General features: G+C 67.7%; 102 protein-coding genes and 6 pseudogenes (2 of these 108 cut by a window edge). 64 read left to right on the top strand and 44 right to left on the bottom strand.

All coding sequences use genetic code 11. The features are described from left to right. Positions 1-240, bottom strand: partial view of an FAD/NAD(P)-binding protein gene (locus tag AMK58_RS16335; RefSeq protein WP_035676463.1) — the 5' portion only. 1,185 nt of this gene lie to the left of the window's left edge; 240 of the gene's 1,425 nt are visible here — the first part of the coding sequence; its start codon is at positions 238-240; the stop codon falls past the left edge of the window. 186 nt (positions 241-426) lie between these two features. On the opposite strand from AMK58_RS16335, the gene AMK58_RS16330 reads away from it, so the two are divergent. Next, positions 427-1,437, top strand: a complete 1,011-nt coding sequence (locus AMK58_RS16330) for a C-terminal binding protein (protein WP_035676465.1) — start codon at positions 427-429, stop codon at positions 1,435-1,437. A 10-nt stretch (positions 1,438-1,447) separates the two neighbouring features. On the opposite strand, the gene AMK58_RS16325 is transcribed toward AMK58_RS16330, so the two are convergent. Genes AMK58_RS16325 through AMK58_RS30565 form a run of 6 tightly spaced genes read right to left on the bottom strand, consistent with a single transcriptional unit; the run spans position 1,448 to position 6,898 of the window. Continuing rightward, complete coding sequence (locus tag AMK58_RS16325) at positions 1,448-2,518, bottom strand: malate/lactate/ureidoglycolate dehydrogenase (protein WP_035676467.1); 1,071 nt, start codon at positions 2,516-2,518, stop codon at positions 1,448-1,450. A gap of 2 nt (positions 2,519-2,520) precedes the next feature. Continuing rightward, a complete protein-coding gene (locus AMK58_RS16320; protein WP_035676469.1) occupies positions 2,521-3,762 on the bottom strand; it encodes a threonine synthase in 1,242 nt (413 codons plus the stop codon). Positions 3,763-3,820: 58 nt separating this feature from the next. Beyond that, a complete protein-coding gene (locus AMK58_RS16315) occupies positions 3,821-4,717 on the bottom strand; it encodes an ABC transporter permease (protein ID WP_051140416.1) in 897 nt (298 codons plus the stop codon). Beyond that, positions 4,714-5,562, bottom strand: coding sequence for an ABC transporter ATP-binding protein (locus tag AMK58_RS16310; RefSeq protein ID WP_051140417.1), 849 nt, complete (start codon positions 5,560-5,562; stop codon positions 4,714-4,716). Before AMK58_RS16310 ends, AMK58_RS16315 begins: the two co-directional genes overlap by 4 nt. Positions 5,563-5,566: 4 nt before the next feature. Then, positions 5,567-6,589 (bottom strand): ABC transporter substrate-binding protein, encoded by a 1,023-nt coding sequence (locus AMK58_RS16305; RefSeq protein ID WP_051140418.1) that lies wholly within the window; start codon positions 6,587-6,589, stop codon positions 5,567-5,569. A gap of 57 nt (positions 6,590-6,646) precedes the next feature. Next, positions 6,647-6,898 (bottom strand): hypothetical protein, encoded by a 252-nt coding sequence (locus AMK58_RS30565; protein WP_156355537.1) that lies wholly within the window; start codon positions 6,896-6,898, stop codon positions 6,647-6,649. Positions 6,899-7,146: 248 nt separating this feature from the next. On the opposite strand from AMK58_RS30565, the gene AMK58_RS16295 reads away from it, so the two are divergent. The 16 genes and pseudogenes from AMK58_RS16295 to AMK58_RS16220 all read left to right on the top strand — a co-directional run bounded on the left by AMK58_RS16295 (position 7,147) and on the right by AMK58_RS16220 (position 21,211). Continuing rightward, positions 7,147-7,803, top strand: a complete 657-nt coding sequence (locus AMK58_RS16295) for a cytochrome c3 family protein (RefSeq protein ID WP_035676471.1) — start codon at positions 7,147-7,149, stop codon at positions 7,801-7,803. 9 nt (positions 7,804-7,812) lie between these two features. Then, positions 7,813-10,746, top strand: a complete 2,934-nt coding sequence (locus tag AMK58_RS16290) for a Fe-S-cluster-containing hydrogenase (protein ID WP_082413742.1) — start codon at positions 7,813-7,815, stop codon at positions 10,744-10,746. Between the two features lie 3 nt (positions 10,747-10,749). Continuing rightward, positions 10,750-12,093: an NrfD/PsrC family molybdoenzyme membrane anchor subunit gene (gene nrfD, locus AMK58_RS16285; protein WP_035676472.1), complete on the top strand. Its 1,344-nt coding sequence runs from the start codon at positions 10,750-10,752 to the stop codon at positions 12,091-12,093. Next, positions 12,094-12,633, top strand: coding sequence for a DUF3341 domain-containing protein (locus AMK58_RS16280; protein WP_035676474.1), 540 nt, complete (start codon positions 12,094-12,096; stop codon positions 12,631-12,633). Further along, on the top strand, positions 12,630-13,160 hold the full coding sequence (locus AMK58_RS16275) for a c-type cytochrome (protein ID WP_059399189.1): 531 nt from the start codon (positions 12,630-12,632) through the stop codon (positions 13,158-13,160). Before AMK58_RS16280 ends, AMK58_RS16275 begins: the two co-directional genes overlap by 4 nt. Continuing rightward, positions 13,157-14,119 carry a hypothetical protein gene (locus AMK58_RS16270; RefSeq protein ID WP_051140422.1) on the top strand — a complete coding sequence of 321 codons (963 nt, stop codon included), beginning with the start codon at positions 13,157-13,159 and terminating at the stop codon, positions 14,117-14,119. Before AMK58_RS16275 ends, AMK58_RS16270 begins: the two co-directional genes overlap by 4 nt. Continuing rightward, entirely contained in the window at positions 14,112-14,519 is a 408-nt protein-coding gene (locus AMK58_RS16265) for a hypothetical protein (RefSeq protein WP_059399188.1), read from the top strand. Before AMK58_RS16270 ends, AMK58_RS16265 begins: the two co-directional genes overlap by 8 nt. Continuing rightward, positions 14,516-15,274, top strand: coding sequence for an SCO family protein (locus AMK58_RS16260; protein WP_059399187.1), 759 nt, complete (start codon positions 14,516-14,518; stop codon positions 15,272-15,274). The genes AMK58_RS16265 and AMK58_RS16260 overlap by 4 nt, the downstream gene beginning before the upstream one ends. Beyond that, complete coding sequence (gene coxB / locus AMK58_RS16255; protein ID WP_035676478.1) at positions 15,271-16,218, top strand: cytochrome c oxidase subunit II; 948 nt, start codon at positions 15,271-15,273, stop codon at positions 16,216-16,218. Before AMK58_RS16260 ends, coxB begins: the two co-directional genes overlap by 4 nt. Continuing rightward, entirely contained in the window at positions 16,215-17,864 is a 1,650-nt protein-coding gene (locus AMK58_RS16250; RefSeq protein ID WP_035676479.1) for a cytochrome c oxidase subunit I, read from the top strand. Before coxB ends, AMK58_RS16250 begins: the two co-directional genes overlap by 4 nt. Continuing rightward, positions 17,861-18,481: a cytochrome c oxidase subunit 3 gene (locus tag AMK58_RS16245; RefSeq protein ID WP_035676480.1), complete on the top strand. Its 621-nt coding sequence runs from the start codon at positions 17,861-17,863 to the stop codon at positions 18,479-18,481. The genes AMK58_RS16250 and AMK58_RS16245 overlap by 4 nt, the downstream gene beginning before the upstream one ends. A gap of 5 nt (positions 18,482-18,486) precedes the next feature. Beyond that, a complete protein-coding gene (locus AMK58_RS16240) occupies positions 18,487-18,753 on the top strand; it encodes a cytochrome C oxidase subunit IV family protein (RefSeq protein WP_059399186.1) in 267 nt (88 codons plus the stop codon). A gap of 86 nt (positions 18,754-18,839) precedes the next feature. Beyond that, positions 18,840-19,073, top strand: a pseudogene (locus AMK58_RS29660) (Rieske (2Fe-2S) protein); the annotation flags it as partial. A 95-nt stretch (positions 19,074-19,168) separates the two neighbouring features. Beyond that, complete coding sequence (locus AMK58_RS16230; RefSeq protein ID WP_035676483.1) at positions 19,169-19,423, top strand: hypothetical protein; 255 nt, start codon at positions 19,169-19,171, stop codon at positions 19,421-19,423. Positions 19,424-19,479: 56 nt separating this feature from the next. After that, the gene (locus tag AMK58_RS16225; RefSeq protein WP_035676486.1) at positions 19,480-20,262 is read left to right on the top strand and encodes a Crp/Fnr family transcriptional regulator; all 783 of its coding nucleotides are present in this window, start codon (positions 19,480-19,482) and stop codon (positions 20,260-20,262) included. A 136-nt stretch (positions 20,263-20,398) separates the two neighbouring features. Next, positions 20,399-21,211 carry a sigma-70 family RNA polymerase sigma factor gene (locus tag AMK58_RS16220; protein WP_059399184.1) on the top strand — a complete coding sequence of 271 codons (813 nt, stop codon included), beginning with the start codon at positions 20,399-20,401 and terminating at the stop codon, positions 21,209-21,211. Between the two features lie 136 nt (positions 21,212-21,347). Here AMK58_RS16220 and AMK58_RS16215 read toward each other — a convergent pair. After that, a pseudogene (locus AMK58_RS16215) lies at positions 21,348-21,599 on the bottom strand (integrase core domain-containing protein); the annotation flags it as partial. Positions 21,600-21,762: 163 nt separating this feature from the next. On the opposite strand from AMK58_RS16215, the gene AMK58_RS16210 reads away from it, so the two are divergent. From AMK58_RS16210 to AMK58_RS16160, 11 genes are all read left to right on the top strand, one after another. Next, complete coding sequence (locus AMK58_RS16210; RefSeq protein ID WP_051140426.1) at positions 21,763-23,211, top strand: MmgE/PrpD family protein; 1,449 nt, start codon at positions 21,763-21,765, stop codon at positions 23,209-23,211. A gap of 359 nt (positions 23,212-23,570) precedes the next feature. Continuing rightward, positions 23,571-25,130, top strand: coding sequence for an ABC transporter substrate-binding protein (locus AMK58_RS16205; RefSeq protein ID WP_079285377.1), 1,560 nt, complete (start codon positions 23,571-23,573; stop codon positions 25,128-25,130). A 7-nt stretch (positions 25,131-25,137) separates the two neighbouring features. Next, a complete protein-coding gene (locus AMK58_RS16200) occupies positions 25,138-26,094 on the top strand; it encodes an ABC transporter permease (RefSeq protein ID WP_051140427.1) in 957 nt (318 codons plus the stop codon). After that, positions 26,091-26,930 (top strand): ABC transporter permease, encoded by an 840-nt coding sequence (locus tag AMK58_RS16195; RefSeq protein ID WP_035676494.1) that lies wholly within the window; start codon positions 26,091-26,093, stop codon positions 26,928-26,930. The genes AMK58_RS16200 and AMK58_RS16195 overlap by 4 nt, the downstream gene beginning before the upstream one ends. Beyond that, on the top strand, positions 26,930-27,895 hold the full coding sequence (locus tag AMK58_RS16190; RefSeq protein WP_035676497.1) for an ABC transporter ATP-binding protein: 966 nt from the start codon (positions 26,930-26,932) through the stop codon (positions 27,893-27,895). The genes AMK58_RS16195 and AMK58_RS16190 overlap by 1 nt, the downstream gene beginning before the upstream one ends. After that, positions 27,885-28,835 (top strand): ABC transporter ATP-binding protein, encoded by a 951-nt coding sequence (locus tag AMK58_RS16185; RefSeq protein WP_035676500.1) that lies wholly within the window; start codon positions 27,885-27,887, stop codon positions 28,833-28,835. Before AMK58_RS16190 ends, AMK58_RS16185 begins: the two co-directional genes overlap by 11 nt. Positions 28,836-28,867: 32 nt before the next feature. After that, complete coding sequence (locus AMK58_RS16180) at positions 28,868-29,683, top strand: SDR family NAD(P)-dependent oxidoreductase (RefSeq protein ID WP_158283130.1); 816 nt, start codon at positions 28,868-28,870, stop codon at positions 29,681-29,683. 28 nt (positions 29,684-29,711) lie between these two features. After that, positions 29,712-30,668, top strand: coding sequence for a LysR substrate-binding domain-containing protein (locus AMK58_RS16175; RefSeq protein WP_051140429.1), 957 nt, complete (start codon positions 29,712-29,714; stop codon positions 30,666-30,668). A 99-nt stretch (positions 30,669-30,767) separates the two neighbouring features. After that, on the top strand, positions 30,768-31,676 hold the full coding sequence (locus tag AMK58_RS16170; RefSeq protein ID WP_035676503.1) for a LysR substrate-binding domain-containing protein: 909 nt from the start codon (positions 30,768-30,770) through the stop codon (positions 31,674-31,676). 107 nt (positions 31,677-31,783) lie between these two features. Beyond that, on the top strand, positions 31,784-33,355 hold the full coding sequence (locus tag AMK58_RS16165; protein WP_051140430.1) for an FAD-dependent oxidoreductase: 1,572 nt from the start codon (positions 31,784-31,786) through the stop codon (positions 33,353-33,355). A 306-nt stretch (positions 33,356-33,661) separates the two neighbouring features. Then, on the top strand, positions 33,662-35,704 hold the full coding sequence (locus AMK58_RS16160) for an oxidoreductase (protein ID WP_035676506.1): 2,043 nt from the start codon (positions 33,662-33,664) through the stop codon (positions 35,702-35,704). A gap of 311 nt (positions 35,705-36,015) precedes the next feature. Here AMK58_RS16160 and AMK58_RS16155 read toward each other — a convergent pair whose 3' ends face one another. Next, on the bottom strand, positions 36,016-37,245 hold the full coding sequence (locus AMK58_RS16155) for an ABC transporter substrate-binding protein (protein WP_035676508.1): 1,230 nt from the start codon (positions 37,243-37,245) through the stop codon (positions 36,016-36,018). A gap of 163 nt (positions 37,246-37,408) precedes the next feature. Here AMK58_RS16155 and AMK58_RS16150 point away from each other — a divergent pair, with 163 nt between their 5' ends. Next, the gene (locus AMK58_RS16150) at positions 37,409-38,047 is read left to right on the top strand and encodes a phosphoenolpyruvate hydrolase family protein (protein ID WP_159074453.1); all 639 of its coding nucleotides are present in this window, start codon (positions 37,409-37,411) and stop codon (positions 38,045-38,047) included. Here the strand turns inward: AMK58_RS16150 and AMK58_RS16145 are convergent. Then, positions 38,029-39,810, bottom strand: a complete 1,782-nt coding sequence (locus AMK58_RS16145) for a phosphoenolpyruvate hydrolase family protein (RefSeq protein ID WP_059399181.1) — start codon at positions 39,808-39,810, stop codon at positions 38,029-38,031. The genes AMK58_RS16150 and AMK58_RS16145 overlap by 19 nt on opposite strands. A 105-nt stretch (positions 39,811-39,915) precedes the next feature. On the opposite strand from AMK58_RS16145, the gene AMK58_RS16140 reads away from it, so the two are divergent. The 3 genes from AMK58_RS16140 to AMK58_RS16130 are packed head-to-tail and all read left to right on the top strand — an operon-like array spanning position 39,916 to position 42,486. After that, positions 39,916-41,151: a Tm-1-like ATP-binding domain-containing protein gene (locus AMK58_RS16140; RefSeq protein ID WP_035671929.1), complete on the top strand. Its 1,236-nt coding sequence runs from the start codon at positions 39,916-39,918 to the stop codon at positions 41,149-41,151. A gap of 13 nt (positions 41,152-41,164) precedes the next feature. Further along, positions 41,165-42,001, top strand: a complete 837-nt coding sequence (locus AMK58_RS16135) for a phosphoenolpyruvate hydrolase family protein (RefSeq protein WP_035671927.1) — start codon at positions 41,165-41,167, stop codon at positions 41,999-42,001. An 11-nt stretch (positions 42,002-42,012) separates the two neighbouring features. Continuing rightward, entirely contained in the window at positions 42,013-42,486 is a 474-nt protein-coding gene (locus tag AMK58_RS16130) for an SRPBCC family protein (RefSeq protein ID WP_035671925.1), read from the top strand. Position 42,487: 1 nt separating this feature from the next. Here AMK58_RS16130 and AMK58_RS31415 read toward each other — a convergent pair. Further along, a pseudogene (locus tag AMK58_RS31415) lies at positions 42,488-42,843 on the bottom strand (hypothetical protein); the annotation flags it as partial. Positions 42,844-43,401: 558 nt separating this feature from the next. Between AMK58_RS31415 and AMK58_RS16115 the strand changes: the two are divergent. The 4 genes and pseudogenes from AMK58_RS16115 to AMK58_RS16100 form a co-directional block, all read left to right on the top strand. After that, positions 43,402-43,818: a YsnF/AvaK domain-containing protein gene (locus AMK58_RS16115; protein ID WP_051140437.1), complete on the top strand. Its 417-nt coding sequence runs from the start codon at positions 43,402-43,404 to the stop codon at positions 43,816-43,818. 4 nt (positions 43,819-43,822) lie between these two features. After that, positions 43,823-44,758, top strand: coding sequence for a YsnF/AvaK domain-containing protein (locus AMK58_RS16110; protein ID WP_035676625.1), 936 nt, complete (start codon positions 43,823-43,825; stop codon positions 44,756-44,758). Between the two features lie 459 nt (positions 44,759-45,217). Then, positions 45,218-48,250 (top strand): DEAD/DEAH box helicase, encoded by a 3,033-nt coding sequence (locus AMK58_RS16105; RefSeq protein ID WP_051140438.1) that lies wholly within the window; start codon positions 45,218-45,220, stop codon positions 48,248-48,250. A gap of 96 nt (positions 48,251-48,346) precedes the next feature. After that, positions 48,347-48,883: pseudogene (locus tag AMK58_RS16100) on the top strand (TIGR04295 family B12-binding domain-containing radical SAM protein); the annotation flags it as partial. Here AMK58_RS16100 and AMK58_RS16095 read toward each other — a convergent pair. Further along, positions 48,832-49,611 (bottom strand): annotated as a pseudogene (locus tag AMK58_RS16095) (IS66 family transposase); the annotation flags it as partial. The pseudogenes AMK58_RS16100 and AMK58_RS16095 sit on opposite strands and share 52 nt — an antisense overlap. A 113-nt stretch (positions 49,612-49,724) precedes the next feature. Between AMK58_RS16095 and AMK58_RS16090 the strand changes: the two are divergent. Beyond that, positions 49,725-49,967, top strand: a pseudogene (locus AMK58_RS16090) (transposase); the annotation flags it as partial. Positions 49,968-50,257: 290 nt separating this feature from the next. Here AMK58_RS16090 and AMK58_RS29650 read toward each other — a convergent pair. Further along, positions 50,258-50,578, bottom strand: a complete 321-nt coding sequence (locus tag AMK58_RS29650; protein WP_079285370.1) for a hypothetical protein — start codon at positions 50,576-50,578, stop codon at positions 50,258-50,260. A gap of 773 nt (positions 50,579-51,351) precedes the next feature. Here AMK58_RS29650 and rnr point away from each other — a divergent pair. The 3 genes from rnr (at position 51,352) to rpmG (ending at position 55,723) form a co-directional block, all read left to right on the top strand. Then, the gene (gene rnr / locus AMK58_RS16085; protein ID WP_051140439.1) at positions 51,352-53,652 is read left to right on the top strand and encodes a ribonuclease R; all 2,301 of its coding nucleotides are present in this window, start codon (positions 51,352-51,354) and stop codon (positions 53,650-53,652) included. Between the two features lie 215 nt (positions 53,653-53,867). Then, the gene (locus tag AMK58_RS16080) at positions 53,868-55,394 is read left to right on the top strand and encodes a S41 family peptidase (RefSeq protein ID WP_035676640.1); all 1,527 of its coding nucleotides are present in this window, start codon (positions 53,868-53,870) and stop codon (positions 55,392-55,394) included. 161 nt (positions 55,395-55,555) lie between these two features. Next, on the top strand, positions 55,556-55,723 hold the full coding sequence (rpmG, locus tag AMK58_RS16075; RefSeq protein WP_012974790.1) for a 50S ribosomal protein L33: 168 nt from the start codon (positions 55,556-55,558) through the stop codon (positions 55,721-55,723). Positions 55,724-55,832: 109 nt separating this feature from the next. Here the strand turns inward: rpmG and AMK58_RS16070 are convergent, their stop codons facing one another. The 5 genes from AMK58_RS16070 to AMK58_RS16050 form a co-directional block, all read right to left on the bottom strand. Next, complete coding sequence (locus tag AMK58_RS16070; RefSeq protein WP_035676633.1) at positions 55,833-57,230, bottom strand: PleD family two-component system response regulator; 1,398 nt, start codon at positions 57,228-57,230, stop codon at positions 55,833-55,835. A 27-nt stretch (positions 57,231-57,257) separates the two neighbouring features. Next, positions 57,258-57,671, bottom strand: a complete 414-nt coding sequence (locus tag AMK58_RS16065; protein ID WP_079285369.1) for a response regulator — start codon at positions 57,669-57,671, stop codon at positions 57,258-57,260. Positions 57,672-57,821: 150 nt separating this feature from the next. Further along, positions 57,822-59,558: a sensor histidine kinase gene (locus AMK58_RS16060; protein WP_276509484.1), complete on the bottom strand. Its 1,737-nt coding sequence runs from the start codon at positions 59,556-59,558 to the stop codon at positions 57,822-57,824. Between the two features lie 109 nt (positions 59,559-59,667). Further along, positions 59,668-60,462 (bottom strand): GGDEF domain-containing protein, encoded by a 795-nt coding sequence (locus AMK58_RS16055; RefSeq protein WP_079285367.1) that lies wholly within the window; start codon positions 60,460-60,462, stop codon positions 59,668-59,670. Positions 60,463-60,709: 247 nt separating this feature from the next. Then, positions 60,710-61,696 (bottom strand): 2-hydroxyacid dehydrogenase, encoded by a 987-nt coding sequence (locus AMK58_RS16050; RefSeq protein ID WP_059399176.1) that lies wholly within the window; start codon positions 61,694-61,696, stop codon positions 60,710-60,712. A gap of 105 nt (positions 61,697-61,801) precedes the next feature. Here AMK58_RS16050 and AMK58_RS16045 point away from each other — a divergent pair, with 105 nt between their 5' ends. Then, positions 61,802-62,680 (top strand): cell envelope integrity EipB family protein, encoded by an 879-nt coding sequence (locus tag AMK58_RS16045; protein ID WP_211105234.1) that lies wholly within the window; start codon positions 61,802-61,804, stop codon positions 62,678-62,680. Positions 62,681-62,828: 148 nt separating this feature from the next. Then, entirely contained in the window at positions 62,829-63,056 is a 228-nt protein-coding gene (locus AMK58_RS16040; protein WP_035676652.1) for a hypothetical protein, read from the top strand. A 115-nt stretch (positions 63,057-63,171) separates the two neighbouring features. Here the strand turns inward: AMK58_RS16040 and aspS are convergent, their stop codons facing one another. Then, on the bottom strand, positions 63,172-65,001 hold the full coding sequence (gene aspS / locus AMK58_RS16035) for an aspartate--tRNA ligase (RefSeq protein WP_035676653.1): 1,830 nt from the start codon (positions 64,999-65,001) through the stop codon (positions 63,172-63,174). A 166-nt stretch (positions 65,002-65,167) separates the two neighbouring features. On the opposite strand from aspS, the gene rnd reads away from it, so the two are divergent. Next, positions 65,168-66,334: a ribonuclease D gene (rnd, locus tag AMK58_RS16030; protein ID WP_035676660.1), complete on the top strand. Its 1,167-nt coding sequence runs from the start codon at positions 65,168-65,170 to the stop codon at positions 66,332-66,334. Positions 66,335-66,598: 264 nt separating this feature from the next. Continuing rightward, positions 66,599-67,888 carry a hypothetical protein gene (locus AMK58_RS16025; RefSeq protein WP_167555918.1) on the top strand — a complete coding sequence of 430 codons (1,290 nt, stop codon included), beginning with the start codon at positions 66,599-66,601 and terminating at the stop codon, positions 67,886-67,888. 53 nt (positions 67,889-67,941) lie between these two features. On the opposite strand, the gene AMK58_RS16020 is transcribed toward AMK58_RS16025, so the two are convergent. Together AMK58_RS16020 and AMK58_RS16015 are read right to left on the bottom strand one after the other, a co-directional pair. Beyond that, positions 67,942-69,483 carry a Ppx/GppA family phosphatase gene (locus AMK58_RS16020; protein WP_051140441.1) on the bottom strand — a complete coding sequence of 514 codons (1,542 nt, stop codon included), beginning with the start codon at positions 69,481-69,483 and terminating at the stop codon, positions 67,942-67,944. A 19-nt stretch (positions 69,484-69,502) separates the two neighbouring features. Continuing rightward, positions 69,503-71,650, bottom strand: coding sequence for an RNA degradosome polyphosphate kinase (locus AMK58_RS16015; RefSeq protein ID WP_035676665.1), 2,148 nt, complete (start codon positions 71,648-71,650; stop codon positions 69,503-69,505). A 217-nt stretch (positions 71,651-71,867) separates the two neighbouring features. Between AMK58_RS16015 and AMK58_RS16010 the strand changes: the two genes are divergently transcribed. Continuing rightward, on the top strand, positions 71,868-72,386 hold the full coding sequence (locus AMK58_RS16010; RefSeq protein ID WP_035676666.1) for a SixA phosphatase family protein: 519 nt from the start codon (positions 71,868-71,870) through the stop codon (positions 72,384-72,386). A 71-nt stretch (positions 72,387-72,457) separates the two neighbouring features. Next, the gene (locus AMK58_RS16005; RefSeq protein WP_059399415.1) at positions 72,458-74,065 is read left to right on the top strand and encodes a CYTH and CHAD domain-containing protein; all 1,608 of its coding nucleotides are present in this window, start codon (positions 72,458-72,460) and stop codon (positions 74,063-74,065) included. Between the two features lie 131 nt (positions 74,066-74,196). On the opposite strand, the gene AMK58_RS16000 is transcribed toward AMK58_RS16005, so the two are convergent. From AMK58_RS16000 to AMK58_RS15980, 5 genes are all read right to left on the bottom strand, one after another. Then, complete coding sequence (locus tag AMK58_RS16000) at positions 74,197-74,976, bottom strand: SDR family oxidoreductase (protein WP_035676674.1); 780 nt, start codon at positions 74,974-74,976, stop codon at positions 74,197-74,199. Next, entirely contained in the window at positions 74,915-75,679 is a 765-nt protein-coding gene (locus AMK58_RS15995) for an HdaA/DnaA family protein (protein ID WP_051140443.1), read from the bottom strand. The genes AMK58_RS16000 and AMK58_RS15995 overlap by 62 nt, the downstream gene beginning before the upstream one ends. Before the next feature lie 27 nt (positions 75,680-75,706). Beyond that, entirely contained in the window at positions 75,707-76,768 is a 1,062-nt protein-coding gene (locus AMK58_RS15990) for an AI-2E family transporter (protein ID WP_035676675.1), read from the bottom strand. Beyond that, complete coding sequence (locus AMK58_RS15985; RefSeq protein WP_035676677.1) at positions 76,765-77,325, bottom strand: CDP-alcohol phosphatidyltransferase family protein; 561 nt, start codon at positions 77,323-77,325, stop codon at positions 76,765-76,767. Before AMK58_RS15985 ends, AMK58_RS15990 begins: the two co-directional genes overlap by 4 nt. A 102-nt stretch (positions 77,326-77,427) precedes the next feature. After that, complete coding sequence (locus tag AMK58_RS15980) at positions 77,428-78,885, bottom strand: DUF2066 domain-containing protein (protein WP_059399174.1); 1,458 nt, start codon at positions 78,883-78,885, stop codon at positions 77,428-77,430. 156 nt (positions 78,886-79,041) lie between these two features. Here AMK58_RS15980 and purM point away from each other — a divergent pair, with 156 nt between their 5' ends. The 3 genes from purM to AMK58_RS29645 all read left to right on the top strand — a co-directional run bounded on the left by purM (position 79,042) and on the right by AMK58_RS29645 (position 80,981). Next, complete coding sequence (gene purM, locus AMK58_RS15975; protein ID WP_404801031.1) at positions 79,042-80,076, top strand: phosphoribosylformylglycinamidine cyclo-ligase; 1,035 nt, start codon at positions 79,042-79,044, stop codon at positions 80,074-80,076. Continuing rightward, the gene (gene purN / locus AMK58_RS15970) at positions 80,064-80,732 is read left to right on the top strand and encodes a phosphoribosylglycinamide formyltransferase (protein WP_035676692.1); all 669 of its coding nucleotides are present in this window, start codon (positions 80,064-80,066) and stop codon (positions 80,730-80,732) included. Before purM ends, purN begins: the two co-directional genes overlap by 13 nt. Before the next feature lie 99 nt (positions 80,733-80,831). Then, positions 80,832-80,981, top strand: a complete 150-nt coding sequence (locus AMK58_RS29645; protein WP_079285365.1) for an aa3-type cytochrome c oxidase subunit IV — start codon at positions 80,832-80,834, stop codon at positions 80,979-80,981. A 41-nt stretch (positions 80,982-81,022) separates the two neighbouring features. Here the strand turns inward: AMK58_RS29645 and AMK58_RS15965 are convergent, their stop codons facing one another. Both AMK58_RS15965 and ndk read right to left on the bottom strand, forming a co-directional pair. After that, complete coding sequence (locus tag AMK58_RS15965) at positions 81,023-81,502, bottom strand: hypothetical protein (RefSeq protein ID WP_035676695.1); 480 nt, start codon at positions 81,500-81,502, stop codon at positions 81,023-81,025. A gap of 172 nt (positions 81,503-81,674) precedes the next feature. After that, positions 81,675-82,097 (bottom strand): nucleoside-diphosphate kinase, encoded by a 423-nt coding sequence (gene ndk / locus AMK58_RS15960; protein WP_014197473.1) that lies wholly within the window; start codon positions 82,095-82,097, stop codon positions 81,675-81,677. A 202-nt stretch (positions 82,098-82,299) separates the two neighbouring features. Here ndk and AMK58_RS15955 point away from each other — a divergent pair, with 202 nt between their 5' ends. The 3 genes from AMK58_RS15955 to AMK58_RS15945 all read left to right on the top strand — a co-directional run bounded on the left by AMK58_RS15955 (position 82,300) and on the right by AMK58_RS15945 (position 85,651). Then, positions 82,300-84,195, top strand: a complete 1,896-nt coding sequence (locus tag AMK58_RS15955) for an ABC-F family ATP-binding cassette domain-containing protein (RefSeq protein WP_059399173.1) — start codon at positions 82,300-82,302, stop codon at positions 84,193-84,195. Further along, positions 84,192-84,893: an exopolysaccharide biosynthesis protein gene (locus AMK58_RS15950; RefSeq protein ID WP_059399172.1), complete on the top strand. Its 702-nt coding sequence runs from the start codon at positions 84,192-84,194 to the stop codon at positions 84,891-84,893. Before AMK58_RS15955 ends, AMK58_RS15950 begins: the two co-directional genes overlap by 4 nt. A 245-nt stretch (positions 84,894-85,138) precedes the next feature. Further along, the gene (locus AMK58_RS15945) at positions 85,139-85,651 is read left to right on the top strand and encodes a class I SAM-dependent methyltransferase (protein WP_236778273.1); all 513 of its coding nucleotides are present in this window, start codon (positions 85,139-85,141) and stop codon (positions 85,649-85,651) included. Positions 85,652-85,672: 21 nt separating this feature from the next. On the opposite strand, the gene AMK58_RS15940 is transcribed toward AMK58_RS15945, so the two are convergent. After that, complete coding sequence (locus tag AMK58_RS15940; protein ID WP_035676704.1) at positions 85,673-86,434, bottom strand: SDR family NAD(P)-dependent oxidoreductase; 762 nt, start codon at positions 86,432-86,434, stop codon at positions 85,673-85,675. A gap of 135 nt (positions 86,435-86,569) precedes the next feature. Here AMK58_RS15940 and AMK58_RS15935 point away from each other — a divergent pair, with 135 nt between their 5' ends. Both AMK58_RS15935 and gmk read left to right on the top strand, forming a co-directional pair. After that, a complete protein-coding gene (locus tag AMK58_RS15935) occupies positions 86,570-87,436 on the top strand; it encodes a YicC/YloC family endoribonuclease (protein ID WP_035676707.1) in 867 nt (288 codons plus the stop codon). Then, entirely contained in the window at positions 87,436-88,083 is a 648-nt protein-coding gene (gmk, locus tag AMK58_RS15930) for a guanylate kinase (protein ID WP_035676708.1), read from the top strand. The genes AMK58_RS15935 and gmk overlap by 1 nt, the downstream gene beginning before the upstream one ends. A gap of 124 nt (positions 88,084-88,207) precedes the next feature. On the opposite strand, the gene rsmA is transcribed toward gmk, so the two are convergent. The 5 genes from rsmA to AMK58_RS15905 all read right to left on the bottom strand — a co-directional run bounded on the left by rsmA (position 88,208) and on the right by AMK58_RS15905 (position 92,119). Next, a complete protein-coding gene (gene rsmA / locus AMK58_RS15925) occupies positions 88,208-89,056 on the bottom strand; it encodes a 16S rRNA (adenine(1518)-N(6)/adenine(1519)-N(6))-dimethyltransferase RsmA (protein ID WP_035676713.1) in 849 nt (282 codons plus the stop codon). 82 nt (positions 89,057-89,138) lie between these two features. Then, positions 89,139-89,690 carry a hypothetical protein gene (locus AMK58_RS15920; protein ID WP_035676709.1) on the bottom strand — a complete coding sequence of 184 codons (552 nt, stop codon included), beginning with the start codon at positions 89,688-89,690 and terminating at the stop codon, positions 89,139-89,141. 120 nt (positions 89,691-89,810) lie between these two features. Continuing rightward, the gene (locus tag AMK58_RS15915; protein WP_035676710.1) at positions 89,811-90,656 is read right to left on the bottom strand and encodes an alpha/beta fold hydrolase; all 846 of its coding nucleotides are present in this window, start codon (positions 90,654-90,656) and stop codon (positions 89,811-89,813) included. 34 nt (positions 90,657-90,690) lie between these two features. Then, a complete protein-coding gene (locus AMK58_RS15910; protein ID WP_059399171.1) occupies positions 90,691-91,500 on the bottom strand; it encodes a lytic transglycosylase domain-containing protein in 810 nt (269 codons plus the stop codon). A gap of 76 nt (positions 91,501-91,576) precedes the next feature. Beyond that, positions 91,577-92,119, bottom strand: a complete 543-nt coding sequence (locus tag AMK58_RS15905) for a hypothetical protein (protein WP_051140444.1) — start codon at positions 92,117-92,119, stop codon at positions 91,577-91,579. Positions 92,120-92,302: 183 nt separating this feature from the next. On the opposite strand from AMK58_RS15905, the gene AMK58_RS15900 reads away from it, so the two are divergent. Together AMK58_RS15900 and AMK58_RS31715 are read left to right on the top strand one after the other, a co-directional pair. Beyond that, positions 92,303-94,621 (top strand): hybrid sensor histidine kinase/response regulator, encoded by a 2,319-nt coding sequence (locus tag AMK58_RS15900; protein ID WP_059399414.1) that lies wholly within the window; start codon positions 92,303-92,305, stop codon positions 94,619-94,621. A 133-nt stretch (positions 94,622-94,754) separates the two neighbouring features. Next, positions 94,755-94,877, top strand: coding sequence for a hypothetical protein (locus tag AMK58_RS31715; RefSeq protein ID WP_257722160.1), 123 nt, complete (start codon positions 94,755-94,757; stop codon positions 94,875-94,877). Between the two features lie 3 nt (positions 94,878-94,880). Here the strand turns inward: AMK58_RS31715 and pdxA are convergent, their stop codons facing one another. The 3 genes from pdxA to lptG all read right to left on the bottom strand — a co-directional run bounded on the left by pdxA (position 94,881) and on the right by lptG (position 98,582). Next, complete coding sequence (gene pdxA / locus AMK58_RS15895) at positions 94,881-95,909, bottom strand: 4-hydroxythreonine-4-phosphate dehydrogenase PdxA (RefSeq protein ID WP_059399170.1); 1,029 nt, start codon at positions 95,907-95,909, stop codon at positions 94,881-94,883. Next, a complete protein-coding gene (locus AMK58_RS15890) occupies positions 95,909-97,348 on the bottom strand; it encodes a peptidylprolyl isomerase (RefSeq protein ID WP_059399169.1) in 1,440 nt (479 codons plus the stop codon). Before AMK58_RS15890 ends, pdxA begins: the two co-directional genes overlap by 1 nt. 139 nt (positions 97,349-97,487) lie before the next feature. Beyond that, positions 97,488-98,582, bottom strand: coding sequence for an LPS export ABC transporter permease LptG (gene lptG / locus AMK58_RS15885; protein WP_035676748.1), 1,095 nt, complete (start codon positions 98,580-98,582; stop codon positions 97,488-97,490). Positions 98,583-98,808: 226 nt separating this feature from the next. Here lptG and AMK58_RS15880 point away from each other — a divergent pair, with 226 nt between their 5' ends. The 3 genes from AMK58_RS15880 (at position 98,809) to AMK58_RS15870 (ending at position 102,281) form a co-directional block, all read left to right on the top strand. Continuing rightward, positions 98,809-100,311: a leucyl aminopeptidase gene (locus AMK58_RS15880; RefSeq protein ID WP_035676750.1), complete on the top strand. Its 1,503-nt coding sequence runs from the start codon at positions 98,809-98,811 to the stop codon at positions 100,309-100,311. A 71-nt stretch (positions 100,312-100,382) separates the two neighbouring features. Then, the gene (locus AMK58_RS15875; RefSeq protein ID WP_035676752.1) at positions 100,383-100,832 is read left to right on the top strand and encodes a DNA polymerase III subunit chi; all 450 of its coding nucleotides are present in this window, start codon (positions 100,383-100,385) and stop codon (positions 100,830-100,832) included. 201 nt (positions 100,833-101,033) lie between these two features. Then, the gene (locus AMK58_RS15870) at positions 101,034-102,281 is read left to right on the top strand and encodes an ATP-binding response regulator (RefSeq protein WP_035676755.1); all 1,248 of its coding nucleotides are present in this window, start codon (positions 101,034-101,036) and stop codon (positions 102,279-102,281) included. A 24-nt stretch (positions 102,282-102,305) separates the two neighbouring features. On the opposite strand, the gene AMK58_RS15865 is transcribed toward AMK58_RS15870, so the two are convergent. From AMK58_RS15865 to uvrB, 4 genes are all read right to left on the bottom strand, one after another. Next, on the bottom strand, positions 102,306-103,622 hold the full coding sequence (locus AMK58_RS15865) for an MFS transporter (protein WP_035676756.1): 1,317 nt from the start codon (positions 103,620-103,622) through the stop codon (positions 102,306-102,308). Between the two features lie 209 nt (positions 103,623-103,831). Beyond that, positions 103,832-104,947, bottom strand: a complete 1,116-nt coding sequence (spbR, locus tag AMK58_RS15860; protein ID WP_035676757.1) for a SpbR family protein — start codon at positions 104,945-104,947, stop codon at positions 103,832-103,834. Positions 104,948-105,110: 163 nt separating this feature from the next. Beyond that, a complete protein-coding gene (locus tag AMK58_RS15855; RefSeq protein ID WP_051140447.1) occupies positions 105,111-105,380 on the bottom strand; it encodes a hypothetical protein in 270 nt (89 codons plus the stop codon). Positions 105,381-105,485: 105 nt separating this feature from the next. Then, the gene (gene uvrB, locus AMK58_RS15850) at positions 105,486-107,624 is read right to left on the bottom strand and encodes an excinuclease ABC subunit UvrB (RefSeq protein ID WP_035676758.1); all 2,139 of its coding nucleotides are present in this window, start codon (positions 107,622-107,624) and stop codon (positions 105,486-105,488) included. Between the two features lie 268 nt (positions 107,625-107,892). Here uvrB and AMK58_RS29640 point away from each other — a divergent pair, with 268 nt between their 5' ends. Both AMK58_RS29640 and AMK58_RS15845 read left to right on the top strand, forming a co-directional pair. Next, the gene (locus tag AMK58_RS29640) at positions 107,893-108,273 is read left to right on the top strand and encodes a type II toxin-antitoxin system RelE/ParE family toxin (RefSeq protein ID WP_035676761.1); all 381 of its coding nucleotides are present in this window, start codon (positions 107,893-107,895) and stop codon (positions 108,271-108,273) included. Continuing rightward, positions 108,243-108,587, top strand: a complete 345-nt coding sequence (locus AMK58_RS15845) for a helix-turn-helix domain-containing protein (RefSeq protein ID WP_051140448.1) — start codon at positions 108,243-108,245, stop codon at positions 108,585-108,587. The genes AMK58_RS29640 and AMK58_RS15845 overlap by 31 nt, the downstream gene beginning before the upstream one ends. Positions 108,588-108,658: 71 nt before the next feature. Here AMK58_RS15845 and AMK58_RS15840 read toward each other — a convergent pair whose 3' ends face one another. After that, a complete protein-coding gene (locus AMK58_RS15840) occupies positions 108,659-109,531 on the bottom strand; it encodes a branched-chain amino acid aminotransferase (RefSeq protein ID WP_035676764.1) in 873 nt (290 codons plus the stop codon). Between the two features lie 140 nt (positions 109,532-109,671). Between AMK58_RS15840 and AMK58_RS15835 the strand changes: the two genes are divergently transcribed. Continuing rightward, a complete protein-coding gene (locus tag AMK58_RS15835; protein WP_035676767.1) occupies positions 109,672-110,184 on the top strand; it encodes a MarR family winged helix-turn-helix transcriptional regulator in 513 nt (170 codons plus the stop codon). 36 nt (positions 110,185-110,220) lie between these two features. On the opposite strand, the gene AMK58_RS30555 is transcribed toward AMK58_RS15835, so the two are convergent. Both AMK58_RS30555 and AMK58_RS15830 read right to left on the bottom strand, forming a co-directional pair. After that, positions 110,221-110,361: a hypothetical protein gene (locus tag AMK58_RS30555; protein WP_155903557.1), complete on the bottom strand. Its 141-nt coding sequence runs from the start codon at positions 110,359-110,361 to the stop codon at positions 110,221-110,223. Positions 110,362-110,630: 269 nt separating this feature from the next. Further along, on the bottom strand, positions 110,631-110,837 hold the full coding sequence (locus tag AMK58_RS15830) for a cold-shock protein (RefSeq protein WP_014197503.1): 207 nt from the start codon (positions 110,835-110,837) through the stop codon (positions 110,631-110,633). A 324-nt stretch (positions 110,838-111,161) separates the two neighbouring features. Here AMK58_RS15830 and AMK58_RS15825 point away from each other — a divergent pair, with 324 nt between their 5' ends. Further along, on the top strand, positions 111,162-113,309 hold the full coding sequence (locus AMK58_RS15825; RefSeq protein WP_059399168.1) for an ATP-binding protein: 2,148 nt from the start codon (positions 111,162-111,164) through the stop codon (positions 113,307-113,309). A 63-nt stretch (positions 113,310-113,372) separates the two neighbouring features. After that, positions 113,373-113,451, top strand: the beginning of a protein-coding gene (locus AMK58_RS15820; RefSeq protein WP_035676932.1) for a response regulator. The gene runs 620 nt beyond the window's last position; 79 of the gene's 699 nt are visible here — the first part of the coding sequence; it begins with the start codon at positions 113,373-113,375; its stop codon lies off the right edge, out of view.

Below are 113,451 nucleotides of genomic sequence, written 5' to 3'. Positions count from 1 at the left end.
CCAGCGCAGGAAGTGGCGGGGGTCGTCGGGATAGGCGCTCATGTTGTAGGCGCGCACGTTCAGCAGATGCGCCGCGCTGTCGGTGGAATAGGCCAACCCGGTGCCCAACGTGCCGGCGCGTTCGATCAGATGGATGCGCGTCGGCTCCTCCGCCTTGCGCAGAAGGTGGGCCGCCAGGATACTGCCGGTGAAGCCGGCGCCGACGATGGCGATGCTGTGCGCGGTGTCGTGGGACGGCATGCTCGTCGTTCCTCTCCCTGTGTCCAGCACCCCGGGGGCGCCTCCGAATTGACATCATTAGAGCACCACGAATCCCTATTTAACAAGTTGGCTTTTGCCGTATCGCATGTGCTTTCATACTCCACCCTCAAGAATAAACTCAAAAATTTTGTTATTAATCCCGACCACCAGGAACCGGACCGCAGAATGACCATGGGCAAGCGTGCACCCTTCGTCGTCGGAATCACCGACCATATGATCCCCCCGCCGGACTTGGAGGCGGCGGTGCTGGACGGCTGTGCCGAGGTGGATTTCCTCGACACCCGCCGCGAAGAGGATCTGGACCCGGAGCGTCTGGCCCGGCTGGACGCGCTGCTGGTGTGGAGCACCCGCATCGGCCCGGCGACGGTAGCGAAGCTGCCGCGCTGCCGAGTCGTCGTGCGGTTCGGGGTCGGTTACGACAAGGTCGACGTGGCGGCGCTGGAGGCCGCGGGCATTCCCTTCTGCAACAACCCAGACTATGGGACGGAGGAGGTGGCCGACCACGCCGTCTCCCTGCTGCTCTCCCTGCAGCGCCGGCTGTGGGAACATGATGCCCGCGCCCGCGGCTACAGCACGACGTGGCAGGCCAACACGCTGACGCCGCTGCGGCGGTCCAGCGCGGCGACGGTCGGCGTCGTCGGCGTGGGGCGGATCGGCACGGCGGTGGTGAACCGGCTCAAGCCCTTTGGCTACCGCATCCTCGGCTACGATCCGCAGCAACCCGCCGGGCACGAGAAGGCGGTCGGCTACCACCGAGTCCGCCGGCTGGACGAGTTGCTCGGCGAATCCGACATCGTGACCTTCCATTGCCCGCTGACGCCGGAGACCCGCGGCCTGATCGACGCGGATTTCCTGGCGAAGCTGAAGCCCGGCGCCCTGCTGGTCAACACGGCGCGCGGCGAGATGTTTGCCGGGCTGGACCCGCTGGAGGCGGCGCTGCGCAGCGGCCAGGTCGCCGCGGTGGGGACGGACGTGCTGCCGACCGAACCGCCCGCCCCTCACCCGCTGCTGGACGCGTGGCGCCGCCGGGAATCCTGGCTGGAAGGTCGTCTCGTGGTCACGCCGCACAACGCCTTTCATTCCGACGAGGCGGCGATCGAGATGCGCCGCAACGCCGCCGAAACCGCCCGCCTGTTCCTGGAGGACGGGGTTCTGCGCAACCGCATCCTGCCCTGACACCACCCGGTCAGGCCCCCAGGAAGGCCGGAACGTCGAGGCCGAGCGCGCCCCCGATCCCGTGTAGGGCGCGCTCGGTGTCGGGGTCGAGCGTGATGCCGCGCTCCGCGGCCAACACCCGGCTCCGCCGCTCCGGCCCGCCGGGCACAAGCACGCCGTCACCGCCAGGGACCGGCGGGGTGTCCTGGATGTGGTCCAGCACCGCGTCGGTCAACGCCTGCCAGCCGCCATTCTCCGCACCGGACACCCGCGCCGGATCGATCAGGAAGGCCAGCGCGTTGTTCACCACCCGACCCGGACGCAGGTTCTCCGGAAGGGCCGGCAGCCCGCCGGCCAGCGCCCCGGCGAGGATCTCGCAGGCAAGCGCCAGCCCGTAACCCTTATGCCCCCCAAAGGGCAGGATGGCGCCGGTCGGGTCGCGGAACATCACGCCGGGGTCGCGCGTCGGCGCGCCCCGCTCGTCGATCAGCAGTCCGTCGGCGACCTCCTTCCCGGAGGCAGCAGCGACCCGGCACTTGTTGGCCGCCACCGCGCTGGTCGCGAAATCCAGCAGGAAGGGCGGATGGCCCGGCGTGGCCGGGACGGCGATGCAGATCGGGTTGGTGCCCAGCCGCGGCCGCCCGCCGCCATGGGGTGCGGCCAGAGGCCGGCTGACCACATTGACGAAGAAGACCCCGATCAAGCCGGCCGCGATGCACTGCTCGCCGTAGGAGCCGACCCGCCCAATGTGATGAGCGTTGCGTAGGGCGAGCACGCAGGCCCCACCGGCCTTGGCCCGCGCGATGGCGAGGTCCGTCGCCTCCCGCGCGATCACCTGCCCATAGCCGACCTCCCCGTCCACCACCAGGAACGGCGCCTCGTCGCGGACGACGCGGGCGTGCCGGTTCGGTTGCAGGTGGCCCAGTTCCAGGCTCTTCGCGTAGACGGCGATCTGGCACACGCCGTGGCTGGCATGGCCGGTAGCGTCGGAGTCCACGAGGTTGGCGGCGACGATGGCCGCCTCCTCCGGGCTGCTGCCGGACCGTTGCAGGATGGCGTCCAGAAGGGCCACCAGACGGTCCGCGGCGTAGGGTCCGCCCATCCTCAGAACACCGAATAGTCGATGGGCTGGTGGCGGTCGAGGGTCCGGTGGACCTGCGGCAGCGGGTACTTCAGCCCGGTCGCGCAGTTGAACAGCACGGCGCGCTCGTCGCGGCCCACCCGCCCGTCGGCCAGCGCCTGCTTGTAGGCGGCGTAGGTGGCGGCGCCCTCCGGGCAGAGCAGGAATCCCTCCTCCCGCGCCGCCTCGTCCAGGGCCGCCTGGATGGCCTCGTCCGGCACGGCGACGGCAAAGCCGCCGCTCTCCCGCACCGCGCGCAGGATCAGGAAGTCGCCGACCGCCTGCGGCACGCGGATGCCGGACGCGATGGTGTGGGCGTCCTGCCAGCGCGGCGCGTGCTCCTCCCCCGCCTCGTACGCGCGGACCATCGGGGCGCAGCCGGCGGCCTGCACCGCGACCATGCGCGGGCGCTTGGACCCGATGAAGCCGATGGCCTCCAGCTCCGCAAAAGCCTTCCACATGCCGATCAGCCCGGTGCCGCCGCCGGTCGGGTAGAAGATGACGTCCGGTACCTCCCAGCCGAGCTGCTCGGCCAGTTCCAGCCCCATGGTCTTCTTGCCCTCGATCCGGTAGGGCTCCTTCAGGGTGGAGACGTCGAACCAGCCGGCCTTGGCCTTGCCCTCTCCCACGATCTTGCCGCAGTCGTCGATCAGCCCGTTGACGCGGTAGACGGTGGCGCCCTGGAGTTCGATCTCCGAGACGTTGACCTCCGGCGTGTCCTCCGGGCAGAAGATGGTCGTTCTGATGCCCGCCCGTGTCGCGTAGGCGGCCAGCGCCGCGCCCGCGTTGCCGTTGGTCGGCATGGCCATGTGCGCGATGCCGAAGGCCTTCGCCATCGACACCGCCATGACCAGTCCGCGCGCCTTGAAGGAGCCGGTGGGCAGCCGCCCCTCGTCCTTCACCAGCAGCTCGGCAGCGCCCAGCTTGGCGGCGAGCTTGGGCAGCGCGACCAGCGGGGTCACCGCCTCGCCCAGGGTGACGATGTCCTGCACCCGGCGCACAGGCAGCAGCTCGCGGTAGCGCCACAGATCCTGCGGGCGTTCGGCCAGCGCGTCCTTGGTCAGCGCGCCGCGCACCCCCTCCAGGTCGTAGCGGACGAGCAGCGGCTTACCGGCCTTGGACAGGTTGTGGACGGTGTCGGCCTCGTACCGCTCCCCGGTGTAGGCGCATTCCAGATGCGTGACGAAGGTCGGGCGCTCGGTGGTCAGGTTGCTGTCGAAAGGCACGGATGGATTTCCTTGCTCAAGAATCCCCTCTCCCGCCCCAGGAGAGGGGTTTTGGTTGCTAGCGGACCATTCCCCATTTGCGGACGGTGTGGGCCTCGATCCAGCGAAAGACGACGTTCTCGACGACGAGGCCGATCAGGATGACGGTGACGAGGCCGGCGAACACCTTGTCGATGTACAGCTCGTTGCGGTTCTGGAAGATGAACCAGCCCAGCCCACCCTTGCCCGACGACACGCCGAACACCAGCTCCGCCGCGATCAGCGTGCGCCAGGCGAAGGCCCAGCCGACCTTCAGCCCGGTCAGGATGGCCGGAAAAGCCGCCGGGATCAGCATGGCGACGACGTAGCGGATGCCGCTCAGCCCGTAATTCCGCCCGGCCATGCGCAGCGTCTCCGACACCGAGGTGAAGCCGGCGTGCGTGTTCAGCGCCAGAGGCCACAGCACCGCGTGGACCAGAACGAAGGTCAGGCTGACCGCGCCCAGCCCGAACCACAGCATGGCGATGGGCAGCAGCGCGATGGCCGGCAAGGGGTTGAACATGGAGGTCAGCGTGGACAGCACGTCGTTGCCGACGCGCGTGGACACCGCGAAGCTGGTCAACAGAATGGCCAGCACCACGGCGATGGCGTAGCCCTTCAGAAGAACCGACAGCGACACCCAGGCCATCGACAGCAGATTCTCCCGCCAGACCGCCTCCCACAGCGCCGCGACGGTGGCGGTGAAGGTGGGAAACATCAGCGGGTTGTTCTGCCACGTCGCGGCGATCTGCCAGAGCAGCGCCACCGCGGCCAGCACGGCGAAGCGGCGGAGCGCGGTGATGTTGCCGATCCGCTCCCACAGGGACAGCGGGCGGGCCACGTCGCCGATGGGGCCGGTGGTGGCGACCGTCCGCTCATACTCCGGGCGGACGGGCGGCACGCGGCGGCCTTGCGGGGCCAGGGACAGGCCGGTCATGACGACAGCCCCTTCACCGTTTCCACCTCGTCGGCGAACAGCATGGTGTGGATGCGCTGGGCGGTGTCCTGGAACGCCGGGCTGCCGACCGCGAAATGATCGTAGCCTTCGCAGTTCAGCTCCGCCTTCACCTGTCCGGGGTGCGGCGACAGCACGAGGATGCGGGAGCCGACAACCAAAGCCTCCTCGATGGAATGGGTGACGAACAGAACGGTGAACCGCAGATCGTCCCAGAGCTGGAGCAGCTCCTCCTGCATCTTGCGGCGGGTCAGCGCGTCCAGCGCCGCGAAGGGCTCGTCCATCAGCAGGATGTCCGGCTCCATCGCCATGGCGCGGGCGATGGCGACGCGCTGCTTCATCCCGCCCGACAGCATGTGCGGATGCACGTCGGCGAACTTGGACAGGTTCACCCGCGCGATGCAGTCCAGCGCCTTCTCCTCGGCCTCCCGACGGGACGCCTTGCCGCTGGCAAGCAGCGGGAACATGACGTTCTGCTTCACCGTCTTCCAGGGCGGAAGCTGGTCGAACTCCTGGAACACCATCATGCGGTCCGGCCCTGGCCCGGTCACCGACCGCCCGTTCAGGCGGATGGCGCCCTCCACCGGCGCCAGGAAGCCGCCCACCGCCTTCAGCAGCGAGGACTTGCCGCAGCCGGACGGCCCCAGCAAAACGTATCGTTCCGCCTGGAAAACCTGGAAATCGACGCGGTAGGTCGCGGTCACCAGATGGCGGCGCGTCTTGTACTGGAGCGTCACGCCGGACACGTCCAGCAACGGGCGTTCGGACACACTGGCGGTCCCCACGCCGTCGGTGTCCAGGCTGGCGGGATGGGTGAAGGCGTTCATCGACTCAGCTCCCGGTTTCGCCGTGCAGGTCTTCGAAGAACAGGTCCTGCCAGGAGGCCGGCTTGTTCTTCATCGCGCCGACCTTGTGCATGAAGTCTGCGAAGGCGCCGACGCGGGCGGGGGCGACGGTGAACCGGTTGTCCGGGTCGTTGAGGATGCTGATGACGAAGGCCTTGTCGAGGTCGCCCCGGTTCTGCGTCAGATAGATGTCCGCCGCCGCGGAATGGTCGGCGTTGATGACGTCCATCGCCTCCTTCAGCGCGCCGAGGAAGGCCCGATAGGTCTTGGGATTCTTTGCGCGGAAGGCTTCCTTCGCCCAGATCAGGTTGAAGGTGTGCGGCCCACCCAGCACGTCGTAGGAGCTGAAGACCTTGTGGATCTTCGGGTCGCGAAGCTGCTGGTACTGGAACGGCGGCCCGGAGATGTGGCCGGTGATCTCCGACGATCCGGACAGCAAGGCGGCGGTGGCATCGGGGTGCGGCAGCGAGACGGTCAGCTTGTCGAACGCGTCGAACGTGCCCTCCCCGAACTCCTTCTCCACGGCCATCTGGAGCACGCGGGCCTGGACGCCGACCTTCACCGCCGGCAGGGCGATCTTGTCCTTGTCGGAGAAGTCCTTGAGCGTCTTGACGTTGGGGTTGGTGGTGGTCAGGAACAGCGGCATGCTGTTCAGGGCGGCGATGGCCTTGACATTGGCGTTGCCCTTGGTGCGGTCCCAGATGGTCAGCAGCGGACCGACGCCCGCCGACCCCAGATCAATGGAATCCGACAGCAGCGCATCGTTCATCGCCGCCCCGCCGGAGAGCTGCACCCACTCCACGGTGACGTCGAGCCCCAGCTCCTTGCCGTGTTTCTCGATCAGCTTCTGGTGGCGCAGCACATGCAACGGCAGATAGCCCAGCCCATACTGTTCGGCGATCCGTATCCGGCCTTCCGCCGCCGCCGGACCGGCCAGCGCTGCGGCGGCGAGCCCCAGCCCGGCCAGGGCGCAAAGCGCGCGGCGGATGACACGTCCAAGGTTGCCCATACGAACCTCCGATCAATTTTCCTAATCTCTAGTAGGAAAATGACATCATGATTTCACTCATGAATCAATCGGGAAAAACGCCATAAAATACAAATTTTTAACGTTAATATGCGGAAAAAACAGACTGCGGAGCCGGCATGCCGTCCTGCCGGCTCCGCCCGGCGACGGCATCAACGGCCCGGTGGGCGCGCTCGCGCGCGGGCGGGCGACCGCTTCGACTTCGTCCAGGCCCGGCACGAGGAGCTGGCCGCCATCATGGCAACCGCGCATGCCAAGTACACCGACATGGTGCGGTTCGCCATCGACCACACGTTCTTCCTGAGTTTGGCGTTCGGGGCACTGACCGGCTGCTGTGGTCGCACTTCTCGGGCGGGCACGGAGAGCGGAAGCACGACCGTGGCGGGACCCAGGCCGGGGGCGCCGCGCACGGGCGGACATGAGCGGGCTTAGCGCATCGGCATAGGTCCAATGGCAAGGGAACCACCGCCGCTCCGCGTCGTTGGCCGGACAGGATTCCAGAGCAGCGCGCCCGCGTCCTGGGAAGCGAAGGCACGACCATGGCCCAGATCTTTCGCCCATCCGCCGATACGTGGCTGCGCCTGTTCCTGTTGCTGGCGGTGCTCGGCGTCTTTGCCGTCTTCCTGGTGATCGGCGGGTTGGTCAATTCGGACTGGTTCACCACCACGGGCATCTTCATGGAGCAGCCGGTGCCGTTCAGCCACGAACACCATGTCTCCGGCCTGGGGCTCGACTGCCGCTACTGCCACACGAGCGTCGAGACCGCGGCCAGCGCCGGTCTGCCGCCGACCGACACCTGCATGACCTGCCATTCGCAGATCTGGACCGGCGCGCCGATGCTGGCGCCGGTCCGCCAAAGCCTCGCCAACGGAACCGCCATCCGCTGGAACCGGGTCAACGATCTGCCGGACTTCGTCTACTTCAACCACTCCGTCCATGTGGCGCGCGGCGTCGGCTGCTCGACCTGCCACGGGCCGGTGCACCGCATGCCGCTGACCTATCAGGCGCGCAGCCTGCAGATGAGCTGGTGCCTGGAGTGCCACCGCGACCCGGCGCCCAACCTGCGCGACCGCTCGGAGGTGTTCGACATGGACTGGCAGCCGCCCCCCGACCAGCGCAAACGCGGCGAGGAGCGCATGGCGGCGCTCGGCATCCACCCCGAACGCCTCGACGACTGCTACGTCTGCCACCGGTGAGGTGAGGTCATGAGCGCACGCCCCCTCCCGCCCGACCTTGCCGAAACTGCCGCGCGGCTGCGCGCCGGCGGCGGCCGGCGCTTCTGGCGGATACTGGAGCAGGTCGCGGAGTCCGCGCCGTTCCACCGCTACCTCGCTGAGGAGTTTCCCGGCTTGGCTCTGCCGGAGACCGGCCGGCGGGAGGTGTTGCGCGCCATGGCGGCGTCCATCCTGCTGGCCGGGCTGACCGGCTGCGGCAAGGAGGAGGCGGTGCCTTACGTCGTGCAGCCGGAACTGGCGGTGCCCGGCAGACCGCGCTTCTACGCCACCGCCGTGCCGTTCGAGGGCTTTGTTCAGCCGGTGCTGGCCGAGACGCACGAAGGCCGCCCCACCCGCCTGGACGGCAACGCCGACCACCCCCTGGCGCGCGGCAGCGTCAACCCGACGGCGCTCGACGCCTACAGCCAGGCGGCGGTGCTCGAATTCTACGACCCCGACCGCTCGCAAACACCCCGCCACCTCGACCGGCCGGCGACCTGGGACGCCTTCGCCGCTGCCGTCGCGGCGCAGCGGGCCGACTGGCAAGCCGATGGCGGGCGCGGCGTGCGGCTGCTGACCGGCGCCATCACCTCGCCGACGCTGCTGCGCCACATCGACGCCCTGCGCCACCAGTTCCCGGAGCTGCGCTGGCATGTCCACGAGGCTATCGGGTCCGAACGGCGCGAGGAGGGCACGCAACTCGCCTTCGGCCGGCCGCTGGCCGTCCATCCGCGTCTCGACCGGGCGGACGTGGTGGTGAGCCTGGGCGACGATCTGCTCGGCACCGGCCCGGCGCAGCTGCGCAACGCCTTCGGCTGGGCGGCTCGGCGGATGCAGGGGCGCCTGCCCGACAACCTGCCGCGCCTGATGGTGGCCGAGGCCACCCCGACAACGACCGGCGCCGTGGCGGCCGAGCGGGTGCCGGTGGAAGCCGCCCGTCTTCCCCTGCTGGTCCATGTGTTGGCCCGCGCGCTGTCCGTGCCCGGCGCCGCGGGCGAGATGACGCTGACCGAACGGGAGCGGGTCTGGGTGGATGAGGCGATCAAGCTGCTGCGTGGACACGGCGACCGCGCCCTGGTGACCGCGGGGACCGAACTGCCGCCGGAGGCGCAGGCCACCACGCACCGCATCAACGCGGCGTTGCGGACGGGCGCGGTCGCCTACACCGCTCCGGTCACGGCAAGCGCCGAGCCCCTTGCCGACCTCGTGCGCGCCATGGATGGCGGAGAGGTGCGCGCTCTGCTCATGCTGGATGTGAACCCCGCCTACACCGCGCCGGCCGACCTGGGCTTCGCCGAGGCGTGCGAGCGCGTGCCGTTCCGCTTGCACGCCGGGCTGCACGCGGACGAGACGGCAGCGCTCTGCCATTGGCACGCGCCGATGGCGCACGCTCTGGAAAGCTGGGGCGACGGGCGGGCGGTGGACGGAACGGCAACCATCCTCCAGCCCACCATCCGCCCGATCTTCGGCGGGCGGTCCCTGGTGGAAATCACCGCCATGCTGGCCGGCGATCCCTTCGCCGGAGCGCAGGCGCTGGTGCGGGACACGTGGCGCGACCGGCTGGCCGACGACACGGCGTGGCGGCGAATGCTGCACCAGGGCTTTGTCGAAGGCACGACGGAAGCGCCGGTGGAGGTGTCCCCCGTGTCCGGGAGCATTGCTGCGCCGCCGGAGCCGGGCAGCGGCCTCGAACTCACGCTGCGGCCCGATCCCTGCCTGTGGGACGGCCGGCGCGCCAATGTCGCGTGGCTCCAGGAGTTGCCGAAGCCGATCTCCAAGATCAGCTGGGACAGCCACGCCGCGGTCAGCCCCGCGCTCGCCCGCCAGCGGGACCTGAAGGACGGCGACATCGTGGAGCTGGGCATCGGCGGACGCACGCTGCGCGCCCCGGTGCTGGTGCAGCCTGGACAGGCGGAGCGTTCGGTCACGCTGTTCCTCGGCAACGGACGGCGCCGCGCCGGGCGGGTGGGCGATGGCGTGGGGGTGGATGCCTATGCGTTGCGCGGCTCCGGTGCGCCGTGGACGGCAACCGGGTTGGAGCTTCGGAAGACCGGCGAACGCCGCCCGCTGGTCACCACCCAGCCGCACCATGAGATCGCCGAGGCCGAGCCGATCCGCGTGGTCACCCCCGACTCTCCGACGCTCAAGCCCATCGAGGAGACGCCGCCCAGCCTCTATCCCGACTGGTCCTATCCACAGAACGCCTGGGCGATGGCCATCGACACCGACCTGTGCATCGGCTGCAACGCCTGCGTCATCGCCTGCCAGGCGGAGAACAACGTGCCCCCGGTCGGACGCGAGCAGGTCGCCATGGGGCGCGAGATGCTGTGGCTGCGCGTCGATTCCTACTACGATGGCGCGCCCGAGGATCCGCGCATCCACTTCCTGCCCGTCCCCTGCATGCATTGCGAGAAGGCGCCATGCGAGGTCGGCTGTCCGGTGAACGCCACCGTGCACAGCCCGGACGGCATCAACGAACAGGTCTACAATCGCTGCATCGGCACGCGCACCTGCTCCAGCTATTGTCCCTACAAGGTGCGGCGCTTCAACTTCTTCGAATACGGCCAGATCGCCGCCGACCAGCAGGGTCTGCAATACAACCCGGACGTCACTGTGCGCGCGCGCGGCGTCATGGAGAAGTGCACCTACTGCGTCCAGCGCATCGCCCGCGCCCGCCAGGACGCCAAGCGCGACGGCCGCGACCCGGCGGCGATCGAGGTGCGCACCGCCTGTCAGGCCGCCTGCCCGACCGGCGTCATCGCGTTCGGCGATAAGAACCGTCCGGGCAGCGCCGTAGCGAAAGCCCGCAAGGACGGCCGTGCCTACGCGCTGCTGGAGGAGATCGGCACCCGCCCGCGCACCACCTACCTCGCCCGCATCGGCCCCGCTCAGAGCCATGGGCGTCGCCGCGTGAAGGAGGCGTGACGCATGGCCGAGGGCAAGTCGCTTCCCGCCGACCTCAGCGACCGCGGCGTTACCGCGCAGATCGCCGGCGCCGTCCTGCACCCGCCGGGCTCGGGTTGGGCGTGGCTGGCCGTGCTGGGGGCAAGCGGCCTTCTGGTGGCGATGCTGCTGGTGTCGATCTTCTGGCTGTTCTTCAAGGGGGTCGGCGTCTGGGGCATCAACATCCCGGTCAACTGGGGCATCGCCATCTCCAACACCGTCTGGTGGATCGGCATCGGGCACGCCGGCACCTTCATCTCGGCGGTGCTGCTGGTGACCGGACAGCATTGGCGCAACTCGCTGAACCGCTTCGCCGAGGCGATGACCCTTCTGGCGGCGACCTGTGCCGCCATGTACCCGGTGCTGCATCTGGGGCGGCCCTTCTACTTCTACTGGGTCATCCCCTACCCCAACGTCATGCATGTCTGGCCGCAGTTCCGCAGCCCGCTGGAATGGGACATGTTCGCCTTCTTCACCTACCTGACGGTCTCGCTGATCTTCTGGTACGTGGGCATGATCCCGGACATGGCGGCGCTGCGGGACACCGCCACCGGCCGGCGGCGGCAGGTGGTGTACGGACTGATGGCGCTGGGCTGGCGCGGCTCGGCGGCGCACTGGGCGCGCTGGCGGCGCGCCTACGTCATCGTCGCGGCCATCGCCGTGCCGCTGGTGGTGTCGGTGCATTCGGGGGTGGCGCTGCTGTTCGCCGTCGGTCCCATTCCCGGCTGGCACAGCACGATCTTCCCGCCCTACTTCGTGCTGGGCGCGGTGTTCTCCGGCTTCGCCGTGGTGGTCATGCTGGCCATCGTGCTGCGCGCGGTCTTCGGCTTCCGCGACCTGATCACCGACCGGCACATGGACCTGCTCGGCCAGTGGCTGCTCGCCACCGGGCTGATGACTTCCTACGGCTACGTCATGGACGCCTTCACCGCGTGGTACAGCGCCGAACCGTTCGAGCGCGGTACGCTTCTGGACCGCGTGGCGGGGCCGTACGCGCTGTCCTACTGGTCGGCGGTGGTGCTGAACTTCGTGCCTCTGCAACTGCTATGGCTGCCTTGGCTGCGGCGCACCATGCCCGTGATGTTCGCGGTGGCGCTGGCGGTGACGCTCGGCATGTGGTTCGAGCGCTACATGCTGGTCGAGAGCGCGCTGTCCCGGGACTTCCTGCCCTCCTCCTGGGGGCCGTACGTGCCGAGCCTGTGGGAGTGGATGCTGTTCTTCGGCCTCGTCGGGTTCTTCCTTTTCGCCTTCACGCTGTTCGTGCGCTTCCTGCCTGCGGTGCCCATCGCCGAGGTCAAGGAGGTATTGCACGAGGAACGGGAGGAATAGATGCCCCGGCCGCTCCCCCTTTACGGCCTGATGGCCGAGTTCGACACGCCCGACCAGTTGCTGGCCGCGGTGAAACAGGCGCGGGCCGACGGCTACCGGCGGCTCGACGCCTACACGCCGATGCCCGTGAGCGGGATGGGCGAGGCGCTGGGCACCAACACCTCGCCCATCGCCTGGGCGGCGCTGGCCGGGGGGGTGTTCGGCGGCGGCGGCGGCCTGTTCATGGAATGGTACGCCAACGTCGTCAGCTATCCCCTCAACATTGGCGGACGGCCCGAGGCGGCGTGGCCGGCCTTCGTGCTGCCGGCCTTCGAGCTGACCGTGCTGGGTGCCACGATCTTCGCCGCACTCGCCATGCTGGCGTTGAACCGTCTGCCGCGCCTCAACCACCCGGTGTTCGAGGCTCCCCGCTTTTCCGCCGCCGAGGTGGACCGCTTCTTCCTGTGCATCGAGGCGGCCGACCCCCATTTCCGGCCCGAGCGCACCCGCGCCTTCCTGGAGGCGTGCGGCGCGGTGTCCGTGTCGGAGGTGCCGGGATGAGAGCGGTCCCCGTTCTCCTCGCCCTGATCCTGCTGACCGCCTGCGGCCAGCGCATGACGGAGCAGCCGAACCGCAGGGCGTTCGAGACGGACGAGCGCCTGCCCGACCGCCGCGTCAACCAGCCGCCGCCGGACGGTTCCGTGGCGCGCGACGAACTGGCGGCGGAGCAGGCGCTCGCCACCCGCCCGCGGATGACCGCGGCCCTGCTGGCGCGCGGGCGCGAGCGCTTCGAGATCAACTGCGCGCCCTGCCACGCCCGCACCGGCGAGGGCGACGGCATGATCGTGCAGCGCGGCTTCCCCCACCCGCCCAGCTATTTCGAGCAACGGCTGGTGGACGCGCCGGACCGGCACTTCCTCGACGTGATGACCAACGGCTACGGCGCCATGTACTCCTATGCCGCGCGTGTGGCGCCCGCTGACCGCTGGGCGATCCTGGCCTACATCCGCGCTCTCCAGCTCAGCCGGCGGGTCGCCGCCGCTGATTTGCCAAACGATCTGCGCGCGAAGCTGGAGGGCAGCCCATGACGATCCTCCGTTTCCTGCTGGAATGCTGGCTGGCCGCCACGATGGTGGTGCTGTGGCTGCCGGTCGGCGCGCTGGCGCTGCTGCTGATGGACCGGCTGTTCACCACCGGCTGGAGCCGGCCTCTGGTCGCCGAGCTGACCGCCGTTACCGGCACGCTGCCTTTCGCGGCGCTGGCTGTTCTGCCGGTGCTGCTGGGCGCTGGCTTGGTCTACCCGTGGATACACGAGGTGAAGCCGGAAAAGGCGTTCTGGTTGGCGCCCTGGTTCTTCGCCGGACGGACGGTGGTGTATCTGCTTGTGTGGTGGTTGCTGGCGCGATTGGCGATGCGGCCGAACATGGAGCGGGCGGCCGCCGCCGCCGGGCTGATCGTGCTGGGGCTGACCGTCACCTTCGCGAGCATCGACTGGATGATGTCGCTGGAGCCGGAGTTCGCCTCCTCCGCCTACGGCCTGCTGGTCCTGACGGCGGCGGCTCAGGCGGGGTTCGCGGCGGCGCTGGGCCTGCGCCTGCGCGACGGCCCGCCGCCGGAGCCGGAACAGCTCGGCCACATGGGTTCGCTGCTGCTGACGCTGGTGCTGAGCTGGGGCTACATCGCCTTCATGCAGTACCTCGTGGTGTGGTCCGGGAACAAGCCGCACCTCGTCTCCTGGTACCTGGCGCGCGGCGGGGCGCCGTGGGGATGGTTCGCCTGGGCGCTGGTGTTCCTCAAGGGCGTTCTGCCCTTCGCGGCGCTGCTGTTCCCGCCGGCCCGGCGCAGCCCGCGCGTCCTGGGCGCGTTGTGCCTGCTGATCCTCGCCGGGCACGCGGTGGACATGCTCTGGCTGGTGCTGCCGGCCTTCAAGGAGCACGCGGCCTGGCACCTGCCGCCGGCGCTCCTGTTCGGCGGCGCGCTGGCGCTGATCGGACGTGGCCTGCTGCGCCGGAAGAACCGATGGGTGGAGGCGCCGGGCCATGGCTGACGTGGACGATACCTCCCTGGACCGCAACTCGGTGGACCGCACCTCGCTGGAGCGTGGCCACGAGGTTGCCGACGTCCCGCCGCTCAAGCTGTTCGTGGCCGGGCTGCTGGCGCTGGCGAGCGTGGGCCTGATCCTTCTGCTGGTCTGGGGCATGACGTCGCTGTTCGTCGGCATGACCGACCGGCCGCCGGTCGCGTCCATCGCCCACACCCCTATCGAGCCACCGCCGCCACGGTTGCAAGGGTCGCCGGCCCGCGACCTCCAGGCGTTCCGCGCGGCGGAGGGCAAGGAGCTGCACACGCTCGGCTGGGTGGACCGTGGCGCCGGCCTCGCCCGCATCCCCATCGAGGACGCCATGGCGCTGCTGGCGAAGCGCGGCTGGCCGGAGGAGGGGAAATGATGCGGCTGCCGGCCCTGCTCGCCCTCCTGCTGGCCGTTTTGCCCGCCCTGCCCGCCCTGGCGGCACCGGCGCCGGACTTGTCCGACATCATGGCCTCGCCCCCGCCCGGGGCGCGCATCCCGGCCGGCGCGGTGACGGGCCTGGACGACGCGCTGGGCGGGCCGCCGGTCGTGCTGGCGCTGGCCTACTACACCTGCCCGAATCTGTGCGGGGTGACGCTGGGCGGCATCGCCTCGGCGCTGAAGGAGACCGGCCTGCGCGCGGGCGCCGACTTCCGCCTGGCCGCGCTCTCCATCAACCCGGCCGAGGGTCCGGTCGAGGCGGCGGCGGCCAGGGAGCGGGCGGTGGAGCGGCTCGGCAGCGGCGAGAGCCTGTGGTTCCTCACCGGCGGCGAGCCGGCCGTCCGGCGCGTGGCCGACGCGGTCGGCTTCCGTTATCGCTGGGATAAGGACCTCAAGCAGTTCCTCCACCCCGTGGGCGTCTTCGTGCTCGCCCCGGATGGCCGGGTGTCGCGCTGGATTTCCGGCGCGGGGTTCGACGGCACCGACCTGCGGCTGGCTCTGACCGAGGCCGGAGAGGGCAAGGTGGGCGGCCTGACCGACCGGCTGCGCCTGCTCTGCTACCACTACGACCCCGTGCGCGGGACCTACGACGCCATCGTCCTGAACAGCCTGCGTGTCGCCGGAACGCTGACCGCATTGATCGTGGGCGGCGGGATCGCCTGGGCCGTGCTGCGCGAACGGAGGCGGTCATGACCTCCTGGCTTCCCTTCTGGCCAGCCTCCGCGTCGGCCTACGCCGACCGCGTCGACCTCCTCGTCTGGGCCTTCAGCGCGCTCATCATCGTCCTCGCCGCACCGGTGATCATCGGCATGGTGTGGTTCGCGGCGAAATATCACCGCGGCTCGCCTGCGGACCGCAGCGACGCGCCGACCCGCGGCTTCTGGATCGAAGCGGACTGGACGGTCGTTCCCTTCCTGCTGGCGATGATCTTCTTCGTCTGGGCCGCGCATCTCTACTACATCGTGCGCACGCCGCCGGACGGAGCGATGGAGGTGGCGGTGGTCGCCAAGCAGTGGATGTGGAAGTTCCAGCACCCCGGCGGCCAGCGCGAGATCAACGAACTCCACGTTCCGACCGGCCAGCCGGTCAAGCTGACCATGACCTCGCAGGACGTGATCCACAGCCTGTTCCTGCCCGAACTGCGCTTGAAGATGGACGTGCTGCCCGACCGCTACACGAGCATCTGGTTCCAGGCCGACCGGCCGGGCACCTATGCCCTGCGCTGCACGCAGTTCTGCGGCACCGACCACGCGCTGATGGGCGGCCGCTTCATCGTCCAGGAGCCGAGGGATTACGAAGCGTGGCTGCAAGCCTCGGCGGTGGACGGCACGCTGGCGCAGGAGGGTGAGCGGCTGTTCCGACGCCTGGGATGCTCCGGTTGCCATGGGATGAATTCCGCCGTGCACGCGCCGGACCTCGCGGGGATCTACGGCACGCAGCAGCCGCTTGCCGACGGCCGCTTCGTGCTGGCCGACGACCGTTACATCCGCGACAGCATCCTCATGCCGAAGCGGCAGGTGGTCGCCGGCTACGAGCCGATCATGCCCTCCTTCGCCGGCAAGGTGTCGGAGGAGGAGATCCTGCGGCTGATCGCCTACGTCAAATCCTTGCCGCGCGAGGGGAGCAAGCAGCCATGACCGTCTACGCTCCCCCCGCCGACACTCCGAATGCCGATACTGCCTCCGCCCGCCCCCGCACCTACATCGAGGCGGGCTACACGCTGCGCTCCTGGCTTCTGACCACCGACCACAAGCGCATCGCCATCCTCTACATGGTCTCCATCACCGGTTTCTTCTTCCTCGGCGCGCTGGGTGCGGCGGCGGTGCGGCTGGAGCTGCTGACGCCGAAGCTCGACCTGCTGAGCGCCGACGGCTACAACCGCGCCTTCACGCTGCACGGCGTGGTGATGGTGTGGTTCTTCCTGATCCCGTCGATCCCCACGGTCTTCGGCAACTTCCTGATCCCGCTGATGATCGGCGCGCGCGACCTCGCCTTCCCGCGCCTCAACCTGCTGTCCTGGTACATCTACGTGCTGGGCGGTCTGTTCACCGCTTACGTGCTGGTGGCCGGCGGGGTGGAAACGGGCTGGACGCTCTACACGCCGCTCAGCACCAAGTACGCGCCGGGCCACACCGTCATGGCGGCGGCGGCGATCTTCGTTGTGGGGTTCTCCTCCATCCTGACGGGGCTGAACTTCATCGTCACCATCCACACGCTGCGCGCGCCGGGCATGACGTGGTTCCGGCTGCCGATCTTCGTGTGGTCGCACTACGCCACCAGCGTGATCCTGGTGCTCGCGACACCGGTTCTGGCGATGGCGCTGATCCTGCTGGCGCTGGAGCGGGCGCTGGGCATCGGCGTGTTCGACCCCGACCTCGGCGGCGACCCGCTCCTGTGGCAGCACCTCTTCTGGTTCTACAGCCACCCGGCGGTCTACATCATGATCCTGCCGTCCATGGGCGTGGTGACGGAGCTGGTCACCACCTTCTCCCGGAAGCGCGTGTTCGGCTACGAGTTCGTGGCCTTCGCCTCCATCGCCATCGCCATCATCGGCTTTCTGGTCTGGGGCCATCACATGTTCGTGGCCGGACAGTCCATGTACGCCAGCATGGTCTTTTCTTTTCTCAGTTTTCTTGTCGCCGCACCCTCGGCGGTCAAGGTCTACAATTGGACGGCGACGCTCTACAAAGGCCAGCTCGACCTGAGGGCACCGCTGCTCTACGCCATGGGCTTCATCGGGCTGTTCGTGTTCGGCGGGCTGACCGGGCTGATCCTGGCCAGCCTGGCGCTCGACGTGCACGCGCACGGCACCGCCTTCGTGGTGGCGCATTTCCACTACATCATGGTCGGCGGGGCGGTGTCGGCGTATCTGGGTGCGCTGCACTGCTGGTGGCCGAAGATGACCGGGCGCCTGTATTCCGAGTTCTGGGGCCGCATCTCGGCGCTGCTGATCTTCTTCGGCTTCAACATCACCTTCTTCCCGCAGTACATCCTCGGCTGGCTGGGCATGCCGCGCCGCTACCATTCCTACCCGCCGGAGTTCCAGAGCTGGGAAGTGCTGTCGAGCGCCGGCGCGGTGATGCTCGGCGTCGGCTACCTGCTGCCGCTGGTCTACCTGCTGTGGTCGCTGTTTTACGGGCCGCGTGCGCCCGCCAACCCGTGGGGCGCCACCGGACTGGAATGGCGCGTCCCCTCGCCGCCGCCCAAGCACAATTTCGACGAGATCCCGGTGGTGACCTGGAAGGCCTACGACTACCCGCCGGCCCGGGAGGAGCAAGGATGACGACCGAGCCCTTCGTCCACGCCGGGCAACGCGAGGAGGCCAACCACCTCGGCATGTGGCTGTTCCTCGCCACCGAGGCGATGATGTTCGGCGCGCTGTTCTTCGCGCTGACCGTGGTGCGCTTTCGGATGCCGGAGGGCGTGCGCCTCGCCAGCGGCCACCTGGACAAGCTGCTCGGCACGCTCAACACCGGGGTGCTGCTGACCAGTTCGCTGCTGGTGGCGCTGGCGGTCACCGCGGCGCGGCAGGGGCGGCAGGAGCGCACCGCCGGACTGCTGGCGGGCGCCGCGGGACTGGGCGTCGTCTTCCTGGCCATCAAGGCATACGAGTATGTCACGGAGTTCCGCGAGGGGTTGATGCCCGGCCCGGGATTCCGGCTGGCCGAGCAGCCCGGCGCCGAGCTGTTCTTCAACCTGTACTACGCCGCCACCGGGCTGCACGCGCTGCATCTGACCATCGGCGTGCTGCTGATCCTGGGCCTGTCGGCACGGGTGCTCGGCGGCTATCTGAAGGTGCCGGAGCGCAGCACCAGCGTGGAACTGCCGGGCCTCTACTGGCATGTCGTCGACATCGTCTGGGTGTTTCTCTACCCCACCCTCTATCTGGTCTCGCGGTGATCCCCATGCTTCGAGAGAACGCGACCTCCGTTCTGGTGTGGGCGGCGCTGATGGCGCTGCTGGCGGCGACCGTGGGCGTCTCGTTCCTGCACCTGGGCTCTTGGAACACCGTCCTGAATCTGGGCATCGCCGTCGCCAAAACCGCGCTGATCCTGTGGTTCTACATGCATTTCCGGCGAACCCGACCGCTGGTGCGGCTGGCCGGCGCAGCGGCACCCTTGTGGCTGGCAATCCTGTTCGGCCTGGCGCTCAGCGACTATTTCACGCGGTGAGGAGGACGCGGCGGATCAGCCACCGGTCGATGGGGTGAGAGGTGGCGAGGCCCAGCAGACCGATCCCGCCCCGCCGCACATCCGGGTGGCCGGTGGTGGACAGCATGAACCCTGCGGCCGACACGCTGGCGCTCGCCTCCATCGAGGTCAATCTCGCTCCGGTCGCGGCCGGGCGGTCCATCACCGTGACGTGGCGCGTCAAGCCGGTGTTCGTTCGCCACCGCAAGCCCGAGGAAATCGCGGCCGCCCGTTCGGTGACGGTGAGCGACCTTCCCGACCCGCAGCCGGACGACAAGCGCGTGCAGAAGCCGGAGTGGCTGACCGGACATATTGGAGGTGGAACGTCCCTGGAGAGCCGTCGTTGGCGAAGAGAGAACATCAGCGGACACCGGGACTCCCCGGCCAGGAGAACGACATGAAGACCGACCATTCCGATCACCGCCTCTCCGGAACCGCCGCCCGACGCCCCGACGACGATTGGGTGGGCGCCTATGGCTTCGGTGGGCATCACGGGCCCGGCTACGACCCGCAGCCGAATGAGGAACGCGATGCCTGGGACCGGGCGGCCGACTCCTTCCTCGCCTTCGCCGGTGACGAGGCCGCTGCGCGTCGCTTGCGCAAGGACCGCGTGCTGGCAAGCGGAGGACGCGAACGCGACCGGCACCGTTGAACGGAACGGAGCACCCCGAATCGCTTCCTCAGAGTGGTTCATCGCATGAACGGTCCATGGAACAGACGTCCGATCACGGCAACCCTTCCTTTCCCCGCCACGGTGCCCCCAACGTGGCCTGCCAGGATTGCACTCTGCGACGGTCGCGCCTGTTCAAGCAACTCGACGAGGATGAACTGAGCTATGTGGCCAAGCTACGGGATCGTCAGCTCGTGCGGCCGGCCGGAGCCAAGCTGCTCAGCTCGGGACCGGCCGGCGGCTTCATCTACACGCTCTACTCGGGCTGGGCGTTTCGGTCGATACAGCTGGCGGACGGCTCGCGGCAGATCGTTGAAATCCTGCTGCCGGGCGACGTGTTTGGCGTGCATGTGGCGCTGCTTGGTAACTGGGACTACGAAGTCACCACGCTGACGCGCGTCGTGCTGTGCCGGATAAGAGCACCGTCGCTGGACGATTTGTGCACCCAGGTCCCGGCGCTGAACCGGGCGCTGATCCACACACTGGCCGACGACAAGCGGCGCGCCGACAGCCGGCTCGCCGTGCTGGGCCGCACGCTGGGGCCCCAGCGCATCGCCTACCTCATGCTGGAGTTGGTCGAGCGGCTCGAGGGGGCGGGCGAGTTGAAGAACGAATGCTGCGACTTCCCGCTGCGCCGCCGCCACCTCGCCGACGCCACCGGCCTTTCGGGCACCCACGTCAGCCGCTCACTCGGCGAATTGCGGGAACGGGGGCTCGCCCATGTGGAGGACGGGCGCCTCACCATCCTCGATCGCAAGCAACTGACCAGTTTTGCTGGCTTCACCTCCCTGGGGCAGCGGATCCAGAGGCTGGTTCTCTGAAAGCCATTTATTAAATCGCGCACATATGTGCTGAACTGCGGAACTGATGCCGAACGCTGCCAGTTGGACTTCTGGCGCGCGGCAACGGCTTTCCGCCTGTCGACTGCCAGCCGCTTCGAGCAAGCAGGGGTTCGGCATGCCCACATCCTTCCGCGAGGACTTGCTGACGTGCATCCCGGAGTTGCGGCGCTATGCCTTCAAACTTGCGGGCGAGCACGCGGCCGCTGAGGATCTGGTGCAGGACTGTCTGGAGCGCGCGCTGAGGAACGCTGACAAATTCGAGCCGGGCACCAACCTGGAAGCTTGGCTGATGACGATCCTGAAGCACCTGTTCTTCACCGAATGCCGGTGCCGGCACCGACGCCCGCAGGTCGAACTGGACGAATACGACGGTGTCATCCCGCCGCCGCAGATCGCGCGGGTCGCCCTCGACGAGGTTGGAGAGGCGATCCGCGCCCTTCCGCCCCGGCAGCGCGACCTGATCCAGCTGGTAACCATTGACGGCGTTTCGTACCAGGACGCGGCCAACCACTTGGGTGTGCCGGTGGGAACCATCCGTTCACGGCTTTCCCGCGCTCGTGAGCAGGTCCGTCACAATCTGGAACGGAAGCGCACCGTACGGCCCCCTGCACCGCACGCCGTTCCATCCACTCCCGCTCCCCCGCCGTCCATTGAGGCGTTTTCGCCGGACACAGCCGCTCCCACTCCACGCATGCATCGACCGCGGCCTTCTGCGCTGCCCGTGTTCCTGGCGGCGCAGTGCCGGCGCATCGCGTTGGGTGCCGGACGCATGCCGCGCACCGCCGCGGCCCCTCGCTGGAGACGGCTGCGGCGCGGACCGGCGCGGGAGTGCAACCGCACACGGGGACCGCCGCCGGCTAAAGGCGATCGCCGCCTGTCAAACGGCTTCAGGAGCTGGTCCTTCCGCATCCTCGGTGCAGCGGCGTGACTGGAGCGTGGACGCTCAAGCGGCCGCCCTACAGGACGCGATGACGCAACAGGTCAAACTTCGCGCGACCGCACATGGACCTCTTGATCGTCTTCAGTGAACCGCTCCGGGTTTGTCGGAGGCCATTTGGCTTGAGTTACGCCGCCATGGCGATGTCCTCGACTTGAGCATAGTAGCTCGCTTCGGCCTCGGCAGGTGGAATGTTGCCGATGGGTTCGAGCAAGCGCCGGTGGTTGAACCAGTCGCCCCGTTCGAGAGTGGCGAACTCGACGGCCTCCAGGGTGCGCCATGGTCCCCGTCGGCGGATCACCTCGGTCTTGTAGAGGCCGTTGATGGTCTCGGCCAAGGCGTTATCGTATGAATCACCGACGCTGCCCACGGAGGGCTCCCAAACACCACCGGCCCGGTCATTTTGCACCAATGTCCCCGACCGCCCCACACTTCTGCATGCCCTTTTATATAACGTCAACGCATATGGAGTCGATAGAAGCGCATTTGATTTTATGTGCCTAGCTGAATATCGTTCACTTCCATTTCCTACGGAACGAACGATGCCGAGCACTACCGTAGCGGTCTCACGCTTCTTCTCCGAGTTCCAGCTCAAGGATGCGCCGGACGTCGTGCGTCATGAGGCCAAGCGCATCCTTCTCGACACGTTGGGTTGTCTTGCCGGTGGGCGGGCCTGCGAGATCGCACCGACGTCCGACAAACTGGCGCTCCTGCTCGGACAGCGTCTGGCAACCGGGGGCAGCACGCTCATCGGTCAGGGCGGCACCACGCTGCTTTCCGCGGTCTACGGCAACGCACGCATCGCCAATGCGCTTGATTTCGATGAGACCTTCCCGGTCGGTGTTCATTTTGGTGTGGCCGCGGTCGCGGCCGCTCTGGCGATGGCCGAAGAGCGTGGCGCCTCGGGCGCTGATGTTCTACGCGCTGTCATCGTCGGCTATGAACTGGGCGCGCGGATCGCGACTTACATCGGCCCGATGACTGAGGTGGTGGACGGCGAAGTCAAAGGCTTCTCAAAGGTTTGGGGCGTAGCGGCGCCAGTCGTGCTCGCCGCCATGGGCGCCGCCGCCGCTATCGCGCGATTGGACGAAGGCCAGTTTGCCCAAGCGATAGGACTGGCGGTTTCGAACAGTCCCCTGCCTGCTGGGGCGCTGTGGTCCAACGCGGTCGATCTGCCCAACTGCAAGTATTGTGACGCCGGTTGGTGCGCTGTCGCGGGGGTCTTCGCGGTGCTTTCCATCGAGGCCGGCTCGACGGGGTTTACCGACGCGCTCGATGGCCCGTACGGCCTCGCCCGGATGTGCGGAGTGCAGAACTTCGTTGAGGAAAGCCTGACGGCCGACCTTGGGAAGACTTGGCTGATTCCGAACGCCACGTACAAGCCCTGGCCAACGTGCCGCTTCACTCACTATCCGCTGACGTCGCTCGCTCGTATTCTCCGGCGGGAGACCATCGCCCCGAACGAGATCGAGGAAGTCGTGATCGAGACCGGCCCGATGGCGGCTTCCGCCCGATTCACCAAGCCCCTGCCACGCACCTTCGCCAGCCGCAGTTTCAGCTATCCACATATGGTCGCCATGCTCATCCGTGGCGTTCCGGCCGGGCCGGCATGGCTGGACGCCCAGTTCGTCACCGCCCCGGACACTCTGAGCATCGCGGAAAAGGTCCGCGTCGTCGCGCATGAGCGAGGCAATGACTTCGCCCACACGATGGAGGCCAACCAGATCCGTACCATGCCGGGTGGCGTCCTTGTCCGGACGGCAAGGGGTGAATTCCGCGACGAGGACGATTTCGCTCTTGGTGATCCATGGTCGGAGCACTCCCGACTGAGCGACGCCGACCTCACGGAGAAGTTTCTCGGCATGTGCGGGAGCGGTGCGGCCGACATTGTTGGCCGGGTATTCGACATCGAACACGAACCCTCGGCTCACTCGCTGATGCAGCGGCTGAATGAATGCCTTGAGGAAAACACCCGTGCGGACACCGCTTGATTCGTTGAGCCTTCGCTCATCCAACGTTGCGATCGGCGGCAGCCCGGCGCATCGCAGCGCAAAACCACAGTGTTTTGCTGATCGGGATGGAGGATTTTGGCTTGGATTTGAAGGACCATTCAAGCCGTCCACAGTCCCTTGAGGAAGTAATCATTTCAGAGAAAAGAAAATTTCACGCCGCACATCCGTAATTACAAGATAAAGCAAGCTTTCTTCATAAGAAGAAAATCGAAATAGAGATTTCTTCATGGTATTATGAATAAAAATTCAATCAATGCCGGTTAATTGTCTTAACATTCATTGGCCGAACTGGTTCGGCCAAACGACGATCAAAATCGTACAGAACAGAGGAGAAAAGAATGGACGCGTTGACTCTCAATCGACGGCAGGCGTTGAGCTTGGTCGCTGCAGCCGCCACTCTACCCATAAGTTTCCGCGCGCAGGCCCAGTCAACGACTTCACAATCGCCGGCATCTTTGCTCCGAGCGGCAATCACCGGATATACGGTCATCAATACATTCGATCCGGCCAAGGTCACGCAGTTGCCCGAAAGCTATGTCGTCTGGGCCGTGTTCAACGCGCTCGTCAAGTTTAACGAGAAAATGGAGATCGTTCCGGATCTGGCCGAAAGTTATTCATTTATCGATCCTACAACACTTGAGTTCAAGCTTCGGAAAGGCGTGAAATTCCACGACGGAAGCGATTTGACTTCCGATGACGTGAAGTTCTCGCTTGAGCGCGTGCTGGATGAAAAAACGGCGTCTCCGAACCGCGCCAAGCTTTCGTCCATCAAAACGATTGAAACGCCCGACGCCCACACCGTTCGGATCATCACGCAAGCGCCGTTCGCTCCGCTTCTGACCTATCTGGCCAACACGCGCACGGGAACGCAGATTGTGCCGCGGAAGGCCGTTGAGGCGCTGGGCAGCAAATTCGACCTCAATCCGGTTGGCACCGGCGCATATGTGCTCAAGGAATGGAAGACCGGAAGCGGCGTCAAGTTGGAGGCGTTCCCGGACTACTTCGACGGCGCGCCGAAAATCCAAACCGTGACGATGCCCTTGATCGGTGAGGAATCCAGCGGGCTGACGGCTTTGCAGGGCGGTCAGATCGATCTGACCTCGACGGCGCCGTTCGCTTCAATTCCGAATCTCGTCAAAGATCCGAAGATCAAGGTCTACAAGCAGACCGGCCTGAATGTTCGCTACATCGGGTTGAACGGCCGCAAGGCTCCCTTCGACGATCCGCATTTCCGCCGTGCCCTCGCTATGGCGTTCGACCGCCAGGCGATGGTCCGCTCCGTCGTCTTCGGCGAGGGCAGCCCGGCCACCGGCCTGCTTCCGCCGGCCATCGCCAAGCCCGGCCAGCCGGTGCCGCCGTCGCTGACCTTCAACCCGGCCGCGGCGAAGGCCGAGCTCGCGAAATCGAAATACCCCGCCGATACCGAGATCAAGCTTCTGATCTGGGGGCCGACATGGTGGCGTAAGATTGGCGAATTCTTCGTCATCCAGGTCAACCAAGTTCTCGGCACGAAGATTCAGATCGAAGCGGGAGAGAGCAATGCCGTCTTCGGCCGACTGCGTTCGGGTGACTATCAGGCTGCAGTCTGGGGGTGGCTCGGCTTCATCGATGCCGACGAATATCTGGGTGATTTGCTCGGGAAAGATGGGTCGCGCAACTTCCATGGATACAACAACCCGGCATTCGAGGCACTGCTTGAGAAAGGCCGGAGCGAGGTGGACCCGGCGGTCCGGCGCGATGTGTATCGCGAAGCGGAACTCATGATGCTGGAAGATATGCCGCTGATCCCGTGCTTCAACTCGAACGTTCACAACCTGTCGGTGCCGGGCCTGAAGGGCTTTACGCAGTTGCCCTATTCGAACTACGGCGATCAGTTCGCCAAGCTGCAACTCGGCTGAGGTTGAAATGGCATTCGCACTCCTACGCCATGTCGTGACGCGAAGCGCCGGGGTGATGATGCTGGCCCTGATGGGGGCGGCGGTGGTTTTTTTCGCCATGCGCGCCGCCCCCGGGGATCCGGCTTTGACCGCGCTTGGCGAAGGGGCCTCCACGGAAACAATCGCGGCCTTTCGCGCGCGGTGGAATCTTGACGAGCCTCTGATCGTTCAGTTCGGGTTGTGGGTCGCAAACGCCCTGCGTGGAGATTTCGGGCAGTCGCTGTCGATCGCTTCCGGAACGGACGTGTACGCGCTGTTCGCCAATCGACTGCCCAACACGCTCTTCATCGGTGTCTACGCAATCATCCTGGCGGTGCTGATTTCCCTGGTCGCCGGCACCGCAGCGGCGCTCAACCGGGGAGGAATTATCGACACCGTCGCAACGTCGATCGCGGCGGCCGGCATCTCCATGCCGGATTTCTGGATCGGCTATGTGCTCATCTATGCCTTTGCGCTCGGCCTGGGCTGGTTCCCGGCCTATGGCTTCATCTCACCGCTGGAATCCCCGACGGGGGCGCTGCTCAGCGGGTTCTTGCCATCGCTTGCCATCGCGGCGCCGATGGCGGCTTCCTTTACGCGAATCCTGCGCTCAGCACTGATCGACAACGCACACCGCGATCACGTACGTGTCGCCCTGTCGCTGGGGCACGGCAAGACCTTCATATTCCTGCACCATATCCTGCGCAACGCGCTGATTCCCTTCGTCACCGTCATTGGTCTTCAGGTCCGCTATCTGCTCGGCGGCACCGTGGTCATCGAGCGAATCTTCGGCATCAACGGCGTGGGATCTCTGATGATCGATGCTGCGTTCGGGCGGGACTATCCGATCGTTCAGGCCTGTGCCCTGACGTTTCTGCTGATCGTCCTGCTTGTCAACATCGTCGTCGACCTGATCTGCACCATGCTAAACCCGAGGATGAGATGATCCCTGTGCTGAAGCGGCTTGCCGCAAACAAGACTGCATTGACCGGAGCAATCATTTCGGTTCTGGTCGCGTTCGCCGTCGTCTTCGGCCCGATGATCTCCCCTTACGACGGGGATTCCATGGACGTCATGGCCATGCTGGCGCCGCCGAGCCTCGCCCATCCGTTCGGTACCGACACGATGGGAAGAGACGTCCTTACGCGGGTCCTTTATGGCGCCAGGTTGTCACTGCTGATTTCCATCTCGGGCGTGGGCGTCGCCGCCGTTCTGGGGTCGATGATCGGCCTGTTCATCGCGTATCGGCCGGGGTTCTTCAGCAACGTGCTGATGAAGGCGTCCGATTTGCTGTTCTCGTTCCCCAGCTTTGTCCTTGCGCTCTTCCTGATGGTGGTCCTGGGCTACGGCGTCTTCAATGTCGCGCTTGCGATCGCCTTGATCTACCTGCCGATCTTCGTAAGGCTCGCACGCAATCTCGCGCAGCTCATCGTGATGGAGCCGTGGGTGCAGGCAGCGAAGCTCTTCGGTCAGCCCACCCATTCGATACTGCTGAGGGAGCTGTTGCCCAACGCCCTTTCCCCGCTGCTGGTGCAGGCAACGATCGGCGTCGCCTTCGGCATCGTCATCGAAGCGGGAGTCAGCTTTCTCGGCCTTGGCGTTCAGCCGCCGGCCCCGTCGCTCGGGCTCGTGATGTCGGACGGGCGCGAATACTTCAACACCGCCCCCTGGGTGCTCACCATGACGGGCCTTGCCATTTCAATCGCCCTTCTCGGCCTGAATCTCCTGGGCGACGGCTTGAGGGACCTGACTGATCCGAAACTGAAGGAGCGCCTGTCGTGATGCCGACTCCTCTTCTGCGCGTGCGTGATCTGAGAACCTCCTTCGGTTCGGGTGATCGGAAAACCGAGGTGGTCAAAGGCGTCTCCTTCGATCTGAACAAAGGCGAGGTATTGGGCCTCATTGGCGAGTCCGGATCGGGAAAAACGGTAACGGGGCTCAGCGTTCTTCGACTCCTGCCCGACAACGCTCATGTGGAGGCGGCGGAGTTGACCTACAACGGTCGGTCGCTGTCCGAGGTCGGCGCCAAGGATATGCAACGACTTCGCGGCACCGACTTGGCCATGATCTTCCAGGACCCCGTAGGCTCGTTCAATCCCGCGAAGACCATCGGCTGGCATATCGTGAAGGCTCTGGGCCGGCATTCCGTCGGGTCGTCCGGGGACCTGAAGGAGGTGGCCGCCGACCTTCTGAAGCAGGTCAACATCCGGGAGCCGGAACGGACCATGGCGTCGTATCCGCACCAGTTGTCCGGCGGGATGCTGCAGCGTGTGCTGATCGCAATGGTGTTCGGGCTGAATCCAAAACTCGTGATCGCCGACGAGCCCACGACCAATCTCGACAATCTCGTGGAACGCCAGATCCTGGAACTTATCCGGAGTCAGCAACGGCAACATGACACGGGGGTCCTCTTCGTCACGCACGACTTGACCGTTGCCCGGCATCTCTGCGACCGGGTTGCGGTCATGTACAGCGGCCGCATCGTCGAAATTGGCCCGACGGAGCGAATCCTTGAGCGGCCGGCGCACCCCTACACGGCAGGCTTGCTGGCGACGGCGCGCTCCTTGGAGAACCGTGATGCGACGCTTTATGAGATCAAAGGCGAGCCAGGCGCCACGAGCTGGGAGAAGCGTTGCGCCTTTTCGGCGCGCTGCCCCCAGGTGACCGACCGTTGCACGGCTGCCGAGCCGACCGAGCGCACGGTGGAGTCTGGTCATAGCGTAAGGTGTTTCAATCATGCCGCATAACGTAGTCGACGTGCTGCCGGTGAGCGCCTCTCCGCTTATCCGCATTCGGGACGCCGTTCTCGAGTTCAAAATCGGCAAGGCTTGGGGTGCCAAGCGCGACCTCCGCGTCCTCGACGACATTTCGCTCGATGTGAACGAAGGGGAGATCATCGCCCTTCTCGGGGAATCCGGCTCGGGCAAAACCACGCTTGGGAAGTCGATGCTCGGTCTCCACCCGCTTACCTCCGGGAGCATCAAGATCGCCCCCCCGAAGGCCGCATCGCCACGTCGCCAGAACGCGCACGATCTGCAGATGGTGTTCCAGGACCCTCTGTCCTCGTTCAACCCGCGCTTCACCGTTGGTTCTTCGATCGCATTGCCGCTGCGCTTGCAGTTGAAGCTGTCCGAGGAGACCATTGCTGAACGGGTCGCCGAGTTGCTGAGCCGGGTTGGTCTCAACCCGGGATTTGCCCATCGCTACCCGCATGAGATGTCCGGCGGTCAGTTGCAGCGTGCCGCCATTGCGCGTGCGCTGGCGTTGTCGCCGCGCCTGATCGTCGCCGACGAAGCGGTGTCGAAGCTCGACGTCTCCGTGCGCGCGCAGATCCTCAATCTGATCAAGTCCCTGAACCGTTCGGAGAAGATCGCGTTCGTCTTCATCACGCACGATCTCGGGGTCGCGCAGTTCCTCGCCGACCGCGTCGCGGTGATGTATTTCGGCCGGATCGTCGAACTTGGCCCGGTCGATCAGGTCATGGACAGCCCGCGCCATCCCTACACGACGATGCTGATGAACGCGCGCAAGGGAGAGGCCCCGGTGGCGGACGAGGCCAAGCGGAGTGCGAAGGGCTGCAATTTTGCCAACCGCTGCCCGCGCGCGCTTGGCAAATGCCACGACGTCCGGCCCGAGGTGACCGCGTTCGGCGACGACCACGAATTCCGGTGCTTCAACCCCGTCTAGCGGCCGGCTCCAGCGGCAAAGGAGGACATCCGATGAGAACCGAGGATCGCGCAAACCCATCCGTTGCCGTGGTGGTCGGCGGAACCAAGGGAATGGGACGGGCCGCATCGCTGGCCTTGGCTCGGGACGGTTTCGAGGTCTTTGCCTGCAGCCGGGGCCAAAAGGACGTCGACGCCCTGTGCGAGGAGGGACGCCAGGGAAATCTGCGGATCGGCGGGGCCGTCTGCGACGTCGCGGACGAAGCGGCCCTGAACGGCTTCATCGATGCGGCCGCCCAGAGATACGGTCGCATCGACGCGCTCGTCTTCGCCGCGGGCCGGGCCTACCCCGGCAACGCGCTCGACCTCACGAGCAATGACTGGGATTCCTGTTTCCGGCTCAACCTGCGCGCCCCGTTCCTCGCGGCGAAACGGGCGTTGCCGGTGATGATCGCCGGCGGCGGAGGCTCCCTGGTCTTCGTCTCGACGATCTGGGCCTTCACGACGCCGCGCGACCGTCTGGCCTATATGACGGCGAAGTCTGGATTGACGGCGCTCGTCCGCGGGCTGGCGGTCGATCACGGTGGTCAGGGCATTCGGACCAACGCGGTCGCTCCGGGCTATGTCGACACGGAGTTTCTCCGGCGCTCCATCGAAATGATCCACGGCAGCGCGCAAACGCCGGAGGTTCTGGCGAACGTGCTCAAGGCCCATCCCATGGGACGGATGGTCCGGCCGGAAGAGGTCGCCGAGGCGATATGTTTCCTTGCCAGCGAACGGTCCAGCGGCTTTAACGGCCAGACCTTGATCGTGGATGGCGGGGCGGCGACCAAATTCTCATTGGCTGACGCCTGGCGACGAAATGAATAAACGCGGCCGCGTTGGCGGAGGCCAGATCGTGACGGATGCCGAGAAGACACCGAAGGGCAGCGCCAGAGACATCGGCTATGGCCAGTTGCGGTTGAGCGTTCGCCAGCTTGAGGCGTTCCGGGCCTTCATGCTCGCCCGCACCACGAATGGCGCGGCCGCGATCCTCGGCATTTCCCAGCCGGCGATCTCGCGATTGATCGAACAGCTCGAACGCTCGCTGCGCTTCGAGCTGTTCGACCGCAAGAACGGCCGTCTCGTCCCGACGCCCGAGGCGGACATCTTTTTCGAAGAGGTCGAACGGACGTTCGTCTCCGTCGACAAGATTTCGGAGATCGCGCGCGATATCCAGGCGGCCCGCATGGGCAGCCTCACCGTCGCGGCCATGCCGGCTCTGGCGCACGCGTTTCTGCCGACGGTCATCGCGCGCTTCGCCATGCGGCACCCCCAGGCCCGCATCTCGGTGCTGGTTTTCCCGTCCACCAAGATCGAGGAGTTGGTCTCGGCCCATCACGTCGATTTCGGCCTGGGCGAGTTCCCCTTTGTCCGCAGCGGCATCAACGCCGCGGAGTTCTGTCACACGCCTTACGTCCTAGCCATGCCGGCCGGGCACCCGTTGGCGGCCTTGCCGCAGGTGTCGGTGACGGATCTGGCGGGCGTGCCCTTCATCTCGCTCAGCAGCAACACGGCGGCCCGGCACGCCATCGACCAGCAATTCCTGATGGCCAACGTGCCCCTCGAGCAGTATTACGACGCTCAGAACTCCGGGGTCATTGCGGGCATGATCGCCCAGGGGCTCGGCGTCGGGCTGATCGATCCCTTCACGGCGCGGGATTTCCGGGGCCGCGGGATCGACGTGCGGCCGTTCGAACCGCAAATTCCCTTTCGTGTGGGCGTCCTCCATCCCGCCCACCGTCCGCTTTCCCGGGTTGGTCGCGAATTCCTCGGAATGCTCCAGGCGATCCGGAAAGAATGGGGAATCCGGTGAGCTGGCCTCCCTCGGGATGCTCTCCCATACACCGCGTTCGCGATCGCATGCATCCGCGCAGCACAGCCGCGACACGCTTGGCGGAACGCTAGGTAAACCATGAATCTCAGTCTCTTCGAAGCCTTTCGCGCGATTATGCAGACTGGCACCGTAAGCGGCGCGGCGGAAATTCTCGGACGCAGCCAGCCGGCGGTCAGCCGTATGATGGACCGTCTGGAGTACGAGATTGGCCTGACCTTGTTTGTCCGCCGCAAAGGTCGGGTATCGCCAACCGCCGCGGCACATCATCTGCTGGACGAGGTGGAACGCGCCTTCGTCTCGCTTTCCTCCCTGCAGGACTTCGCCCGCCGCCTTCAGGAAGGCGATGAGGGCGAGGTGGCCTGCTCCGTCATGCCGGCGCTCGGCATCGATTTCATGCCGCAGGTCATAAGCCGCTTCCACGCCAGCCATCCGCGCACGCGCGTCACTCTGAACGTCCGCATGTCGGCCAATGTCGAGGATTGGGCAGCGACGCAGCAGGTGGATTTCGGCTTGGCGGAGACGCCCTTCAAACGGTCCGGTTTCCGCACCGAGCTGTTCAGCGAAGCTCCCTACGTCGCCGCTGTCCCCGCCGGTCATCCACTGGCGGACCGCGACGATATCCGCGCGCGCGACTTGGCGGAGTTTCCCCTGCTGTCATGGTCACCCTTCGCCGCCGTGAACCGGATGCTGGAGGAAGTGATGCAGAGCGCTGGGGTACGGCCTCAGCCCATCTGCACCACCACCTTCTCCTCTTCCATCTGCGGCATGGTCAGGCGCGGGCTCGGCGTTGGAATCGTGGATCCTTTCACCGCCGCGGCGCAGAAAGGCAACGGCCTTCGCGTGCTGCCCTTTGTGCCGGATATCCCTTGCCGCGTCGCACTGCTGCTGCCTGATACGCGCCGGCCGTCGCCGCTTGCGAGTGCGCTCATCGACTATGCAAAGGAGGAGCGCGATCTCCTGCTGCGGGGGCTTTTTGATGAAGCGTGAATATGCGGTTCACGCATAACGTAGGGAGTTCTTCTCATTTTGCGCAAACCTTTCGCTGCCGCCTAATGGCCTCCTACGCTCCACGTTACCGACAAAGGTCAGAGGCGATGGTACAGACCGCAGTGGCCGGCACACAGGTCAGGCAACAGGAACTGACACGCGATGAGCCGCTGTACGACGCCGTGATCATCGGCGGCGGTATCAATGGCACGGCGGCGGCTCTGGAACTGAGCCGGGCGGGATATTCCGTGTTGTTGTGTGAGAAGGGTGACTTTGCAGGCGGTGCAAGCGGGCGATCCTCCCGGATGCTGCACTGCGGCCTGCGTTACTTCGAAACGCCCAACCCGGTGCGCGATTTCGCCATGCATCCACGGCGCTTTGTCTCGGCGCTGTCCATGGCCAGGGCGGCCATGGAAGCCCGAGCGGATCTTGCGCAGGACGACCGGGTGGCAACGCGGCCGATTACCCTCTGCTTTCCCATCTGGCCGGACAGCCCCGTCCAGCGCTGGCACCTCTCGGCCGGCCTGCGGCTCTTGCAGGCGCTGCATACCAAGGGTCCGCCCCTCGATGCCCGCATCCTTGGCGCGGCCGAAGCACGCAGCCATCCCATGGCGCAGGACTTGCGTGATCTGGATCGCTTGCAAGCCATGGCGGCGTTCCGCGAATACCTGTTCGTCCATCCGGAGCGCCTGTGCCTCGACGCGGCCCTGGATGCGGAAGCCCACGGTGCGAAGATTGTGCTTTTCACAACGGCGCGCATCGGCGACCGGCAGCCGGACGGCACTTGGCGGATCGCATTGGAAACGCCGCACAGCCAGGACCATGTCCGGACGCGTACCGTGATCAACATGGCGGGTACCTGGATGGAGTCGGCGGGCAACATTCCCGGCCGCCTGGTGCGAGGGACCAAGGGCGCCCACATCGTCGTCCGCCTGCCGGAGCGCTACCGGGACCACGGTATCGCGACCATGCATCGCGGCGGCCATCCCTTTTACTGCCTGCCGCTAGGCGACGAGTTTTTCTACTTCGGGCCGACCGAAACCCCCTTCGAGGGCGATGCGACCGACGTGGCGGCTGATCAGGATGACATCGATTTCCTACTGGCCGAAGCCAACCATCTGCTGCCGGGCCTGGGATTGACGCGTGCCGATGTACACCAGACATGGGCGGGCGTGCGACCGCTGACATGGGACCCGCAGCGCCCGATGGGCGCGCGCGAGCGCATTCTGCATGACCTGGAAAGCCGCGGCATGCCGAACGTCTTCGCTATGACCGCCGGCCCTGTCATGAGCCACCGCAGCGCCGGCCGCGAGATTCTGGACAGGGTTCAGGGACGGCTCGGCAGTCGCGAGGCCGTAAATGCGCAGTCCCCTGCGAAGCCTTCGGTATCCGGCTCGGACTCCGTCCTGCCCAACCACGGAGTTGTGCCGAGGCAGGTGCTTCTGGATGCCGTGACTCGTGAACACGCCCGCGACCTCTATGGCGTGCTCGTGCAACGCACCGGCTTGATCTGGAAGGGGCTGCTCAGCCGCGAGGATGCGGCTGCGGTGGCGGATGTGATCGCCGGTCCGCTCGGCTGGTCGGAAGAGGACAAGGCGCGGGAGGTGGATACCTTCCTCGCGCTCCAGGCGCGGCGCTTCGCCCCGCCGACGCCAACGGCCTCGCCAATCCGGCAATAGACCAAGAAAATTGGGAAAAGAGCGAGAACAATGCGATGGGAGAGGGTTCAATGCCTGCTTTCGGAGCTTTCCCGCGCGTTTGCCGACCGCGGCTTCTTCATGGAGGAAGGCCGCAAGTCGAGTTCGGGACACCTGAGCAGTCGTTCGGCAACCCATGGGTCCCGCGCACCAGTGAATTCCCGTTGCCGGGCCATTGACCCGTCCTCGGCTTCTCTTTGATCAACATTCCCGCGCAGAGCGGCGGCGTTCGAGGCCACGAGGCTTCGGAACCGAGACATCCTGCGCCCACACTGAGTGTCACGAGACATGCTCGACCAGGCCAACGCGACCACGATGCAAGACCCTCTGCTCGAAACGCTGACCATCAAGAAGACGGTCTTCCGCAACCGCATCATGAGCACCAGCCACGCCTGCGGTCTGGAAGAGGGAGGGATGCCCACGGAGGCCTACCGTGCCTACCATGTGGAAAAGGCCCGTGGCGGCATCGCTCTGTCCATGTTCGGCGGATCGTCCAACGTCGACCGCGACAGCCCCAATATTTTCCGTCAACTCAATGTCGGCTCCGACGAGATCATCCCCCACCTGCAGCGCTTTTCCGAGGCCATGCACGCCGAGGGGGCGGCACTCATGTGCCAGATCACCCATCTTGGGCGGCGCGCCGACCCCTACGCCCAGGACTGGCTGCCGGCCATCGGGCCGTCCGCCATGCGCGAAACCCTGCACCGCGCGATTCCGCGCGAGATGGACGACTACGACATCGAGCGCGTGATCAAGGCCTACGCCGCTGCGGCCCGCCGCTGCTGGGAAGGCGGCCTCGACGGAATTGAAACTCTCGCGGCCGGTCACATGATCGGCCAATTCCTCTCGCCCAAGACCAACCTACGCACCGACCGCTTCGGCGGCAGCCTGGAAAACCGCATCCGCTTCGGTCTCATGGTCCATGAAGCAATCCGCAAGGCGGTCGGCGACGACTTCCTGGTCGGCATGCGTTTCGTCGTCGACGAAGGAATCGACGGCGCTCTGAAGGCGGAAGACTGCATCGCGGCCGCTGAGATCCTCAAGCGGGAAGGAGCGGTGGATTTCTTCAACGCCATCTACGGTTCTATGGACACGGCGCGCGCCCTGGCAGAAGAGAACATGCCCGGCATGGGCACGCGCATCGCCCCATGGGTGACCGCTGTCGGCGCCTTCCGGCGCGAGATCGGACTTCCGGTGTTCCATGCCGCCCGAATCTCCGACATTGCCACCGCCCGCTATGCCGTCGGCGAAGGGTTGGTGGACATGGCCGGAATGACGCGGGCGCAGATCGCCGACCCCTATCTGGTGACGAAGCTGGCGCGCGGCGAGGAGCATCTGATCCGCCCCTGCGTCGGGGCGACGCACTGCCAATCGCCCTACCGTCCCAGGTGCCTGCACAACGCCGCGACCGGACGCGAGCTTGCCCTGCCCCACGTCATCCGTCCCACCACCGGGCCGCGTCGGCGCGCGGTCGTCGTCGGCGCCGGCCCCGCGGGGCTGGAAGCGGCACGCGTGCTGGCGGAGCGCGGCCATGACGTGTCGGTGTACGAGGCGGGCGCCGAGGCGGGCGGACAGGTGCGCATCGCCGCCGAAGGGAAATGGCGCCGCGACATCATCGGGCTGGTCGACTGGCGGGTGGCGGAACTGGAGCGCCTCGGCGTGACGGTGTCCTACAACGCCTACATGGAAGCCGCGGATGTGCTTGCGCTTGAGCCGGACCTTGTCATCGTGGCGACGGGCGGACTGCCGCAGACGGAGTTCGGCGAAGGGGCGGACTTGGTGGTTCCCTCCTGGGACATCATCGGGCGCCAGGTTCCGCCGGCGGCGGAAGTGCTGATTTTCGACGGCACCGGCCGCCATCCGGCCCCGCTTGCCGCCGAACGGGCGCATACGTCCGGTTCGAAGATCACCTACGTCAGCATCGACGGGTTCCTGGCGCAAGAACTCACCTATGCCGAGCGGACCCGGTGGAAGCAAGAGTTCATCCGCATGGGGATAACGCCCAAGCTGGAGCATCGTTTGGTGAAGGTGTCGCGTGCCGGAAATCGTTTCACGGCAACGGTGCTGGATGAACTAACGCACAATTTGCATGAGATCCAGGCCGACCAAGTCATTGTCGAGATGGGGACGGTGCCCATGGACGACCTGTTCGAAGGGTTGCGGGTCCACGCGGGCAACCGGGGCGTCACCGACATTCCAGCCCTGCTGGAGAACAAGCTGCAACCCATGCGCAACGAAGGGTTTGAGTTGCATCGAATCGGTGACGCCGCTGGGAGTCGGAATGTTCATGCGGCAGTGCTCGATGCACTGCGGCTGGCTCATGTGTGCTAAGGCTTCAAAAAAGCTCAGCGACCACATCCCCCTTGGGGTAATGCAGGAACTATCTGCTTACACATCATCCCAGTTGGTTCGTGGGGATAGGGTATAGTTCCACACTGAGCATAGGTGCACGGAAGCGGGCGGCCGGTCTGTTCGTCCGTTCTGTCGCTGGTTACGCCTTGCGAACCGAGACCGGACGTCCTGTCTTGAGCATGCGGTTTAGGACGGTGACGCCGGTCATGGTCTCGGCTTGCTGGGCGGTCAGAGTCCGGGCGTGCAAGCGGTCACCGAGGATGCCTTTCTAGGTGTTCACGTTACCGCCATCATTTCCTCACGAGGGGGCAATCACTTTGCGAGAGCGGCCGAAAGGCCTCCTCCGCGGGGATCGTGGCGCGCAGGGTGTAGTAGTCCCAGGGGTATTTGGACTCCGCGGGATTCTTCACCTGCATCAGATACATCTCGCGCATGAAGCGGCCATCCTCGCGCACCCAGCCGTCCTTCACGAACACATCGTTGATCCGCATGCTCTTCAGCTTTTCCATGACCGGGCCGGCCTCGTCGGTGCCGGCGGCCTCGATGGCCTTCAGGTAGGCGAGCGTGGAGGAATAGACGCCGGCCTGCCCCATGTTCGGCATGATCTTCACCCGCTCGTGGAAGCGCCGGGAGAAGGCGCGGGTCTCGTCGTCGCGGTCCCAGTAGAAGGCGGTGGTCAGGTACATCCCCTGCGTCGCCTCCAGCCCGAGGGCGTGGACATCGGTGTCGAACAGCAGGAGGCCGGCGAGTTGCTGGCCGCTCTGGGTCAGGCCGAATTCGGAGGCGGCCTTGATGGCGTTGCGCGCGTCCATCCCGGTGGTGGCGAGGCCGACAATCTTGGCACCCGACGCCTGCGCCTGCGTCACATAGGAGGCGAAATCGAGGTTGTTCAGCGGGAAGCGCACCGCGCCCAGGACCTTGCCGCCATTCTCCTGGACGATCTTCGCCGTGTTCTCCTCCAGCCCGTGGCCGAAGGCGAAATCGACGGTGAGGAAGTACCAGGTGTCGCCGCCCTGCTTGATCGTCTGCGCCCCGGTGCCCTTGGCCAGCGCGTAGGCGTCGTAGGCGTAGTGGATGGTGTTGGGCGTGCATTTGTCGCCGGTCAGGCGGGTGACGGACGGGCCGTTGAAGATGGCGACGCGGTTCTTGTCGCGGACGATGTCCGCCACCGCCAGCGCCAAGCCGGAGTTCGCCACGTCCTGGATGAGGTCGACGTTCTGCGCGTCGATCCACTCGCGCACGATGGCCGACCCGACGTCCACCTTGTTCTGATGGTCCGCCGTCAGCACTTCGACGGGCTTGCCCAGCACCTTTCCGCCGAAATCCTCCACCGCCATCTGCGCGGCGGCGATGGAGCCGCGGCCGCTCTGGTCGGAGAAGGCCCCGGACAGGTCGGTGATGACCCCGATCCGGACGACGTCGTTCGAGATCTTCGCACCCTGCTGCGCCGCCGCCGGCAGCATGGTGGCGAGCAGCAGCGCGGTCCCGGACAGCAGCGCGGTGCCCAACTGACGCTTCATCGCTTCCTCCCTGTTTTGCGTCGTCCCGGCGAGCCTTCACCGAAACCCGTTGCCATACCGTCCCGCCCCATGGTCGATTCCACAACGGCGCACGATCCGGGGCATGGGTAAAATGGGGAAAAACGGTCGGTTCGACGTACAAATCGTTTCCGCGCTCCGTCCCTTGGCGGAAACGTCCGATGAGCGGCTGTTCTGCCCAGCCTTAGGCGGGCATCCGGTGGACCGCGCCGAGTATCTGGCCCTGCTTCCCGTCCAGGACAGCAACGGGCGGCTGCTCGCCGCCTTGGCCGAATTGCCGGATGGCGTGCCGGATGGTGTGTGCGTCGGCGTGCTGGCCGTCGACCCGTTCCGGCCGGTGGGTCCGTTCCTGAAGACCCTGCGGCGGTTCGGGGTGCGCGCGGTCGCCAACCTCCCCACCACCGCGCTGTTCGACGGGGAAACCGGCGAGACGCTGCGCGGCGTCGGGCTCGGTGCGGAGCGGGAGGTGTCGTTTCTGGAGCAGGCCGCACGTGCGGGATTCGCCGTCACCGGCTTCGCTGCCGACGCCGACATCGGCCGGCGCCTGCGGGCGGCGGGCGCGGGGCGCCTCGTCGTGCATCCGGGTGCCGCGACCGGCGATCCGTCACGCGACGCCGAGGCGGTCGCGAACGCCGCTGCGGTGGCCGCCGAACTGCGCAGAGAGGGCGGCGGTCCCGTCCTCCTCTATCGGCCGGCCGGCTTCGAAAACCATCATGACGTCATGAGGCGGGCGGCCGACGGGCTGGTGCTTCCGCCCGGCGCCGGTCATTCCAACAGGCCGTAGTGCCGCATCTTGTTGTAGAGCGTCTTGCGCGACAGGCCGAGGAAGCGGGCCGTCTCCCCCCGGCGAAAACGGTGCCGCCGCAGGCCGTCGAGAATCCAGTCCCGTTCCGACTGATTGGGCGACCGGTCTCCGGGCGCGTCGGGGCGTGGGCGGCCCGTGCGCTTGCCGTCCAGGACGGGCAGAGACTCCGCCTCGATGACGTCGCCGCTGCCGTCCAGCGCCTGCTCGACGATGGCGCGCAATTCGCGGAGGTTGCCCGGCCAGTCATGGGCGATGAGCAGCCGGAACGCCCGTGGCGACAGGCGCACGGGACCCGCCGACGGGCGCAGCGCCGCCGCGAAATGCTCGACCAGCAGCGGAATGTCGTCCAGCCGCTCGCTCAGCGGCGGCAGATCGATGTCGCGTCGGGCGAGGCGACGGGCCAAGTCGGGCACGAGCGTCCCGGCGCCGGCCGCAGCCTCCAGGCCCGCCGTTCCGATCAGGATGATTCGCGCGTTGGAGCGCAGGCTGTCCTGGCCGCCTTGGCGGCGGAAACTGCCGCACTCCAGGAAGGCGGCAAGCTCGGACTGCGTGCCGGGCGTCAGGCCCTCCGCGTTCTCGATCACCAGCGTCGTCCCGTTGGCGGCCTCGACCCAGCCGAGGCGGCGGCGTCCGCCGTCCGCCGGCTCCGCCCCGAACAGCCACCCGCCGTCCAGATGGCGGGCATCGACGGTCATCGGGGGACGCTGGCGCTGCGGCCCGCGCCCGTGCAGCAGGTTGGCCACCAGCGACCGCCCGCTGCCGTCCGGCCCGGCGACCCATACCGGCCCGCCGTCGGCGCCGAGATGCTCCAGCCGCGCCCGCGCCTCCACCAGCGCGTCGGTGCGGCCGACCAGCCCCATCCCCTGGCCGGTCTGGTCGAGGCGGCGTTCCAGCCGGTCGATGCGCCGCTGCAGGGTGGAGACCAGCTTGAAGGCGGCGGTCATCTCCTCCATCGAGCTTTCCGAGGGCAGACGGTCGATGGTCGAGCCGCCGATGTAGCCGTCGGCCCGCGCCTCGCGACAGGCTTCGTGCATGTGCTGGGGAGTGGTGATCGGCCCACCCTCGATCACACACAGCGCGCCGGGGTCGGCGGTGCGGATCGCCTTGATGTGGCCGCGGGCGCGGTTGCCGACCTGCAGCACCGACTCCCCGCTGGGCACGCCCACGGCGCCGCCGGCGTTCCAGCCGATGTTGAAGCAATAGACGTCCACCCCCGCCCGGGCGAGCGCCAGCGCCTCCTCCCGGCGGCGGAAATAGCCGACGGTCGCCAGCCCGCCCGCCCGCGCCGCCTCCAGCAGGCGGACCTCCCGCGCGAAGCCCAGGCCGGTGCGCTCCAGCGCCTCGCGGAAGCGCCCGTCGACATGCGACACGGTGGGGAAATTCACCACCCCGGCGAAGCCCCAGCCGCGCAGCCGCTCCATGAAAGGGGAAAACTCCTCCTCCGCGAGGCCCCAGGCGCAGGCGCCGAAGAAGACCGGGATCGTCGTCGCGTCGACGATCTCCGAGCAGGCGAAGTCGGCGACGAAGGCGTTGCTGTCGCGCAGCGCCAGCATGGTGGCGATGGACGACGCCCCCATGGTGCGGAAGCGTCCCGCGGCGAGCGCCAGCAGGAAGTCGGCGCCGCCGCGCGCCGCGGCGCGGGCGGCGAGGCCGGTGCCGATGGCGGCGCCGACCAGCAGCGTGTGCCGGCCCGCGCAGGCCCGCCGCAGATCGTCCAGCAGCTGAGTCCGGTCATGGGTCATGCCAACCACTATACCCAAGATTACCCGCTCCGCCGCAACGCTCCGGTTGGCACCCCCGGCGGGCGGCCTACACTTCCGGAAAAGACCAAGGGAGGAGGCCCGGCCATGGCGGATGCGGAGCGAGGCGCGGCGACGGTCTATGTCGTCGGTTGCTACGACACCAAGGGAATCGAGTTGGACTATGTGCGGGGGCTGATCGCGGCGGAGGGGCTGCGCACGGTGACGGTCGATGTGGGCACCCGCCCGCCCGCCGTCCCGGCCGACGTCTCGGCGCGGGACGTCGCCTCCTGCTACCCCGACGGGGCGGAAGCGGTGCTGGGCACCGACGACCGCGGGCTGGCCGTGTCGCGCATGGCCGACGCGTTCCTGCGCTTCGTCGAGCGACGTTCCGACGTCGCCGGGATGATCGGGCTGGGCGGTTCCGGCGGTACGGCGATCATCGCGCCGGGCATGCGGGCGCTTCCCGTGGGGACGCCCAAGCTGATCGTGTCCACGGTCGCGTCGGGCAACGTCGCGTCCTACGTCGGCGAGACGGACCTCTGCATGATGGCCTCGGTCACCGACGTCGCCGGGCTGAACCGGATTTCGCGCCGCGTGCTGGGCAACGCCGCCCACGCGATGGCCGGCATGGTGGCGCGCGCGATCCCCGAGACGGACACCAAGCCGGCGCTGGGCCTCACCATGTTCGGCGTGACGACGCCCTGCGTCACGCAGCTGTCCCAGGCGCTCGACCCCACCTACGACTGCCTGGTCTTCCACGCCACCGGCACCGGCGGGCGGGCGATGGAGAAGCTCGTCGCCTCGGGCCTGCTGGCGGGCGTGCTGGACGTGACGACCACCGAGGTCTGCGACCTGCTGATGGGTGGCGTCTTCAGCGCCGGAGAGGAGCGGCTGGACGCCATCGCGCGGGCCGGCATCCCCTATGTCGGGTCCTGCGGCGCGCTGGACATGGTGAATTTCGGCCCGCGCGAGACTGTGCCCGACCGCTACCGCGACCGGCTGTTCTATGTGCACAACCCGCAGGTCACGCTGATGCGCACCACCGCGGAGGAAAACCGGGCGATGGGCGCCTGGATCGGCCGCAAGCTGAACGCCTTCACCGGGCCGGTGCGCTTCCTCATCCCCGAAGGGGGCGTGTCGGTTCTCGACGCGCCGGGCCAGCCCTTCCACGATCCCGAGGCGGACGCCGCGCTGTTCGATGCGCTGGAGCGCACCGTCGAGCAGACGGACGCGCGCCGGCTGATCCGCCTTCCCCACAACATCAACGACCCCGCCTTCGCCGCCGCGCTCGTCCAGGCCTTCCGGGACATCGCCGCGACCGGCCACGGCACGACGCCATAAGGAGCCTTCGACGATGCCCCGCATTCCCCGTCAACAGATCCTCGACCGGTTTCGCGGCATGATCGCCCGCGGCGAACCCATCGTCGGCGGCGGCGCCGGAACCGGGTTGTCCGCCAAATGCGAGGAGGCGGGCGGGATCGACCTGATCGTCATCTACAACTCCGGCCGCTACCGCATGGCCGGGCGCGGCTCGCTCGCCGGGCTGCTCGCCTACGGCAACGCCAACGAGATCGTCGTCGACATGGCGCGCGAGGTGCTGCCGGTGGTCCGGCATACGCCAGTGCTGGCCGGAGTCAACGGCACCGATCCCTTCATGATCCAGGACCAGTTCCTGCGCCGGCTGGCCGATCTGGGCTTCTCGGGCGTGCAGAACTTCCCGACCGTCGGGCTGATCGACGGCGTTTTCCGGGCCAACCTGGAGGAGACCGGCATGGGCTACGGGCTGGAGGTGGACATGATCCGCGCCGCCCATGAGCTGGACCTGCTGACCACGCCCTACGTCTTCTCGGAAGGAGAGGCGGTGGCGATGGCCGAGGCCGGGGCCGACGTCATCGTCTGCCACCTCGGCCTGACCACCGGCGGCAGCATCGGAGCGGAAACGGCGCTGTCGCTGAAGGACTGCGTGCCGAAGATCGATGCCTGGGCGGAGGCGGCCCTGCGGGTGCGCAAGGACGTGATCGTGCTGTGCCACGGCGGCCCGATCTCCACGCCGGAGGACGCCTCCTTCGTCCTCGGCGCATCCGCCGTCTGTCATGGCTTCTATGGGGCGTCCAGCATGGAGCGCCTGCCCACGGAAACCGCGCTGACCGAACAGACGCGCCGTTTCAAGGCCATCACCAAGCAACGCTGAGGGGGAAACGCATGGCACGGGTCTATGTCAGCACCGTCATCGACGCACCCGTCGGGGAGGTCTGGGACAAGGCGCGGGATTTCAACGGCCACCACGCCTGGCATCCCATCATCGCGGACAGCCACATCGAGGACGGGCTGCGCAGCGACACGGTCGGCTGCGTCCGCAACTTCGGGCTTACGCCCGGCGGCCGGCTGCGCGAGCAGTTGGTATGCTTCAGCGACCGCGAGCGCTCCTACACCTACACGATCCTCGAATCCCCGCTGCCGCTCACCGACTACGTCGCGACCTTCCGCCTGACCGAGGTGACGGAGGGAAACCGGACCTTCGGGGAGTGGTGGGCCGACTTTGACTGTCGGCCCGAGGATCTGCCCGCGCTGCGCGAGCAGGTGGGGCGAAACACGTTCGCCGCGGGATTCCAGGCGTTGGCGGCGCTTTGCGGCGCCGGTGTCACAGCCCCTGCTGCAACTCTGGCACCGCCTTGAACAGGTCGGCGAGGCCCTCGGCCAAATCCTCGATCCGGATCAGCGCCTCACGGGCGTCGCCGTGCCACAGCCGCCATTTGATGCGCTCCAGGCGGATCTGGATCGCCTCCGCCTCCTCGGCGTTGTGATGCGCCAAGCCCTTGGTGTACTGCCCGAGCACCGTGAGCGGCATCGTAACATGAAACCGGTCAAGGTCATGCTCGGCGCTGGATCCATAGCCGTCCACCGGGCATGGAGATTGTCGCCGCCGTCGGTCAGGAAGACGAGATCCTTCAGCAGGTCGGCGGTCAGCCCGTAGGACACCAGAGACGCCCACTTGCTCTCCAGGTAGAGCAATTCCGGGGCCATGTGCTCGGTGGAGACATGGCGTCGGCCAGCATCGTCATCCGTTCCGTGGCGTCCGGCACCGCCGTGGCCCGGCCCTTGACCGCCTGCGCCAGCTATGGGGAAGCGCTCCGGCGGGTCGGCCTCACGCCTCAGACACCACGTGCCGGGACACTGCCTCCGCTGCTTCAGAGCTGTCGGCTCTGTCGCAGCATTTTCGCAGTAGCGGAGAGCGGGTAAAATCCGACCTATTTCACCAACGATGTCGGACGTGCAGCTGGACCATTTTTATCTGGTCTTTACACATCGCTGCACCGCTCGAAGGCCGCAACGGCTGGGCTCCCAGCCCATCCAGGCCAAAAGACAACGCCATGTTTTCATCTCTCCTTTCTTTACTGGAACGGTGAAGAGGAGTTGCTGTTAAGACCCCAGTGGCCCAGCCGGAGATGACGTCATGGCGAACGATCGAGGTCCCAAAAAGTTCGGTGTTTATGAAGCCGCAAGCGCAGGTGGTCTCAATTGGACATGGATCATCGTCGGGCTGATTGTGTTCGCGATCCTCCTGTACTTTTTCTTGCGCTAGGGTGCGCCATGGCCAGCGACCGCGAAGAGGTCGTTCCGCTTCATGAGGAAACCGCCTCGGTTGGCAAACGCGAGGTCGAGCGCGGTCGTGTGCGGGTGACCACCAGAGTCACCGAACATGAGGAACTCGTCCGGCAGGAGCTGAAGCGCGAGGATGTCGAGGTCGTTCGGGTACCGGTGAACCGTGCCATCGATGTCCGTCCGGACATCCGCCAGGATGGCACCACAACCATCATCCCGGTGGTTGAGGAGATGCTGGTGGTCGAACGGCGGCTGGTTTTGCGGGAAGAGATCCATCTGCGCAAGACCACGAGCACCGTCCAAGCCGAGCAGCCGATCACTCTCCGTTCGGAAGAAGCCATCGTCGAAGTCATCGACGAACCTGGGGTGCGGGATGCCAGGACCGACCAACCCAACGAGGACTAGGCTCATGAACAAGACCATCATTGCCCTTTACGATACGCGCGCCGACGCCGAAGCGGCCCTGCGGGATCTCGAGGCCGAGGGCTTCGACCGCAGCGTCGGTGAGATCGTCTCGCACAGCGACGCCGGTGGCGGTGGCGGTGGCGGCTTCCTGTCCCGCCTGAGCAATTGGAACGTCCCGGACACCGATGCTCACGTCTATGCCGAGGGGATGCGGCGTGGCGGCACGCTTCTGAAGCTGCGGCTGGACGATGAGGATGTGGACCGGGCCATCGCGGTTCTGGAGCGCGGCACCGTTGTCGATATCGAACACCGGGGCGAGGCGTACCGTTCGTCCGGATGGACGGGTTACGACGAGACGGCCGCGCCATATGACGAAGCGTCGGCTGCCGAGGAGCGGGCACGCTATGCGGTTGGCGGGGCGGGAAGCACTGCCCAGCTCGGCAACGCGGCCGAAGCATTCCGCAGCGTGAACACGACCGACGCCACGACGGACGCCACGATGAACACTGGGGTTGGCAGCGGTCGCGAAGAGGTGGTTCCGGTCACCGAAGAGGAATTGTCCATCGGCAAGCGCGCCGTGGAGCGCGGGGTCGTGCGCGTGCGCACCTATGTGATCGAAACTCCGGTCGAGGAGCAGGTTCGTCTGCGCGACGAGACGGTCTCGGTTGAACGCCGTCCCATCATGCGTGAGGTTGGAGACGTTCCGGCCGACGCGTTCCGTGAACGCACCATTGAGGTGAGCGAAACCGACGAGGAGGCGGTGGTCCAGAAACGCGCGGTGATCAAGGAAGAGGTCGTCATCCGCAAGGACGTCGAGGAACGCGCCCAGACCGTGTCGGATACGGTTCGCCGTACTGAGGTTGAGGTCGAGGACAGCCGAACCGGAACGTCGCGCGGTGGGGTGGAGAACACCGTGCGCCGGGACGACATCGAGCGGTAACGCTCACAGCGGCACCTCACAAAGACAAAGGGGCGGCCGTCGCCGCCCCTTGTTCAGCACACGGACCGGCCACAAAGGCGCAGCGCGTACGGAACGCCCAACGAATTTGGCCACCACTCCGTTGGGAATGAATGGGCGTCCGGCTGTTAAGAGCCAACCGTCCCCATTTCCCCTGACGAATGTGCCATGCCTGATTCTGCATCTTTGATGCAATTCGACCGAGCCGCTTTCCGGTTGGACCGGTCAATGACCTGCGCCGCCCCAGCCGAAGGCGCTCTGGCAATTGAGCTTGCCAGATGCGCCACCAGTTCACAGGCGGCGCCATTGGTCGTAACCCGCAGCGACACCCGGGCTGTCCGGCTGGCCAGGGCGATCCGGGACGCCGTGCCGGACCTTGATGTCGTCCTTATTCCAGGTTGGGACATCCCCCTTGGCGAGCGGGACCAGCCATTGCGGACTGTGCTTGGGCAACGCGCCGCTGCCATTGCCGCCTTGTCCCGACCGGCCAAAGGCGCCGGGCGGCTGGTTCTGGCGACCGCCGAGGCGGCGCTGCAACGTCTTCCGCCGCCCGACGCCTGGCCTGACGTCGCGTTGGTCATCGAGACGGGCACACTCTATGACGAGGAGACGTGGCGGAAGCGCCTGATTGCCGGCGGCTACATCCTCGACGAGCGGATCGACGAACCGGGGGAGGCCGCATTCCGCGGTTCCGTGGTGGAGATCTTTCCGGGCAACGCCGACCGTCCGGTACGCTGCGACATCGTCGATGGCCGGGTCGCACGCATACGGACCTTCGATCCGGCAAGCCAGCGCTCGACGGGCGACTGCAACCGGATCACCGTTCATCCGGTGACCGAAATCCCGGCGGCACCGGAGATCGTCGCACGGTTGATCCAAGGGCTGGAGAGCCGCAGAGACCCGATTGCCGCAGGGCTTGCGGAGGAACTCGCCGCCGGACGACGCCCCTACGCTTTCGAGCGCCTGCTGCCCCTGGCCTACGACCGCTTGCCGAGCGTGCTTGAGCTTCTTGCCGACAGTCCAGTCGTCATTGACGAGGGGGTTGGCGACCGGCTGGAAGCGCGGTTCGACGACTTGGAGGAAGCCGACGCATCCGCCATGCACCTCGACCGCAACGCGTGGGAGACAGGGTTGCGGGGACGCGCGGTTCTGACCCTGGAGCCTGGCGGGCAAGCCTCGTCCAGCGAGCCGCCGGCGGTGTCCGAACGCACCCTCCCCCGCCTCGCCGGAGAGAGGATCGCCGCGGGCGAATCCGTGATCATCGCTGCCGCGAACGCCGCCGACGCGGCCAGGATGGCGGAGCGGGTGGCGGCGGCGACCGGCCGGCCGGTGCCAGTGCTCGACCGGTGGCCGGTGGATGGGCCTCCCGCGACACCGGCAGCCCTGGTGCTTCGGGTGGCGGCGGGCTTCACGTTCGACGGGGTTACGGTGCTCGCCCAACGCCCCCGACCGGAAGGCGGAGCCGGCCCGGCCGCCCCGCTGGCACCCGTCGACCTGTCGTGCAACGATCTTGCGGTCCATCTCGACTACGGGATCGGTGCGGTGCGCGGGCTCGACACGGTTGAGGCCGGAGGCCAGCCGGAAGACGTTCTGGTGATGGAGTATGCCCGCGAGAATCGGCTCCTGGTGCCGGCGGCCGATCTCGACCGCGTGTGGCGCTACGGCAGCAGCGACGCCCGGGTGGCGCTCGATGGGCTCAAGGGCGGGAATTGGATCACCCGCCGTGCGGAGTTGGAGCGCGAGATCGGCCGAACCGCGAAAAGCCTCGTGCGCCAAGCCAAGCGCCGAACCCGCACGAAAGCCCCCGTGATCGCGCCGCCAGCCGGACCGATGCGGCGCGTCGCCGCCCGCTTCCCCTACGAGGAGACCGCAGGCCAGCGGCGCGCCATCAGCGCCGTGATGGCCGAACTCGCCAGCGGGCGCCCCATGGACCATCTGGTCTGCGCCGACGTCGGCTACGGCAAGACCGAAGTGGCGCTGCGCGCCGCGGCGGCGGTCGCCTTCACCGGCCGGCAGGTTGCCGTTCTTGCTCCGACCAGCGTGCTCGCCCGCCAGCACTTGGAGGTGTTCCGACGGCGGCTGGCCGGCTTGGGCCTGCGCATTGAGCCGTTGACCGGCGGCATGGCGGCGTCGGCCGCAAAAACCGTGCGCGAAGGCCTCGCCGACGGATCTGTGGCGATCGCGGTCGGCACCCATGCCCTCTTGTCGAAGACGGTGCGCTTCGCCGACCTGGCGTTGGTCGTCGTCGACGAGGAGCAGCGCTTCGGCACCGTGCAGAAGCGGGCATTGGCCCGGCTTTCGATCGGCGTCCACTGTCTGGCGCTCAGCGCCACGCCGGTTCCGCGGACGCTGCAGGGGGCGCTGGCGGGGCTGCGCGGAGTCAGCGTCATCGATACCCCCCCGGTGCGGCGGCGCCCGGTGCGCACGCGGGTCGCCCCCTATGCCCCTTCGGTTCTCCGGTCCGCCTTGATGCGCGAAAAGGCGCGGGGCGGACAGAGCTTCTGTGTCGCTCCGCGGATCGCCGATCTGCCTGCGCTGGAGGCCGAGGTGCGCGCGCTCGCTCCCGGTCTGTCGGTCGCCGTCGCGCACGGCCGTCTCCCCGTTGCCGAACTCGATCAGGTCATGGTCGACGTGGCGGAAGGAACGGTCGACGTGCTGGTCTCAACCCCCATCATCGAGACCGGCATCGACATTCCCCGCGCCAACACCATCGTGATCCGCCGCCCCGACCTGTTCGGGCTTGGGCAGCTCCACCAGCTCCGCGGCCGGGTCGGGCGCGGGGGAACGCAGGCCTACGCCTATCTGCTGACCGATCCGGACACTCCGCTCGGCGAGCGAACCGAGCGGCGGCTGGGCTCGCTTGAGGCGATCGAAAGCCTGGGCGGCGGCTTCGCCCTCAGTTTGCTCGATCTCGACCAGCGCGGGGCGGGCGATCTGCTGGGAACCGATCAGAGCGGCCATCTGCGCTTGGTCGGAACCGAGCTGTACCAGCATCTGCTGGCCCGCGCGCTGGCCGGCGCCGAGACGGACGATTCCCCCGAACTGCGCCTCGGCGTGCCGCAGACCATTCCCGCCGCCTACCTTCCGGAGGAGGAGTTGCGCATCGGCCTGCACCGCCGCCTCTCGCGTCTGCGCGACGAAGCGGCGGTCGAGCCGTTGCGCGAAGAGATCGAGGACCGCTTCGGGCCGTTGCCGGAGGAGGTCGAGCTGTTGCTGGCGGTCGCCGCCCTCCGCGCGCGCTGCCGGCGGCTGGGCGTCGCCGCCCTGGCCGCCGGACCCTCGGGTGTATCGCTGACCCTGAACGACACGCCCTGCCGTGCCGTGCGCGAAGCAGCGCTGGAGCGTCTGTGGACCGGGCAGGTGCGCCGGACGGACGACCGCCTTGTCTTTGCGCTGGGCGCCGACGGACCGTCGGAGATCCTGGACAATGCGCGTGCCCTGCTCGATCAGCTTCCGCCTGTCGGCACGGCCTGAGCGGACAGTCGCTCCACATGGCCACCTTGTGGCGCGACACGCGGCGATCCCCGTTATGATGGCCGGGAGTGTCATTCGATGGATGGCCCATGCCGAAGCTTCGCACCCGCCATGACCGTGGTGACGACCGCGCCGACCTACCTGTTCTGGCGTTGTGCCCCGCCGGAGCTGTGAATCCCCCGTGATTTCCTGCTGGCACTGGATGGACGCGGCGGCCGGACCGTCGCGGTGGGTCCGCATGGATCGACCACCCCCGGTGCGGCCCTGGACAAGCTGGGCGTGGACGTTGTCGTGCGGGGTGAATGCGAGGAGATCGTAAAACGCCTTGCCGACCGGCTGGACGACGTTCCGGCGCTGGCCTTCCGCGGCGGCGGCGGAACCGTCGTCACCGGCGGCCCGCACGCTGGCCGCTTCGTCGATCTGCCGGCGCTGTCCTGGCCCGCCGAATGGCTGAACCGCCATCACCACCATCACCACCGCTACGGCACCGACCCGCTCGGTGCGGGGGCCGAGGTCGAAGCGTCGCGCGGCTGTCCCTACCGCTGTTCCTTCTGCGCCAAGATCGACTTCCGCGACCGGTACCGACGCCGCGACACCGCCATCGTGCTGGAGAAGATCGACTGGCTGGCGGCCACCCACTGCCACTGGGTCACGCCGTGAACCCGCGTGGCGGTCTCGTCCGAGGCGATGATGGAAGCCCTCAAGAGTTTGGCCTTGATCGCCGCGCAGGCCGTGTCGAACGCCGTGCCCATGCGGCGGAACGCGTTGGCGATGGCGCCCTCGGAGATGGTCACCCCGAACAGCTCCTGGAGCATGCGCGCCAGCCGCTCGAAGCCGACATGATGGCTGTGGTGGAGGTAGGCGAGCAGGGAGCGGATGCCGGGTCCGAACGGCGTCCCCGGCGGCATGGCGACGGGCGGCCCGGCCCGGTGGCGCCGCCCGCACTGCCCGCAGCGGCCACCGAACAGCTCGACCCGCGTCACCACCGGGCGGACCTCGGGCAGGTCGATGTGGTCGTAGCGGTGCCGGCACCGCTGCACCGACGCTGACAACGCCGTGCGGCAATGCGGGCACGCGTCGGCCAAGCGTCGCTCCGTGCGATCCGGTTCCTCGGTCAGAGGGCGGGACACCCCACGACGGGACGGCTGCGGCTTGCGCCGCCGCTTCGTCTTTCGGGCCGGGCGCCCGAGGCCATCCTGCGAGGGCGGAAGATGGGAGTTCGCCGAGGTCTTCTTCGGCTTGCCGACCAACGCTTTCAGTTCGGCAATCCGCGCCGCTAGGCGCTCGATCAGCGCCGCCTGCTCGGCCAGCGGGGCGTCCTTCTCGGCCTCACTCAGGCGATAGCGCGGCGGAACCGTCATCCCGCTGTTGATTCACCTCCGGCCCCGCAACGCAACACCGGACCGCCAGCCCACCGCCAATACGCAAGCCGGCCAAGAGCATCACGCGCTCAGCCAGCCCGGTGAGCAATCACCCGCACGTTGCCCGGAACACCAGCAACCGCCGCTCGGCGATCGACGGCCGGACCACCCGCCACCCCGGCTACGCCGTCAGCCTGCGGGTCCGCAAGCGGATCGAAGAGGTCTTTGGCTGGATCAAGGGAGCCGGCTTGCGCAAGACGCGCCATCGCGGAGCAGCCCGTGTCGGTTGGATGTTCACCCTGACCGCCACCGCTTACAACCTGATCCGCCTGCCCAAGTTGCTGGCCGCGGCATAATCGCGCCCGCAATCCGCCTGAACGGCGGTTCCGGGAGCCTCGGAGCGAGGAAAAACGCTCCGTCCCGACCAGACCGCCCGCTGAAACCCGCATTTTCAGCCTCAGCGGAGGCAAGAAGCCGGAATATGCTCGTTTTTCCGCGCCCTGCTAAGTCCACCAAAGCTCGAAATTCAAGCGCTCGTCACTGTTTCTGAGGATATTCACAAGCGCCCAACTCTCCATAAACCTAAGGTGGATATGGCAACGCAATATTTCACGCAGCCACCCCCGCGCCTCGCTCTATAACGCCCTTATGAAAGACTCGGAGCGACGCTCGCTGTTCCGACACCGAGCTTAGCGCGAGCGATAGTGTTGAGCGCCTCAGTGTCAGCAAATTGATAACCACCCTCAATGAGTTTTGTCGTGTAATGCTTGTTGTATAGGAAGGCGGCAATAATCCCTGCAATACCCCATGTCACAACAGATAAAATAATTAAGACCAAGCCAATAACCCAATCTCCGCGAAACAATGCAGGGAAGCCGCCGAAAAATAACGTCGTCCAACTAAAGCCGACAAACCCCTTTTTCGTAAGACCGGTTTGCGGATGCTTCATCATAACCACGGTAGCCATCTGAAATTCCTCGCGTTCTTGTGAGATAAGGTGGAATGCAAACCCAGCCGCCCTGGCAGGTGTCATTCAGACTACTCTTTCACAAACGCAAACACAAGCCACGGTGGGAATAAGATCATTACAAAATACGAATATGATAGAAAATTCCTGATTATAAGTCATTATTGGATTATCTTAATAGATAATGTATACCCTAGATTGCTGGACGCCGCACACCGCAAAGAGTTGGACTATTAAATGAAAAAGTCTAGATTTTTAATAAAAATCAAAAAATCACAAAATCGTTTTCCGCTAACGTAAAGAAACTTTGATTGTTCATTCGGAAAAAACACGCAGTCTGTTAATTGCTAACCTTAACCCCATCTGGCAATGCAACTAATAACTTCCACCCACTGGCGCATAAGTCACAATCATTATTGTAATTATTTAATATATTAATACATATGATTGACAAGTCACATAATTAATTGCATGATCGCTTCTATAACATTTTATGTATGTATTGGATGATTTTTATATTTTTGCGGACTTTTCAAGAAATATCAAATGCCTAATATGGATATTACGTGCGAATTCCACGTCATTACGACCAGTTTCTCCAAACTTATTCTTTGCCATCGCACCGAGCCTGAAACTGGTTGGCGTTGTCGTCAGCGGCACTTTCCCCACTCTAAACATGGCCGACAAGCGGCTTTGACGCGCTTCCACAGCGGTATCATGGCGTTGCTGTTGGATTTACCGCATTCAGGGCTTACTTAAGCGATCCACCCTTCATGGCACGAACTCCCTTGAACGACACGCCACGCCGCTCCGGCAGCTTTCCCGACAAGGACATGGTCCTCTCCTTCATCCGATCCAGCACGACACCGGTCGGCAAGCGCGAACTCGCGCGCGCCTTCAAGCTGTCTGGCAGCGACGATCGCGAGCGACTGAAGGCACTTCTCAAGGAGTTGGAGGCCGACGGTTCCGTGGAGCGTGGGCGCAACAAGCGCGTCGCCCCGCCGCAGTCGCTGCCGGAGGTCGCCGTGCTGGAGGTGACCGGCACCGATGCGGACGGCGAGGTTACCGCCCGCCCGGTCACCTGGACCGGCGAGGGCAACCCGCCGCGCATCTTCCTGATGCCTGAGCGGAAGGGCCACCCGACACTGGGGACGGGCGACCGGGTGCTGGCGAAGCTGAACCGCATCAACGACCGGCTTTACGAAGCGCGCACCATCCGGCGGTTGGACGGCACGGTGGGACGCGTCCTCGGCGTTTATTACCCCGCCGCGGACGGCGGGCGCATCGTCCCCACAGACAAGCGCAACAAGACCGAACTGCTGGTCCTGCCGGCCAACCGCAACGACGCCGAGCCGGGCGAACTGGTGCTGGCCGACCTGCTGCCCGCCGCCCGGCTGGGGCTGCCGCAGGCCCGCGTGGCGGAGCGGCTGGGCCACACCGCGGAGCCGCGCGCCGTCAGCCTGATCGCCATCCACACCCACGGGTTGCCCACCGACTTCCCGCCCGCCGCCCTGCGCGAGGCATCGCACGCCGCCGTGCCCTCCCTGACCGGACGGACCGACCTGCGGCACATTCCGCTGGTGACCATCGACGGCGCCGACGCCCGCGATTTCGACGACGCGGTATGGGCGGAGCCGGACCCCGACCCGGCGAACCAGGGCGGCTGGCACCTCCTCGTCGCCATCGCCGACGTGGCCTTCTACGTGCGCCCGAACTCGGCGCTGGACCGCACGGCCTTCGAGCGCGGCAACTCCGTCTATTTCCCCGACCGCGTCGTGCCGATGCTGCCCGAAGCGCTGTCCAACGACCTCTGCTCGCTGCGCCCGCAGGAGGATCGCGCCTGTGTCGCGGCGCATCTGTGGATCGACCGCTACGGCGCGCTCCTGCGGCATCGCTTTGTGCGCGGCCTGATGCGCTCCGCCGCGCGCCTGACCTACGAGCAGGTACAAGCCGCCCGCGATGGAGTGCCGGACGAGGCGACGGCACCGCTTTTGGAGACGGTCATCGCCCCCCTCTACGGCGCCTTCGCCTGTCTGTGGGCGGCCCGGCAGCGGCGCGGCACGCTGGAACTCGACCTGCCGGAACGGCGTGTGAGGCTGGACGAGCGCGGGCGGGTGGCGGAAATCGCGCCGCGCGAACGCCTCGACAGCCACCGGCTGATTGAGGAATTCATGATCTGCGCCAACGTCGCGGCGGCGGACAGTCTGGAGCGGGCGGGCATGCCCGGCCTGTTCCGCGTGCACGACCAGCCGTCGCTCGACAAGCAGGAGACGCTGCGGGAATTCCTGACCGGCATCGGCTACTCGCTGCCGCGGGTGCCCCGGCTGACCCCGGCCCATTTCACCGCGGTCCTCGACCGCGCCGCCGGCACGGCGGAATCGCAACTGGTCAGCGAGGTGATCCTGCGCAGCCAGTCGCAGGCCGAATACAGCCCGGAGAACATCGGCCATTTTGGCCTGTCGCTCGACCGCTACGCTCATTTCACCTCGCCGATCCGCCGCTACGCCGACCTGATCGTCCATCGCGCATTGATCCGCGCCCACGGTCTGGGGCCGGGTGGGCTGGACGACGCGGCCATGGCCGGGCTGACCGACATCGGCGAGCACATCTCGATGACCGAACGCCGCGCCGCCACCGCCGAGCGCGACGCCATCGACCGCTTCACCGCCGCCTTCCTGGCCGACCGTGTGGGCGCCCTCTTCACCGGGCGGATTTCCGGGGTCACCCGCTTCGGCCTGTTCATCCGGCTGGACGAGAACGGGGCGGACGGGCTGATACCCGCCAGCACTCTGCCCGACGACCAGTATGAGCATGACGAGCGCGCCCACGCCCTGGTCGGGCAACGTACGGGGCGCAGCTACCGGCTGGGCGCCGCGGTGAAGGTGGTTCTGATGGAGGCCGATCCGTTGACCGGAAGCACCCTGTTCGCCCTGCCCCGCGCCGAGGGCGCTTCCGCCGGGGATTTCGTTGGCAGCACCGATCATCCGTTGCAATCCAGCCACCCTGACCGCCCCCCGCGAAGCGCCCGTTTCGCGGGCCGCGCAACCCAGAAGCAACGGAAGCGTGGCCGCTGAGTCACAGTGGTGGACATTCCACGACAAAGAGTCTTGCCCCCGTCTTTTGTCCCGCCGGCCCTCATTTCTGAAGTGCTATTCCTTATCCATTCGAATCCGGCGGGCGACCGTCCGGGTCCGCCTGTGGGAAAGGAGGCCGCGTACGGCGCGCCATGGGCATACGGAAACGAGGATTTTCGCCGCGCGGGCGTCTGTCGGTCCCGCTCGCGGCCGCCATGCTCGCGATTGGTCTCGGAAGCCTCGGCGGGACGCTGCCCCGTCCGGCCGAAGCTGCCGCGACCGAAGCCGCCTTCATCAGCGAGCAGGTCTTTGCCGTCGCATACGGCAAGATCGCCGAGGTGTATCTCCAGCAGGTCGATTTCGGCCGCCTCGGGCTGGACGGCCTGAAGGGCCTTGCGACCATCGACCCGACCGCCCGCTCCGAGCGCCAGGGCAACACCGTCCGCCTGTACGTGTCCGGGAGCCTGATCGGCGAGTACGCCGCGCCGTCGCTGTCCGACGCCGCCGGCTGGGCCGCCTTGACCACCAAGGCGGTGGAACGCGCTCGTCTTTATTCTCCCACTCTCTATCAGGCGGTACCGGAGCGGGTCTATCAGGTCGTCCTCGACGCCGTGATGACGGACCTGGATGGCTATTCCCGCTACACCGGCACGCAGCGCGCCACCAGCGAACGCGCCCAGCGCGAAGGCTATGGCGGGATCGGTCTGTCGCTGGAGGCGGCGAACGGGCGCACACTGATCCGCAACGTGCTGCCGCGCAGCCCGGCCGACCGCGCCGGCATCCGCAGCGGCGACCAACTTCTCGCCATCGACGGCGACCTGACCGCCCGTCTGAACGAGTCGGACATGCGCGACCGTCTGCGCGGCCCGACCGGGACGATGGTCCTGCTGACCGTGGCGCGCGACAACAACCCGCCGCGCCGCGCCCCCATCCGGCGCGAGCGCGTGGTCCCCAACACGGTGAACGCCAGCGTGTCCGAGCAGGTCGGCGTGCTGAAGGTGGACCGCTTCAACGCCGCCACCGCGTCCAACCTGCGCGACGCCGTGCTGTCGACGCGGCAGAGCCTGGGCAAGGGCCTGCGCGGGTTCGTGCTCGACCTGCGCGGCAACCCCGGCGGCCTGCTCGACCAAGCCGTCGCCGTGGCCGACCTGTTCATCGCCCAGGGCAAGATCATCACGACCGAGGGCCGCCACCCCGACAGCCGCCAGCGCTTCGAGGCCGGCCCCGACGATATCGCCGAGGGCATGCCGCTGGTGGTTCTGGTGGACGGGCGCTCCGCCTCCTCCGCCGAGGTTGTGGCGGCGGCACTCCAGGACTCGGGCCGCGCGGTGGTGGTGGGCGCCTCCTCCTACGGGAAGGGCAGCGTCCAGACGGTCACCCGCTTGCCCAACGACGGTGAGCTGTTCCTGACCTGGAGCCGCATCTACACGCCCGCCGGCTATACCCTGCACCGCCAGGGCGTGCAGCCGACGGTCTGCACCAGCCGCACCGGCCAGGACGATCCCGTCGCCCTGCTGTCCGATCTGCGCGACGGCCGGGCGCGCCCGATGACCCAGTTCGCCGGCTGGCGCGCCCGTGCCGCCGACGACGAGGAGGCGCTGGCCCGCCTGCGCGAGGCCTGCCCGTGGAAGGAGCATGAACCGGAGCTGGACCTGAAGGTGGCGCTGCGCCTTCTCGCCGAACCGGCGCTTTATCAGCGCGCGGTCGCCCTGTCCTCCACCAACACCGTCGCGGAGCGCTGAGTCGTTTTCCGCCCCGAATTGCGGGCGAAAAAAGGACTCCGATCGGCCCTTCCGGCCACTTTACAAAGGCTTGACATCGCGGCTGTAGCGGGTATCTTCCCCCGCTACGACGCCGCCCCGCCGGGCTGGCGGGTCACGGATTTTTAGTCGGGATTGAGATCATGGCGAAGCAGAACACCGTCCTCATCAAGCTGGTGAGCACGGCCGACACCGGCTTCTTCTACGTGAAGAAGAAGAACCCGAAGAAGACCACCGAGAAGCTGTCGTTCCGCAAGTACGACCCGGTGGCGCGCAAGCATGTCGAGTTCAAGGAAGCCAAGATCAAGTAAGGTTTCCCGGACTGCCGGAATCAGAAAGGCCGCCTTCCGGCGGCCTTTTGCTTGTCTGAAGGATGATGGTTTTGGGGGGCGCCGGGGCCCCGTCGTCAGAGGGCAATCGTCAGGGAGCCATCAGGGCACTGGCGGGAGGGTCGGCGACAGTGCAGTTGCGCCCGGCGCGCTTGGCCTCGTACAGAGCCTCGTCGGCACGGCGGATCAGCCCTTCGGCGGTGTCACCCAGCCGGCCACCGACCGCCACGCCGATGGACACCGTGACCGGGATCTCGCCCACGTCGGCGGACACTTTGAACAGCGTGTCGGCAATCCGGGTGCGCAGCCGCTCCGCCACTGTCAGAGCCGCGTCGGCATCGGTGTCGGGCAGGATGACCACGAACTCCTCGCCGCCCAGTCGCGCCACCAGATCGAAGGTGCGCAAGTTGCGGCTGGCGCGGCTGGACACCTCCTTCAGCACCTCATCCCCCACAATGTGGCCATAGCTGTCGTTGACGACCTTGAAATGGTCGATGTCGAACAGCAGGATCGCCACCGGCTTGTGGTTGTCGATCGCCCGCTCCAGCAGCCGCGGCAGATGGGCATTGATGTAACGGCGGTTGAAGACGCCCGTGAGGCTGTCGGTGAGCGCCATGGACAGGCTCTGCTCGTAGTTCGCGCGCAGCCGTTCCTGATAGCGCTTGCGCCGGATCTGGGTGCGGGCACGGGCCAGCAGCTCGTTCCGGTCGATGGGCTTGCTGATGTAGTCGTTGGCGCCGAGTTCCAACCCCTTGGCGACGCGGTTCAGATCACCCTCTTCCACCATCAGCAGGATCGGCACCTGCCGGGTTCGCTCGTGCGAGCGGAGTTGGGAGCATAGGCGCAGGCCATCCTCGTTCATCAGCGTCAGGCTGATGACCACCAGATCCAGGTCGTCGCCCAGCGCGCGTTCCAACGCCGCGGCGCAGGTGTCGGCACTCATCACGTGACCATGGTCGCGCTTCAGCGTCTCCGCAACCCTGCCCAGATCAAGAAGCGAGTCCTCCAGCACCAGAACGCGGGCTCCCTCGAAGGATTCGCTGTTCAGCGTGCCGGTTGGCTCCAGCACCCCCAGTTGGCCGGAGGTCGTCTCGCGCAACCGCCACTCGTCCATCATCATCTTCAGGCGGACGAGCGACCGCACCCGCGCGAACAGAGCGATGTCGTTGACCGGCTTGGTCAGGAAATCATCGGCTCCGGCCTCCAGCCCGCGCACACGGTCGGCGCCGTCCGACAGGGCTGTGACCATCACCACCGGGATGTGCATGGTCGCGGGATTGGAACGGATCTTCTCGCACACCTCGAACCCGTCCATGCCGGGCATCATGACGTCGAGCAGAACGATGTCTGGCGACTCCCGCCGGACCATCTCCAGCGCTTCGGGGCCATTGCTGGCGGTGATGACGTTGAAATACTCGCGCGTCAGCTTCGCCGCGAGCAGCTTCACGTTCGGAAGGACATCGTCGACGACGAGGACGCGAGCGGACATGGAACGTGCGACCGATCCCGTAACAGGTTAGCGGAGGAACTTTTGAACAGATTCGAGGAACTTCGTCACCGAGATCGGCTTGGCGATGTAGTCTTCGCAGCCACCCTCACGGATCTTTTCCTCGTCCCCCTTCATCGCAAAGGCGGTCACTGCGATGATCGGAATGGACTTGAGCGCCGGATCATCCTTGATCCAGCGTGTGACTTCCAGCCCCGACACTTCCGGCAATTGGATGTCCATGAGGATCAGGTCCGGATGGTGCTCCCGCGCCATGGCCAAGGCATCCATGCCGCTGCGGGTCTGAAGCGTCGCGTAGCCGTGCGCCTCCAGCAGATCGTGGAAGAGCTTCATGTTCAGCTCGTTGTCCTCGACGATCAGGACACGCTTCACGGTTCGGTCGTCCATCGGCGCCTTCTTGGGGCTGTTCGGTTCCGCGAGCATCGTGCCACCCGCGCTCCTGCTTGCAGCGACCACACCCGGAGAGACCGGTATAGCCCGTTCACTGTCCCGCCGCGACGGTTAAATTGTCGTTAGCGATGCCGCCCACGGCCCGCGGCATCCCGTGAAGTTCCAAGGATTCCACCCATTCCGTCATGCGATCACCCGGTCCGGCGGGAAATGCAGGTCGATGCGTGTGCCCTGCCCCGGCGCGCTGGACAGGGCCAGCCGCCCGCCATGGGCCTCCACCAGGGAGCGCACGATGGGCAGACCCAAACCGGTTCCGGCGCCGCTGCGAATGCGGTCGCCCGGCACTTGCCGGAAGGGTTCCAGCACGGTGAGGCGGTGCTCCTCCGGAATGCCGACTCCGCTGTCGACCACGGTGATGCGCAGACCGGCTCCGGACATCTCCTCCGTGCGCGTCACGTCGATGGCGACGCGCCCACCTTTCGGGGTGAATTTGATGGCGTTGGACAGCAGATTCAGCAGTATCTGCCGCAACGATCGGCGGTCCGCGCGCAGGCGCGGCAGCGGCCGGGGGAACGAGGCGTCGAAGGCCAGCCCTGCCGACGCCAGTGACAATTCCTGAAGAGCGTACACCTCGCCTACGACGACCGCGACGTCCACATCCTCGTCGTGCAGCGCGACATGCCCCGCCTCAATCTTCGAGAGATCCAGCACGTCGTTGATGAGTTCCAGAAGATGTGAACCCGAGGCACGGATGTTGCCGATGCAGTCGCGCTGCCGGTCGGTCAGCGGTCCGGTGCCTGGATGCAGCAGGAAATCCGCGTAGCCGATGATGGCGTTCAGCGGGGTGCGAAGCTCATGGCTCATTCCGGTCAGGAAGTCCGATTTGGCCCGGTTCACCTCCGCCTGCCGCGCGGCCTGAGCGACGCGGCGTTCCCGCTCCACGGCGCGTTCGGCGGTATCCAGCATCAGGCTGAGCGCGTCGGCGGCCATGGCGACCAGCATCCGCGTGGACAGCGGCACCCCGTAGGGCCGCCGATGATGGCCAGAGATCACTCCCCACGGCTTGCCGCCGTGGGCGACCGGGACGGTCAGAGCCGCCCCCGCTCCCATCCGCCGCAGGAAATCCAACCGGGCCGGCGCAGGGCTGCGCAACTGCGCATGGGCCAGATCAGGTGGCGGCACCGTCGTGTCGGCGTGCAGCAGGGGAACTGGTTCCGCCGCATGGTCAGGGATCACGCGCACCCGTGGGCTCCCGTCCGGGGTGCCATCGAAGGCGATCGCCGGCAGGGCGGCACCAGGGAGAAGGTCCGGGGCGGCATGGTCCCAGTCCGGCGCTTGGTCCTTCGCCACCACCTCGCCGTTGCCGAAGGCATCGAAACGGCAGACGATCACTTGGTCAAGGCCGGTCATACGGCGAACGGCGTGGGCGGTGTGGGCGGCGATGGCCTCCAGTCCCGCGGCGTCGCGGAGACCGGCGATCCCCGGCATCAGGCCAAGTAGCGGTGCCGTGGCGGCGTTGTTCTCCGTCCCGGCGTGTGGCCGCTCGACCTCCAGAATTGCCCGTCCGCCATGCTCGTGCAGGAAGGCCGGAAGCGGCTCTCCTCCCGGCGGTGTCACGGCCGCATGCAACCCCAACGCCCGGAGGTCCGGCGGCAAGGCGCGCAGTTCCGTCAGCAACGCCGCAAGCTCGGGCAGTTCCAGCACGTCGATGCTGCGGCCCAACAACCGCTCCGGAGCCAAGCCGAGGAATTCCGCCGTGTTGGCGCTGCAAGCAAGGATCGTCGTACCATCGCTGCGCAACGCCACCAGGGCGCCATGCGGCTGTATCGCGTCGGCGACAGCGCGGGTGGATGATTGCTCAGTCGGGGATTGGGGCAATGGGGGATTCGGACGATCCGAAGACGTGTTCAGAGCAGACACCTTTGCGACGGAAAGGTGCAGATGCTGCGGCGGGATCACCGTCCGGTCAAGCGCGGCTTGGGGGGTGCGACAGGCTGACCAATCCGGGTTCCGCGCGGCGCGGCCCGGCTCAGCCGGTGGCCCGACGGTTCGCCGCGGAACGCGCGCCGGGCCGCGCGGCCTTGTGTCCCGACGAGTGCGGGCGACGCCCGGCCTTGTTGCTGTACATGTGGGAATCGGCGAGACGGATCACCTCCTCCTCCCGGTCGTCGGCCCCATAGGGCTGCACCCCGAAGGAAAAGCGGATCGGAAGGTCCGCGTTGTTCCATTGTACGCCGCGCCGACAGGCCGCCGTGGCGATCTGCCGGGCGCGGACAGCGCCGCAGGCTGCGTCGGTGTTCGCCAGCAGCAGGGCGAACTCGTCCCCACCCAGGCGGGCTACCACATCCTCCTCGCGAACCGCACCGACGAGCAGCCGGGCGACCTGCCGCAGATAGGCGTCGCCGGCCATATGGCCGTGGGTGTCGTTGATCCGCTTGAAGCCGTCCAGATCGATGATGACCAGCACCCCGCCGCCCTTGCCGTTTCCCTTGGCCCTCTGCCGCCGCGCGGCGGCGATCTCACGCCGGAAATGGCTGAAGAAGCCGCGGCGGTTCAGCAGACCGGTCAGTTCGTCCGTCATGGACAGGCTTTCCAGGTAGGCGATCCGTTCACGCTGTTCGGCAATGGTGGCGCGGGCCTCGGCAAGCTGGCTTTCCAGGGCCGAAGCCTCCAAGGTCACCGGCGCCGCCGCATGGGCGATGCGGGAGCCACGCAATGGGGACATTCGCAGCAGACGGTCGTGGGTCCCACGGTCGAAAGGCAGTCCGTCGTGATGTTCGGCGGCAATGACGTCCGGGTCCTGGGTGGTCACGACGGCGCTCATGGGCTTTCTCCACATGATCGGCACTGGCTGCGCCGTATTCACAGCAATCGCCGTGCCACATAAGGATTCCAGAAGCCTAGGCCTTTCGTCCCGGCAACTTCTGCCGGGCAAGGCCGCGCCTGGGCAGATTCTGCCCAGAGAACGGCCCGTTGCGGAAAATTTTATCTATTTTTGATTTATTTTTTATTTTGAACGGCTTTCGAACAAATGGCCTGTCCGGGATCGGACAGGTCCGCTCGCACCATCATCACACCACACAGTCCGGCGGTGCCGTCCCGGCGAAGAAAGCGTCCAGATTGTCCAGCGCCTTGAAGCCCATGGCATTGCGGGTCTCCACCGTGGCGCTGCCCAGGTGAGGCAGCAGAAAGGCGTTCTCCAGCCCGCGGTAGCCGGCGTGCAGATTCGGCTCGTTCTCGAACACGTCCAGCCCAGCGGCAGCCAACCGTCCAGAGGCCAGGGCGGCGATCAGGGCCTCGTCGTCAACGACGGAGCCGCGGGCGGTGTTGACGACGATGGCCCCTGGCGGCAGGCGCCCGATGCGATCCGCGTTCAGCCAATGGGTGGTTTCCGGAGTCGCCGGGAAATGCAGCGACAGCACGTCGCAAACCGCCAGCATCGCCTCGGGATCGGCGTGATAGACGGCCCCAGCCTCCTGGTCGGAGGGCAAACGGCGCCGGTTGGAATAGTGGATGGTCATGCCGAAGGCCCGCGCCCGCTGCGCCACCGCCTGCCCGATTCGGCCCATGCCGATGATGCCCAGCCGCTTTCCGCCCAGATGGGTGCCGAGAAGCTGGGTGGGCGTCCAACCGGTCCAGGTTCCGGCGCGGATCATCCGCTCCCCTTCCGACGCGCGACGCGCCGCGCCCAGCATCAGCAGCAGCGCGATGTCAGCGGTCGCGTCGGTCAGCACGTCCGGGGTGTTGGTGACGATCAGGCCGCGCGCCTTGGCCGCGTTCAGGTCGATGTGGTCGGTGCCGACCGAGAAGGTGGCGACGATCCGGACAGCCTCGGGCAGGGCCGCGATGGCCGCGGCGTCCAGCCGGTCACCGGCGGTGCAGAGGATGCCCTGGGCACCGGCCTCCCCCGCCAGGGCCGCGATGTCGGCGCCGGACAGCGCGCGGTCCTGCTGGTTGAGCCGGGCGTCGAAATCGCGCGCGGCGCGGGTCTCCACCGCGTCGGGCAGGCGCCGGGTCACCAGAAGTACGGGCCGTGATGCGGGAGAGTCGCTGCGCATGAATCAGTCCTCAGCCTTCCGTTTATTCGGGGGGTCGGGCCTTCCGCTCCGACGCCGAAACACCCATAATCCATCCGACGCTGCCAATCACCTGTGGATGTCGCTTTGCAGAACCGCCGCTCCGCCGCCCGCCTCGCCCTTTGCGCGACCCTCGGCGCGTTCCTGGTGTCCCTGACCGCTCTTCCCGCCGCCGGCCCGGCCCAGGCGGCCCCCGCCAACGCGGCCGGCGCGGCGGTGGGAGCGGCGGCCGGTGCCGCGGCGGGCATCCTGCCGCACCGCGCCGTCTACAAGATGTCGCTGCTGTCCGCCCGCAACAGCTCCAAGGTCAGCGACGTTCGGGGCCGCATGCTGTTCGAATGGGCCGACGCCTGTGACGGCTGGACGACGGAGCAGCGCTTCCAGCTCCGTTTCGTCTACGCCGAAGGCGACGAGATGGCGATGACCACCAACTACACGACGTGGGAGGCCAAGGACGGCCAGCGTTACCGCTTCAACGTCCGCAAGCTGATCAATGGGGAGGAGGACGAGGAGGTGCGCGGCGACGCCCGGCTGGCCAAGGACGGCACCGGCAGCGCCGCCTTCTCGAAGCCGGAGCCCCAGGACATGGAACTGCCCCCCAACACCATGTTTCCGACGGCCCATACTCTGGCGGTGCTCGACCACGCCAGCGCGGGCGAGACCTTCTTCAACCGGGTTGTCTTCGACGGCGCCGATTCGGAAGGGGCGACCGAAGTGTCCACGGTCATCGGCGCGGCGGCGCCGATCAAGGAGGACGGTGCCGACCCGCTGCTGAAGGGCAAGAAGGCATGGCCGGTGCGCATGGCCTTCTTCCCGCTGAAAAGCGACTCGGCCCAGCCGGAGTATGAGATGAGCCTGCGCCTGCTGCAGAACGGCGTCGCCGAATCCATGCAGATCGACTACGGGGACTTCACAGTGAACGCCATTTTGGAGAAGGTGGAGGCGCTGCCGAAATCGGGCTGCTGACGGCCAAGTGCAAAGGTCACAGCCCATGGCGCATTTCGTTACAATTGATTCTGCCATGTTTTGAGGAAACTGGCCTAGGCTGTGCATGGTGCGCGCCACGCCGCCGCGGATTTATGTCACGCACCGACAGCAGGATGAGGGTTTTCCTATGGCCAAGAAGCAGGTTTTGGTTGGACAGGTGTTCCAGACCGTTGGCGCGACCAACGGGCGGTCCTGGCGCGTGCGGGAGACCGTAACCCTGTTCGGCATCCCGCATGCCCGCGTGGTCAGCACGGAGGACGAGGGCGACGCGAAGACGCTGAGCTGCCTCGTCCTGGTCGATTCCAACTATTACCGCATGATCGGCTCGGCCCCCGTCGGCACCGTCGCGGCCTGACGCTTTTCCGGTCCTCCGAACAAGAAAGCCCCCCGGCCTCGCGGACGGGGGGCTTTCTTATTGGCCGCCCTTTCCCTCCCCATCGAAACGGGAAGGGAAAGAATAGCTTGAACCGTCAGGTGGCGGCCTTCGGCGTCTCGGCGGCGACCTTCGGCTTCGGCAGATCCAGCTTCAGGTGCAGTTCGCGCAGGCGTGCCTGATCCACCGGGGCCGGGGCCTGCATCAGCAGATCTTCCGCGCGCTGGTTGAGCGGGAAAGCGATGACCTCGCGGATGTTCGGCTCGTCGGCCAGCAGCATCACGATGCGGTCGATGCCCGGAGCCGAGCCGCCGTGCGGCGGGGCGCCCAGCTTGAAGGCGCTGAGCATGCCGCCAAAGCGGGCTTCCAGCTCCTCCGGCGGGTAGCCGGCGATCTCGAACGCCTTGTACATCAGCTCCGGCAGATGGTTCCGGATGGCACCCGACGACAGCTCCACGCCGTTGCAGACGATGTCGTACTGGTACGCCTTGATGTCCAGAGGGTTCATCGTGTTCAGCGCCTCCAGGCCGCCCTGCGGCATGGAGAAGGGGTTGTGGCTGAAGATGACCTTGTTGGTCTCCTCGTCCAGCTCGTACATCGGGAAGTCGACGATCCAGCAGAAGCGGAAGGCGTTCTTCTCGATCAGGTCCAGTTCCTCGCCGATCTTCGTGCGGGCGAAGCCGGCCAGCTTGGCCGCCGGGCCGGGCTGGTCGCAGACGAAGAAGACCGCGTCGCCGTCCTCCACGCCCGCCGCCGCGCGCAGCTCAGCCTGGGCGGCCTCCGGCACGAACTTGGCGATCGGGCCCTTGCCGCCCGCCGCCTCGAAGATGATGTAGCCGAGGCCCGGAGCGCCGAGACCGCGCGCCCAGTCGTTCAGCTTGTCGAAGAAGCTGCGCGGCTTGTCGGACACCTTCGGGGCGCGGATGGCACGGACCACGCCGCCCTTCTCCAGCGTCTGCTTGAAGGCGCGGAACTCCACGTCGTCGCGCTTGAAGACGGCGGTGACGTCGGTGATCTCCAGCGGGTTGCGCAGGTCCGGCTTGTCGTTGCCGTACTTCAGCATCGACTCCGCGAAGGAGATGCGGCGGAAGGGCGGCTTGTCGATGGCCGGCGGCGTTTCGCGGCGGAAGCCGCCGAACTCGTCGAAGATACCGTGCAGCACCGGCTCGATGGCGGCGAACACGTCCTCCTGGGTGACGAAGGACATCTCGAAGTCGAGCTGGTAGAACTCCCCCGGCGAACGGTCGGCGCGGGCGTCCTCGTCGCGGAAGCAGGGGGCGATCTGGAAGTAGCGGTCGAACCCGGCGACCATCAGCAGCTGCTTGAACTGCTGCGGCGCCTGGGGCAGCGCGTAGAACTTGCCCGGATGGTTGCGGCTGGGCACCAGATAGTCGCGGGCACCCTCCGGCGAGGAGGCGGTCAGGATCGGTGTCTGGAACTCGGTGAAGCCCTGGTCGATCATGCGGCGGCGCGCCGACGCGATGACGCGCGAGCGCAGCAGGATGTTCTCGTGGATGCGCTCGCGGCGCAGGTCGAGGAAGCGGTAGCGCAGGCGCACGTCCTCGCCGGCATCCGTATCCTGGTTGACCTGCAGCGGAATCTGCTCCGCCTCGCCCTGCACCGACAGCTCGGCGATCTGCACCTCGATGCGGCCGGTCGGCAGGCGGTCGTTGATGGTCTCCGCCGTGCGCTTGACCACCTTGCCGGTCACGGTGATGACCGATTCCAGCTTCAGCCGCTCCGCCGCCTGGAAGGCCGGGTTGGAGGTGTCGACCACGCACTGCGTCAGGCCGTAATGGTCGCGCAGGTCGATGAACAGGAGCTGTCCATGGTCGCGCTTGCGGTTGATCCAGCCCGACAGGCGGACAATCTGACCGGCGTTCTCTTCGCGAAGCTGGCCGCAGGTGTGCGTGCGGTAGGGGTGCATGGGTCGAAACACCTTGGAAAAGGTCGGAATCCTGCGCGGAAAGGCGGCCCGACACACCACACCGACAGCGCGGGAATGTCAAGTCGCCATCCGCGTCCGCTGCACGCTGGGAGAGTTGCCGAAGGGCGAGCTTTCACGCGGTCGCGCGCTCGTGTATGAAGCCCGCATGACACTCATCACGACCACCGAAGACCTTGACGCCTTCTGCCGCTCGCTGGCCGGGGTGGACTACATCACCGTCGACACCGAATTCCTGCGCGAGAAGACCTATTGGCCGCAGCTCTGCCTCGTGCAGGTCGGCGGGCCGAACGGCGCGGTCGCCATCGACCCGCTGGCCGAAGGCATCGACCTTGCGCCGCTGTTCCGCGTGATGGTGGACCCGGCGATCCTCAAGGTGTTCCACGCCGCCCGGCAGGACGTGGAAATCTTCTGGCACCTGTCCGGCCAGATCCCCCACCCGCTGTTCGACACGCAGGTCGCCGCCATGGTCTGCGGCTTCGGCGAGAGCGTGGGGTACGAGACGCTGGTCACCAAGCTGGCCGGGGCGCGCATCGACAAGTCCAGCCGCTTCACCGACTGGTCGCACCGCCCGCTGACCGAGCGGCAGCTGACCTACGCCCTGTCCGACGTGATCCACCTGCGCCCGGCCTATGAGAAGCTGAAGCGCCGCCTCGTCCGCTCCGGCCGCGCCCACTGGCTGGAGGAGGAGATGGCCGTCCTGACCGATCCGGCCACCTACCAGACGGACCCGGACAGTTCCTGGCTGCGGCTGAAGGTGCGGACCAACAAGCCGCGCTTCATGGCCGTGCTGAAGGAGCTGGCGGCGTGGCGGGAGCGCGAGGCGCAGCGCCGCGACCTGCCCCGCTCCCGCGTGCTGCGGGACGAGGCGCTGCTGGAGATTGCCGCCCACGCCCCGACCAGCGTGGATGACCTCGCCCGCACCCGCGGCATGGGCCGCGGCTTCGCGGAAGGCCGCCAGGGCGCCGAGGTGCTATCCTGCGTCCAGAAGGGGCTGGATTTGCCGGAGTCCGAGCTACCACGCGTCGAGCCGCGCGAGGAGCCGCCGCCCGGACTGCAACCCATCGTTGAGTTGCTGCGCGTACTTCTGAAGATGAAGTGCGAAGAAAACAACGTGGCGTCCAAGCTGATCGCCTCCGCTGCCGATCTGGAGGCCATCGCCGCGGACGACGAGGCCCAAGTACCGGCGATGCAGGGCTGGCGCCGTGAATTGTTCGGCGAGGACGCGCTGGCGCTGAAGCACGGCCGCATTGGGTTGGCGGTGCTGGACCGCCGTGTCCGCATCGTTCCGGCCGGCAATGGAGAGGGGTCATAAACGGCCCCATCCAGAATCGTTCCAGAGTGGCGCAAGAGTCGGTTCGGGACGTTACAGGTTCGGGCAGCTTCGCGACGTTTAGCCAAAATTATGAAACATTTCATCGCAATTAACAGCGCTTTAAGGCATTGTTAAAAAAGGTCAGGGCTAATAAGTCACGGGCTCCGTATCCATGCCGTGTATCGGTGCGGTTTGGTTCGCGGATGGAATTCTCGCCTATAAGGTGCGCACACGCCCTATGCGCACACCCGGGGGATTTCGCGTATGAGCAAGTTCGGCGGCAAACCACCCATGGGACGCGACCGCGTCCGCCTCTCCACGACGGAGAAGCAGGCTGCCGTCGCCGCCGCGAAGGACCAGAAGCCCGAATTTGACAACGACAAACTGCTGAATCTGCTCCGCTCCGCGAAGTCCGAACTGCAGGGCATGCGCCTGATCCACATGCACCTGTCGTTGCTGCGGGACAAGGACCCCTCCAGCCAGATGATCGTCCGCACGATCATCCAGGAACTGGCGAGCAAGGCCTCCTATCTGCAATCCTTCAACATTTCCAACGGCGACGTCATCATCCTCTACAAGGGGCTGAAGCTGACCGGCGTCACCGACGTGTGCCAGAAGGTCGAGCAGATCTTCCTGGCGAAAACGACGCTGACCGGAGCGAATCCCTACAAGGAGTTCTCGCTCTACTCGATCATGGAACTGGCGTTGAACTTCATCAACGTCATCCGTTTCATCGAAGAATTGCAGGCCAACGAGACCGGCGATCATTCCAACGAGACGAAGCCGCCGATCACGCTGGAGGAGATGGCGAAGCTCGAACGCTCCATGCAGATGTTCGACCTGTCGCCTTTCCTCTTCAACCAGGCCATTGCCAACATCGGCCGCAACGCCGAAGAGGACATGGCCTATTTCGAACTCTACATTTCGATCAAGCTGCTTCAGGAGCGGCTCTGCCCGGACTACGACATCACGGCCAACAAGTGGCTGTTCAACTATTTCACGGCCAACCTCGACCAATCGGTGCTGCGGGCGCTGAACCACGGCCTCAGCTTCATGCGGGGCCGGCGCATCGGCATCAACATCAACCTGTCCACGGTCATCTCCACCGGCTTCGTGAAGTTCGACGAGCGGCTTCCGCTCGATTTCCGCGGGCAGGTGGTGCTGGAAATCTCCAAGGGCGACCTGATCGAGAATCTGTCGCTGTTCAACGAGGTCGTGGAATTCGCCCAGGATCGCCGTTACCAGATCGCGGTGGACGGGCTGAACCCCTTCTGGGTGACGAACTTCGATCTGGAATACCTGAACGCCGACTATGCGAAGATCTTCTGGTCCAACGACATGCTGGAGATGGACCCGACCTTCGAGAAGTATTTCATGGAGCGGATCCAGGAGCAGGACCGTTGCAAGTTCATCCTGGCGCGCTGCGACAGCGTGTCGAGCCTCGTCTATGCCAATAAGGTCGGCATCACGATGGTGCAGGGCCGCGCCGTGGACAACATCCTGCGCAAGGGCGTGAGCGTCCGCGAAGCCATCGCCCACGCCAAGGTGGCGTGAGGGCTTTCCCCGTTTGATCCCCTCTCCCGCCCTGGGAGAGGGGTAAAAAACCTTTACTCCGCCGCCTGGGGCCTAGCCGGCGGCACAATCTCGCCTTTGCGGTTCAGCGCCTTCGCCAGCGCGTCCAGGCGCCGCTGCACCGTCTCGCCGGCCGGCACGCTGAAATCGTCCGGCAGGGTCAGCACCAGCCGCTCCCCCGACACCTTCAGCGCCGTGCGCTGCAGCAGCGCGGTGGCCCCGCCGGTCAGCGTGTGGGCCAGCCGCAGCGCCAGCCCCAGAACCAGCGCCTTGCGCGCCTGGGCGTCGCTGAGCAGTGACCGCGGCCCCGCGGTGACCGCGTTGGGCGTGCCCGGACCGTCGATGGAGCCGGCGTAACGCGCATAGACGGCCAGCGCCAGGAAGGCCCGCTCGTCGTGGTCGATGCCGGGGAACGGGTAGCGCAGGATGCGCAGGCAGGCGTGCTCCGCCCGGTAATCGGGATGCTCGGCCCAGCCCACGTCGCTCAACAGGCAGGCGGCCTGCCGCAGCCTCAAGGCCGCGTCGTCCTCTCCGGCGAAGAGATTGCCGGTCCAGGACACCAACAGGGCCGGATCGCCGATGCGGACGAAGCGCTGCGCCCAGTCCTCGACCGCGGCGATCAGCGGGTCCTGCCGCTGCCCCTCCGGGTCGAGCAGCGCGTAGAGGTGACCTTCCCGCAACCCGAAGGCCGAGAACACCACGCTGGACGGCTGGACCATCCGCAACAGCCGCTCGAACACCAGCGCCGCGTAGGGCAGCGTGTCGATGCGGCGGCGGGAGCCGGACATCTTCTCCAGCGAGGAGCGGCTCTGCTTGGCGATCAGCGCGGCGAAGTCCCGCGCCTCGGCGAAGGGCACCGTGTAATGGTGAATGATGTGCAGCGGGTGCTTCACATGCTCCATGTGCAGCTTGGCCAGCGCCCGCCAGCCGCCGCCCACCGGGAAGAAGGGCTTGCCGCGCATCTGGGCCAGCCAGTCCAGCTTCTCCAGATGCTGGTCGATGGCGCGGACCAGCCCGTTCGGCTTGGCGGGGTTCAGCTCCATCAGGCGCAACGGCCCCAGCGGCATCGTCAGATGCTCGCCGATCACGCCGCGCTCCAGCCGCACCAGTTCCAGGCTGCCGCCGCCGAGGTCGCCGACCAGCCCGTCCGCGGCGGGGGTGCCGGACAGCACGCCCATGGCGGACAGCCGCGCCTCCTCCTCGCCGGTGATGACGCTGACGTCGAGGCCGGTGCGGTCCTTCACCCGCTGGATGAAGGCCGGGCCGTCCGTGGCGTCGCGCACCGCCGCTGTGGCGATGACATCCAACCGCCCGACGCGCATGCCCGCGACCAGCAGGGCGAAGCGTTCCAGGGCCTCCAGGCCCTGGATCACGCCGTCCGGGTTCAGGCAGCCGGTCTTCTCCACCCCGCGGCCGAGCCCGCACAGGACCTTCTCGTTGAAGACCGGCAGAGGCGATCGCTTCAGAGCGTCATAGACGACGAGCCGGATCGAGTTGGACCCGATGTCGATGACGGCGATCCGCTCGCCCTTCTCGACGGCCTTGGTGGCGACCGTGTGTTCCTGCGCCGGCGTCATAAGCAACCGATGTCCTCAATCAGATGACCGTACGCAGCTTCAACCGCGGCGGCGTCTTTTTGCTGCTGAGCGCGCTGCCGCGCCCCGACAGGCTGGGGTTCGTCATGAAGTAGTTATGGGCGCTGAACGCGTCCGGACCAGCCTCCACGCGATGATAAACGCCATCGGGGCCGAGTTTCCAGGTGTTCGCCTCATCCTTCAGGTTGGCGACCATGATCTGGTCCAGCACCTGCTCGTGCACCGTCGGGTTCTCGATGGGCACCAGCGTCTCGATCCGGCGGTCCAGGTTGCGCGTCATCCAGTCGGCGGAGGAGATGTAGAGCTTGGCTTGCGGGCTGGGCAGCGCGTGGCCGTTGGCGAAGCAGATGACGCGCCCATGCTCCAGAAAGCGCCCGACGATGCTGCGCACCCGGATGTTCTCCGACAGGCCTTTGACGCCGGGGCGCAGGCAGCAGATGCCGCGGATCACCATGTCGATCTGCACGCCTTTCTGCGACGCCTTGTAAAGCTGGTCGATGATCTCCGAATCGACCAGCGAATTCAGCTTCACCCAGATGTGGGCGGGTTTGCCGGCGGCGGCGTTGGCGACCTCCGCGTCGATCAGCTGGCCCAGCTTCTGGCGCAGCGTGATCGGGGCGATGGCGATCTTCTCCAACAGCTTCGGCGTGGCGTAGCCGGTCATGTAGTTGAACATCACCGCCGCGTCGTGGCAGAGCGCCGGGTCGCAGGTGAAGAAGGACAGGTCGGTGTAGACCTTGGCCGTGATCGGGTGGTAGTTGCCGGTCCCGAAATGGACGTAGCTGCGCAACGCCTTGTTCTCGCGCCGCACCACCAGCGACACCTTGGCGTGCGTCTTCAGATCGACGAAGCCGTAGACGACCTGGGCGCCGGCGCGCTCCAGGTCGCGCGCCCAGCGGATGTTGGCCTCCTCGTCGAAGCGGGCCTTCAGTTCGACCAGAGCGGTGACCGATTTGCCGGCCTCCGCCGCCTCGATCAGCGCGGCGACGATCGGGCTGTCCTTGCTGGTGCGGTAGAGCGTCTGCTTGATGGCGACCACCTGCGGGTCGCGCGCTGCCTGCCGGATGAACTGCACCACCACGTCGAAGCTCTCGTACGGATGGTGGACGACGATGTCCTTGTCGCGGATGGCCGCGAAGCAGTCGCCGCCGAAGTCGCGGATGCGCTCCGGGAAGCGGGCGTTGAAGGGGCGGAAGACCAGATCGGGCCGCTCGTCGACGATGAGCTGGCGGGTGTCCGACAGGCCGATCAGCCCATCAAGGACGAACACATCGTCGTTCGACACGCGCAGTTCGTGGCGCAGGAACTCGCGCAGGTCGGCGGCCATGCCGGCGTCGGTGGCCAGCCGTATGACGCTGCCGCGGCGGCGGCGCTTCAGCGCGCTTTCGAAGGTGCGGACCAGATCCTCCGCCTCCTCCTCGATCTCCATCTCGCTGTCGCGCAGGACGCGGAAGACGCCGTGGGCCTTCACCTGGAACGGCGGGAAAAGCCGGTCGATGAACAGCATCACCAGCTTTTCCAGCTGGATGAAGCGGATCTCCGATCCCGGCAGGCGGATGAAGCGGTCGAGTTGGGCCGGCAGCGGGACCAGCGCGTCGAGGTGCCGCCCCTTCACCGGCTCGTGCAGTTGCAGCGCCAGCGAGAAGCCCAGGTTGGGCAGGAAGGGGAACGGGTGCGCCGGGTCCACGGCGATGGGCGTCAGGATGGGGAAGATGTCGTCGAGGAACTTGGCCTCCAGCCAGTCCTTCTCCCCCTCGGTCAGGTCCTCGGCGCCGACCACCATGATGCCGGCCTCGCGCAGGTCCTGCTTCAGGCTGCGCCACATGGTCTGCTGCGCGTTCATCAACTCGACGATGCGCTGGTTCACCGCGGTCAGCTGCTGGGCCGGGGTCAGGTTCTCGGCGCTGGGGGTCTTCACCCCCGCGGCCACCTGCCCCTTCAGGCCGGCGACGCGGACCATGTAGAATTCGTCGAGGTTGCTGGACGAAATCGACAGGAACCTCAGCCGTTCGAGCAGCGGGTGGTTCGGGTTGGACGCCTCATCCAGGACGCGCTGGTTGAAGGCCAGCCACGACAGTTCGCGGTTGATGAAGCGCTCCGGCGCGTCCGCTTCGATGCAGGTGGCTTCCAAGTCCTGAAGTTCGGTCACAGCAGCCTCGGGCTTTTGCGTGATGGGTGGTGCCGCTACAGTCCGGTCAGGCCGAACTGCCCCGCCGCGGTCGACGGGCCAGGCAACCTACCCCAACTACGTTACGGTTTTGGGTCAGACAGCATAATACTGCCGTCACGATAATACCGCTGCGAAAACAGTCGCACCCCCCGCGCATCCCGCCGGGCCGCGATCCGGACAGGAAGGGACCGCCTCGATGAAGACCCTGTATCTCATGCGCCACGGCAAGTCCGCGTGGGACGATCCCTCCCTGGACGACCACGACCGCCCGCTGGCGCCGCGGGGCAGGAAAGCGGCCCGGCTGGTCGGCCACGAACTGAAGGACCGCGGCGCGCGCATCGGGCTGGTGCTGTGCTCCACCGCCCGGCGCGCGGCGGACACCGCCGACCGCCTGCTGGAGGTGATGGACGCGCCGGACATCCCGGTGGAGCGCGAGCGGGGCCTCTACCTGTGCGGCGCCGGGGTCCTTCTGGAACGGCTGCGCGACGCGCCCGACTCCGTGTCGTCGCTGATGCTGGTCGCCCACAACCCGGACCTCCACGACCTCGCCCGCGAGCTGACCGGCAGCGGCGAGGAGCGGCACCGCGCGGCGCTGGCGGAGAAGTTTCCGACCGGTGCCTGCGCCGTCATTCTGTTCGAAGCGGCCCGCTGGGCCGACCTGGACAGCGGGGCGGGACGGCTGGCCGATTTCATCCTGCCACGGAAACTCTCTTAACGCCCTTTTGCCAAATGGGGTATTTCAACCCTGACCAGAGCAGGCCCGGAACCGAGCAGGAGTCGCCCCCCGTGTCCTCCGCGCCCCAGAACAACACGCCCCCAGGCGCACCCGCCGCGGTGTCCGCCACGGTGTCCGCTACGCGCGAGGTGGAGATGAAGCTCCATCTCGATCCGCGCGATCTTCCCCGCGTTGCGGACCTTCCCGCGCTGAAGGAGAAGGCGGAGGGCGCGCCGGTCGTCCGCAACCTGCGCACCGTCTATTACGACACGCCGGACCGGCGGCTGTTTCTGGGGGGCGTGGCCTTGCGGGTGAGGCAGGACGGCGACCGCTTCGTGCAGACGCTGAAGACCATCAACGCCGCCACCCCCGGCGATTCGGCCGCGGTGGCCATCCGCAAGAAATGGGACTGGGCCATCCCCACGGCCGCCCCCGACATGACGCCCCTCGACGCCGAGGGCGTGGCCGCCCTGGTGCCGGAGGACGCGCGGGCGGCGCTGGTTCCGCAGTTCACGACGGAGTTCCGGCGCACCACCCTGCTCGTCCGCCCGGACGCCCTGACCTCCATCGAGGTGGCGGTGGACGACGGCCAGATCACCGCCGGCAACGCCTGCGCCCGGATCAGCGAGGTCGAGCTTGAGCTGAAGTCGGGCCGCATCGGGCGCTTGTTCGACCTCGCGCTGACGCTGCAACGCCGCGTGCCGGTACGCATCGGGACGGAGAGCAAGGCGGAGATCGGCGACCGTCTCGTCACCGGCCGCCTGCCCGCCCCCGTCCTGCCGGAGCCGCTGGGCCTCACCCCGGTCTCCACGGTGGCCGAGGCCTACCGCCACATCGTGCGGCACGGGCTTCGCCTGCTGCTCGCCAACGAAGCCTGCGCCCTGGCCGGCGGCGATGTGGAGGGGCTGCACCAGATGCGCGTCGCTCTGCGCCGCCTGCGCACCGCCATCCGTCTGTTCCGCCCCCTGGCCGGGGTGCCGGACGCCTGCCGCGCCGGAAACGACATCCGCCGGGTCTCCCGCCAGCTCGGCCCGGCGCGCGACTGGGACGTGCTGCTGTCCCACGGGATCGCGCCGTTCGCGGCGACGGAGAAGGCTGCCGCCGACGCAATCGCCGCGCTGACCGCCGCGGTGCGGGAAGCCCGGCGCGGACCGGCGTTGGCGGCCGTCGAGGCGATCCAGTCGCCGCGCTGCACCGGGCTGATCCTGGCGCTCGGCGCCTGGCTGGAGGACGGTGCATGGCAGTCCGGCGCCGCGCCGGAGGTCCGCGCCCAGTTCGACCGCCCGATGGCCGAGCTGTCCGGCCCCTGGCTAACCGCCCAGCACGCCAAGGCCCTGAAGGCGGGCCGCGACCTGGATAAAGCCGACGCCGCGGCGCGCGACCGGCTGCGCCGCCGCCTGCGCAAGCTGCGTCACACGGCGGAGTTCTTCCGCGGCCTCCACGCCGAAACCGCGACGGTGCCCTTCATCGCGGCGCTCGACGCCCTGCTGGCCGCGCTGGACGCGGAGCACGACGTCGCGGTGGCCGGCAGCCTGTTGCGCCGCCTGTCGGCGGACCGGCCGGAGCACCGGCCCGCCGCCGAGGCGACCGCCCGCTGGCTCGCCAAGCAGGCCGACAAGCGCCGCAAGGCGCTGCCGGGGCTGTGGAAGGCGTTCCGCGACGGGCCAGTGTTCTGGTGAAGGTCTTGCCCCCTCCCTAACCCTCCCCCTCTACGAGGTGGAGGGGACTGCCGCCGCCTCGCGAAAGGCACCCTCTCCCGCGCAAGCGGGGGAGGGCCGGGGTGGGGGCAAGGCCCTCAACGGCAAGCGCCCTATAGCGTCCCCGCGTAGGCACCGCCGTCCAGCAGGACGTTCTGCCCGGTCATGAAGCCGGCATGGGCGGAGCAGAGGAAGGCGCAGGCCGCACCGAACTCTGCCGGATCGCCGAAGCGGCCCGACGGGTTGCCGGCGCGGCGGAGGTCCATCTCCTCGTCCAGGCTGCGGTTGTTGGCCTTGGCCCCGCCTTCCATGGTGGCCCGCAGGCGGTCGGTCTCGAAGGGGCCGGGCAGCAGGTTGTTGATCGTCACGTTGTGGCGCACGGTCTGGCGCGACAGCCCAGCGACGAAGCCGGTCAGCCCCGCCCGCGCCCCGTTGGACAGGCCGAGGATGGGGATCGGCGCCTTCACCGCCGCCGAGGTGACGTTGACGATCCGGCCGAATCGGCGGTCGATCATGCCGTCCACCGTCGCCTTGATGAGGAAGATCGGAGCCAGCATGTTGGCCTCGACGGCGCGGACCCAGTCGTCGCGCTCCCAATCGCGGAAATCGCCCGGCGGCGGGCCGCCCGCGTTGTTGACCAGGATGTCCGGCTCCGGACAGGCGGCCAGAGCGGCGGCGCGCCCCTCCTCCGTCGCGATGTCGCCGACGGCGGTGGTCACGGTGGCGCCGGTCTCCTTGCGGATCTCCTCGGCGGCGGCCTCCAGCCGATCGCGGCCGCGGGCGGTGATGGTGACCGCCACCCCCTCGCGCGCCAGCGCCAGGGCGCAGGCCTTACCCAGTCCCTTGCTGGCTGCGCACACGATGGCGCGGCGTCCGGCGATTCCCAGATCCATCCTCGTCTCCTCCCTTCCCGGCCTCCAGACCGGCCAGCACCTCGCGGGCCAGCGGCACGGTCAGGGGACGGTGCGCGGCCAGCGAGGCGCGGTCAAGCGCCGCGACCACCCGCCCCGCCGCCTCCAGCGACCGCTCCATCCGCGTCAGCAGGTAGGTGATGAGGTCCATGCCCGGCCGCAACTGGCGGTCGGCGAACAGCTTGACCAGCACGGCGGCGAGCAGGGCGTCGTCCGGCGCCTCCACCCCCACCGCGGGGGCCGCCTTGATGCGGGAGCGCAGGTCGGCCAGCTTCATCCGCCAGCGTGACGGCGGGCGCCGCGACAGCAGGAGCAGATGCCCGCCCGAGTCGCGGGCGAGGTTGTAGAGGTGGAACAGCGCCTCCTCCCGCGCCGGCGCGCCGGCCACCCGGTCCGCGTCCTCGACCACCACGGCGTTGGCGCGGGCCAGCAGGGCGTGCGGGTCGATCTGGTCGAGCGCCTCACCCAGGGCGATGGGGGCGTGACTGCGCGCCCGCCAGACATGGCCCAGATGCGTCTTGCCGCAACCGTCCGGCCCGTACAGCGTCAGGGCCGGCGCCGGCCAGGACGGCCAGCGGTCGAGCCAAGCCACCGCCTCGGCGTTGCTGGGCGCCACGAGGAAATCCTCGCAACCCATGGCGGCGCGGTGTCCGAGGTCGAGCGGTATCTGAGCCGCTAAGGTCATGGGACGGGCGTCATGAGGCGGGGGTCATCAGGAGGGGGTACCGCGGTAGTAGGGGCTCTCAAGATAGCGCCCCAACGCGAAGCGTGTCAGCACCCCGATCACCGCCGCCACCGGAACCGCCAGCAGAACCCCGACGAAACCGAACAGCGACCCGCCGGCCAGCAGGGCGAAGATCACCCAGACCGCGTGCAGCCCAACCTTCTCGCCCACCAGCTTCGGCGTCAGGACATTGCCCTCCACCGCCTGCCCGAACAGGAATATCGCGATGACGATGGCGATTCGCCACGGGTCGTCGAACTGCAGCAGGGCCAGCCCGGTGCTCGACACGAATCCGAACAGCGAGCCGACATAGGGGATGAAGGACAGGAGCCCGGCCATCAGCCCGATCACCAGCCCGAAATCCAGCCCGGCCAGCGACAGCGCCACCGCGTAGAACACCCCGAGCACGAGGCAGACCAGCGCCTGCCCGCGGACGAATCCGGCCAGCGTCTCGTCGACCTCACGCGCCTGCTCCCGGATGGTCGTGGCGTGGTGCAGGGGCAGCCAGCCGTTCACCTTGGCAACCAGGATGTCCCAGTCGCGCATCAGGTAGAAGGCGACGATGGGGGTGATGAACATCACCGACAGCACGTCGAACAGCGCCAGCCCGCCGGACAGGATGTGCTTCAGCACCCGGCCGACCCAGCCGACCACGTCCCCGGCGTAGTTGCCGGCAGCACCGCGCAGCCGCTCCACATCCTCCGGCGACAGGCGGTGGACCAGCCGGTCGAGCATCGGCATCAGCCGGTCGCGCGCGGCGTTGGCGTAGTTGGGCAACACCTCGATCAGGTGGGACACCTGCGACTGCACCAGCGGCAGCAGCAGCAGGACCATCAGCACCAGCACCAGGACGAAGGACAGCAGCACCAGCGTCGTCGCCAGCCAGCGCGGCAGGCGCCAGCGCTCCACCCGGTCGACCACCGGATCGAGCAGATAGGCCACCGCCAGCCCGACCACGAAGGGCAGCAGCATGCCGGACAGCAGCCACAGGGCCAGAACGAAGAGGCCAAGCCCGATCAACCAGAAGCGGATCTGCTTGCCCGCCGTCACGGCACCCCTCCGTGCCGGCTGAACAGAAGGCCGCCACGGTAGACGTAGGCGAGCCCCGACAGCACCGTCGTCGCGGCGCAGACCCAGATCAGCAGCGGCACCAGCTCCCATCCGAACAGGTGGAACTCCGGCAGCCCCAGCCCCGCCGGGGCCAGCACCGCCGCCGCCAGGGCGAGCTGCACCGCCGTGTTGATCTTGCTGACGTAGAGCGGCTGCATCGCCAGCGACTCCTTCAGCGTGTAGAGCAGCATCACCCCGCCGACAATCATGAGGTCGCGGAACACCACCAGGATGACCAGCCACAGCGGCAGCACGCCGATGTGGCCCAGCGAGACGTAGACGCTGACCAGCAGCGCCTTGTCGGCGATCGGGTCGAGATAGGCGCCGAGCACGGTGCGGGCGCGGAACATGCGCGCCACGGCGCCGTCCACGGCGTCGGACACCCCCGCCCCGACGAACAGCCAGAAGGCGACCCCCAGCTCCCCGGCCAGGATAAAATAGACGGCGACCGGCACCACCAGGATGCGGCCGAAGGTGATGATGTTCGGGATGCTCACCGCGGTGCCTTCTGCCGTTGTCCCTTACGCCGCCGCCCCTTCCGGGGTCGGTCCCGGCCCGTCTGTAACGCCGTTGGACGGCCTTCCGTCACGCCCTCCGCGTCACGGACGGGCCGTGCCAGCCGGCAGCGTCCCCAGAATGCGCGGTGGAGCCCCCGGCGCGGCCTGCGGCGCACCGACCGGGGCCGGCGTCACGCTGGGATAGGCCGACGGCGGGGCGGCGGCCGGGGAAAAGCTGGACGGAGTGGTGGCCGAAACGGGCGCAGGCGAAACGGTGGCGGGCTGCGCCAGGGACGACGCCCCGGCACCCTTCGCCAGCACCTGGAGCTGCCATTCCGGCGTGGGCGCGACCGGCGGGAGCGGCTGGCCCGGAACGGGCACCGGAACCGGTGCCGCGACCGCCCCGGTGCGGGCGAGGCCGAGGTCGCGCCGGGCAAGCGCCTGGCGCAGCCGCTCCACGTCGCCGCGGTGGGTCAGCGCGACCAGCGCCTCGTAGCGGCTGATCGACAGCACGTCGGTCCGGGTCACGGCGTTGACCATGCCCAGCCGCTTGCGCGTCTCCACCCAGTCGTTGAGGCTGGCCAGCGGCACGCGCACCAGCGTCGACTGCTCCGGCCCGCTCGCCACGGTGTTGTCGCGGCGGTAGGATTCGTCGATGGCGGCCGACACGAAGGTCGTCGCGCGGGTCAGGAAGTCGCCAGCCCGGTCGGCCATGTCGGCCTTCACGTTGACCGTCTGCTGGTCCCGCGCGCCGTCGGGGGTGTAATGGGTCACCTCGACCGCCAGCGGACGGCCGAGATCCAGACCGCCCGCCGGCAGATCGGTCTTGGCGACGATCACGCCCCCGGCGTTGTAGCGCTGGGCGATGCGGGCCAGCGCCTCGGGATCGCCGGACAGCGCCTCGTTCACGCCGATGGCGGAGATGTCGGCCAGCTCGCCGTCCGGAACGACCAGCGGCACCAGCGAGGCACCGGTTTGCCGGCCCTCCCAGGCCTCGCGCCAGTCGGTGCGGTCCTCCCACAGGACGGGGCGCCCGTCCACGACGGTGACCGGCAGGATGACGTAAGGCCGGGCCGGCGGCTCGACATACTGCTGGCCGCCGCCGGCCAGCGTCTCGCGCACGGAATTGGGACGGAAGCGCACGGTGATGCTGCCGACATAGCGGGTGGCCGACACCTTCTCGTCGTCGATCTCGAAGCCCTGGACCAGCCGGGCGAGTTCGATGTCCGACACCCGCGGCACACTGGTGGCGGTGGGGACGAGGCGCTTGTACAGCTCCGCCCACGCCTTCACCTGCGCGTCGCGGATCGCCTGATCGCGGGCGGCGTTGGCGTTGGCGGCGCTGACGTCCACCTTCACGCCCGACACGGTGAAGGGGTCCGCCGCCGGAACCGCCGCAGGCGCCGCTCCCGGAGTTCCCCCCGGAACGGCGGTGGGGGCCGCCACCGCGGGTGGAGCGGCGCCGGTCACCTGCGCTTCCACGGGGCCGGCCTGGACGGCCAGGGCCACGGTGATGGCGGCGAAGCCCGCAAACAGCGGCGCATGGCGGCGGTGGAGCATTGCAAAGCCTTCCGATTCGAGTATGTTCGGCCCGTTCCCTATTGACCCGGCCCAAATTGACCCGGTTCAGGTGGCCCAGGTATATAGCTCAGCCCAAGCGAGGATACCATCAGCACCCAGTCTAATAACACGTCCGACGCCTACAAGCAGGCCGGCGTGGACATTGATGCGGGCAACGCGCTCGTTGACGCGATCAAGCCGCTCGCCCGTTCCACCGCGCGCCCGGGCTCCGACGCCGGGCTGGGCGGGTTCGGCGCCCTGTTCGACCTGCGCGCGGCCGGGTATCACGACCCGCTGCTCGTCGCCACCACGGACGGCGTCGGCACCAAGCTGAAGGTCGCCATCCTGGCGAACCGTCACGACACGGTGGGCATCGACCTCGTGGCGATGTGCGTGAACGACCTCGTCGTCCAGGGCGCGGAGCCGCTGCTGTTCCTCGATTACTACGCCACAGGCAAGCTGGACGTCGCCGCGGGCCGCGCCATCGTCGCCGGCATCGCGGAAGGCTGCCGCCAGGCCGGCTGCGCGCTGGTCGGCGGCGAGACGGCGGAGATGCCGGGCATGTACGCCGAGGGCGACTACGACCTCGCCGGCTTCTCGGTCGGTGCCGTCGAGCGCAAGGACGCCCTGACCGGCGCCACCGTGCAGGACGGCGACGTCGTGCTCGGCCTCGCCTCCTCCGGCGTGCACTCCAACGGCTACTCGCTGGTTCGCAAGCTGGTCGAGACGTCCGGCCTCGGCTACGACTCGCCCTGCCCCTGGGACACCTCGAAGACGCTGGGCGAGGCGCTGTTGACCCCGACCCGCATCTATGTGAAGAGCACGCTGGCCGCGGTGCGCGCCGGCACGGTGCGGGCGATGGCCCACATCACCGGCGGCGGCCTGATCGAGAACATCCCGCGCGTCCTGCCGGACGGGCTGGGCGTCACGCTCGACGCGTCCACGTGGCCGCTGCCTCCGGTCTTCCACTGGCTGATGAAGACGGGCGGGCTGACCCCGCTGGACATGGCGCGCACCTTCAACACCGGCCTCGGCATGGTCGTCGTGGTCCCGGCGGACAAGGCGCAGCAGGCGGCCGAGATCCTGGCCCAGGGCGGCGAGACGGTCTTCACCGTCGGCACCGTCCACGCGGTCAAGGACGGCGACGCCCGCGTCACCGTCACCGGCATGGACACGGCATGGTCGGCCTGACGCCCACCGCTCTGAAGGTTGGAGTCCTGATTTCCGGGCGCGGCAGCAATCTGCAGGCGTTGATCGACGCCTGCACCGCCCCGGACTTTCCGGCGGACATCGCGCTGGTGCTCTCCAACAAGGCCGACGCCTACGGGTTGGAGCGCGCCGCCGCCGCCGGGGTCCCGGTCGCCGTGGTCAGCCATCGCGACTTCCCCGGCGACAAGCGCGCCTTCGAAGAGGCCATGGACGCGCGCCTGCGCGAGGCGGGGGTCGAGCTGGTCTGTCTGGCGGGCTTCATGCGGCTGCTGTCGCCCTGGTTCGTCGAGCGCTGGCACGACCGGATGATCAACATCCACCCGTCGCTCCTGCCCTCCTTCAAGGGGCTGGACACGCACCAGCGGGCGCTGGACGCCGGGGTGCGCTTCCATGGCTGCACCGTCCATTACGTGCGCACGGAGATGGACGAGGGGCCGATCATCGCCCAGGCCGCGGTCCCGGTGCTGCCCGGCGACGACGCCGACCGGCTGTCCGCCCGCGTGCTGGAGGCCGAACACCGGCTCTACCCCCAGGCGCTGCGCCTGATCGCCGAGGGCCGCGCCCGTGTCGAGGATGGCCGGGTGACCCTGTCGGGCCCGGCGGCGGACCTGCCGACGCTCATCAACCCGCCGGCCTGAGCGCCCCAAAGGCGCCCATCGGCCAAGCGGGACCCTTGCCGCAACCGTCCGCACTCCCCACATTCTCCGCCGGAACCATAACAGGGGAGGCAGAGGGCGATGGCGGTTACGGAACACGGCCACAATCCGGTCAGCGAGGATGTCGTCCGCCGTCACGAGGCGGGCTGGCACGCCTTCACCCGCTTTATGACGCTGGCGACCGCAGGCGTGATCGCCGTGCTGGTCTTCATGGCGATTTTCCTGGCCTGACGGCTGTTTCCAGCCTTCGGCCAGTTCGCTGTGCGGGGCGCTTACGCCCCGTCCGGCAGACGGCCGAGCAACAGGTCGCGCATTTCGCCGACCAGCGCGTCCACCTGCTGCTCCCACGTCTCGGTGCCGCCCTGGATGGCCTGCATGACGTGGGTCGCGAGGTGGATCAGCGCGGCGCGCACGCAATCCTCCGCCGGGAAATCCAGCCCCACCGTGTCCTGAAGGAACTGGCCGAGCTGGTCGGCTGAATTCCAGGGGTGGACAACCACCGTGTCGAAGCCGCTGGTCCCCAGGAACACGGCGTTCAGGGCGGTGGCCTGCGCGTTGATCGCGTCGATGGCCGCGTCCTGCTCGACGTCGCCGCGCAGCACCTCCTGGAAGGCCGCCAGGCACTGGTCGACGTAGCCGCGCACCAGCAGTTCCACCACGCCCGGATCGCTCAGGTCGTTCCTGCCCTTCACGAGGGGCGGCAGCGGTTCCAGCAGGGCCGCGACGATCGGCTTGACGTCCGGATTTTCCATGGCGGGGGTACTCCTAGCGGTAGAATCCCCGAATACTCGACTTCGCCACGCCTGTCCACGACGCCGTGACCCGGCGCGGGCGACAAGTTGCGGGCAGAAGCTCTGGAATCGAAAAGGGCCGCCCCGATCGGGACGGCCCTTCGCGCAAGGCTGCGAAGCGGAAGACCCGCGATCAGCCCACCAGCTCGATGCCGGCGAAGAAGAAGGCGATCTCCTGCGCGGCGGTCTCCGGAGCGTCGGAACCGTGCACCGAGTTGGCCTCGATCGACTCGGCGAACTCCTTGCGGATGGTGCCCTCGGCGGCGTTGGCCGGGTTGGTGGCGCCCATGATCTCGCGGTTGCGGGCGATGGCGTTCTCGCCTTCCAGAACCTGGAGCACGACCGGGCCGGAGATCATGAAGGAGACGAGGTCGTTGAAGAACGGACGCTCGCGATGCACGCCGTAGAACTGCTCGGCCTGGGCCTTGGACAGCTGGACGCGCTTCTGCGCGACGATGCGCAGGCCGCCGTCCTCGAACTTGGCGTTGATCTTGCCGGTCAGGTTGCGGCGGGTGGCATCGGGCTTGATGATCGAGAGGGTGCGTTCGACGGCCATGGCGGTGGGCTCCTGCTGGAAATGCGTTATGGGCGCCGCTGGTTTGGCCGGGGCGCCGATTGCGCGGGGTTATATAGCCGCTTTTCGGCCACGGCAACCGCTTCGTGAGGCCGCTTCGCCCGCCTTCGCGCGGCTGCCATGAAGGGTTGCCCCGCGGGTCCCGCTTCAAATTGCGGTTTCCCCGTGGTAAACCGGCGCCGATATGCTGCACATCAACGACCTGACGTTCCGCTACGGCGGACGTGTGCTGTTCGACCGCGCCACCGCGGTCGTGTCGAAGGGCCACCGCGTGGCGCTGGTCGGCCGCAACGGCACCGGAAAATCCACCCTCCTCAAGCTCATCGCCGGCCAGCTCCAGACGGACGCCGGAGCCATCGGCGTGCCCACCGGCACGAAGATCGGCATGGTGGCGCAGGAGGCCCCGAGCGGCGCCACCACCCTGATCGACGCCGTCCTGGCCGCCGACACGGAGCGCACCGCCCTGCTGGCCGAGGCCGAGACGGCCACCGACCCCATGCGCATCGGCGAGATCCACGCCCGGCTGGCCGACATCGAGGCGCATTCGGCGCCGTCGCGCGCCGCCCAGGTGCTGTCCGGACTGGGCTTCGACGCCGACGCGCAGTCTCGGCCCTGCTCCGACTTCTCGGGCGGTTGGCGGATGCGCGTGGCGCTGGCCGGCGTGCTGTTCGCCCGGCCCGACCTGCTGCTCCTCGACGAGCCGACCAACCACCTCGATCTGGAGGCGACCATCTGGCTTGAGGGGTACCTCAAGAACTACCCCCACACGATCCTGCTGGTCAGCCACGACCGCGACCTCTTGAACTCGGTCCCCACGACGACCATCCATGTGGACCAGGGCCGGCTGGTGACCTACGCCGGCAACTACGACCAGTTCCTCAAGCAGCGCCGCGCCAACATGGAGCGGCTGCAGGCCATGGCGACCAAGCAGGAGGCCAAGCGCAAGCACATGATGGCCTTCGTCGAACGCTTCCGCTACAAGGCGACCAAGGCCCGGCAGGCGCAGAGCCGCCTGAAGGCCCTGGAGAAGCTGGAGACCATCACGCTGATGGAGGACGACGCCGAGGTCGTCTTCAACTTCCCCCAGCCGGACGAGATGGCCCCGCCGCTGATCGCGCTGGACGGGGTGACCATCGGCTACGGCGACCGCGCCATCCTGCGCCGCGTCAACCTGCGCATCGACATGGACGACCGCATCGCCCTGCTCGGCGCCAACGGCAACGGCAAGTCCACGCTGGTGAAGCTGCTGGCCGGGCGGCTGGAGGCGATGGCCGGCGAGGTGAAGCGCCCGACCAAGCTGCGCGTCGGCTATTTCGCCCAGCATCAGCAGGACGAGCTGGACCTGTCGCTGACCCCCATCCAGCAGACCCAGCGCATCATGCCGCTGGCGCCGGAGGAGAAGGTGCGCGCCCATCTCGGCCGCTTCGGCTTCCAGCAGAGCAAGGCGGAAACCCGCATCTCCGACCTGTCCGGCGGCGAGAAGGCCCGGCTGCTGCTGGCGCTGATGAGCCGCGAGACGCCGCACATCCTGATGCTGGACGAGCCGACCAACCACCTCGATGTGGACAGCCGCGAGGCGCTGATCGAGGCGATCAACGGGTTCGAGGGCGCCGTCATCCTCATCAGCCACGACCCGCACCTGATCGAGCTGACCGCCGACCGGCTGCTGCTGGTGGCCGACGGCACGGTGCAGCCCTACGACGGCGACCTCGACGACTACCGGCGCTTCCTGCTCGACCGCGCGCGGGCCGAGCGCGCCGCCGCCAAGGGCGGCGAGACGGCGGATGCCGGGGCCAGCCGCAAGGACCAGCGCCGCGCCGCGGCGGAGGCCCGCGCCACGCTCGCCCCGCTGAAGAAGAAGGCCACCGACGCGGAGTCGCAGGTCAACAAGCTGACCGAGGAGAAGCGCAAGATCGAGGCGAAGCTGGCCGATCCCGCCCTCTACAGCGGTCCCAGCGACAAGCTGCAGAAGCTCCAGATCGACCTCGGCGTGGTGGACAAGAAGCTGTCCGCCGCCGAGGAGGCATGGCTTGAGCATCTCGAAGCCTATGAATCGGCGGCGGCGGAGGCCGGCGTATGAGCGTGCCGCGCAACGTGGCCTTCACCGGAGGCGCCTCGCTCCCCGCGACCGTCGCCCGCCGTGGGCGGCAGGACCATGGGGAGGAGCGGACCTCCGACGTCCTGGCCGCCTTCCGCGCCAACCTGCCGGACGGACGGGTGTCGCTGGGCGACCTGATCCAGGCGCTGGGCGACCGCTCGCTGGGCACCATCCTGCTGGCCCTGTCGCTGCCCACCATCGCGCCGGTGCCGCTGGGCGTGTCCTGCCTGTTCGACCTGCCGATCCTGCTCTTTTCCGCCCAGATGGCCTTCGGCAAGCGCGGCGCCGCCCTGCCCGGCTGGATTCTGCGCCGCTCGGTCAGCCGCTCCCTCGCCGCCCGCATGATCGACAAGGCGATGCCGCGCCTGACCGCCATCGAGAAGATGCTGAAGCCGCGCCACAGCCGCTTCGCCAGCATCGACGGGGAGCGCTGGTTCGGCGTGCTGGTGCTGCTTCTGTCGCTGACCTGCGTGGTGCCCCTGCCGCTGACCGGCTGGCTGCCCGGCTTCGCCCTGGTCCTGCTGTCCCTTGGCCTGATCGAGCGCGACGGGGCCGCCGTCGCGGTCAGCCTCGCCCTCACCGTGGCCGCCCTGGTCTTCTTCGCGCTGGTCGCCAGCAGCCTGTCCTACGCCGGCCAGACCCTGCTGGCCGCCACGTCATATCCCGCGTTTATGGCATAGCTCCCGCCGCTTCGGCCGGTTGCGGGGGAACCCGGGATGCGACATAAGTGCGCTCTGGGATTGTTAGGTTCGGGACCCCCTGAGGCTCCAGCTTGTTTAGCCCCGGGGTAAAACGCTCAACAGCCAACGGCGAAAGGCCGATCATGACACCAACGGAAATCACCGTCGCGGAGAAGCAGAAAAGCGGCAAGACGCCGCCGGCCGCGTGGCTTTTCTTCCAGCGTTGGTTGGCAAATCCCCTTTCCATGGGTTCCGTTACACCATCCTCGGGCGCGCTTTGCCGGCTGATCGGGGAGCAGGTGCTGTGCGGGCCGGATCAGGTCGTCGTGGAGTTCGGCGGCGGCACCGGCGCCATCACCAAGGCCCTGCTTCAGCGCGGCATTCCGGGCAACCGCATCTTCACCTTCGAGATCGACGACCACCTGTCGCGCTTCCTGCGCGGCCATTATCCGGACGTCAACGTCGTCCATGACGACTGCCGGAAGGCCGCCGACATCCTCGGTCCGGAGCTGGTCGGCAAGGTCGGCACGGTGGTCATCGGCATCCCCATGCTGAACCTGCCGATGCGCGCCCAGAAGGAGGTCGTCGAGGCCTGCTTCCGCATCCTGCCCGAGGGTGGGCGCTTCGTTCTCTACACCTACGGCCTCGTGTCGCCGCTGAACCAGCGCGCTCTGGGCGTCAAGGGCAAGCGGCTGGGCTTCACCCCGCTGAACGTCCCGCCCGCCTCCGTCTGGGGCTATTGGAAGGCCAAGCCTTAATCCCCCGTCACTCCTTGCCCATCACCCTTTACGGGGCGCCTGCCGCAGCAGGACATCCGTCAATCCCACCGGCAGAGCCGCCAGCAGCCACACGGTGGCGGCCATCGGCCAAGGAAAGGCGATGCGCGCCTTGTTGCGGGCAAGCCCGCTCTTGATGACCTGGGCGGCGCGGTCCGTCTCCATCAGGAAGGGCATGGGGAAGCGGTTCACCGCGGTCATCCGGCTTTTCACGAAGCCTGGACAGATCACCGTCACGCCGATCCCCTGCCCCGCCAGATCGCCGCGCAGCGACTCGCCGTAGACCCGCACCGCCGCCTTGCTGGCGCAATAGGCGGGCGCGCCGGGCATGCCGCGGAAGCCGGCCAGCGAAGCCATCAGGGCGATCTGCCCGCGCCGCCGCGCCTGCATGCCGGGCAGCAGCGGGTGGACGCTGTTCAGCACGCCGTCCACATTCACCTGGAAGATGCGCCGCGCCTGCTCGGCGCTCTCCACGCCGCCCCCGGTGCCGGCGGAGATTCCGGCGTTGGCGATGACCAGATCGACCGGCGCGCGGACGTCCAGCGCGCTCAGCCACTCTGCCATCGCCGCGCGGTCGGCCGCGTCGACCAGTGCCGTTTCCACCGCCGCCCCGGCGGCGCGGCAGCGCTCCGCCACCGCCTCCAGCCTTGCGGAGTCGCGCCCGCTCAGGGCCAGAGCGACGCCGGGAGCCGCGTAGGCTCGGGCCAGCTCCTCCCCGATGCCGCTGGACGCCCCGGTGATGACGATCGAGCGCGGATCGCGCATGCCCCTTTCCCCCTTGTCCCTGACGTGTCCCTGACGCTTGTTGCCTTGGCCGCCCGACGCTATAACGTGAGCCTCCCGATCCCACAAATACTCGTCGAGGCCGCTTTGCCCGCCCAACGCTCCGCCGTATCCAGCATGACCGGTTTCGCACGCGTGGACGGGCATGCCGACGGCTACAGTTGGACCTTCGAGGTGAAGAGCGTCAACGGGCGCAACCTCGACATCCGCTGCCGCCAGCCCGCCGGCTTCGACACGCTGGAGGCCGCCGCCCGGGCCGAGATCCCCAAGCGGCTGTCCCGCGGCAGCGTCAACCTGAACCTGACCGTCACCCGCAGCCAGTCGGTGTCGCAGCTCCGCATCAACCGCGAGCTTCTCGCCCAGGTGCTGGAGCTGGCGCGCGAGATCGAAGGCGCCGGGGCCGCCCCGCCGCGGCTCGATTCGCTGCTCGCCGTCCGCGGCATCATCGAGCCGGTGGAGGAGGACGAGGGCGAGGCGCGGGAGCGGGTGGAGGCCGCGCTGAAGGCCGACCTCGGCCGGCTGATCGGCGCGCTGGTCACCGCCCGCCTGTCGGAGGGGGCGCGTCTGGTCACCGTCCTGAACGGCCATCTCGACGAGATCGAGCGGCTGATCACCGCCGCCGCCGCCTGCGCCAGCACCCAGCCCGAGGCCTTGCGGGAGCGTCTGCGCAGCCAGGTCGCCGCCCTGCTCGACGCCGCCCCGGCCCTGCCGGAGGAGCGGCTCGCCCAGGAGGCGGCCATCCTGATCGCCAAGGCCGACGTGCGCGAGGAGATGGACCGCCTGCGCGCCCACATCCAGGCCGCCCGCGACATGCTGGCGGAGGGGGGCGCCATCGGCCGCCGCTTCGACTTCCTGTGCCAGGAATTCAACCGCGAAGCCAACACCCTGTGCTCCAAGTCCGCCGACGTGGAGCTGACCCGCATCGGCCTGTCGCTGAAAGCCTCCATCGAGCAGCTTCGCGAGCAGGTCCAGAACATCGAGTGATGCTGAAGACTATGAACGCGAAAATCGCCCGGCGTGGCCTGATGCTCGTGCTGTCCTCCCCCTCCGGGGCGGGCAAGACCACCATTTCGCGCCGCCTGCTGGACCGCGACCCCGGCATCACCCTGTCGGTGTCCGTCACCACCCGGCCGATGCGCCCCGGCGAGCAGCCGGGCGTCCATTACTACTTCGTCGACATGCCGGAGTTCGACCGCATGGCCGGCCAGGGTGAGTTGCTGGAGCACGCTCGCGTGTTCGGCAACTGCTACGGCACGCCGCGCCACACCGTTGAGACAGCGCTGAGCGCCGGACGGGACGTGCTGTTCGACATCGACTGGCAGGGCATGCAGCAGTTGGCGGCCAACGCCCGCGCCGATCTGGTCAGTGTCTTCGTGCTGCCGCCCTCGGGCACCGAGCTGGAGCGCCGCCTGCACTCCCGCGGCCAGGATTCGGCTGAGGTGATCGCCCAGCGCATGGCCAAGGCGTCGGACGAGATCAGCCACTGGGGCGAGTATGATTACGTGATCGTCAACAACGACGTGGACGAGAGCGTGCAGGCGGTCCAGGCCATCCTGCGCGCCGAGCGGCTGCGCCGGACGCGGCAGGTCGGGATGCCGGCGTTTGTGGAGAGCGTGCAAGCGGCGCTGTAAGGCGGCGTACGGCCCCCACCCTTCCCACGCTCCGCGTGGGCCCCTTCCCTCCCCCGCTTCGCAGGAGAGGGAGATTTGTCCCCTCCCCTGCGAAGCGGGGGAGGGTTAGGGAGGGGGCAAGGACCTACCTCCCCCGATACGCCCGCGCCAGCGCCGCGAACCCCGCCACATCCACCTCCTCCGCCCGCGCGGTCGGCTCGATGCCGGCGGCGGCCAACAGCGCCTCCGCATTTCCCAAGCTCTTCAGGCTCTGGCGCAGCATCTTGCGGCGCTGGCCGAAGGCGGCGGCGGTCACCTGCTCCAGCGCCTTCCACTCCACCGGCTCCGGGTTGGCGCGCGGGGTCAGGTGGACGATGGTGGACTCCACCTTGGGCGGCGGGGTAAAGGCCTTGGCCGGCAGGTTGAACAGCACCCGCGCGTCCGACCGCCATTGCGTGATCACCGACAGGCGGCCATAGGCCTTGCTGCCCGGCTTGGCGACCAGACGGTCCGCGACCTCCTTCTGGAACATCAGTGTCAGGCTGACGAACTCCTCGATCCGCACCAGCCAGCCGATCAGCAGCGGCGTCGCCACGTTGTAGGGCAGGTTCGCCACGATGGCCCGCGGAGCCGGGGCGATTTGAATGGGATCGACCTCCAGCGCGTCGCCCTCAACGATGGACAGCCGCCCGTCCGCCGCCTGGATCACGTCCTGCAACGCCTCGATGAAGCGGTGGTCGCGCTCGATGGCGATGACCTGCTTCGCCTTGGTCGCCAGAAGCGCGCGGGTCAGCCCGCCCGGACCGGGGCCAATCTCCACGACCGTCACGCCGGTCATGTCGCCCGCCGAGCGGGCGATGCGCCCCGTCAGGTTGAGGTCGAGCAGGAAGTTCTGCCCCAGCGCCTTGCGGGCGTCCAGCCCGAAGCGGGCGATCACCTCGCGCAGCGGCGGCAGGGCCTGCGGGTCGAAAGCGGTGGGCATGGGGCCAGACATGGGGGCGGGATCGGGCGTGGCGTCGGTCATGGCCGCACTTATAGGACGGCGCGGGCCCGCCGTCATCTGCCGCGCGTCGTTCCTACCCTTCGCTCTTGAGCGCGATGTTCTCCGGCGTGGCGTCGAGACGGCCCGTGCAGGTGATGCGTCGCCCGTCGTCGAAAGCCTGGGACGGCTTCGGCCCGACGGTCACCTGCAGAACCACGCGGTCGGCCATCTGGTCGCCGAGGTCCTGGGGCCGGTCGCCGCCCTGGGAGTCGTGGCTGAACACGCTCTCCAGATACCAGGCCGCCCCACCCGCCCCCTGCGGACCGCCGCGGACCAGCGCGCCGGCCAGACGGGTGTAGAGGTCCTTGCACACCTCCTCGGTCCGGTTGCGCGGCAGATCGACGAAGTTGGCGTAGGCGACGATCCGCCGGTCCTGGAAGCGGTAGAAGACGCCGCTGCGCGACACCTCCGTCCGCAGATCGCGGGACAGCCCGTCCACCGTGTCGTGCAGGTCACCGCGCAGCCGGGTCATCCCCCAGTCGAGCAGGGTCACCGGCTCCCGCGCCAGCCAGTCCAGAGCGTCACGGGCCTGAACCGGTCCTGAGACGAAGGACAACAACAGGACGAGCGCGGCGAAACCCCTCATGGCGTCGGGCCTCCGGACCATCGTTGCGGCGCAACCGTACCGGCGATGCTAAGCCAGGAGCACGGCCATCGCCAGCCGGATTCCGGGCCGCATGCCGCACCCAAGCCGGGGTACCCCCCGTCAGCCCTCCAACAGGAAGTCGCGCACCGCGGCGATCTGGTCCCCGGTCATCAGCGCCGGGGCGTGGCCGGTGTGGGCGAACTCCACCAGGCGGGCCTTGGGGCCACGGCGGGTCATCTCCTCCGCCGTCTCCGCCGGAAGGATGTCCGAGGTGGCGCCGCGCAGCACCAGCACCGGGCAGCGGATGCGGTCCCAGACGGCCCACAGGTCCACGTCCTCCATCGGCTGCGCCTTGAAGGCTTCGGCAATGGCCGGGTCGTAGGCGAGGCCGTAGCAGCCGTCCGGGCGCAGACGGGCGCTGTGCTCGGCCATGTGGCGCCACGCCTCGTCGGAAAGCCGCCCGAAGCCCATCAGGACGAAGCGCAGGTAGGACTCCACCGCCGCCAGATCCTCGAACACCGGGTCCTTGCCGACGTAATCGGCGATGCGCTGCAAGCCCGCCTTCGGGATGAAGGGGCCGATGTCGTTGACCACCAGACGGCGGATCGGGCTGTCCGGCTGGGCGGCCAGCAGCATCCCGATCAGCCCGCCCATGGAGGTGCCGACCCAATCCACCGACTCCCCCCCCAGCCGGGCGATCAGCGCCGCCATGTCCGCGCAGTATTGCGGATAGCCGTAGAGCGTCGGGTTGGCCAGCCGGCCGCTCTTGCCGCGCCCCACCACATCCGGGCAGGCGACACGGTAACGGTCGGCCAGATCGAGCGCCAGCGCGTCGAAGTCGCGGCCGTTGCGGGTCAGACCATGCACGCAGACGACGGTGCGGGCCGCGTCCTCGCGCCCCCACTGGGTGTAGGCGACGCGGTGGAAGCCCACCGCGCTGAGGCCGAGAAAGCTGCGTTCGGACATCGGCACGGGTGGCCCCTCCCCTGTTGGTTCGTTCTCAGCCCTTGCCGGGCTTTGCCAGCTCCGCCGCCTGCCGGACGACCATGGGCGACGGGTCCGCCACCGCGGCGTCGAAGGGATGCCGCGGCGCGTCGTACAAGCGGCGGATGGAGCGCACGTAGTTCCGCGTCTCCTCGTAGGGCGGAACGCCCCGGTAGCGGTCCACGGCCCGCTCCCCCGCGTTGTAGCCGGCAAGGGCCAGCGTAACGTCCCCCTGGAAATAGGCCAAGAGCCAGCGCAGGTAGCGCACGCCGCCGCGGATGTTCTGGGCGGGGTCGAAGACGTCGGACACGCCGAACCGCTCCGCCGTGTCGGGGATGAGTTGCATCAGCCCCGCCGCCTCCTTGGGCGACACCGCGTCGGAACGGAAGGCGCTCTCCACCCGGATCACCGCCATGACCAGCGCCGGGTCCAGCCCGTACTGGGGCGCTGTCTTGTGGACCAGCGCGATGATCTCCGGCGGCGGGGGCGACGCCTCGCGCAGGGGGGCCGCGCCAGGGCGGCACCAGGGACGGACATGGCCCATGCGGCCCGGCACATAGGCGACCAGCCGCCGCGCCTCCTTGTGGCCGCGCGACGCCGCAGCGCGCAGCCACGCCGTGCCGACCCGCTGGTCGCGCTTCACCCCGACGCCGAACAGGAAGCGCCGCGCCATGCGGTAGGACGCCTCCGGATCGCCCTTCTCCGCCGCCTCGCAGTCGGCCATGCGCGACTCGCGCGAGGAGACGGAGCCGGACTTGCCCGCTGCGAGGGCGGCGGGGGCCGCCAAGGCGACGAAAAGGGCGAAGGTCAGGGGGAGGAAACGCACGGGTTGGCCTTGGAACGGTCTGCAAAACCGCATTGATATGAGGCTGCCCGCTGGACACGGCAAGCGCAGGGCAGGGTTACCCTCTTTTCGACACAGCGCGCAGGCGGCCGCGCAGAGATCGCGCCCAGCCGCGGACCACCGCCAGCGCCGGGCGAATCGCCTCGCGCACCCGCCCCACCATCCGCTTGACTGCCTGCCAGGGCGGCAGAGCGGTCAGCCAGGCCAGCCAGCGCATCACCCGCACGTAGCACCAGGCGAAGGCCGGGATGGTCAGCAGCTTATCCTTGCCGATGTGGAACAGCCGCTCCACCAGCGTAACCTTGACCAGTTCCACACCACCGAGCAGGAGCGCGCCCTGAATGGGATGCCCGGTCCCCATCAAATACAGGCCGACGGGCTTCAGCGGCTCCAGCACCACCAGCGGAATCACGAACAGCGCCAGAGTCGGATAAGGGCCGAGCCGGCGGATGCGCGCCGCCAGCCGTTCGGCGAAGCGCTGCCGCCCGATCCAGGCGGCCAGCGGGCGCACCGCTTCCAGCGCCACCGCGTCGATCAGGAAATAGACCAGCGCCGCGACGGTCAGCAGGGGGCGTAGCACGAAGCGGCGCAACAGCCCCACCAGCCTCCGCCCCAAGCTCCGGTCCAAAGTCCGAGAGGAGGAACTTCCGTTCGAGGTAGCCATTAGGTCTTTCGTCGGGCGTACAGGGGCGTTTCGCCGGCTTGGGTTCGTCGCGGATTTCCACTATCTAACGTTTTTGCCATTGCGCGTCCGTCCCCTCGTCCACTCTCGGTGCGCCCCATCGTGCTCGGCCATTACGATCCATACCTCGTTGCGCTGTCCGTTGTCGTCGCCTCTTTCGGCGGCTATGTGGCTCTGGACCTCGCCTCCCACGCGCGGGATGCCGGGCGGGGACGGAACGGCTGGCTGGGCGCCGCGGCGCTCGCGCTCGGGGCGGGGATCTGGTCGATGCACTTCATCGGCATGATGGCGATGCGCATGCCCGTGCCGGTGTCCTACGACATCCTGCTGACCGCGTTATCCTTTTTCCTGGCGGTCGGCGTGTCGGGGACCGGCCTCTTCGCCGTCGCCCATGGCGGGGGCGGCCGGACGACCCTGGCGGCGGCGGGTCTGCTGACCGGTTTCGGGATCGTCGCCATGCATTACGTCGGCATGGCCGGCATGCGGCTGCCGGTGCCGCTGATCTACGACACGCTTCTGGTTGCCGCGTCGGTGGTCATCGCCGTCGCCGCCTCCACCGCCGCGCTCTGGCTCGCCTTCCGCACGGCCAGCCCCCTGCAGCGCCTGTCTGGCGCGCTGGTGCTCGGCGCCGCGGTGGTCAGCATGCACTACGTCGGCATGGCCGCCGCCAGCGCTGCCGAGAACGCCGCCGGGAACGCCGCCGGGAACGCCATGGGCCACGCCATCGGTGTGGGGGCCGTCCCGGCCGGCGACGATCTCGGCCTCGTGCTGTCCACCCCGTCCCTGGCGGTGGGGACCGGGGTGGGGACACTGCTGATCCTTTCGCTGGGGCTGCTCTCCGTCCTGATCGACCGGCGCCGCTCGGCGGAGCGCGCGGCGGGGCAGGAGGCGCGCTACCGCGCCGTCGTCGACACCGCCGTGGACCCCATCGTGGTGATCGACGAGACCGGCACCATTCAGTCCTTCAACCGGGCGGCCGAGACGACTTTCGGCTACGGCGCGGAAGAGGCCATCGGCGCGAACGTCCGCATCCTGATGGCCGAGCCGCACCGCTCCGCCCATGACGGCTACATGGCGCATTTCCGCGAAACCGGCGAGCGGCGGATCATCGGCATCGGACGCGAGGTGGAGGGCCGGCGCAAGGACGGCTCCCTCTTCCCGCTGGAGCTGTCGGTGGCCGAATGGCATGACGGGCGGCAGCGCCTGTTCACCGGCATCATGCGCGACATCACCGCCCGCAAGGCGGCGGAGGACGCCCTGCACCGCGCCAAGGCGGAAGCCGAGCGTGCCCGCGAGGAGGCCTTGGCCGCCCGCGACAAGGCCGAACGCGCGGACATGGCGAAGACCAAGTTCCTCGCCGCGGCCAGCCACGACTTGCGCCAGCCCGTGCAGTCGCTGTTCTTCTTCGCCCACGCCCTCTCTGACCGGCTCGACGGCCATCCCGCCTCCCCCCTGCTGGCGAGCATGAGCGAGTCGTTGAACGGCCTGCGCACGCTGCTGGACAGCCTGCTGGACGTGTCGCGGCTCGATGCCGGGGTGGTCACCCCCGCTGTGACGGAATTCGCGCTGGGTCCGCTGCTGCAACGCCTGGCCGACGAATACCGGGGCCGCGCGGCGGAGGTGGGAATCGCGTTGCGCCACGTCCCCACCGACGCCTGGACGCGCAGCGACCCGGCGCTGGTCGAGCGCATCCTGCGCAATCTCGTGGAGAACGCCATCCGCTACACGGAGAGCGGGCGAATCCTGATCGGCTGCCGCCGCACCGGCAACGGCCTGCGGGTCGAGGTGCTCGACACCGGCATCGGCATCCCCGAGGACAAGCGCGACGAGGTGTTCGTCGAGTTCACCCAGCTCGCCAACCCCGAACGCGATCGGCGCAAGGGGCTGGGGCTGGGGCTCGCCATCGTGCGGCGGCTGGCCGGACTGCTCGGCCACGAGGTGACCCTGCGCTCCCGGCCGGGGCGGGGCAGCGCCTTCGGCCTGACCGTGCCGTCGGTCGCCCCGCGCCAAGTGATGAAGACCTGCCGCCCGGCCGCCCAGCCCGCCGCCAACGGCGGCAAGGGTCTGGTCGTGGTGGTGGAGGATGACGCCATCATCCTCCTCTCCATGCGGACCATGCTGGAGGAATGGGGCTACGAGGTGGTTGCCGCCGTATCGGCCGATGAGGCGGTCGGCACCCTGACCAGCCTCGGCCAGCGCCCCGACATGATCGTCGCCGATTACCGCCTGCGCGAAGGGCGGACCGGGCTTCAGGCCATCCGCGACATCTACGGTGTGTGCGGGGTGCGGGTGCCCGCGCTGGTGCTGACCGGCGACACAGACCCCGCGCGCATCGCCGAGGTCCAGCAGAGCGGCCACCGCCTCCTGCACAAGCCGGTGGCGCCCGAGGTGCTGCGCAGCGCCCTGACCTCAGCGGCCTAGGCGCGTTTTCCCCAGCCGCTTCCGGCCGTGTCCCGAGTGTGGTTGAAAGCGCGCTTCGCCCCGCTTATGGTCTTGGAAAAAGGCGCGCTTGCGCCGAAACCACGACCAAAATCAGGTTCCAGGAGCGCCCCCCATGAAAGCCATGCTGCTCGGCTTCGCCGCCGCCATCGTCATAGCCGTCGGCGCGTCGGTCGCGCTGACCTCCATCGACCACAGCTCGGCCAGCCGCTTCTCCAGCAGCTCGGTCCGCCTCTGACGCTTATCCGTGGCGGCGGGCGGCCATGGCCTCCGCCGTCGTCAGGGCGGCGATCAGGCTCGACGCGCCGGCCTTCCCCGTGCCGGCGATGTCCAGCGCCGTCCCATGATCCGGCGAGGTGCGGACGAAGGGCAGCCCCAGCGTGATGTTGACCCCCGTGTCGAAGTCGATGGTCTTCAGCGGGATCAGCGCCTGATCGTGGTACATGCACAGCGCCGCGTCGTAGCCGCGCCGCGCCGCCGCGTGGAACAGCGTGTCGGCCGGCTTCGGCCCCACCGCGTCGATGCCCTCCGCCCGCAGGTCGGCGACCGCCGGGGCGATGACGTCGATTTCCTCCCGCCCCATGGCGCCGCCCTCCCCCGCGTGGGGGTTCAGCGCGGCGACGGCCAGCCGGGGCCGCGCGATGCCGAAGTCGCGGGTCAGCGCTGCCGCGGTGACCCGCCCGGCGTGCAGGATCGCTTGCCGCGTCACCAGCGGCACGGCGTCGCGGACGGAGACATGGATGGTCACCGGCACGACGCGGAGATCCTGCGCGGCCAGCATCATCACCGGCTCTTCGGTCAGCCCGGCCAGATGGGCCAGATACTCCGTGTGTCCGGGATGGCGGAAGCCCGCGGCGTAGAGTGCCGATTTCTGGATCGGGTTGGTGACAACCGCCGACGCCTCGCCCCGGCGAACCAGTTCGACCGCCCGGTCGATGCTGGCGATCACCGCCGCCCCGTTCGCCGGGTCGGGCCGGCCCGGTGTGACCGGCGCCGCCAGCGGCTGAGGCAGCACCGGCAGGGCCGCGCCGAACAGCGCCGCACCCTCGGCCATGCTGCCCACCGCCCTGACCGGCACCGGCAGGCCGAGCCGGACGGCGAGCGCCTCCAGGCGGGCGGGATCGTCCAGAAGGACGAAGGGCGGCACCGCGCCGTCCGCGCGGGCCGCCCCCCTGGCTGTCGACCAGGCCTTGAGAGCGATCTCTCCGCCGATCCCCGCCGGCTCGCCCATGGTCAGGGCGAGCGGTGGCCGGACGCCGGACGCGGTCATCAGTTGCGGATCTCCACGAAGGCGGTGCGGCGCAGGTCGCGCAGGTAGCGGCGGGCCAGCAGATCGGCGCGCTCGTTGATCAGGTCGCGCTCGATCTCCTCGCGCGGCGGCATCTTGATGTCCTTCGGGTCGATCGGCGGCGGGGCCGGGGCGGCCACCGGCTGCGGCTCGGCCTCCGGCGGCGGCTCGATCATCGGCACGTCGCGCTTGCAGACGATCAGGATGACGGCGCCGCCCGGGCTCATCAGCACCGGGCTGGGCTGGCCGAGCGGAATGCCGACGGCGAGCTGCTGGAGGCCCGGCGCGAGGTCCTTGACCCGCAGCGTGCCCATGTCGCCCGACTCCGGAATGCCCATGGCGCGGGCCTTCTCGTCGAAGTCGGTGCAGCTCTTGATCGACTTGCGCAGCTTCTCCGCCTGGGCCTGGACCGCCTTCAGCTCCTCCTTCGAGGGGGCCGGAATGACGATCTGCTTCATGTTGACCTTCGCCTTGGCCAGATCGGGCTTCGGCTGGGCGCGCGGGCGCGGCGGCGGGGCCGGCGGCGGGGCGGTGGAGGCGTTGCTGCCGAAGGGCCGCTGGTCGCGCACCAGCAGGACGTGATAGCCGGTCGCCGTGCGGACCGGCGACGACAGCTGGCCGGCCCGCATGGTGGACAGGGTCTTGTCCAGCTCCGCGTTCAGCTCGCCCGTGCGCACCCAGCCCATGTCGCCGCCCGAGGCGGCGCCGGCGGACTGCGAGAACTGGCGGGCCAGCGCCGCGAAGTTGCCGCCGCGGCGGACCTCCTCGACCAACCGTTCGGCGTTGCGGCGCACCTCCTCGTCCTGGTCGGGGCTGTCCACGGCCAGGAAGATCTCGGCCACCAGATACTCCGGCTTGCCGATGTTGGCCTTGATGCGCTGCATCACGGCGTCGATCTCCTCGTCGCCGATCACCACCTCCTGACGGATGCGGCGCTGCATCACGCGCTGCCAGGACAGCAGCGCCCTCACCTGCTCGCGCAGGGTGGAGACCGGAACGTTCTGGGTCTTCAGCAGGGCTTCGAGCTGCGGCCGGCCCATGCGGTTCTGTTCGGCGATGCGCCCGATGGCCTCGTCGATCTCCTTCGACGGAACCGAGACGCCGAGCCGCTTGGCCTCCTGGAGCTGGAGCCGCTCATCGATCAGCTGGCGGAGCACCTGCGGGGTCAGGCGCTGGCGCGTCTCCGCATTGTCCTGGGCACCCGCGTTGAGCAGAGCGAGGCGGATTCGCGCGTGCACGTCGGACAGCGAGATGACCTCGTCGTTCACGACGGCGGCGATGCGTTCCGCAGGGCCTTGCGTTGCCGGGCTGTTCGGAGCGTTGGGAGCCCGCGTCTGGGCCGCGGCGGGCGCGCCGGCGGCAAGAAGGGCGCAGGCGGTCGCCACGGCGAAGGCAGACCGGACGGCTCGCAAACTCTGCATGGTGCTCCAGACTCCAGAGGTGGTTGCCGTTTAATACGGCCCCCCCGGGCGCGTGTAAACGGAATCGTGGGTCGCATCCTGGAACGGAATTGTGTCCAAAGACCGGGCAGCCGGTGTCAGCCGCACTCCTGGTCCGGCGTCAGCCGTCCTCCAGATGCAGCAGCACCGCGGTGCCCAGCAGCACGCTGACGCAGGCCGGGCTCCAGGCCGCCATGGCCAGCGGGATGGTTTCGGAGATGCCGAAGGTGCGGACCACGTCGGTCATCACAAACAGCACAAAACCGGTCAGGACACCGCCGGACACCATGGTCATGGTGCCGCCACGCCGCGGCAGCCGCAGCGAGAAGGCCGCAGCGAACAGCACCATCGCAACATAGAGCAGAGGCTGCGACAGCAGCGACTGGTAATGCAGCCGGTGACGGATCGCCGGAAAGCCGGTGGTTTCCAGCGTGCGGATGAATTGCGGCAGATCCCAGAAGGAAATCGTCTCCGGCGCCGCGAAGCTCTCCTCAATGGTGGTCCGGTTCAGCTCCGTCGGAATGACGTAGGTCGGGACCGTCTCCGATTCCTTCTTGCCGAGGTTGATCGTGGCGTCCTGCAATTCCCACTTCCGGTCGCGCAGCACGGCGCGCGGCGCGTCCACCCGGCCGATGTAGGTCATGTTGGTGTCGAAGCGCAGGACGATCACCTGCGACATCTCGAACGACAGCGGATTCACCCCGTCGGCGTGGATGAAATACTGCTCCCCCGCCTCCTGCTGGCGCAGCCAGAGTCCGCTGCGCGAGACATCGAAGCTGCTCGACTTCAGTTTCAGATAGCGGTCCTGGAGCTGGTTGTACTTGGCGATGAAGACGGCGCCGACCGGGTTGATCATCGTCACCTTCACGGCGCCGATCATCAGCGCGGCGATCAGCACCGGGGTCAGGAACTGCCACGCCGACACGCCGACCGCGCGGGCCACCACCAGCTCCGCGCTGCGCGTCAGCCGCCAGAAGGTGAACATGCCGCTGAACAGGATCACGAAGGGGAAGATCTGCTGCCCGATCTCCGGCAGCTTCAGCAGGGCCATGCGCAGGACCAGCCAGAAGGTGATGTCCGGCTTGGTCCCGGCACGGCGCAGCAGTTCCACGACGTCGAGCAGCAGGATGATCGACAGCAGGATGCCGAGCAGCAGCACAAACCAGGTGACGAACTGACGCCCGATGTAGCGCGACAGCGTGGCGGATGAATACATGGGCTCCGGCCTCCCCGGCCGATCGACGGGCGGTACGCGGCGCGCCGGGGGTTTCCGCCGCGGCGTGCCGGGGCTATGTACTGCGGACGGGCGCGGGAAACAACCGGTCCGCGCCTTGACAGGGCGCACGGGAAGGTCTTTATCCCAGGGTGGTTGCGGATCGATCCCACCCGCCCCGGCGCCCGCGCGCCGGCCGTCCCAGCCGAGAGGAGCCCGAGAGGAGCCGATGAAGTTCGCCTTTGCGAAGCCCGCGCTGCCCAAGTCCGGCACCGTCGCCGTCACCGTCGCCACCGATCGCGCGCTCGGCGCCGCGGGGCGGGATCTCGACCAGAAGACGGGCGGCACGCTGTCCCGCGCCATGAAGGCCAGCCGTTTCACCGGCAAGAAGGAGGAGACGCTGGCCATCCTCGCCCCTGCCGGGGTGGAGTTCGACCGTGTCCTCCTGGTCGGCGTCGGCAAGGGGGAGGATTTGTCCGAGGCCGCCCTCCAGGCTGTTGGCGGCGCCATCGTCGCCGCCCTGGACAAGTCCGGCGAGACGGAGGTGTCCGTCCTGCTCGACCTGCCGGACGGCGGCACCGTGGCCCCCGACGCCGCGGCCGCCGAACTGGCCTTCGGCGCGCAGCTCCGCTCCTACCGCTTCGACAAGTACCGGACGACCGAGAAGAAGGAGGCCAAGCCCTCCCTCAAGAAGATCATCGTCCTGACCGCGGAACCGGACACCGCCAAGCGCGCCTATGGCCGTCTGGAGCCCTTGGCCGAGTCCGTCGCCTACACCCGCGATCTGGTGTCGGAACCGGCCAACGTCCTGAACCCGGAAAGCCTCGCCGACCGTTGCCGGGACCTGACCGACGTCGGCCTGCAGATCGAGGTTCTGGACCTCAAGAAGCTGAGGAAGCTCGGCATGGGCGCCCTGATCGGCGTCGCCCAGGGCAGCGCCTTCGAGCCGCGCGTCGTCGTGATGCGCTGGGACGGCGCCCCCGACGCCGAGGACCGCCGCCCGCTCGCCTTCATCGGCAAGGGCGTGACCTTCGACACCGGCGGCATCTCCATCAAGCCCGCCGCCGGGATGGAGGACATGAAGTGGGACATGGGCGGCGCCGCGGTGGTCATCGGCACCATGCGCGCGCTCGCCGCCCGCAAGGCGAAGGTGAACGCCGTCGGCATCGTCGGGCTGGTCGAGAACATGCCGTCCGGCACCGCGCAGCGGCCCGGCGACGTGGTGACCTCGCTGTCCGGCCAGACCATCGAGGTGATCAACACCGATGCGGAAGGCCGCCTCGTCCTGGCCGACTGTCTGACCTACGCGCAGGAGACCTTCAAGCCGCGCCTGCTGGTCGACCTCGCCACCCTGACCGGTGCCGTCATCATCGCGCTGGGCCATGAGCATGCCGGCCTGTTCGCCAACGACGACTGGCTGGCCGAGAACCTGCTGGCCGCCGGCAGGTCGGTGGGCGAGCCGCTGTGGCGCCTGCCGATGGGCGACGCCTACGACAAGGACATTAACTCCGACATCGCCGACATGAAGAACGTCGGGTCGGGCCGCGGGGCCGGCAGCATCGTCGGTGCGCAGTTCCTCAAGCGCTTCGTCGAGGATCTGCCCTGGGCGCACATCGACATCGCCGGCGTCGCCTGGTCGAAGAAGGACACGGCCACCGTCCCGAAGGGCGGCACCGCCTTCGGCGTCCGCCTGCTCGACCGTTTCGTGGCGAGCTATCACGAGGGCAAATAAGGTCTTCGTCCGGCGGGGCCCCGCTCCGCCGGACGCATTCACGGACCGCAGGACTTCCGGACGATGAGGCCATGACCGAGGTCCGTTTCTATCACCTCCAGCGGCGCACGCTCGAACAGGCGTTGCCGAAGATCCTGGAAAAGGTTCTGGAGCGCGGCTGGCGCGCCGTCGTCCTGGCCGGTTCGCCGGAGCGGGTGGACGCGCTCAATCAGCATTTGTGGACCTATGATCCCTCCTCCTTCCTGCCGCACGGCGCGGCGCGTGACGGCTTCGCCGCGGAACAGCCGGTCTGGCTGACCGCCGAGGAGGAGAACCCCAACGGTGCCACCGTCCTGGTCCTGGTGGACGGGGTGACCAGCGACGCGATGGGGTCCTTCGACCTCGTCTGCGACCTGTTCGACGGCAACGACGGAGAGGCGGTGCTGGCCGCGCGCGATCGTTGGAAAGTCTGCAAGGCCGCCGGCCATTCCCTTACCTACTGGCAACAAAACGACCGCGGCGGCTGGGAAAAGCGCGCCTAAAACCGACTAATTTTATATGCTTTGAAGCATTCTTCGAGTGATACCGCTAACGCGGTGTAATATTGCATTCATTTGTCTCAACCGTTCTTGACGGGCCTCCTGTGCGCAAGGTTAATCTAAAACCCGTAAAATCCCGCGGGGCGGCGCACAGGTGGAGGGCAGTATGCAATGGTGCGTCCATAGGACCGGGACGGCTCCGCCATGACCCGGAGCGCTCTCGACCCGACCTTGGCGCGGGACGTCAAGGACGCCGCCATCCTGATCGTCGACGACAACGCGTCGAACGTCGAGCTGGTGCGCGACATCCTGATCCACGAGGGCTACACCGCCGTGCGGGGGGAAACCGACCCGCGCCGGGTCCCTGCCCTCTGCGAGGCGCAGCGCTTCGACCTTCTGCTGATCGACATCCGCATGCCGCACATGAGCGGCTTCGACTTGATGGAGCGCGTCAACGCCCTGTACGGCGACGATTACGTGCCCATCCTGGTGCTGACCGCCCACACCGACCAGGAGACGCGGCGGCGCTCGCTGGAACTGGGAGCCAACGACTTCCTCACCAAACCCTTCATCGCCTGGGAACTGCTGCACCGCGTGCGCAGCGTGCTGGAAATCCGCAAGCTCTACCAACGCGCGGCTGAGCAGAACCGAGGGCTGGAGCGCCGCGTGTCGGAGCGCACGGCGGAACTCAGCACAGCCCTCGAGGCGGCACGGCAGGCCGACCGGGCCAAGCTCGACTTCCTCTCGGTGACCAGCCACGAATTGCGGACCCCTCTGAACGCCATCATCGGCTTCGCCGAGGTGCTGTCCAGCGAGGCGCACGGGCCGCTCGGCCACGACGATTACATGGACTATGTCCGGCTGATCGAGGAGAGCGGCAAGGCGCTGCTCGGCATGGTCAACAACATCCTGGACTTCACGCGAGGGTCCGGTGGCATCGACCTTGCCGAGTCGACCATCGATCTGCCCGGTCTGCTGATCCACTGCATCGATCTGCTCGGCCCCAAGGCGCAGGCCAAGTCGCAGACCATCACGCTTCAGCCGGGACCGCCCGTCACGCTGCGCGCCGACCAGCGCCGCCTGGCCGAGATGATCGTGCATCTGCTGGACAACGCGGTGAAGTTCGGCCACCGGGGCGGGCGGGTCTCGCTGCGGATCGCCCTGCAGGGCGGGATGATCGCCATCGCCATCACCGACGACGGCCCCGGCATCCCGCCGGACATCGTCGATCACGTCTTCAGCCCGTTCATCCAGGGCGAGCGCTCGCTCGTGCGCCAGCACGAGGGCATCGGGCTCGGCCTGCCCATCGTCCGCCGCTTCGCCGAACTGCACGGCGGTCGCGTGGAGTTGGACAGCGCACCGGGGCACGGCACGACGGTGACCATCCTCCTGCCCGCCGTTCGCCTGACGGCCCCGCCCATCGCAGGCCTCCGGGAAGCCCGAGCGTTCTAAAAACACCGCGCGGTTCCGCATGGATCATTCGGCGAGGCTGGGCTCCTCCAGCGGTCCCACCCCGGCTTCGGCGGGGCTGGCCGGAGCGGTTTCCGGCAACCCGAGGAACAGAGCGGCCAGCGCGATCAGGGCCATCGCCCCGGCGGTGAGGAAGGCGGCGGAGTAGCCGAAGCGGTCCACGATCATCCCGGTCACGAAGCCGCTGGTCGCGGCCCCCACCCCCTGCATCGTGGCAACCGCCCCAAAAGCGAGATTGTAGCGCCCGGTGCCGCGCATCAGGTCGGCGATCACCAGTGGCGTCAGGGCGGTGAAGATCCCGGCACCGACCCCGTCCAGAAGCTGGACGCCGATCAGCCAGGCGCTGTCGTCCGACAGGGTGTAGAGGACGGCCCGCAGGGGCAGGATGGCGAAACCGACCAGCAGGATGGGCTTGCGGCCGAGACGGTCCGCTGTCCGTCCCACCAGGATGGCGATGGGCAGCATGACGAGCTGGGCGGCGATGATGCAGGACGACATCATGACCGTCGCCCATTCCGGGTGCGCCGCGGCCAGCTTCTGCCCGACCAGCGGCAACAGCGGCGCGTTGGCGAAATGGAACAGCAAGGCGCAGATGCCGAAGATCCGCAACGGCCGGCACTGGACCAGGATGCCCATGCCCGACACCTTTTCCCTGTCACCCGCGCCGCCATTCGCCTCGCCACCCGCGGACGCCTCTACCCCGCGCGCGCGGCGCTGGTCGATGGCGGCGGCCGGAATCGACAGGACGGCGAGCGACGACAGGATGGCGAACACCGGGACCAGCAGGAAGACCGCCTGCTGCGAGAACAGCCAGCCGACCAGCCCGGCGAGCGCCGCCACGGCAACGTTGCCCGCGTGGTCGAAAGCGGCGTTGCGCCCCATCCGCCGGGCGAGCATCCGCTGCGGGACGAGGCCGAGGGTCAGGGCCGCCACCGCCGGGCCGAACACGTCCCCGACCACCGCGATCAGCGCGTTGGCGATCAGCACCGGCCAGAAGGCTGGGAACAGGTAGATGCACAGCGCGCCAGCACCCAGCACGACCAGGGCCAGGACGATGGCCTCGCGCTTGCGGTGGGTGGCGTCGATGGCCGCACCGATCGGCGTCTGAACGGCGAGCCCGAGCCAGCCGGCGAGACTCGTCACCAGACCGACCTCCGACTGGCTCCAATGCTGCTGGGTCACCAGGAAGACGTTGAGGTAGGGACCGAGCGCCCCCCGCACGTCCGCCAGCAGGAAATTCACGGCGTCCAGCGACCCCGGCCGGAAGCCCCGGCCGGTTTCGCCCGCGACCGCCGTCTCCCGCCCCTCGCTCTCGTCAGCCAACCGCGTCTCCCTTCCCAGGTTCTGGCGAAGCGGTTCGCGGCCAGAAGCAAAGGTGAGAAACAGCGCCTGCCGCAGGATGGCACCACGCAATGATGCCGTGCGCGGCGATCAGGGCGGAAAGTTCAGATCATGCCAAACGGAAAGTTGCTTCACTCGCCGGAAGACACAACCAAAGACTGCGCACCGCGAAATCTTTGAGGCCTTCGACGTTAGTCCGTTTCAATGCGCATGAGATCGCCGAGCTTGTCGAGCAGATAGTCCAAATCCTCGGCGGCCAGATCCTCGTACTGGGTGAGGATGCGCTCGATGACCCGGCGGCGGTGGCGTTCGATGTCGTGCGCCTCCCCGTCGTAGGGGGTCTCCTTGAGCACGTCCAAAGCGATCCGGCAGGCCGGCAGCAAGGCCGGCGGCTGTTTCGCCTTGTCGTAGATGGACTTCAGGCCCAGCCGCCCGGCGTCGTGGATCAGCAGGCGGGCGTTGGTCAGCGGCACGTTGGCCAGGAAGGACAGGGCCGTCTCGAAGAAGGCGGCGTCGCCCATGCACAGCGCCCGCACCATCAGCGACGGGGTCAGGCGGCCGCTGCGCGACAGTTGCGCGACCAGCCGTTCCAGGGCGCCCTCGTCGCTCTCCCCGGAGAACAGGGAGACGGTGGCGCGTTCGCGGCTTTGCAGGATCAGGTCGGCAGCGACCTTGGCCGGAAGATCGTGGTTGGCCACCAAATGCTGCTGGAGCTTTTCCGAGACCACGGCGACCAGCCGCTCGGCGATGGTGATCGGCAGGCGGGCGCGCTGGACCAGCGGCTCCTGCACGGTTTCGCTGTCGGCGAAGCGTTCGATGACGCGGCCGAGAGTGCGCTCGCCGAGGTCCGCGCTCTCGTTGGCGACCAGCGCCGCCACCGCCCCCTCCGACGCGGTGTCGATCAGCGCGTCGGCGACGCTGGCCGACAGGGCCGGGCGCTGTGCTATGGCGGTGTGCTTGGCGTCCGTGCCCGTCCGCACCAGCTCGACGAGGTCGGCGTCGGTCAACACGGTGGAGACGCTGAGCACCGGGATCGCCACGGCCTCGACGTCGCGCGCCAGCATGAGCGCGACATCGCGCGGCAGCGCCGGGTTGGCCTTCAGATTCTCGGCCAGCGACTGGCGCACGCGCACCACGGCGTCGCGCGCCATGAAGCGGATGATGTCCTCGGCGAGCCGCCGTTCACTCTCCGACAAGCTGGTCGCGGAGAATTGCTTGGCGATCTTGACCGCCAGCTCGGAACGGCTGTTCGGCGACGGGTCCGACAGCAGTCTGGACACGTCGTCCTTGGTGAGTTGATCGCTCATGGGTCCCTGACCCTTTCCTGCCCTGCCTCGCCCCCACGCCTCGGAATCGTGCATCAGCGGGAGCGAATGTATTCAGGTCATGATCGGACCAAAGCATTGAGCCTTTGTTAACGACGATTTCCGGTCACGGGCCAGCCCCGGCCGCTCCCCATCAGGCTCCCCTTCACCAGCCACCATGCCGGTGATGGTGGCGAGGGCCACCATGATGACCACCGCGGGGCCCGCCGTAACGGCCTCCGTAGTAGCCACCATAGTAGGGGCGGCCGTAGACGACGGGCGGCGGCGCGTAATAGCGATACTGCGGGCGCTCGTAATAGCCATAGGACCGGTGCCCGTAGCCGTAGACGGGGCCGGGCGTTCCGGCGGCGACGTAGCAGCCGGACAGCAGAAGGGCGGCGAAGGACAGCAGGGACAGCGAGCGGAGCGTCGACATGGGCGTTCCTGGGCAGGGGCCATGGCCCGGCAGAGCGGACCGCACTGACTGGATGAACGCCTGGGGCGGGGACATTATTCCCGATGCATCCCCGCCCCTTTCCCGTCAGCGCCGTCCCCGGCGGCCCTGCTTCTTCGGAGCGCCCTCTGGAATGCCGCGACCTTGGCGGGCGGAGCTGATGCCGATGCTGCCCGGCTGCTCCAGTCCGAGGTCCATCGCCTCCAGCCGGCGGAGTTCGTCGCGCAGGCGGGCGGCCTCCTCGAACTCCAGGTCGGCGGCGGCGGCCTTCATGCGCTTCTCCATGTCGGCCATCACGGACTTCAGGTTGTGGCCGACCAGTTCCGACGCGTTCAGGCCGGTCTTCACGGTGACGTGGTCGCCGCGCTCGTAGACGCTCTCCAGGATGTCGCCGATGGCCTTCTTCACGGATTCCGGCGTGATGCCGTGCTCCAGGTTGTAGGCCCGCTGCTTCTCGCGGCGGCGCGCCGTCTCGTCGATGGCGTATTGCATGCTGCCGGTGATCTTGTCGGCGTAGAGGATCGCCCGCCCCTCGATGTTGCGGGCGGCGCGGCCGATGGTCTGGATCAGGGAGGTCTTGGAGCGCAGATAGCCTTCCTTGTCGGCGTCCAGGATGGCGACCAGCGAGCATTCGGGGATGTCCAGACCCTCGCGCAGCAGGTTGATGCCGACCAGCACGTCGTAGGCGCCAAGCCGCAGGTCGCGGATGATCTCGATGCGCTCCAGCGTCTCCACGTCGGAGTGGATGTAGCGCACGCGCAGCCCCGCCTCGTGCATATACTCGGTCAGCGCCTCGGCCATCTTCTTGGTGAGCGTGGTGACCAGCACGCGGTTGCCCTTGGCCACCACCTCCTTGCACTCGTGGATCAGGTCGTCCACCTGCGTCTCGGTGGGCCGGATGATCACCTCCGGGTCGATCAGGCCGGTCGGGCGTACCACCTGCTCGGCGAAGACGCCGCCGGTGCGCTCCATCTCCCAGGGGCCGGGGGTGGCCGAGACGAAGACCGTCTGCGGGCGCATGCCCTCCCATTCCTCGAACTTCAGCGGGCGGTTGTCCATGGCGCTGGGCAGGCGGAAGCCGTATTCGGACAGCGTCTCCTTGCGCATGCGGTCGCCGCGGTACATGCCGCCGATCTGCGGCACCATGACGTGGCTTTCATCCACGATCAGCAGCGCGTCGCCCGGCAGATACTCGAACAGCGTCGGCGGCGGCTCGCCCGCCGCGCGGCCGGTCAGGTAGCGGGAATAGTTCTCGATGCCGGCGCAGGCGCCGGTGGCCGCCATCATCTCGATGTCGAAGGTCGTGCGCTGCTCCAGCCGCTGCGCCTCCAGCAGCTTGCCCTGGGCGTTGAATTCCTCCAGCCGGACTTTCAGCTCGCGCTTGATCTGCTCGATGGCTTGGTTGAGCGTCGGCTTGGGCGTCACATAGTGGCTGTTGGGATAGATGCGGACGGCCTCCAGCGAGGCGATCTTCTCGCCGGTCAGCGGATCGATCTCATGGATGCCCTCGATCTCGTCGCCGAACAGCGAGATGCGCCACGCACGGTCCTCCATGTGGGCGGGGAACAGCTCCACCGTGTCGCCGCGCACCCGGAACAGGCCGCGCCCGAAGGCCGCGTCGTTGCGCTTGTACTGAAGCTCGGTCAGCTTGCGCAGCAGGTCGGGCTGAGCGACCACTTGGCCCTTGCGCAGGTCGACGGTCATCTCCGAATAGGTCTCGACCGAGCCGATGCCGTAGATGCAGGACACCGACGCCACGATGATGACGTCGTCCCGCTCCAGCAGCGCCCGCGTCGCCGAGTGGCGCATCCGGTCGATCTGCTCGTTGATCGAGGATTCCTTCTCGATGAAGGTGTCGGTGCGCGGCACGTAGGCTTCCGGCTGGTAGTAGTCGTAGTAGGAGACGAAGTATTCCACCGCGTTGTTCGGGAAGAAGGACTTCATCTCGCCATAGAGCTGCGCCGCCAGCGTCTTGTTCGGGGCGAGCACCAGGGTGGGGCGCTGGACGTGCTGGATGACGTGCGCCATGGTGAAGGTCTTGCCGGACCCGGTGACGCCGAGCAGCACCTGATCCTTCTCGCCGGCGCGCAGCCCCTCGGTCAGCTCCCCGATGGCGCGCGGCTGGTCGCCGGAGGGCTTGAACTCCGACACCAGTTCGAACTTCTTGCCAGCCTCCAGCTTGGGCAGGGACTTCTGCGGGAGGGCGGTCAGGACGGGATGGGACATGCGGATGCGCTCGCGCCAGGGGTACGGAACGGGAACCGAGTATATGGCCCACCCCACCCCCGCTGTCGAGCGTAGGCTTGTCCGGAGGCTGCTGCGCGTCCGCCTCACGTTATCAATGCCATTTATGGCATTGACCTCATGCCTGTTTTGGCATATTTTACTGACAGAAATCTGCAAAAGCAGAGATTAGAAAAAAGCTTGTGGAAGGAACCATTCATGCCTGTGGTCAAGGAAAATTCCCTAACTGATAGAATCCAAGGAACAAGAAATGCCATCAGAAGAAAGGGCTGTTTTGTGGGTTTCGAGCGCCAAGGCTGATCTCCTGGGATTTCCTGACGCTGTCAAAAAAACAATCGGCTTTGCTGTCCATCTGGCACAAATCGGCCTGAAGCATGAGCAGGCCAAGCCTTTGCATGGCTTCGGCGGCGCTTCAGTTCTGGAGGTCGTTGAGGATCATCGCGGAGATGCCTACCGGGCCGTCTACACGGTTCGCTTCGAGGACGCCGTGATCGTGCTTCATGCCTTCCAGAAGAAGTCCAAACGAGGAATTGCCACACCAGCCCACGAGATCGACCTGATCCGTCAGCGGTTGAAGGTGGCGGAGGAGTTGTACGCGCAATGGAAGACAGGAAAGACGAAGGCAAGCTGACGCTCGCCGAGGGAAGCGGCAACGTCTTTGCCGACCTGGGCTTGGCGGATGCCGAGGAAACCATGGCGAAGGCACGGCTGGCCGGACAGATCGCGCTCGCCATCCGCGACTTGGACCTGACGCAGAAGCAGGCTGCGGAGCGCATGGGCCTGGATCAGCCCAAAGTGTCGGCGCTGATTCGCGGAAAGTTGACGGGCTTTTCGATCGAGCGGCTGGTGCGCGGGCTGGTGGCGCTTGGACGCGATGTCGAGATCACGGTCCGCCCGAAACCGGACTCGCGGGATCATGCGCGCGTTGTGGTGATGGAGCGATAAGCACCTTCATGCATGCCCCCTCCCTGGCCCTCCCCCGCTATCGCAGGGGAGGGAAAAAAGGGCGTGCCCTCTTACCCGCGCACCAGCGCGTCGTAGTCCTTCACCAGCGTCTCGCAGACGCGGCCCGGCGTGAAGCGGTAATCGCCGATCCGGCCGACCGGGGTCACTTCCGCCGCCGTGCCGGTCAGGAAGACCTCCTGGGTGTTCGCCAGTTCGTCGGGCTGGATGTGGCGCTCGACCACCTCGATGCCGCGGGCCTTGGCGAGGTCGATCACCGTGCGGCGGGTGATGCCGTCCAGGAAGCAGTCGGGCTTCGGCGTGTGGATCTTGCCGTCCATCACCAGGAACAGGTTCGCCCCGGTCGCTTCCGCCAGATAGCCGCGGTAGTCGAGCATCAGCGCGTCCTGATAGCCCTCGGCCTCCGCCTCGTGCTTGGAGAGCGTGCAGATCATGTAGAGACCCGCCGCCTTCGACGCCGTCGGCGCCATGTCCGGGGCCGGGCGGCGCCAGCGCGACCAGGTCAGCTTGATGCCGGCCATCTTCGCCTCGGGGCTGAAATAGCTCGGCCACTGCCAGACGGCGATGGCGACGTGGATGCGGCTGGCCTGCGCCGCCACGCCCATCATCTCGCTGCCGCGCCACGCCACCGGGCGGACATAGGCGTCGGTGAAGCCCATCGCCTTCACCGTCTCGTTGGTCGCCGCGTCGATCTCCGCCACCGAATAGGGCAGCTCGAAGCCCAGGATACGGGCCGAGGCGGCCAGGCGCTCGCTGTGCTCGGTCAGCTTGAACACCGTGCCGTTGTAGACACGCTCGCCTTCGAACACGCAGCTCGCGTAGTGGAGGCCGTGCGACAGGACGTGCAGATTCGCGTCGCGCCACGGCACCAGCGCGCCGTCGTACCAGATCACGCCGTCGCGGTCGTCGAAGGGAAGGATGGACATGGCGGCTCCCACCTTGGTCTTTGGCCCGTTGCTCGGGACTTGGAATGGAATTGTTGAAAGCCGCGCTTGTCTCACGGGCTTTGTTCGTTTATGTCTGGCTTATTGACCCATTTGTAACGAATCGCACCGATCACGTCAACATGGCTGACATAAAAGCGGGCGTGAACCAGCTTTTCCTGCGCGAGGAGGAACTTCGCACGGGCATGGAGCTGCTGTTCTACGCCTATCGGGAATTCACCGCGGAGCCGGACGAGATCCTGGCGCAGATCGGCTTCGGCCGGGCGCACCATCGCGTCATCTATTTCGTCGGGCGCTACCCGAAGATCACCGTGTCGGAGCTTCTGGCGATCCTGAAGATCACCAAGCAGAGCCTGTCGCGCGTGTTGGGGGAGTTGGTCCGGCAGGAATTCATCCAGCAACAGACGGGCGTGCGGGACCGGCGGCAACGTCTGCTGGAGCTGACGGAAAAGGGCGTGGAACTGGAACGCCAACTCTCCGAGACGCAGCGGCAGCGGATCGCCCGCGCCTACCGCATGGCCGGGGCGGAGGCCGTGGAGGGCTTCCGCAAGGTGATGCTGGGCATGATGGACGAGGAGGACCGGGTGAAGTTCGCCCCACCGGTGCCGGCCCGGCTCGCCGCCGTGAAGCGGTAGGAACCGGACCGGGACGCCGGTCGGGCCAGCCGTCGATCAGCTGTCCTTGGCCGGGGTCGTCTCCGGGGTGGCGGTGGAAGCCGCCTCCGCCGGCGGCGTGCCGGTGGCGCCCTCCGTCCCTTCCTTGCCCGCGGCGTTCGCGGCGCCGCGGCGGCGGAAGGACGTGCGCTTGTACACCACGCTGTCCGAAGACCCCGGTGGGCACTGAACGATTTTACCCCCCTTCGCAAGAAACTCGCGGGTCATGGAGTCGAGATCATTCCGATCCGCGCTGCGGTTATCGGATGCCATGCATGCCTCCTGTGATCGTCATCGTGTCCCATGGCACCATCCGGGCGGTCCCGGCGGTCCATGGAGCATGCGTTTCTTTTGTGAAGCGGCTGTTACAGGATTTGGGGGCAATCGACCCCTGAGCGGGCGGCCCCGACAGAAATCGGGGCTGAAAATTACGCCTCTTTCAGGTTGGCCGCGGCGCTCTTGCCCTTCTTGGGATCGCGCTGGAGTTCGTAGGACAGCTTCTGGCCCTCATGAATATTGATGCCCGACCGCTCAACGGCGGAGATGTGGACGAACACGTCGGCCGTCCCGTCATCCGGCTGGATGAAGCCGTAGCCCTTGGTGGTGTTGAACCATTTCACGGTTCCAGTAGCCATCTGGTAGTTCCTTGAACGAGGTTTCCCATGGCGCCCATGCCACGGGTTCACATCAAATCACCGAGGGGAAGGACCAGACGCAGCGATCTGCAAGCGGACCGTAGACCCAAAGAAATTCGACTCTTCTCACGTGGGGATCGAAAGGCCGCAATGCAACCCGAGCCCTTCGGCCAAAGCCCGGACACTTGTTCCGATTCACGACTCTTGCCTCGTTCGTCGGAGTCGGCCCTGCCCTTCGGCGGAGTTGTCCCCGGCTTGTTGCTTAGCCCATAGTTTTGGCACCCTGATTCTTTTGTCTTAGCTTTCCTGGAAGGAGCCGGCGGCATGCAGCGTGCCCATCTTGTGGCCGCTTTCCTGACCTTTGCCGCCTTGTGCGTCGGCGTGTCCGCCCTGTCGGTGTCGCGCGACCGCCACGCCACGCTGGAACAGGCCCGCCGCGAGTTCGCCGCGACTGCGCACCTCCTCGACGAACACGCCAGCCGCGCCATCGAATCGGGGGATGCCCAACTGCGCATGCTGCTGGCCGAGTTGGAGCGGTGGGACCGCCGCGACTCCGCCGAAGGGCAGCGCATCCAGGCGGCGATGCGCGCCCGCGCCGAACGACTGCCGCAGATCGGCGGCGTCTGGGCGCTCGATGCGCAGGGCCGGCTGCTTCTGGACAGTGCGGAACATCCGCCCCCGCCCCGCGACCTGTCGGGGCGCGATTACGCCCAGGCCCATCTCGGTGTCACGCAGGGACCGCCGTCAACTCTCCATGTCGGGTCCCACCTCCCCGCCGGCGCCGGCGTCAGCCAGGGACGCTTCACCATCAGCCGCGCCTTGCGCGACGAGGAGGGAGCCTTGCTGGCGATCGCGGTGGCGGGCATCCAGAACACCTATTTCTCGCAGATGTACGGGGAAGCCGGCTGGGGTGAGGGCGCTCGGCTGGCTCTGTTTACCAGCGGCAAGGAGAAGCTGGCCGAATGGCCGCCGGACAGCGCCGTCGCTCCGCCGTCCGCCGCTTGGCCCCAGCCTTGGGACCCTCCGGACAGCCCGGCGATCGTGGAGGGGACGCAGATCACCGCGGCGCGGATGCTGACCGGTTTCCCGATCGTGGTGGTGGCGAGCCGGCCACTGGCCGAGGTGTTGGCCCCCTGGCGGGAACGCGCCCTGTGGACCACCGCGGTCAGCGGCGGCATCCTGACCGGCGCGGCGGTGCTGTTCGTTTTCGCCCTGGCCGGCGCCCGGCGGGAGGAAGCGGTCCGGGCGGAGCTTCTGCGCGCCAACCAGAGCCTCGACGACCGCGTCCGCCAACGGACGGCGGAGTTGGAGAAGGCCCTCCGCAGCGCGGAAATGGCCAGCCTCGCCAAGATGAAAGTGCTGGCGACGGTCAGCCACGACCTGCGCCAACCCCTGCAAGGTCTGGCCGCCTTTCACGAACTGCTGTTGAAGGAGGCGCCGAACCCGACGCTCAAGCAGTTGGGCGCCATGGCCTCGGCGTCGCTCCAGGCCGGGCAGCGGCTGCTCGACGATCTGCTGACCCTGTCGCGGCTGGAGGCCGGCGTGGTGCCGGTGGAGGTCGGCGTCCTTCCGCTCGCCCCGCTGCTGGAGCAACTGGCCGCCGAATTGCGGGCGGAGGCCGAGGGCAAGGGCCTGCGGCTGACCGTGATGCCCACCAAAGCCTGGGTGCGCAGCGATCCCGCCCGGCTTCAGCCGATCCTGCGCAACCTGCTGTCCAACGCCGTCAAATACACGGCGCGCGGCGGGGTGGTCGTCGGGGCGCGGCGGCGCGGCGACGCCCTGCGGGTGGAGGTCTGGGACAGCGGCCAGGGCATCGCCAGCGCCGAGCTGGGCACGATCTGGGAGGAGTTCTACCAGATCGGCAACCCCGCCCGCGACGGCTCGCGCGGCGCCGGCCTCGGCCTGTCCATCGCGGAGCGCACCGCCCGCCTGCTCGGCCATCCGCTGGAGGTCCGGTCGCGGGTCGGCCGCGGTTCGGTCTTCGCCGTCACCCTGCCCCGCGTCCCCGCCCCCGCTGTCCCGGCGTTGGCGTCGGTACCGCCGCCAGCGGCGTCGACAGCGGAGCCCGCGTCCCTCGGACGCCTGTCCGGACGGCGGGTGCTGGTGGTCGAGGACGACCCGCTGCAGCGCAGCTCCCTGACCCTGTTGCTGGAGCAGGCCGGGGCCGGGGTCATGGCAACCGACAGCTTCGATTCCGCCCTCGCCGCCGCTCAGGCCACGCTTCAGGCACCCTCGGCGATCCTCAGCGATTACCGGCTGCCCGGTGGCACCGACGGGCTGAGCGGCATCCAGACGCTGCGCGGGGTGCTGGGACGGGACGTTCCGGCCATTCTGCTGACCGGGGAACTGTCCGCCGATCTCGTGCGCGCCGCCAAGGACGCGGGCTGCCTCGTGCTGACCAAGCCCGCAGCACCCAACCGCATCCTGTCCACCCTGGCGGAGCTGACCGCGGGTGCCGATGCCGCCGCGTGATGCCCTGGCCGGCGGCAGCCGCTTCCCTTGGTGCGCGGCGCGCGGTTGCGCTACAGTCGCGCCATGACCGAAGAAGACCAGCCCCACATCCTGGTCGTCGATGACGACACCCGCCTGCGCGAGCTGCTGCGCAAGTATCTCG

Origin of the sequence: Azospirillum brasilense (genome assembly GCF_001315015.1) — a bacterium.
Taxonomy (GTDB): domain Bacteria; phylum Pseudomonadota; class Alphaproteobacteria; order Azospirillales; family Azospirillaceae; genus Azospirillum; species Azospirillum brasilense.
The sequence above is the reverse complement of the archived record's forward strand: the minus strand, read 5'-3'. Positions and strand labels throughout refer to the sequence as shown.

Coding starts and splice junctions, on each gene's coding strand:
- lptG (WP_035676748.1), bottom strand. CDS start 98,582: ATGTATTCATCCGCCACGCTGTCGCGCTACATCGGGCGTCAGTTCGTC.
- AMK58_RS16040 (WP_035676652.1), top strand. CDS start 62,829: ATGGCCAAGAAGCAGGTTTTGGTTGGACAGGTGTTCCAGACCGTTGGC.
- aspS (WP_035676653.1), bottom strand. CDS start 65,001: ATGCACCCCTACCGCACGCACACCTGCGGCCAGCTTCGCGAAGAGAAC.
- AMK58_RS15890 (WP_059399169.1), bottom strand. CDS start 97,348: ATGCAGAGTTTGCGAGCCGTCCGGTCTGCCTTCGCCGTGGCGACCGCC.
- AMK58_RS15955 (WP_059399173.1), top strand. CDS start 82,300: ATGCTGCACATCAACGACCTGACGTTCCGCTACGGCGGACGTGTGCTG.
- AMK58_RS15840 (WP_035676764.1), bottom strand. CDS start 109,531: ATGTCCATCCTTCCCTTCGACGACCGCGACGGCGTGATCTGGTACGAC.
- AMK58_RS16190 (WP_035676497.1), top strand. CDS start 26,930: ATGCCGACTCCTCTTCTGCGCGTGCGTGATCTGAGAACCTCCTTCGGT.
- AMK58_RS16110 (WP_035676625.1), top strand. CDS start 43,823: ATGAACAAGACCATCATTGCCCTTTACGATACGCGCGCCGACGCCGAA.
- AMK58_RS15945 (WP_236778273.1), top strand. CDS start 85,139: ATGGGTTCCGTTACACCATCCTCGGGCGCGCTTTGCCGGCTGATCGGG.
- rpmG (WP_012974790.1), top strand. CDS start 55,556: ATGGCGAAGCAGAACACCGTCCTCATCAAGCTGGTGAGCACGGCCGAC.
- AMK58_RS15880 (WP_035676750.1), top strand. CDS start 98,809: ATGAAGTTCGCCTTTGCGAAGCCCGCGCTGCCCAAGTCCGGCACCGTC.
- AMK58_RS29640 (WP_035676761.1), top strand. CDS start 107,893: ATGCCATCAGAAGAAAGGGCTGTTTTGTGGGTTTCGAGCGCCAAGGCT.
- AMK58_RS16025 (WP_167555918.1), top strand. CDS start 66,599: ATGAGCAAGTTCGGCGGCAAACCACCCATGGGACGCGACCGCGTCCGC.
- AMK58_RS15875 (WP_035676752.1), top strand. CDS start 100,383: ATGACCGAGGTCCGTTTCTATCACCTCCAGCGGCGCACGCTCGAACAG.
- AMK58_RS16240 (WP_059399186.1), top strand. CDS start 18,487: ATGCTTCGAGAGAACGCGACCTCCGTTCTGGTGTGGGCGGCGCTGATG.
- AMK58_RS16270 (WP_051140422.1), top strand. CDS start 13,157: ATGACGATCCTCCGTTTCCTGCTGGAATGCTGGCTGGCCGCCACGATG.
- AMK58_RS16155 (WP_035676508.1), bottom strand. CDS start 37,245: ATGAAGCGTCAGTTGGGCACCGCGCTGCTGTCCGGGACCGCGCTGCTG.
- AMK58_RS15935 (WP_035676707.1), top strand. CDS start 86,570: ATGACCGGTTTCGCACGCGTGGACGGGCATGCCGACGGCTACAGTTGG.
- AMK58_RS15940 (WP_035676704.1), bottom strand. CDS start 86,434: ATGCGCGATCCGCGCTCGATCGTCATCACCGGGGCGTCCAGCGGCATC.
- gmk (WP_035676708.1), top strand. CDS start 87,436: ATGCTGAAGACTATGAACGCGAAAATCGCCCGGCGTGGCCTGATGCTC.
- AMK58_RS16245 (WP_035676480.1), top strand. CDS start 17,861: ATGACGACCGAGCCCTTCGTCCACGCCGGGCAACGCGAGGAGGCCAAC.
- AMK58_RS16055 (WP_079285367.1), bottom strand. CDS start 60,462: ATGAGCGCCGTCGTGACCACCCAGGACCCGGACGTCATTGCCGCCGAA.
- pdxA (WP_059399170.1), bottom strand. CDS start 95,909: ATGACCGCGTCCGGCGTCCGGCCACCGCTCGCCCTGACCATGGGCGAG.
- AMK58_RS15980 (WP_059399174.1), bottom strand. CDS start 78,885: ATGCTCCACCGCCGCCATGCGCCGCTGTTTGCGGGCTTCGCCGCCATC.
- rnd (WP_035676660.1), top strand. CDS start 65,168: ATGACACTCATCACGACCACCGAAGACCTTGACGCCTTCTGCCGCTCG.
- purN (WP_035676692.1), top strand. CDS start 80,064: ATGGTCGGCCTGACGCCCACCGCTCTGAAGGTTGGAGTCCTGATTTCC.
- AMK58_RS16140 (WP_035671929.1), top strand. CDS start 39,916: ATGGCGGATGCGGAGCGAGGCGCGGCGACGGTCTATGTCGTCGGTTGC.
- AMK58_RS16295 (WP_035676471.1), top strand. CDS start 7,147: ATGGCCCAGATCTTTCGCCCATCCGCCGATACGTGGCTGCGCCTGTTC.
- AMK58_RS16130 (WP_035671925.1), top strand. CDS start 42,013: ATGGCACGGGTCTATGTCAGCACCGTCATCGACGCACCCGTCGGGGAG.
- AMK58_RS15950 (WP_059399172.1), top strand. CDS start 84,192: ATGAGCGTGCCGCGCAACGTGGCCTTCACCGGAGGCGCCTCGCTCCCC.
- rsmA (WP_035676713.1), bottom strand. CDS start 89,056: ATGTCTGGCCCCATGCCCACCGCTTTCGACCCGCAGGCCCTGCCGCCG.
- AMK58_RS16020 (WP_051140441.1), bottom strand. CDS start 69,483: ATGACGCCGGCGCAGGAACACACGGTCGCCACCAAGGCCGTCGAGAAG.
- rnr (WP_051140439.1), top strand. CDS start 51,352: ATGGCACGAACTCCCTTGAACGACACGCCACGCCGCTCCGGCAGCTTT.
- AMK58_RS31715 (WP_257722160.1), top strand. CDS start 94,755: ATGAAAGCCATGCTGCTCGGCTTCGCCGCCGCCATCGTCATAGCCGTC.
- AMK58_RS16210 (WP_051140426.1), top strand. CDS start 21,763: ATGCCGAGCACTACCGTAGCGGTCTCACGCTTCTTCTCCGAGTTCCAG.
- AMK58_RS15845 (WP_051140448.1), top strand. CDS start 108,243: ATGGAAGACAGGAAAGACGAAGGCAAGCTGACGCTCGCCGAGGGAAGC.
- AMK58_RS16195 (WP_035676494.1), top strand. CDS start 26,091: ATGATCCCTGTGCTGAAGCGGCTTGCCGCAAACAAGACTGCATTGACC.
- AMK58_RS15920 (WP_035676709.1), bottom strand. CDS start 89,690: ATGAGGGGTTTCGCCGCGCTCGTCCTGTTGTTGTCCTTCGTCTCAGGA.
- AMK58_RS16230 (WP_035676483.1), top strand. CDS start 19,169: ATGAAGACCGACCATTCCGATCACCGCCTCTCCGGAACCGCCGCCCGA.
- spbR (WP_035676757.1), bottom strand. CDS start 104,947: ATGAGCGATCAACTCACCAAGGACGACGTGTCCAGACTGCTGTCGGAC.
- AMK58_RS16250 (WP_035676479.1), top strand. CDS start 16,215: ATGACCGTCTACGCTCCCCCCGCCGACACTCCGAATGCCGATACTGCC.
- AMK58_RS16050 (WP_059399176.1), bottom strand. CDS start 61,696: ATGCGCAGCGACTCTCCCGCATCACGGCCCGTACTTCTGGTGACCCGG.
- AMK58_RS16065 (WP_079285369.1), bottom strand. CDS start 57,671: ATGCTCGCGGAACCGAACAGCCCCAAGAAGGCGCCGATGGACGACCGA.
- AMK58_RS15830 (WP_014197503.1), bottom strand. CDS start 110,837: ATGGCTACTGGAACCGTGAAATGGTTCAACACCACCAAGGGCTACGGC.
- AMK58_RS15995 (WP_051140443.1), bottom strand. CDS start 75,679: ATGACCTTAGCGGCTCAGATACCGCTCGACCTCGGACACCGCGCCGCC.
- AMK58_RS16160 (WP_035676506.1), top strand. CDS start 33,662: ATGCTCGACCAGGCCAACGCGACCACGATGCAAGACCCTCTGCTCGAA.
- AMK58_RS16275 (WP_059399189.1), top strand. CDS start 12,630: ATGAGAGCGGTCCCCGTTCTCCTCGCCCTGATCCTGCTGACCGCCTGC.
- AMK58_RS16070 (WP_035676633.1), bottom strand. CDS start 57,230: ATGTCCGCTCGCGTCCTCGTCGTCGACGATGTCCTTCCGAACGTGAAG.
- AMK58_RS16265 (WP_059399188.1), top strand. CDS start 14,112: ATGGCTGACGTGGACGATACCTCCCTGGACCGCAACTCGGTGGACCGC.
- AMK58_RS15915 (WP_035676710.1), bottom strand. CDS start 90,656: ATGTCCGAACGCAGCTTTCTCGGCCTCAGCGCGGTGGGCTTCCACCGC.
- AMK58_RS15825 (WP_059399168.1), top strand. CDS start 111,162: ATGCAGCGTGCCCATCTTGTGGCCGCTTTCCTGACCTTTGCCGCCTTG.
- nrfD (WP_035676472.1), top strand. CDS start 10,750: ATGGCCGAGGGCAAGTCGCTTCCCGCCGACCTCAGCGACCGCGGCGTT.
- AMK58_RS16280 (WP_035676474.1), top strand. CDS start 12,094: ATGCCCCGGCCGCTCCCCCTTTACGGCCTGATGGCCGAGTTCGACACG.
- AMK58_RS16000 (WP_035676674.1), bottom strand. CDS start 74,976: ATGGATCTGGGAATCGCCGGACGCCGCGCCATCGTGTGCGCAGCCAGC.
- uvrB (WP_035676758.1), bottom strand. CDS start 107,624: ATGTCCCATCCCGTCCTGACCGCCCTCCCGCAGAAGTCCCTGCCCAAG.
- AMK58_RS16170 (WP_035676503.1), top strand. CDS start 30,768: ATGAATCTCAGTCTCTTCGAAGCCTTTCGCGCGATTATGCAGACTGGC.
- AMK58_RS16260 (WP_059399187.1), top strand. CDS start 14,516: ATGATGCGGCTGCCGGCCCTGCTCGCCCTCCTGCTGGCCGTTTTGCCC.
- AMK58_RS16325 (WP_035676467.1), bottom strand. CDS start 2,518: ATGGGCGGACCCTACGCCGCGGACCGTCTGGTGGCCCTTCTGGACGCC.
- AMK58_RS29650 (WP_079285370.1), bottom strand. CDS start 50,578: ATGGCTACCGTGGTTATGATGAAGCATCCGCAAACCGGTCTTACGAAA.
- AMK58_RS15855 (WP_051140447.1), bottom strand. CDS start 105,380: ATGTCGACGCTCCGCTCGCTGTCCCTGCTGTCCTTCGCCGCCCTTCTG.
- AMK58_RS16310 (WP_051140417.1), bottom strand. CDS start 5,562: ATGAACGCCTTCACCCATCCCGCCAGCCTGGACACCGACGGCGTGGGG.
- AMK58_RS16205 (WP_079285377.1), top strand. CDS start 23,571: ATGGACGCGTTGACTCTCAATCGACGGCAGGCGTTGAGCTTGGTCGCT.
- AMK58_RS16200 (WP_051140427.1), top strand. CDS start 25,138: ATGGCATTCGCACTCCTACGCCATGTCGTGACGCGAAGCGCCGGGGTG.
- AMK58_RS16290 (WP_082413742.1), top strand. CDS start 7,813: ATGAGCGCACGCCCCCTCCCGCCCGACCTTGCCGAAACTGCCGCGCGG.
- AMK58_RS16180 (WP_158283130.1), top strand. CDS start 28,868: ATGAGAACCGAGGATCGCGCAAACCCATCCGTTGCCGTGGTGGTCGGC.
- AMK58_RS16010 (WP_035676666.1), top strand. CDS start 71,868: ATGAAGACCCTGTATCTCATGCGCCACGGCAAGTCCGCGTGGGACGAT.
- AMK58_RS16185 (WP_035676500.1), top strand. CDS start 27,885: ATGCCGCATAACGTAGTCGACGTGCTGCCGGTGAGCGCCTCTCCGCTT.
- AMK58_RS16115 (WP_051140437.1), top strand. CDS start 43,402: ATGGCCAGCGACCGCGAAGAGGTCGTTCCGCTTCATGAGGAAACCGCC.
- AMK58_RS16135 (WP_035671927.1), top strand. CDS start 41,165: ATGCCCCGCATTCCCCGTCAACAGATCCTCGACCGGTTTCGCGGCATG.
- AMK58_RS16225 (WP_035676486.1), top strand. CDS start 19,480: ATGGAACAGACGTCCGATCACGGCAACCCTTCCTTTCCCCGCCACGGT.
- coxB (WP_035676478.1), top strand. CDS start 15,271: ATGACCTCCTGGCTTCCCTTCTGGCCAGCCTCCGCGTCGGCCTACGCC.
- AMK58_RS15870 (WP_035676755.1), top strand. CDS start 101,034: ATGACCCGGAGCGCTCTCGACCCGACCTTGGCGCGGGACGTCAAGGAC.
- AMK58_RS16220 (WP_059399184.1), top strand. CDS start 20,399: ATGCCCACATCCTTCCGCGAGGACTTGCTGACGTGCATCCCGGAGTTG.
- AMK58_RS16315 (WP_051140416.1), bottom strand. CDS start 4,717: ATGACCGGCCTGTCCCTGGCCCCGCAAGGCCGCCGCGTGCCGCCCGTC.
- AMK58_RS16165 (WP_051140430.1), top strand. CDS start 31,784: ATGGTACAGACCGCAGTGGCCGGCACACAGGTCAGGCAACAGGAACTG.
- AMK58_RS29645 (WP_079285365.1), top strand. CDS start 80,832: ATGGCGGTTACGGAACACGGCCACAATCCGGTCAGCGAGGATGTCGTC.
- AMK58_RS16080 (WP_035676640.1), top strand. CDS start 53,868: ATGCTCGCGATTGGTCTCGGAAGCCTCGGCGGGACGCTGCCCCGTCCG.
- AMK58_RS16305 (WP_051140418.1), bottom strand. CDS start 6,589: ATGGGCAACCTTGGACGTGTCATCCGCCGCGCGCTTTGCGCCCTGGCC.
- AMK58_RS15965 (WP_035676695.1), bottom strand. CDS start 81,502: ATGGAAAATCCGGACGTCAAGCCGATCGTCGCGGCCCTGCTGGAACCG.
- ndk (WP_014197473.1), bottom strand. CDS start 82,097: ATGGCCGTCGAACGCACCCTCTCGATCATCAAGCCCGATGCCACCCGC.
- AMK58_RS15835 (WP_035676767.1), top strand. CDS start 109,672: ATGGCTGACATAAAAGCGGGCGTGAACCAGCTTTTCCTGCGCGAGGAG.
- AMK58_RS16330 (WP_035676465.1), top strand. CDS start 427: ATGACCATGGGCAAGCGTGCACCCTTCGTCGTCGGAATCACCGACCAT.
- AMK58_RS16145 (WP_059399181.1), bottom strand. CDS start 39,810: ATGACCCATGACCGGACTCAGCTGCTGGACGATCTGCGGCGGGCCTGC.